This is a genomic window from Stenotrophomonas sp. HMSC10F06 (genome assembly GCF_001807865.1).
In the GTDB taxonomy this organism is placed as follows: Bacteria; Pseudomonadota; Gammaproteobacteria; order Xanthomonadales; family Xanthomonadaceae; genus Stenotrophomonas; species Stenotrophomonas bentonitica_A.
The window spans coordinates 167164-279148 of record NZ_KV791285.1 but is presented as its reverse complement, the minus strand read 5'-3'; the positions used below and the strand labels follow the sequence as shown (position 1 = coordinate 279148).

Annotated in this window: 101 protein-coding genes, 1 tRNA gene and 4 pseudogenes (2 of these 106 running past the window's edge); 45 read left to right on the top strand and 61 right to left on the bottom strand. The window is 66.1% G+C overall.

Going from position 1 to position 111985, the window contains the following annotated elements; translation table 11 throughout:
- Nucleotides 1-88, top strand: the end of a protein-coding gene (locus tag HMPREF3113_RS11505) for a DUF1190 domain-containing protein (RefSeq protein ID WP_070472525.1). The gene continues 476 nt to the left of window position 1, outside the view; the window shows 88 of its 564 coding nt (coding positions 477-564); its start codon lies beyond the left edge, outside the window; its stop codon occupies nucleotides 86-88.
- Nucleotides 89-91: 3 nt separating this feature from the next.
- Nucleotides 92-1270, top strand: a complete 1179-nt coding sequence (locus HMPREF3113_RS11500; protein WP_070472522.1) for a glutathionylspermidine synthase family protein — start codon at nucleotides 92-94, stop codon at nucleotides 1268-1270.
- A 3-nt stretch (nucleotides 1271-1273) separates the two neighbouring features.
- Here the strand turns inward: HMPREF3113_RS11500 and HMPREF3113_RS11495 are convergent, their stop codons facing one another.
- The 9 genes from HMPREF3113_RS11495 to HMPREF3113_RS11455 form a co-directional block, all read right to left on the bottom strand.
- A complete protein-coding gene (locus tag HMPREF3113_RS11495) occupies nucleotides 1274-2572 on the bottom strand; it encodes a DUF58 domain-containing protein (protein WP_070472519.1) in 1299 nt (432 codons plus the stop codon).
- Nucleotides 2573-2603: 31 nt separating this feature from the next.
- Complete coding sequence (locus HMPREF3113_RS11490) at nucleotides 2604-3611, bottom strand: AAA family ATPase (protein ID WP_070472516.1); 1008 nt, start codon at nucleotides 3609-3611, stop codon at nucleotides 2604-2606.
- A complete protein-coding gene (locus HMPREF3113_RS11485; protein ID WP_070472621.1) occupies nucleotides 3608-4786 on the bottom strand; it encodes a DUF4350 domain-containing protein in 1179 nt (392 codons plus the stop codon). Before HMPREF3113_RS11485 ends, HMPREF3113_RS11490 begins: the two co-directional genes overlap by 4 nt.
- On the bottom strand, nucleotides 4783-6459 hold the full coding sequence (locus tag HMPREF3113_RS11480; protein WP_070472512.1) for a DUF4129 domain-containing protein: 1677 nt from the start codon (nucleotides 6457-6459) through the stop codon (nucleotides 4783-4785). Before HMPREF3113_RS11480 ends, HMPREF3113_RS11485 begins: the two co-directional genes overlap by 4 nt.
- Nucleotides 6449-7441, bottom strand: coding sequence for a stage II sporulation protein M (locus HMPREF3113_RS11475; protein WP_070426168.1), 993 nt, complete (start codon nucleotides 7439-7441; stop codon nucleotides 6449-6451). The genes HMPREF3113_RS11480 and HMPREF3113_RS11475 overlap by 11 nt, the downstream gene beginning before the upstream one ends.
- Nucleotides 7438-8127 (bottom strand): RDD family protein, encoded by a 690-nt coding sequence (locus HMPREF3113_RS11470; RefSeq protein WP_070472509.1) that lies wholly within the window; start codon nucleotides 8125-8127, stop codon nucleotides 7438-7440. The genes HMPREF3113_RS11475 and HMPREF3113_RS11470 overlap by 4 nt, the downstream gene beginning before the upstream one ends.
- A gap of 153 nt (nucleotides 8128-8280) precedes the next feature.
- Nucleotides 8281-8811 (bottom strand): gamma carbonic anhydrase family protein, encoded by a 531-nt coding sequence (locus HMPREF3113_RS11465; RefSeq protein WP_070472506.1) that lies wholly within the window; start codon nucleotides 8809-8811, stop codon nucleotides 8281-8283.
- Between the two features lie 292 nt (nucleotides 8812-9103).
- Complete coding sequence (mnmG, locus tag HMPREF3113_RS11460) at nucleotides 9104-10993, bottom strand: tRNA uridine-5-carboxymethylaminomethyl(34) synthesis enzyme MnmG (RefSeq protein WP_070472503.1); 1890 nt, start codon at nucleotides 10991-10993, stop codon at nucleotides 9104-9106.
- A gap of 491 nt (nucleotides 10994-11484) precedes the next feature.
- On the bottom strand, nucleotides 11485-12009 hold the full coding sequence (locus HMPREF3113_RS11455) for a hypothetical protein (protein ID WP_070472499.1): 525 nt from the start codon (nucleotides 12007-12009) through the stop codon (nucleotides 11485-11487).
- Between the two features lie 147 nt (nucleotides 12010-12156).
- On the opposite strand from HMPREF3113_RS11455, the gene HMPREF3113_RS11450 reads away from it, so the two are divergent.
- Both HMPREF3113_RS11450 and HMPREF3113_RS11445 read left to right on the top strand, forming a co-directional pair.
- Complete coding sequence (locus HMPREF3113_RS11450; protein ID WP_070472496.1) at nucleotides 12157-13116, top strand: pyridoxal-phosphate dependent enzyme; 960 nt, start codon at nucleotides 12157-12159, stop codon at nucleotides 13114-13116.
- A complete protein-coding gene (locus tag HMPREF3113_RS11445; RefSeq protein ID WP_026070106.1) occupies nucleotides 13101-13712 on the top strand; it encodes a YdcF family protein in 612 nt (203 codons plus the stop codon). Before HMPREF3113_RS11450 ends, HMPREF3113_RS11445 begins: the two co-directional genes overlap by 16 nt.
- Nucleotides 13713-13832: 120 nt before the next feature.
- Here the strand turns inward: HMPREF3113_RS11445 and bioC are convergent, their stop codons facing one another.
- From bioC to bioB, 5 genes are all read right to left on the bottom strand, one after another.
- Nucleotides 13833-14717 carry a malonyl-ACP O-methyltransferase BioC gene (gene bioC / locus HMPREF3113_RS11440; RefSeq protein ID WP_070472493.1) on the bottom strand — a complete coding sequence of 295 codons (885 nt, stop codon included), beginning with the start codon at nucleotides 14715-14717 and terminating at the stop codon, nucleotides 13833-13835.
- Nucleotides 14718-14754: 37 nt separating this feature from the next.
- Nucleotides 14755-15537, bottom strand: a complete 783-nt coding sequence (locus HMPREF3113_RS11435; RefSeq protein WP_070472490.1) for an SDR family oxidoreductase — start codon at nucleotides 15535-15537, stop codon at nucleotides 14755-14757.
- Nucleotides 15538-15596: 59 nt separating this feature from the next.
- The gene (gene bioH, locus HMPREF3113_RS11430; RefSeq protein WP_070472487.1) at nucleotides 15597-16358 is read right to left on the bottom strand and encodes a pimeloyl-ACP methyl ester esterase BioH; all 762 of its coding nucleotides are present in this window, start codon (nucleotides 16356-16358) and stop codon (nucleotides 15597-15599) included.
- A gap of 16 nt (nucleotides 16359-16374) precedes the next feature.
- Complete coding sequence (gene bioF / locus HMPREF3113_RS11425; RefSeq protein WP_070472484.1) at nucleotides 16375-17586, bottom strand: 8-amino-7-oxononanoate synthase; 1212 nt, start codon at nucleotides 17584-17586, stop codon at nucleotides 16375-16377.
- 62 nt (nucleotides 17587-17648) lie between these two features.
- The gene (gene bioB, locus HMPREF3113_RS11420; protein WP_070472481.1) at nucleotides 17649-18683 is read right to left on the bottom strand and encodes a biotin synthase BioB; all 1035 of its coding nucleotides are present in this window, start codon (nucleotides 18681-18683) and stop codon (nucleotides 17649-17651) included.
- A 70-nt stretch (nucleotides 18684-18753) separates the two neighbouring features.
- Between bioB and HMPREF3113_RS11415 the strand changes: the two genes are divergently transcribed.
- The 3 genes from HMPREF3113_RS11415 to HMPREF3113_RS11405 all read left to right on the top strand — a co-directional run bounded on the left by HMPREF3113_RS11415 (nucleotide 18754) and on the right by HMPREF3113_RS11405 (nucleotide 20647).
- Nucleotides 18754-19467, top strand: coding sequence for a ComF family protein (locus tag HMPREF3113_RS11415; protein WP_070426156.1), 714 nt, complete (start codon nucleotides 18754-18756; stop codon nucleotides 19465-19467).
- 71 nt (nucleotides 19468-19538) lie between these two features.
- Complete coding sequence (locus tag HMPREF3113_RS11410) at nucleotides 19539-20099, top strand: HdeD family acid-resistance protein (RefSeq protein WP_070472478.1); 561 nt, start codon at nucleotides 19539-19541, stop codon at nucleotides 20097-20099.
- Between the two features lie 47 nt (nucleotides 20100-20146).
- Entirely contained in the window at nucleotides 20147-20647 is a 501-nt protein-coding gene (locus HMPREF3113_RS11405) for a SecDF P1 head subdomain-containing protein (RefSeq protein WP_070472475.1), read from the top strand.
- A gap of 24 nt (nucleotides 20648-20671) precedes the next feature.
- On the opposite strand, the gene HMPREF3113_RS11400 is transcribed toward HMPREF3113_RS11405, so the two are convergent.
- Genes HMPREF3113_RS11400 through HMPREF3113_RS11375 form a run of 6 tightly spaced genes read right to left on the bottom strand, consistent with a single transcriptional unit; the run spans nucleotide 20672 to nucleotide 27896 of the window.
- A complete protein-coding gene (locus tag HMPREF3113_RS11400; protein ID WP_070472472.1) occupies nucleotides 20672-22477 on the bottom strand; it encodes an MFS transporter in 1806 nt (601 codons plus the stop codon).
- Between the two features lie 53 nt (nucleotides 22478-22530).
- Nucleotides 22531-23646, bottom strand: coding sequence for an N-acetylglucosamine-6-phosphate deacetylase (gene nagA, locus HMPREF3113_RS11395; RefSeq protein WP_070472469.1), 1116 nt, complete (start codon nucleotides 23644-23646; stop codon nucleotides 22531-22533).
- Nucleotides 23643-24419, bottom strand: a complete 777-nt coding sequence (locus HMPREF3113_RS11390) for a DeoR family transcriptional regulator (RefSeq protein WP_019185238.1) — start codon at nucleotides 24417-24419, stop codon at nucleotides 23643-23645. Before HMPREF3113_RS11390 ends, nagA begins: the two co-directional genes overlap by 4 nt.
- A 34-nt stretch (nucleotides 24420-24453) precedes the next feature.
- On the bottom strand, nucleotides 24454-25782 hold the full coding sequence (locus tag HMPREF3113_RS11385) for a D-tagatose-bisphosphate aldolase, class II, non-catalytic subunit (RefSeq protein ID WP_070472466.1): 1329 nt from the start codon (nucleotides 25780-25782) through the stop codon (nucleotides 24454-24456).
- Between the two features lie 23 nt (nucleotides 25783-25805).
- Nucleotides 25806-26732: an ROK family protein gene (locus tag HMPREF3113_RS11380; protein ID WP_070472464.1), complete on the bottom strand. Its 927-nt coding sequence runs from the start codon at nucleotides 26730-26732 to the stop codon at nucleotides 25806-25808.
- A 6-nt stretch (nucleotides 26733-26738) separates the two neighbouring features.
- On the bottom strand, nucleotides 26739-27896 hold the full coding sequence (locus HMPREF3113_RS11375; protein WP_070472461.1) for an SIS domain-containing protein: 1158 nt from the start codon (nucleotides 27894-27896) through the stop codon (nucleotides 26739-26741).
- Between the two features lie 333 nt (nucleotides 27897-28229).
- Between HMPREF3113_RS11375 and HMPREF3113_RS11370 the strand changes: the two genes are divergently transcribed.
- From HMPREF3113_RS11370 to HMPREF3113_RS11360, 3 genes are all read left to right on the top strand, one after another.
- A complete protein-coding gene (locus HMPREF3113_RS11370) occupies nucleotides 28230-31589 on the top strand; it encodes a TIM-barrel domain-containing protein (protein ID WP_070472458.1) in 3360 nt (1119 codons plus the stop codon).
- 133 nt (nucleotides 31590-31722) lie between these two features.
- Nucleotides 31723-34695 (top strand): TonB-dependent receptor plug domain-containing protein, encoded by a 2973-nt coding sequence (locus HMPREF3113_RS11365; RefSeq protein WP_070472455.1) that lies wholly within the window; start codon nucleotides 31723-31725, stop codon nucleotides 34693-34695.
- 53 nt (nucleotides 34696-34748) lie between these two features.
- On the top strand, nucleotides 34749-36104 hold the full coding sequence (locus HMPREF3113_RS11360; protein WP_070472452.1) for a Gfo/Idh/MocA family protein: 1356 nt from the start codon (nucleotides 34749-34751) through the stop codon (nucleotides 36102-36104).
- A 144-nt stretch (nucleotides 36105-36248) separates the two neighbouring features.
- Here HMPREF3113_RS11360 and HMPREF3113_RS11355 read toward each other — a convergent pair.
- A tRNA-Arg gene (locus HMPREF3113_RS11355) sits at nucleotides 36249-36325 on the bottom strand.
- Nucleotides 36326-36483: 158 nt separating this feature from the next.
- Between HMPREF3113_RS11355 and ubiA the strand changes: the two genes are divergently transcribed.
- From ubiA to HMPREF3113_RS18805, 3 genes are all read left to right on the top strand, one after another.
- Nucleotides 36484-37377 (top strand): 4-hydroxybenzoate octaprenyltransferase, encoded by an 894-nt coding sequence (gene ubiA / locus HMPREF3113_RS11350; protein ID WP_070472450.1) that lies wholly within the window; start codon nucleotides 36484-36486, stop codon nucleotides 37375-37377.
- Between the two features lie 122 nt (nucleotides 37378-37499).
- Entirely contained in the window at nucleotides 37500-38924 is a 1425-nt protein-coding gene (locus HMPREF3113_RS11345) for a short-chain fatty acid transporter (protein WP_083298777.1), read from the top strand.
- A 267-nt stretch (nucleotides 38925-39191) separates the two neighbouring features.
- Nucleotides 39192-39335 (top strand): hypothetical protein, encoded by a 144-nt coding sequence (locus HMPREF3113_RS18805; protein WP_167390338.1) that lies wholly within the window; start codon nucleotides 39192-39194, stop codon nucleotides 39333-39335.
- A 64-nt stretch (nucleotides 39336-39399) separates the two neighbouring features.
- On the opposite strand, the gene HMPREF3113_RS11340 is transcribed toward HMPREF3113_RS18805, so the two are convergent.
- On the bottom strand, nucleotides 39400-40071 hold the full coding sequence (locus HMPREF3113_RS11340; protein WP_070472447.1) for a VOC family protein: 672 nt from the start codon (nucleotides 40069-40071) through the stop codon (nucleotides 39400-39402).
- A gap of 195 nt (nucleotides 40072-40266) precedes the next feature.
- Between HMPREF3113_RS11340 and HMPREF3113_RS11335 the strand changes: the two genes are divergently transcribed.
- Nucleotides 40267-41217 (top strand): glutathione S-transferase family protein, encoded by a 951-nt coding sequence (locus HMPREF3113_RS11335; protein WP_070472444.1) that lies wholly within the window; start codon nucleotides 40267-40269, stop codon nucleotides 41215-41217.
- Between the two features lie 286 nt (nucleotides 41218-41503).
- On the opposite strand, the gene HMPREF3113_RS11330 is transcribed toward HMPREF3113_RS11335, so the two are convergent.
- The 6 genes and pseudogenes from HMPREF3113_RS11330 to HMPREF3113_RS18385 all read right to left on the bottom strand — a co-directional run.
- Nucleotides 41504-41737, bottom strand: coding sequence for a hypothetical protein (locus HMPREF3113_RS11330; protein WP_070472441.1), 234 nt, complete (start codon nucleotides 41735-41737; stop codon nucleotides 41504-41506).
- A gap of 649 nt (nucleotides 41738-42386) precedes the next feature.
- A complete protein-coding gene (locus HMPREF3113_RS11325) occupies nucleotides 42387-42818 on the bottom strand; it encodes a DUF4279 domain-containing protein (RefSeq protein WP_070472438.1) in 432 nt (143 codons plus the stop codon).
- A gap of 395 nt (nucleotides 42819-43213) precedes the next feature.
- Nucleotides 43214-44500: a DUF6602 domain-containing protein gene (locus HMPREF3113_RS11320; protein ID WP_139146354.1), complete on the bottom strand. Its 1287-nt coding sequence runs from the start codon at nucleotides 44498-44500 to the stop codon at nucleotides 43214-43216.
- A gap of 1059 nt (nucleotides 44501-45559) precedes the next feature.
- Nucleotides 45560-46966 (bottom strand): hypothetical protein, encoded by a 1407-nt coding sequence (locus HMPREF3113_RS11310; RefSeq protein ID WP_070472428.1) that lies wholly within the window; start codon nucleotides 46964-46966, stop codon nucleotides 45560-45562.
- Nucleotides 46967-47193: 227 nt separating this feature from the next.
- Nucleotides 47194-47736 carry a hypothetical protein gene (locus tag HMPREF3113_RS18620; protein WP_139146353.1) on the bottom strand — a complete coding sequence of 181 codons (543 nt, stop codon included), beginning with the start codon at nucleotides 47734-47736 and terminating at the stop codon, nucleotides 47194-47196.
- A 1334-nt stretch (nucleotides 47737-49070) separates the two neighbouring features.
- A pseudogene (locus HMPREF3113_RS18385) lies at nucleotides 49071-49232 on the bottom strand (ATP-binding protein); the annotation flags it as partial.
- A gap of 16 nt (nucleotides 49233-49248) precedes the next feature.
- Between HMPREF3113_RS18385 and HMPREF3113_RS11300 the strand changes: the two are divergent.
- Nucleotides 49249-51009: a recombinase family protein gene (locus HMPREF3113_RS11300; protein ID WP_083298775.1), complete on the top strand. Its 1761-nt coding sequence runs from the start codon at nucleotides 49249-49251 to the stop codon at nucleotides 51007-51009.
- Between the two features lie 181 nt (nucleotides 51010-51190).
- Here HMPREF3113_RS11300 and HMPREF3113_RS18615 read toward each other — a convergent pair whose 3' ends face one another.
- Together HMPREF3113_RS18615 and HMPREF3113_RS11290 are read right to left on the bottom strand one after the other, a co-directional pair.
- Nucleotides 51191-51847 carry a rolling circle replication-associated protein gene (locus HMPREF3113_RS18615; RefSeq protein WP_139146352.1) on the bottom strand — a complete coding sequence of 219 codons (657 nt, stop codon included), beginning with the start codon at nucleotides 51845-51847 and terminating at the stop codon, nucleotides 51191-51193.
- 150 nt (nucleotides 51848-51997) lie between these two features.
- On the bottom strand, nucleotides 51998-52219 hold the full coding sequence (locus HMPREF3113_RS11290) for a helix-turn-helix domain-containing protein (protein ID WP_070472417.1): 222 nt from the start codon (nucleotides 52217-52219) through the stop codon (nucleotides 51998-52000).
- 210 nt (nucleotides 52220-52429) lie between these two features.
- Here HMPREF3113_RS11290 and HMPREF3113_RS18610 point away from each other — a divergent pair, with 210 nt between their 5' ends.
- Together HMPREF3113_RS18610 and HMPREF3113_RS11285 are read left to right on the top strand one after the other, a co-directional pair.
- Nucleotides 52430-53248, top strand: a complete 819-nt coding sequence (locus HMPREF3113_RS18610; protein WP_139146351.1) for a hypothetical protein — start codon at nucleotides 52430-52432, stop codon at nucleotides 53246-53248.
- A gap of 85 nt (nucleotides 53249-53333) precedes the next feature.
- Nucleotides 53334-54008 carry a recombinase family protein gene (locus HMPREF3113_RS11285; RefSeq protein WP_070472414.1) on the top strand — a complete coding sequence of 225 codons (675 nt, stop codon included), beginning with the start codon at nucleotides 53334-53336 and terminating at the stop codon, nucleotides 54006-54008.
- Here the strand turns inward: HMPREF3113_RS11285 and HMPREF3113_RS11280 are convergent.
- From HMPREF3113_RS11280 to HMPREF3113_RS11270, 3 genes and pseudogenes are all read right to left on the bottom strand, one after another.
- The gene (locus tag HMPREF3113_RS11280; protein WP_083298774.1) at nucleotides 54005-55978 is read right to left on the bottom strand and encodes an N-6 DNA methylase; all 1974 of its coding nucleotides are present in this window, start codon (nucleotides 55976-55978) and stop codon (nucleotides 54005-54007) included. The genes HMPREF3113_RS11285 and HMPREF3113_RS11280 overlap by 4 nt on opposite strands.
- A 49-nt stretch (nucleotides 55979-56027) precedes the next feature.
- Nucleotides 56028-57155, bottom strand: coding sequence for a hypothetical protein (locus HMPREF3113_RS11275; RefSeq protein ID WP_070472411.1), 1128 nt, complete (start codon nucleotides 57153-57155; stop codon nucleotides 56028-56030).
- Nucleotides 57156-57282: 127 nt separating this feature from the next.
- Nucleotides 57283-57921: pseudogene (locus HMPREF3113_RS11270) on the bottom strand (magnesium chelatase domain-containing protein); the annotation flags it as partial.
- 158 nt (nucleotides 57922-58079) lie between these two features.
- Between HMPREF3113_RS11270 and yidA the strand changes: the two are divergent.
- Nucleotides 58080-58919, top strand: a complete 840-nt coding sequence (gene yidA / locus HMPREF3113_RS11265; RefSeq protein WP_070472407.1) for a sugar-phosphatase — start codon at nucleotides 58080-58082, stop codon at nucleotides 58917-58919.
- A 22-nt stretch (nucleotides 58920-58941) separates the two neighbouring features.
- Here yidA and HMPREF3113_RS11260 read toward each other — a convergent pair whose 3' ends face one another.
- Nucleotides 58942-59205 (bottom strand): ubiquinone biosynthesis accessory factor UbiK, encoded by a 264-nt coding sequence (locus tag HMPREF3113_RS11260; protein ID WP_019185256.1) that lies wholly within the window; start codon nucleotides 59203-59205, stop codon nucleotides 58942-58944.
- Nucleotides 59206-59331: 126 nt separating this feature from the next.
- On the opposite strand from HMPREF3113_RS11260, the gene HMPREF3113_RS11255 reads away from it, so the two are divergent.
- Entirely contained in the window at nucleotides 59332-59670 is a 339-nt protein-coding gene (locus tag HMPREF3113_RS11255) for a P-II family nitrogen regulator (protein WP_070472404.1), read from the top strand.
- Between the two features lie 30 nt (nucleotides 59671-59700).
- Here the strand turns inward: HMPREF3113_RS11255 and HMPREF3113_RS11250 are convergent, their stop codons facing one another.
- A complete protein-coding gene (locus tag HMPREF3113_RS11250) occupies nucleotides 59701-60354 on the bottom strand; it encodes an RIO1 family regulatory kinase/ATPase domain-containing protein (protein ID WP_070426140.1) in 654 nt (217 codons plus the stop codon).
- 475 nt (nucleotides 60355-60829) lie between these two features.
- Between HMPREF3113_RS11250 and HMPREF3113_RS11245 the strand changes: the two genes are divergently transcribed.
- Complete coding sequence (locus tag HMPREF3113_RS11245; protein ID WP_070472400.1) at nucleotides 60830-61735, top strand: aspartyl/asparaginyl beta-hydroxylase domain-containing protein; 906 nt, start codon at nucleotides 60830-60832, stop codon at nucleotides 61733-61735.
- Between the two features lie 138 nt (nucleotides 61736-61873).
- Here the strand turns inward: HMPREF3113_RS11245 and speE are convergent, their stop codons facing one another.
- Nucleotides 61874-62728 carry a polyamine aminopropyltransferase gene (gene speE / locus HMPREF3113_RS11240; RefSeq protein WP_070472397.1) on the bottom strand — a complete coding sequence of 285 codons (855 nt, stop codon included), beginning with the start codon at nucleotides 62726-62728 and terminating at the stop codon, nucleotides 61874-61876.
- A gap of 192 nt (nucleotides 62729-62920) precedes the next feature.
- Here speE and speA point away from each other — a divergent pair, with 192 nt between their 5' ends.
- Entirely contained in the window at nucleotides 62921-64810 is a 1890-nt protein-coding gene (gene speA, locus HMPREF3113_RS11235; protein WP_070426138.1) for an arginine decarboxylase, read from the top strand.
- A gap of 94 nt (nucleotides 64811-64904) precedes the next feature.
- Complete coding sequence (locus tag HMPREF3113_RS11230; protein ID WP_070426137.1) at nucleotides 64905-65222, top strand: DUF6122 family protein; 318 nt, start codon at nucleotides 64905-64907, stop codon at nucleotides 65220-65222.
- A 146-nt stretch (nucleotides 65223-65368) separates the two neighbouring features.
- Here the strand turns inward: HMPREF3113_RS11230 and HMPREF3113_RS11225 are convergent, their stop codons facing one another.
- Genes HMPREF3113_RS11225 through HMPREF3113_RS11215 form a run of 3 tightly spaced genes read right to left on the bottom strand, consistent with a single transcriptional unit; the run spans nucleotide 65369 to nucleotide 67610 of the window.
- Nucleotides 65369-66709 (bottom strand): sensor histidine kinase, encoded by a 1341-nt coding sequence (locus tag HMPREF3113_RS11225; RefSeq protein WP_070472394.1) that lies wholly within the window; start codon nucleotides 66707-66709, stop codon nucleotides 65369-65371.
- Nucleotides 66706-67368, bottom strand: a complete 663-nt coding sequence (locus tag HMPREF3113_RS11220; RefSeq protein WP_019185264.1) for a response regulator transcription factor — start codon at nucleotides 67366-67368, stop codon at nucleotides 66706-66708. The genes HMPREF3113_RS11225 and HMPREF3113_RS11220 overlap by 4 nt, the downstream gene beginning before the upstream one ends.
- Nucleotides 67368-67610 carry a PepSY domain-containing protein gene (locus HMPREF3113_RS11215; protein WP_046273066.1) on the bottom strand — a complete coding sequence of 81 codons (243 nt, stop codon included), beginning with the start codon at nucleotides 67608-67610 and terminating at the stop codon, nucleotides 67368-67370. Before HMPREF3113_RS11215 ends, HMPREF3113_RS11220 begins: the two co-directional genes overlap by 1 nt.
- Before the next feature lie 198 nt (nucleotides 67611-67808).
- On the opposite strand from HMPREF3113_RS11215, the gene HMPREF3113_RS11210 reads away from it, so the two are divergent.
- Nucleotides 67809-68243: a PepSY domain-containing protein gene (locus HMPREF3113_RS11210; RefSeq protein ID WP_019185266.1), complete on the top strand. Its 435-nt coding sequence runs from the start codon at nucleotides 67809-67811 to the stop codon at nucleotides 68241-68243.
- Nucleotides 68244-68321: 78 nt separating this feature from the next.
- Here the strand turns inward: HMPREF3113_RS11210 and HMPREF3113_RS11205 are convergent, their stop codons facing one another.
- The 3 genes from HMPREF3113_RS11205 to HMPREF3113_RS11195 form a co-directional block, all read right to left on the bottom strand.
- A complete protein-coding gene (locus HMPREF3113_RS11205; RefSeq protein ID WP_019185267.1) occupies nucleotides 68322-68828 on the bottom strand; it encodes a hypothetical protein in 507 nt (168 codons plus the stop codon).
- 98 nt (nucleotides 68829-68926) lie between these two features.
- Nucleotides 68927-70138 (bottom strand): NAD(P)/FAD-dependent oxidoreductase, encoded by a 1212-nt coding sequence (locus tag HMPREF3113_RS11200; protein WP_070472391.1) that lies wholly within the window; start codon nucleotides 70136-70138, stop codon nucleotides 68927-68929.
- A 7-nt stretch (nucleotides 70139-70145) separates the two neighbouring features.
- Entirely contained in the window at nucleotides 70146-70640 is a 495-nt protein-coding gene (locus tag HMPREF3113_RS11195; protein ID WP_046273045.1) for a lipocalin family protein, read from the bottom strand.
- 183 nt (nucleotides 70641-70823) lie between these two features.
- On the opposite strand from HMPREF3113_RS11195, the gene HMPREF3113_RS11190 reads away from it, so the two are divergent.
- Both HMPREF3113_RS11190 and HMPREF3113_RS11185 read left to right on the top strand, forming a co-directional pair.
- Complete coding sequence (locus tag HMPREF3113_RS11190) at nucleotides 70824-71072, top strand: hypothetical protein (protein WP_026070111.1); 249 nt, start codon at nucleotides 70824-70826, stop codon at nucleotides 71070-71072.
- Between the two features lie 117 nt (nucleotides 71073-71189).
- Nucleotides 71190-73604: a DUF3772 domain-containing protein gene (locus HMPREF3113_RS11185; RefSeq protein ID WP_254665283.1), complete on the top strand. Its 2415-nt coding sequence runs from the start codon at nucleotides 71190-71192 to the stop codon at nucleotides 73602-73604.
- Between the two features lie 282 nt (nucleotides 73605-73886).
- Here HMPREF3113_RS11185 and HMPREF3113_RS11180 read toward each other — a convergent pair whose 3' ends face one another.
- Entirely contained in the window at nucleotides 73887-75989 is a 2103-nt protein-coding gene (locus HMPREF3113_RS11180) for a phosphoglycerol transferase I (RefSeq protein ID WP_070472388.1), read from the bottom strand.
- A gap of 305 nt (nucleotides 75990-76294) precedes the next feature.
- A pseudogene (locus tag HMPREF3113_RS11175) lies at nucleotides 76295-77950 on the bottom strand (AarF/UbiB family protein); the annotation flags it as partial.
- Between the two features lie 166 nt (nucleotides 77951-78116).
- Here HMPREF3113_RS11175 and HMPREF3113_RS11170 point away from each other — a divergent pair.
- Nucleotides 78117-79028 (top strand): DUF808 domain-containing protein, encoded by a 912-nt coding sequence (locus HMPREF3113_RS11170; protein ID WP_070472385.1) that lies wholly within the window; start codon nucleotides 78117-78119, stop codon nucleotides 79026-79028.
- A 12-nt stretch (nucleotides 79029-79040) separates the two neighbouring features.
- Here HMPREF3113_RS11170 and HMPREF3113_RS11165 read toward each other — a convergent pair whose 3' ends face one another.
- Genes HMPREF3113_RS11165 through HMPREF3113_RS11155 form a run of 3 tightly spaced genes read right to left on the bottom strand, consistent with a single transcriptional unit; the run spans nucleotide 79041 to nucleotide 81842 of the window.
- Nucleotides 79041-79700 carry a hypothetical protein gene (locus HMPREF3113_RS11165; RefSeq protein WP_070472381.1) on the bottom strand — a complete coding sequence of 220 codons (660 nt, stop codon included), beginning with the start codon at nucleotides 79698-79700 and terminating at the stop codon, nucleotides 79041-79043.
- Nucleotides 79701-79709: 9 nt separating this feature from the next.
- The gene (locus tag HMPREF3113_RS11160; RefSeq protein WP_046273067.1) at nucleotides 79710-80222 is read right to left on the bottom strand and encodes an RNA polymerase sigma factor; all 513 of its coding nucleotides are present in this window, start codon (nucleotides 80220-80222) and stop codon (nucleotides 79710-79712) included.
- Between the two features lie 57 nt (nucleotides 80223-80279).
- Nucleotides 80280-81842, bottom strand: coding sequence for a GGDEF domain-containing protein (locus HMPREF3113_RS11155; protein ID WP_070472378.1), 1563 nt, complete (start codon nucleotides 81840-81842; stop codon nucleotides 80280-80282).
- A 147-nt stretch (nucleotides 81843-81989) separates the two neighbouring features.
- On the opposite strand from HMPREF3113_RS11155, the gene HMPREF3113_RS11150 reads away from it, so the two are divergent.
- The 5 genes and pseudogenes from HMPREF3113_RS11150 (at nucleotide 81990) to HMPREF3113_RS11130 (ending at nucleotide 87203) form a co-directional block, all read left to right on the top strand.
- On the top strand, nucleotides 81990-82628 hold the full coding sequence (locus HMPREF3113_RS11150; RefSeq protein ID WP_070472375.1) for a Rossmann-fold NAD(P)-binding domain-containing protein: 639 nt from the start codon (nucleotides 81990-81992) through the stop codon (nucleotides 82626-82628).
- Nucleotides 82629-82699: 71 nt separating this feature from the next.
- A complete protein-coding gene (locus tag HMPREF3113_RS11145; RefSeq protein WP_019185279.1) occupies nucleotides 82700-83578 on the top strand; it encodes a tryptophan 2,3-dioxygenase in 879 nt (292 codons plus the stop codon).
- A gap of 243 nt (nucleotides 83579-83821) precedes the next feature.
- Nucleotides 83822-85323: pseudogene (locus tag HMPREF3113_RS11140) on the top strand (oligopeptide:H+ symporter).
- Nucleotides 85324-85331: 8 nt separating this feature from the next.
- Complete coding sequence (locus tag HMPREF3113_RS11135) at nucleotides 85332-85940, top strand: thioredoxin family protein (protein ID WP_070426129.1); 609 nt, start codon at nucleotides 85332-85334, stop codon at nucleotides 85938-85940.
- 120 nt (nucleotides 85941-86060) lie between these two features.
- Complete coding sequence (locus HMPREF3113_RS11130; protein WP_070472372.1) at nucleotides 86061-87203, top strand: hypothetical protein; 1143 nt, start codon at nucleotides 86061-86063, stop codon at nucleotides 87201-87203.
- 4 nt (nucleotides 87204-87207) lie between these two features.
- Here the strand turns inward: HMPREF3113_RS11130 and HMPREF3113_RS11125 are convergent, their stop codons facing one another.
- Entirely contained in the window at nucleotides 87208-87696 is a 489-nt protein-coding gene (locus tag HMPREF3113_RS11125; protein WP_026070113.1) for a MarR family winged helix-turn-helix transcriptional regulator, read from the bottom strand.
- Nucleotides 87697-87822: 126 nt separating this feature from the next.
- Between HMPREF3113_RS11125 and hppD the strand changes: the two genes are divergently transcribed.
- Both hppD and hmgA read left to right on the top strand, forming a co-directional pair.
- Entirely contained in the window at nucleotides 87823-88938 is a 1116-nt protein-coding gene (gene hppD / locus HMPREF3113_RS11120; RefSeq protein WP_070472369.1) for a 4-hydroxyphenylpyruvate dioxygenase, read from the top strand.
- Nucleotides 88939-89057: 119 nt separating this feature from the next.
- On the top strand, nucleotides 89058-90359 hold the full coding sequence (gene hmgA / locus HMPREF3113_RS11115; RefSeq protein WP_070472366.1) for a homogentisate 1,2-dioxygenase: 1302 nt from the start codon (nucleotides 89058-89060) through the stop codon (nucleotides 90357-90359).
- 7 nt (nucleotides 90360-90366) lie between these two features.
- On the opposite strand, the gene HMPREF3113_RS11110 is transcribed toward hmgA, so the two are convergent.
- A complete protein-coding gene (locus HMPREF3113_RS11110) occupies nucleotides 90367-90897 on the bottom strand; it encodes a hypothetical protein (protein WP_070472363.1) in 531 nt (176 codons plus the stop codon).
- Nucleotides 90898-91026: 129 nt separating this feature from the next.
- Here HMPREF3113_RS11110 and HMPREF3113_RS11105 point away from each other — a divergent pair, with 129 nt between their 5' ends.
- Nucleotides 91027-91635 carry a hypothetical protein gene (locus tag HMPREF3113_RS11105; protein WP_070472360.1) on the top strand — a complete coding sequence of 203 codons (609 nt, stop codon included), beginning with the start codon at nucleotides 91027-91029 and terminating at the stop codon, nucleotides 91633-91635.
- Nucleotides 91636-91735: 100 nt separating this feature from the next.
- Nucleotides 91736-92692: a sodium:calcium antiporter gene (locus tag HMPREF3113_RS11100; protein ID WP_070472357.1), complete on the top strand. Its 957-nt coding sequence runs from the start codon at nucleotides 91736-91738 to the stop codon at nucleotides 92690-92692.
- Between the two features lie 126 nt (nucleotides 92693-92818).
- Here HMPREF3113_RS11100 and HMPREF3113_RS11095 read toward each other — a convergent pair whose 3' ends face one another.
- The 8 genes from HMPREF3113_RS11095 to HMPREF3113_RS11060 all read right to left on the bottom strand — a co-directional run bounded on the left by HMPREF3113_RS11095 (nucleotide 92819) and on the right by HMPREF3113_RS11060 (nucleotide 100705).
- Nucleotides 92819-93232: a Na+/H+ antiporter subunit G gene (locus tag HMPREF3113_RS11095; protein ID WP_070472353.1), complete on the bottom strand. Its 414-nt coding sequence runs from the start codon at nucleotides 93230-93232 to the stop codon at nucleotides 92819-92821.
- Nucleotides 93229-93513, bottom strand: a complete 285-nt coding sequence (locus HMPREF3113_RS11090) for a K+/H+ antiporter subunit F (RefSeq protein ID WP_070472350.1) — start codon at nucleotides 93511-93513, stop codon at nucleotides 93229-93231. Before HMPREF3113_RS11090 ends, HMPREF3113_RS11095 begins: the two co-directional genes overlap by 4 nt.
- Entirely contained in the window at nucleotides 93510-94016 is a 507-nt protein-coding gene (locus tag HMPREF3113_RS11085; protein ID WP_070472347.1) for a Na+/H+ antiporter subunit E, read from the bottom strand. Before HMPREF3113_RS11085 ends, HMPREF3113_RS11090 begins: the two co-directional genes overlap by 4 nt.
- A complete protein-coding gene (locus HMPREF3113_RS11080) occupies nucleotides 94013-95548 on the bottom strand; it encodes a monovalent cation/H+ antiporter subunit D (protein ID WP_070472343.1) in 1536 nt (511 codons plus the stop codon). The genes HMPREF3113_RS11085 and HMPREF3113_RS11080 overlap by 4 nt, the downstream gene beginning before the upstream one ends.
- Entirely contained in the window at nucleotides 95545-95928 is a 384-nt protein-coding gene (locus HMPREF3113_RS11075) for a Na+/H+ antiporter subunit C (protein ID WP_019185295.1), read from the bottom strand. Before HMPREF3113_RS11075 ends, HMPREF3113_RS11080 begins: the two co-directional genes overlap by 4 nt.
- A complete protein-coding gene (locus HMPREF3113_RS11070) occupies nucleotides 95928-98753 on the bottom strand; it encodes a monovalent cation/H+ antiporter subunit A (protein ID WP_070426119.1) in 2826 nt (941 codons plus the stop codon). Before HMPREF3113_RS11070 ends, HMPREF3113_RS11075 begins: the two co-directional genes overlap by 1 nt.
- Before the next feature lie 359 nt (nucleotides 98754-99112).
- Nucleotides 99113-99592 carry an Mpo1 family 2-hydroxy fatty acid dioxygenase gene (locus HMPREF3113_RS11065; protein ID WP_070472339.1) on the bottom strand — a complete coding sequence of 160 codons (480 nt, stop codon included), beginning with the start codon at nucleotides 99590-99592 and terminating at the stop codon, nucleotides 99113-99115.
- 186 nt (nucleotides 99593-99778) lie between these two features.
- Nucleotides 99779-100705, bottom strand: coding sequence for a phosphoribosylaminoimidazolesuccinocarboxamide synthase (locus HMPREF3113_RS11060; protein ID WP_019185298.1), 927 nt, complete (start codon nucleotides 100703-100705; stop codon nucleotides 99779-99781).
- A gap of 143 nt (nucleotides 100706-100848) precedes the next feature.
- Between HMPREF3113_RS11060 and HMPREF3113_RS11055 the strand changes: the two genes are divergently transcribed.
- The 4 genes from HMPREF3113_RS11055 (at nucleotide 100849) to yegS (ending at nucleotide 103594) form a co-directional block, all read left to right on the top strand.
- Nucleotides 100849-101175, top strand: a complete 327-nt coding sequence (locus HMPREF3113_RS11055) for a J domain-containing protein (protein ID WP_070472609.1) — start codon at nucleotides 100849-100851, stop codon at nucleotides 101173-101175.
- 42 nt (nucleotides 101176-101217) lie between these two features.
- Nucleotides 101218-101895: a ribulose-phosphate 3-epimerase gene (gene rpe / locus HMPREF3113_RS11050; RefSeq protein ID WP_070472336.1), complete on the top strand. Its 678-nt coding sequence runs from the start codon at nucleotides 101218-101220 to the stop codon at nucleotides 101893-101895.
- Nucleotides 101896-101907: 12 nt separating this feature from the next.
- Nucleotides 101908-102390 (top strand): GNAT family N-acetyltransferase, encoded by a 483-nt coding sequence (locus tag HMPREF3113_RS11045; RefSeq protein ID WP_070472605.1) that lies wholly within the window; start codon nucleotides 101908-101910, stop codon nucleotides 102388-102390.
- Nucleotides 102391-102661: 271 nt separating this feature from the next.
- Nucleotides 102662-103594, top strand: a complete 933-nt coding sequence (yegS, locus tag HMPREF3113_RS11040) for a lipid kinase YegS (RefSeq protein ID WP_019185303.1) — start codon at nucleotides 102662-102664, stop codon at nucleotides 103592-103594.
- 66 nt (nucleotides 103595-103660) lie between these two features.
- On the opposite strand, the gene HMPREF3113_RS11035 is transcribed toward yegS, so the two are convergent.
- From HMPREF3113_RS11035 to HMPREF3113_RS11025, 3 genes are read right to left on the bottom strand one after another with little or no spacing between them, the layout of a single operon-like run.
- On the bottom strand, nucleotides 103661-104362 hold the full coding sequence (locus HMPREF3113_RS11035) for a hypothetical protein (protein WP_139146349.1): 702 nt from the start codon (nucleotides 104360-104362) through the stop codon (nucleotides 103661-103663).
- 25 nt (nucleotides 104363-104387) lie between these two features.
- Entirely contained in the window at nucleotides 104388-104729 is a 342-nt protein-coding gene (locus HMPREF3113_RS11030) for a hypothetical protein (protein WP_070472330.1), read from the bottom strand.
- Between the two features lie 29 nt (nucleotides 104730-104758).
- On the bottom strand, nucleotides 104759-105652 hold the full coding sequence (locus tag HMPREF3113_RS11025; RefSeq protein ID WP_139146348.1) for a hypothetical protein: 894 nt from the start codon (nucleotides 105650-105652) through the stop codon (nucleotides 104759-104761).
- A gap of 34 nt (nucleotides 105653-105686) precedes the next feature.
- Here HMPREF3113_RS11025 and HMPREF3113_RS11020 point away from each other — a divergent pair, with 34 nt between their 5' ends.
- From HMPREF3113_RS11020 to HMPREF3113_RS10995, 6 genes are all read left to right on the top strand, one after another.
- Nucleotides 105687-106811, top strand: coding sequence for a hypothetical protein (locus HMPREF3113_RS11020; RefSeq protein ID WP_139146347.1), 1125 nt, complete (start codon nucleotides 105687-105689; stop codon nucleotides 106809-106811).
- 224 nt (nucleotides 106812-107035) lie between these two features.
- Nucleotides 107036-108511, top strand: coding sequence for an anthranilate synthase component I (gene trpE, locus HMPREF3113_RS11015; RefSeq protein WP_070472322.1), 1476 nt, complete (start codon nucleotides 107036-107038; stop codon nucleotides 108509-108511).
- Between the two features lie 75 nt (nucleotides 108512-108586).
- Complete coding sequence (locus HMPREF3113_RS11010) at nucleotides 108587-109165, top strand: anthranilate synthase component II (RefSeq protein ID WP_070472319.1); 579 nt, start codon at nucleotides 108587-108589, stop codon at nucleotides 109163-109165.
- Between the two features lie 32 nt (nucleotides 109166-109197).
- Nucleotides 109198-110235: an anthranilate phosphoribosyltransferase gene (gene trpD / locus HMPREF3113_RS11005; protein ID WP_070472315.1), complete on the top strand. Its 1038-nt coding sequence runs from the start codon at nucleotides 109198-109200 to the stop codon at nucleotides 110233-110235.
- Between the two features lie 63 nt (nucleotides 110236-110298).
- A complete protein-coding gene (gene trpC, locus HMPREF3113_RS11000) occupies nucleotides 110299-111093 on the top strand; it encodes an indole-3-glycerol phosphate synthase TrpC (RefSeq protein WP_070472312.1) in 795 nt (264 codons plus the stop codon).
- Nucleotides 111090-111806 carry a haloacid dehalogenase-like hydrolase gene (locus HMPREF3113_RS10995; protein ID WP_070472309.1) on the top strand — a complete coding sequence of 239 codons (717 nt, stop codon included), beginning with the start codon at nucleotides 111090-111092 and terminating at the stop codon, nucleotides 111804-111806. The genes trpC and HMPREF3113_RS10995 overlap by 4 nt, the downstream gene beginning before the upstream one ends.
- Before the next feature lie 50 nt (nucleotides 111807-111856).
- Here HMPREF3113_RS10995 and HMPREF3113_RS10990 read toward each other — a convergent pair whose 3' ends face one another.
- Nucleotides 111857-111985 carry the end of a sulfite exporter TauE/SafE family protein gene (locus HMPREF3113_RS10990; protein WP_019185313.1) on the bottom strand. 633 nt of this gene lie beyond the right edge of the window, so only the last 129 of its 762 coding nucleotides appear in the window; its start codon lies off the right edge, out of view; it ends in the stop codon at nucleotides 111857-111859.

Below are 111985 nucleotides of genomic sequence, written 5' to 3'. Positions count from 1 at the left end.
GGTCAACGCCACCCCGAACCGGGCGGTCACCGCCAGCCGCGGTGGCTTCGGCAACACCAGCAGCAACCGCAGCAGCGTCGGCGGCTGATCGATGCAGCGCGTGCGTATCGCCGAGCGCAGCCAGTGGCGCGCCCGGGCCGAAGAGTCGGGGTTCCGTTTCCACACCATCGATGGCCTGCCGTACTGGGATGAAACCGCGTATTACGCCTTCACCCTGCGTCAGATCGAGCAGGACATCGAAGATCCCAGCGCCGAGCTGCATGCCATGGCGATGGACCTGGTGGACGAGGTGGTGGGCAGCCAGCAGCTGATGGACCAGCTGGCGATCCCGCCGCAGTTCCGCGACTGGATCGCCGACAGCTGGCGCCGCCGCGAGCCGCACCTGTATGGGCGGCTGGATTTCGCCTACGACGGCAGCGGCCCGGCCAAGCTGTACGAGCTCAATTACGACACGCCCACCTCGCTGTTCGAAGCCTCGTTCTTCCAGTGGCAATGGCTGGAGGACCAGCGCAACCAGAACCGGTTGCCGCCGCACGCCGACCAGTTCAACGCGATCCATGAAGCCCTGGTCGAACGGTTCGGTGAACTGGCCGCGCAGCTGCCGCCGCCGCTGTATTTCAGCGCGGTGGGTGCGTCGGAAGAAGACCAGGGCACGGTCGCCTATCTGCGCGACTGTGCCGCCCAGGCCGGCCTGCGCGGCGAAGCGATCGCGATCGAAGATATCGGCCTGTCCGAAGACGGGCGCTTCACCGCGCTCGACGACACCGTGATCGGCAGCCTGTTCAAGCTGTACCCGCTGGAAGACCTGATGACCGAGTCGTTCGGCCAGGCGTTGCCTGCCTCGGGCGTGCAGCTGCTGGAACCGGCCTGGAAGGCGATCCTCAGCAACAAGGGCGTGCTGCCGCTGCTGTGGCAGCGCCACCGGGGCCACCCGAACCTGCTCGCCGCCGAGTTCGACGATGGCAGCGAGCTGCCCCGCGGCTGGGTGCGCAAGCCGCTGTTCTCGCGCGAGGGCGCCAACGTGGCCATGCACCTGGCCGATGGCAGCTGGCAGGAAAGCGAAGGCCCGTACACCGGCCCGGCGATCCGCCAGGCGGCGCATCCGCTCACCGCGTTCGATGGCGGCTATCCGCTGATCGGCAGCTGGGTGGTGGGCGACCAGGCCTGTGGCATGGGCATCCGCGAAGACAACAGCCGGATTACCCGCGACAGCGCCCGCTTCGTACCGCACGCGATCATCGACGAAGCGCCGACGCGCATCTATCTGTAAGGGTTACAACAACCCGTCGCGCTTGACCGCCAGGTAACGCTCCACCAGCGCGCCGGGCAGCGCTTCGGCGGTGACATCGAGCACCATCACCCGATGGCTGCGCAGCGCATCATGCGCATCGCTGCGCTGCTGCAGGTAACGGGCGATCGCGCCGGCCTGGGTGGCGTCGTGCAGGGTCTCCACCGGCTGGGCCAGCGCATCATCCAGCTCGCGCTCGCGCAGGCTGGCCACGCACACCAGGTGCTGGCGTTGCAGCAGGCGCACTGCGGCGAGCAGGTCTTCGATGTCCTCGTCACGCACGTTGGTGACCAGCATCACCAGCGAGCGCCGGCGCTGACGCAGCGACAACTCGGTGGCAGCGGCGAGGTAATCGGTGGCCACCGGCTGCGCCTGCAGATCGTAGCTGGCGCGCAGCAGGGTATCGATGGTGCCCATGCCGCGTCTGGGCGCGACCCAGCGGCTGTCGCCCCCGGCCGCAAACAGGCCCACGCCGTCGCCCTGGCGCAGCGCAAGGTAGGACACCACCAGCGCCGCGTTGAGCACATGATCGAAGTGCGACAGGCCACCTTCGCTGGCCATCATGCGCCGGCCGGTGTCGATCATCAGCACCAGCTGCTGGTTCTTCTCGTCCTGGTATTCGCGGGAGATCAGCTTGCGCGCCCGCGCGGTCGCCTTCCAGTCGATCTGGCGCAGGCTGTCGCCGACGCGGTACTCGCGCATCTGGTGGAAGTCGGTGCCTTCGCCGCGGCGGCGCTTGAGGTGCGCACCGACCAGGCGCGAGGCCTGTTCGGCACTGAACAAGGCGAAGCGCGTCAGCGGGGCGAAGTTCGGGTACACGCGCACCGTCATCGCCGGCGGCAGCTGCCGCCGCTGATGCCACAGCCGCCAGGCGCTGTGCACGCGCAGATGCACGCCCTCGAACACAAAGCGGCCACGTGTGGTCGGGGTCAGCCGGTACGCCACGCTGCTGGTCACCATCGGCTTGAGGGCCAGCCTGCGCGGCAGACCCTGCAGGCTCCACCCACCGGGAACCAGATCAAACACCTCCACGCGCTGGTGGCGGCTCGATTCCAGACGCAGCGTGGCCTCACGCTCGACGTTCAACGCCAGCGACTCGGGAAGTTCGCGATGCACGCTGGGCGAGGGCTGGGCACGCAGGCGCAGCAGGTCCACCAGCGCAATCAGCGCCACGCCGCCACCGATCGCCCACCAGACTGCGTGCGGCCAGGCACCGAGTACCACCGGCACGCCGAGCAGGCCCCAGCCGGCCAGCAGCGCCAGCAGCAGTAGGCCCGGCCTCATGCCGCCTGCCCGCGATGGAAAACGCGCCCCCTCATTTGCGCGGTGCGTCCACCTTGGCCAGCAGCGCGGTCAAGGCATCGTCGGCGCTTTGTCCTTCGATCTGCAGTTCCGGTGCCAAGGCGATGCGGTGGCGCAGCGCCGGTCTGGCGATGTCGCGCACGTCGTCTGGGGTGACGAAATCACGGCCGGACAGCACCGCCTGCGCACGCGCCGCACGCACCAGCGCGATGCTGCCGCGCGGGCCGGCACCGAGCGCGATGCCCGGCCACTGCCGCGTGGCGGCGACGATCCGCACCGCGTAGTCGATCACTTCCGGATCGACCGTGATCGCCGCGGTCGCCTGCTGCAGCGCGACCACCTCGGCCCCGCTCAGCACGCGCGGCACCTGCGAGAGATCGAAGTCGGCCGCGCTGCGGCCGGTGGTGATCGCATCGACCATGCGTTTCTCGTCTTCCAGCGCCGGGTAGTCGATCAGCACCTTGAGCAGGAAGCGGTCCAGCTGCGCTTCCGGCAGCGGGTAGGTGCCTTCCTGCTCGACCGGGTTCTGGGTGGCGAGGGTCAAGAACGGCGGGGTCAGCGCGAACGCCTTGCCTTCGATGGTGACCTGGCCTTCCTGCATCACTTCCAGCAGGGCCGACTGGGTCTTGGCCGGCGCACGGTTGATTTCATCGGCGAGCAGCAGGTTGGTGAACACCGGGCCGCGGCGGATCTTGAAGCTCTCCGTCTTCGGGTCGTACACCGCATGGCCGCTGACATCGCTGGGCATCAGGTCCGGGGTGAACTGCACGCGGCCGTAGTCCAGCTCCAGGGCCTGGGCGAGGGCGCGCACCAGCAGGGTCTTGCCCAGCCCGGGGACGCCTTCGATCAGCACATGGCCGCCGGCCAGCAGCGCGATCAGGATCTGTTCGAGTACCTCGGGCTGGCCGATGAAGGCACGGCCCACGGCCTCGCGCACGGCATCGACGCGCTCGGACAACGGCGACGGTGAAGGCGTCACGGCAGGAGGGGACAGCGGCGGCGGAAGCGTCGGCTCGGTCATAGCAGGTTTCTCATCTGGATCAGCAGGCGGATGCGGTCGCGCAGGCCGGCGACGTCGTGGGAAGCGGGTGGGGTCAACGCGGTCTGCACGCGCTCGTGCGACCACTGCAGCAAGGTGGCGACGGCCTGCACCCGGGCCTCGCCGGTCAGCGCGGCCGCACTCGGCGAACGCCGCCGCAGGCGGGCCAGGAACGCGCGCCGGACCGCGTCGTACAGCAGCGGCGCTTTGCCGAAGCGCAGCAGGTGTTCGCCGCTGGCGCGGATGTGTTCGAGCAGGGAACGGCGTTCGGCCGGCGGCGAAGGCAGTTCGCTGCCCAGGCGCTGCGCGCGCTGCCAGAGCCAGCCGAGCAGGGCCAGCAGCAACGGCGCCCACACCGGCCAGCCGTGGTAGAACACGCGGTTCCACAACGACGGCGGGCGCGAGGCGTAGACCAGCCACATCGTGCCCTTGCCGTAGTTGGGTGCGAGCACGTAGCGGGTCAGGTCGCGATGGGCCTTGTCGTGCAGGCCGTCGATGGCGGCGTTGGCAGCGTTCTGCGCAACGGTCGGATTGGGCCGGCCCTTGCCGTCCATGAAGGCCATGTCCGCCAGCACATCGATGCGGCCCTGGCCGTGGCGCAGGCGGGCGAACACCAGATCGCCCGTGTCGCCCCACTGGCGCTCGACCGCCACGCCCTTGGGCGGTTGGACCGCGAAGCGGCGTCCGTTGCAGAACTCGACGTGCTGCGGATCATCGCGAACGTGGAACGGCTGGCAGTCGTTTCCGTAGTCCTCGCTGTCCACGCCGAGCGCGTCCAGCAGCGGACCATTGCGCGCAGTCTCCTTGCCCACCGGTGGCGTGCGCACGATCAGATGGCCGCCACGCGCCACCCAGGCCATCAGCGCGGTGGCGGCAGGCGCGGGCACTTCCGCGCTGTCCTGCAGCAGCACCAGCGTGTCGCCCGGCTGCAACGGCATCCGGGCCAGGTCCAGGCGCGGTTGCGACTGTACGGTAAGCCCGTCCGCGCGCAGTGCCTGACCGAGCACATACAACGGGTTGTAGCTGGCTTCACCCTGCGGCGGCAGGTGCTCGAGCTGGGTCACCCGCTCGTGCGTGCGCAGGAACAGGATCGCCAGCGGCACCCCGATCACCAGCAGTACAAGGCCGACCAGCAGCCAGCGCAGACGGGTGCTCATGCGCGCCACCCGAACTGGCGCTGCAGGGTGGTGGCCAGCGCTTCGAAATCATCATCGGCCGGCAGCCGGCCCGCATACGCAGCGTACTGCCAGACCCGCACGATGCGTTCGAACAGGCGGCGGTCGGCCTCGACCGGCATCCGTCGCGAGGCCCGCAGGCACTGCGCTTCGGTGGCGCCCGGCGGCAGACTGGTCTGCGCGCGCTCGCTCATGGACTCCACGCTGGCGCGATACAGCAGCGCCAGCGCCTGCCGTGGGCGGCCCTCCTGCCACAGTGCACGCGCACGCGCGGCGGGATCGGGTGGCGCCACGTCCGGTACCCGGATCGGCTCTTCCACGACCGCCACAGCCTTGGCCCGGCGGCGCTGGCCGGAGCCGCGCAGCCACGGCAGCCAGCGCGGCGCGGTGATCAGCAGCAGCACCACCAGGACGCCGACCACGGCCCACAGCGCCCACTCGGCGATCTGGGCCGGCAGCAATGGGCCCTTGTTGCCACGTTGCCGGGATCCCTTGGCGGCGGCCTCGCGTTTTGCCTTCTCGGCCTCGGCCGCCTCGCTATCCGTGCGCTTCCACTCGGTGACCTCGCGGGTCGGGCTCTGCAGCGGGTCTTCATACGCGCGCTGCACCGCCTGACGGAAGCCGGCGGTGTCCACCGCCTCGTTGCCGAAGACGCCGACCACCGTGTTGTCCGGATCATTGTCGAACGTCCGGGTGGGAGCGTCCGGCGCCTCGTCTTCGGCGTCTTCATCCTCAGGCGCATCGGACCCCGCGTCGGCCGCGGGCGCCAGACCGTCCTCCAGCGACGGCGCGGCAGCCGGTGCAGCCACCGCCCCCTTGCTGTTGGATGTCTGCTGGGCGTGCAGCGCCGCGCTCGGCCAGATCAGCACCAGGGCCAGCACCAGCAGCGGCGCGGCCTGCTGCAGCCGGGCGTGCAGGCGGCGGAAGGCGATCTCCAGATCCCACGCTTCCATCTGCGTGCGCCGGTCCAGGTACAGGCCGAAGCCGGCGCCGACGTAGAACGGACCGATCAACGTCGCAGCGGCCCAGAACAGCAGGTTCACGCCCAGCTGCATCCACGCCGGCATGTCCTGCTTGGCCAGCTCCCACGCCGCGCGCCAGGACTCGGACAACAGGTCCACCGGGATGAACAGGAACACCGCCGCGATGCCGCCGACCACCAGCACGATCTCGAAGACCATGCACACCAGCGTCAGCAGCAGCGCGTGACCGACCGCGCCGCCGGCGATCGCACGCCGACGCTGGCGGCGATGCGCAGCGTCCGTGCCCTCGAGCAGATTCACCGGCAGCAGCACCGGGCGCAGCGGGCTCAGGCGCCGCCAGCCGAGGTAGCCCCAGAAGCCCTGCCAGCCCCACGTGCGCTGCGCGCGCAGTGTCTGCGTGGTCGTCGAGGCATCGCCGAACACCCCGCGCGAGATCACGTACAACGCGATGCGTTCGAACAATGGCTTGAGCCACCACATCGCCAACCAGGCCCAGCCGAAGCTGTCCGTCCACCAGGCCAGCGCGTTGAGCAGCACGAACACCGGCAGCGACACGCTCACCCACGGCGCCCAGATCGCCGCGGCGTGCCGTCGCACCAGGGCCATCCCCAGCTCCATGGCCTCCCAGCCCGAGCGCGCGCGCAGCACGATGTTGAGCCGATCAATCTGCATCGGCCGCTCCGCGCCCGCCGCGCCACAACCACACGAACACCGCGGTCCACAGCACCGCGGCCACGCTGTATTTGCCCCACGCCGGGATCGCGGCGATCGAGGACCAGAACGCTTCGATGAAGGCGGCCACCAGCAGCATCGCGGCAACGCCCACGCACAGCTTGGCCCCGATCACACCGCCCTCGACCAGCGCATCGATGCGCCGCCGGCGACCGGGCGCAAGCAGTTTCATGCCCAGCTGCAGCCCAGCGCCGCCGGCGATCACGATCGCGGTCAGCTCGAATGCACCATGGCCGGCCACGAAGCGCCAGAACGGATCGCCGTGGCCGATATGCTGCAGATGCCCGGCCACCGATCCGATGCCGACGCCGTTGAACAGCATCACGAACACGGTGCCGACACCGGCGATCAGCCCGAAGGCGAACGTGCGCAGGCCGATGCTGATGTTGTTCATGATGTAGTAGCCGAACATCGTCCAGTTGGTGCCGCTGTCGCGGCCCAGGTTCGGCGAGGCCGGATCGTACATGCGCTCGAACTCGGCGATGCGCGCGTTGTCCAGCAGCAGGTGGATCAGCTCGGGGCGCCACAGGATCAGCGCGAAACTGCCCACCAGCGGCACCACGAACAACGCCGCAGCGACCCACATGCTGCGGGCCTGGCTGCGCACCAGCTGCGGGAAATCGGCGAACAGGAAGGCGAGTGCGCGCTGCCACTGCGGGCGCGGGGTGCGGTACAGCAGGGTATGGCCCTGCTGCATCAGCTGCTGCAGCCGCGCCACCAGCTGCGGGCTGTAACCGCGCCGGCGCGCCAGCGCGAGCTGCTGGCACAGGCGGCGGTAACGCTGCGGGAAGTCGCCATCGTCCAGGCCCTCGTGTGCTGGCTGCCGGCGCGCCTGCCGCGGGTGCTCACCGCGCTGGGCCAGCCAGTGCTCCAGCGCCTGCCATTCGGCCTGGTAGCGGGCGACGAACTGTTCCTGCCTCATCGCCGCCCCAACAGCCAGTTGGCCATCGCATACAGGCGCAGCACGCCGACCTGGCCGTGGCTTCCGGTGAGCGGCGCGGCGATATCGGCCAGTTCCTGCTGGCGTGGCGCCGACAGCCGCGGCGCACGCTCGGCGAAAGCGACCACAGCGGCCTGTTCGGCCGGCTGCAGCGGTTGCGGTGGTACCAGCACACTGCCGACCGGCACCGTGCCGCCCAGCGGCGCGGCGCCCTGATGGATCACCACGGTGCCGGCGACCAGATCGCCGAGGCGGCGGCCATGCGCATCGAACAGGCTCGACAGCAGCCCCAGCGCATAGCCGAACGGCAGCATGTCCACGGTGCGCAGCAGGTTGCGGGTGATCGCGCTCATCCAGCCGATCGGCCCACCATCGCGCGCGACCACGCGCAGGCCCATCGCGCGCTTGCCCAGGGTGCGGCCCCAGCACGCCTCCTGGACGATCGTGTAGGCCCACATCAGCAGGAACATCAGGCCGAGGTAGAGCCCTTGGCCGAACCCGCCGAGGAAGGCCAGCGGAATACTCAGCATCATCAGTGCGCCGACCCGGATCACGAAGTCGATCGCCCACGCCAGCGCACGCGGCAACGGACCAGCGACGGTCAGGTGCAGGGGCACGCCTTCGGGGGTGATGACCTCCCGGTAGGTATCCAGCATGGGCGCGCTCATGGGCGGCGCGTCACGGTGGGCCGTAGGGAAGGCCACAGGGGATGCCGGATTCCTCTCCGGGCTGCCAGCGGGGGCATGCGGGTCTCGACTGCTTCCTGGTCGGCTGAGGACTTTACCGCGCACCGATCCCGATGCCCAGCGGCGCGGCCACCATCAACCCCGGTACTGGTCCTTCAGGCGCACGTAGTGATCGGCCGAGTAATGCAGCGACTCGATCTCCTTGTCGCTCAGCGTGCGCGCCAGCCGTGCCGGGTTGCCCAGCCACAGTTCGCCTTCGCCGACCACCTTGCCCGGGCCGAGCACCGCGCCGGCGCCGAGGAAGCCATGGGTGCTCACCGTCGCGCCGTCCAGGATGCAGGCGCCCATGCCGATCAGGCAGTAATCGCCGATCATGCAGGCATGGATGATGGTGCCGTGGCCGACCGTGACGCCCTCACCGATGATCGTCGGGTAGCCGCCCTTGTTGAACGGGCTGTGGTGGCTGACGTGGATGATGGTGCCGTCCTGGATGTTGCTGCGCGCACCGATCCGCACGTGGTTCACATCGCCGCGGATCACCGTGCCCGGCCACACCGAGACGTCATCGCCCAGCACCACATCGCCGATGATCGTGCAGGCCGGATCGATGTAGACGCGCTCGCCGAGCACGGGCAGTTTGTCGAGGAAGGGGCGGATCGGGGACATGCGCAAACTCCGGCAACGCAGGGGCTGGGACGCCGCCTGCCGCGTTGTCCCGGCCCCCGATGATAACGCGGGTGCGCCCGCCAACCGCCGCTGGCGCGCACACTATCGACTGCACGACTGCACGACTGCACGACTGCACGACGGCGCAACCGCACGCCATCGACGGTAGAGCCGACCGTTGGTCGGCTGCCCGGAATCCCCCGGCGGTGGCTGTGCAGCCGACCAACGGTCGGCGCTACCCGGGGTTGTCGTGCAGCCGACCAACGGTCGGCTCTACCGGGGGCATGCCGCGTTACGCGGCGCGGATGCGGCGCGCGCGTTCCAGATGGACCAGCAGCAGCGAGATCGCCGCCGGGGTCATGCCGGGGATGCGCTGGGCCTGGCCGATGGTCTGCGGCCGCACGCGTTCGAGCTTCTGCTGCACTTCGGCCGAGAGACCGCGCACGCTGGCGTAATCGAAATCGGCGGCGATGGCGGTGTTTTCATGACGCTGCTGGCGTTCGATCTCGTCGCGCTGGCGGTCCAGGTAGCCGGCGTACTTCACGCCGATCTCGACCTGTTCGGCCACCTTGGCGTCGGCCACGGCGGGGCCGAGCGACGGCACCTGCATCAGCTTGGCGTAGTCCAGTTCCGGGCGCTTGATCAGGTCCAGCACGTTGGTTTCGCGGCTGACCGCCACTCCCAGCGTGGCTTCCACCTCGCGGCCAAGCGCATTGCCCGGCGTGGCCCACAGGGCGCGCAGCCGCGCGGTCTCCTGCGCCACCGCGTCCTGCTTGGTCTGGAATGCGCTCCAGCGGCAGTCATCGACGAGCCCCAGTTCGCGGCCGAGGCCGGTCAGGCGCACGTCGGCATTGTCCTCGCGCAGCTGCAGGCGGTACTCGGCGCGGCTGGTGAACATGCGGTACGGCTCGTTGGTGCCGTGGGGGATCAGGTCGTCGACCAGCACGCCCAGATAGGCCTCGTCGCGGCGCGGGCACCAGCCGGCGTCGTCACGGGTGAAGCGGGCGGCGTTGAGGCCGGCCAGCAGGCCCTGTGCGGCGGCTTCTTCATAGCCGGTGGTGCCGTTGATCTGGCCGGCGAAGAACAGGCCGGCGACGGTCTTGGTCTCCAGCGTGTTCTTCAGCCCGCGCGGGTCGAAGAAGTCGTATTCGATCGCATAGCCGGGGCGGGTGATGTGCGCGTTCTCGAAGCCACGCATGCTGCGCACCAGCGCCAGCTGCACATCGAATGGCAGCGAGGTGGAGATGCCGTTGGGATAGATCTCGACCACGTCCAGCCCCTCGGGCTCGACGAAGATCTGGTGGCTGGCTTTTTCGGCGAAGCGCACCACCTTGTCCTCGATGGAGGGGCAGTAGCGCGGGCCGATGCCTTCGATCTGGCCGCTGTACAGCGGCGAGCGGTGCAGCGCGTTGCGGATGATCTCGTGGGTGCGCTCGCTGGTGTGGGTGATCCAGCAGCTCACCTGCGCCGGGTGCTCGTTCACGCTGCCCAGGAAGGACATCACCGGGCGCGGGTCGTCGCCGGGCTGTTCTTCCATCAGGCGGTAATCCAGCGAGCGGCCATCGATGCGCGGCGGCGTGCCGGTCTTCAGGCGGTCGATCACGAACGGGCGCTCGCGCAGGCGCGCGGCCAGCGTGGTCGCCGGCGGGTCGCCCATGCGGCCGGCCGCGTACTGGGTCTCACCGACGTGGATCTTGCCGGCCAGGAAGGTGCCGGCGGTCAGCACCACGGCGGTCGCGCTGAAGCGCAGGCCGGTCTGGGTGATCGCGCCACGCACAGCATCGCCCTCGATGACCAGGTCATCGACCGCCGCCTGGAACACGGTCAGGTTGGGCTGGGCCTCGACGATCTGGCGGATCGCCATGCGGTAGAGGTTGCGGTCGGCCTGGCAGCGCGTGGCGCGCACGGCCGGGCCCTTGGAGGCGTTGAGCGTGCGCCACTGGATGCCGGCGCGGTCGGCGGCATGCGCCATTGCGCCGCCCAGGGCGTCGATCTCCTTGACCAGGTGGCCCTTGCCGATGCCGCCGATGGCCGGGTTGCAGCTCATCGCACCGATGGTTTCGACGTTGTGGGTCAGCAGCAGGGTGCGCGCACCGCTGCGTGCGGCCGCCAGCGCGGCTTCGGTGCCGGCGTGGCCGCCGCCGATGACGATCACGTCGTAGCGGTAGAAGGAGTCAGTCATGGCGGAGGAGCTCGGGACGGGGCCGGGCGGCCCGGATCAGCCCTGGAGGCAGGGCGCGGGTGGCGATTTTAGCGCCATTCGTCGGGGGCCATGAAATCCACGCTCAAGTTGGCACGTTTTCTGCAGATAACCCAATAGCACCCAGGATGGCATGCGCCTTGTGCGCAACGGACCGGAATTGGAACAGGGGCCGGTCCAAGCGCATCGTGGGGAAGCAGAGGGGCCGGCAGTCGGGGGACTGTCGGCCCTGTTTTTTTGCCGGTTCCAGCGCGAACGCGCCGCCCAAATACAGAAGGCCCCGCCAGTAGCGGGGCCTTCTGCGTTTAAGGTGCCGACATCCGACAGGGCCGGAACAGGGGGGATCCAGATGTTCCTGGCGGATATCGACATAGAGCCGAATGTGACGCCACTTGTCGCTTTTGGCACTTTGTGACCGTGGCTGTCACCGCCCGGCTAGAGTGAACTGCCGGGCGCGTGAAAATCAAGCCATCTCAGGGCTCAACTGTGCGTTGGTTCGCATTGTTGAGATTCCGCCACGGGGAACCGTTCATCCTCGGCGAAGACGGACGCGGCGCCTGGGCCGGGCGTGCCTGCGGCGGCGACGGACGCTGCTGTTGCTGCCGTTGCTGCTGCTGCGGCCGGCGCGGCCCACCGAGCGAATCCATGTTCCGCCATGGCGAGCCGCCGTTGTTCGGCCGCGGGCGATCCGGCGGACGGGTCGGGGTGCCGTTGCCGTTGCCATGGCCGGGGCGCGGCGGTGGACGGTGATTGTGCGGCGGGCGATAGTTCGGATACGGGCGATACACCGGATAGCCGTAGCCACCGCCATAGCCGTAATACCCGCCACCGTAGTAGCCGCTGCCGTACCCATAGGGGTATCCGGCCGGGTAGCGATACTCGACCGACGGTGCGCCGTGGTAGTAGCCGCTGCCGCCGCCACCGCCGACATAGTCGTACGTCGCGCAGCCGGAAAGGGCCAACAACAGGCCACCGGCAAGAACAAGGCGCATTTTCATGATGGGTCCCCCCAACGGGCTGTAGGGCCAGCTTCGGCCCAAGGCATTGAATCAGCCCTTAACTCGGCCCGATCCGAATGAATGGTTGCCATGCTGACACGTTCATCAAGTCGGATGTGGGAAGGGGGCATACGTTAATCTTGCGTCATGAGCGATTCACCCTTGCCCTGTGTTGACGACGTGCTGGCGGCGGCGGCGCGCATTGCCGCGCACGCCTGCGTGACCCCGGTGTTGCGCTCGCGCACCCTGGATGCGCTGACCGGCGCCACTGTGGTCTTCAAGGCCGAACACCTACAGCGCAGCGGCGCCTTCAAGTTCCGCGGTGCCTGCAATGCCGTGTGGGCGCTGACCGAGGCGCAGGCCCGGCGCGGGGTGGTCACCCACTCCTCGGGCAACCATGGCGCCGCCCTGGCGCTGGCCGCACGTACCCGTGGGATTGCCTGTCACGTGGTCGTGCCCGAGGGCGCGGTGGCGGCGAAACTGGCCAACATCGGCCGCCACGGGGCCACGTTGTGGCGCTGCGATGCCTCGATCGCCGCGCGCGAAGCCATGTGCGCCCAGGTCCAGGCCGAAACCGGGGCGATCCTGGTCCATCCCTATACCGACCCGTGCGTCATTGCCGGCCAGGGTACGGCCGCGCTGGAACTGCTGCATGCCAGCGAAGGGCTGGAGATGATGGTGGTGCCGGTGGGCGGCGGTGGCCTGGCCGCGGGCACGCGGCTGGCACTGCAGGCCGGCGCCCCGCTGGCCGAGCTGGTCCTGGCCGAGCCGCTGGGCGCGGACGATACCGCGCGCTCGCTGGCCGCTGGCGAGCGCCGCATCGATTTCCCCCCCCACACCGTCTGCGATGGCCTGCGCGGGACGCTCGGCGCGCCCAACTTCGCGCTGCTGCAGGGCGCGGCCCAGGTCATCACCGTCGCCGATGAGGCGACCGTCGCTGCGATGCGGCTGATCTGGCAGGTGCTCAAGCAGGTGGTGGAACCGTCCTCGGCGATCGCCCTGGCGGCGATCCTCGCCGAACCGGCACGCTTTGCCGGCAAACGGGTGGGCGTGGTGCTTTCCGGGGGCAATGTGGATCTGGATGCGCTGCCGTGGGGCGCGGTATGAGCCGACGCACCGGAGTGGGCGTGTTCGGGTGGCTGTGGCGGCTGTGCATCGTGCTGGCCGTGTGGCTGCTCGGGGTCACGGCGTGGATCGTCTGGATCGGCGAGCGCGACCAGGCGCAGAAGGCCGACGCGATCATCGTGCTCGGCGCGGCAGCCTATGACGCCAAGCCTTCGCCGGTGTTCGAAGAGCGCATCCGCCACGGGCTGGATCTCTACCAGCAGGGCTATGCGCCGCTGCTGATCTTCACCGGTGGCTATGGCGGCACCGGCGCGCGTTTTTCCGAGTCGCAGGTGGCACGTCGCTACGCGCTCAAGCAGGGCGTGCCCGATGACGCGATCCTGATCGAGACCGCCTCACGCACCACGCGGCAGAACCTGATCGAGGCGCGGCGCTTGATGGAGCAGCGCAAGCTGCACCGCGTGATCATCGTCAGCGACCCGCTGCACATGGCGCGCGCGCTGCGCCTGTGCCGCGAACTGGGCATCGATGCGCTGGCCTCGTCCACGCCGAGCACGCGCTTCCGCAGCTTCCACACCAGCTGGCGGTTCCTGGCGCAGGAAATCTATTTCTTCCACCGCGACCTGTTCCCGTCGTAGCGCCGACCGTTGGTCGGCTGGCCCGCCGGGCCGCCGTGCGGCCAGCCGACCAACGGTCGGCTCTACGGGATCACCGTGATCACCGCGGCCGGCGCGATCACCTCGATCAGCGCGATCGGCTCAGGGCGTTCTGCGGCGGATCGGAATCGCCGACACCGGCACCGTGGCGACATCGTGCCCGCGCTCGCGGATCGGTGCGCCACCTTCCGGTGCCCAGGCGTGTGCGTAGATCACTTCCCAGCTGCTGGGCAGCTTGCCGTCCTCGCGTCGCAGCGGCTCGTAGGCGGCACGCGCGGCATCGAAACGCCCGCGCCCGGTCAGTGTGTGGCGGCGGTCCTGGCGCGCGTTGGTGGCGCCGATCGCCTGCAGCTCGCGCATCAGCGCGGTCAGGTCGTCGTAGGTCAGGGTGAACAGGTCGCGGTCCAGCACCGGGTCGCGGAAGCCGGACATCATCAGCGCATCGCCGAACTGCGCGATCGGGGCGAAACGACTGACATGCGGCACCTCGTCGGCGGCGGCGAACGCATCGCGCAGTTCGATCAGCGTCTCCGGCCCGAACGTGGAGACCAGCAGCAGGCCGCCCGGCTTGAGCGCACGACGGAACCCGGCGAACACCGCCGGAAGATCCTCGACCCACTGCAGGCACAGGTTGCTGAAGATCACATCCACGCTCTGGTCCAGCACCGGCAATGCCTGCGCGTCGCCGCACACGCGCGAGAACGGCTTCCACCAGCCGGCCTGCTTCTTTGCTTCGCGCAGCATCGGCTGGGCCAGGTCCAGCGCGATCACCTGCGCCTTGGGCCAGCGCTTCTTCATCAGCGCGCTGGCGTGGCCGGTGCCGCTGCCGACATCGAGCACCACCTGGGGCTGGCGGTTTTCCAGGTAGTCCAGCGATTCGAGCAGGCGCTTCTCCACCTCGCGCTGCAGCGCGGCGGCGGCGTCGTAACTGCGGGCGGCGCGCGAGAAGGCGCGGCGGACGTGATGCGGATCGAAGCTGGACGTCATGGGGTACTCACGGCTCAAAACGGTGGTGCGGGTGGAATCAGAAGGTGCCCGGGTAGGCGCCGCCATCAATCAGCAGGTTCTGCCCGGTGATGTAGCCGGCCTGCGCGCTGCACAGGAAGGCGCAGGCGGCGCCGAACTCGTCAGCGGTGCCGAAACGGCCCGCGGGAATGTGGGTGCGTTTGCGTTCGGCCAGCTGGCCGGCGTCGATGCCCTGCTGCTGCGCCAGGTAGGCGAAGTTGCCGCGCAGGCGGTCGGTATCGAACTGGCCCGGCAGCAGATTGTTGAGGGTGACATTGTGCGCGACGGTCTTGCGGGCCAGTCCGGCCACGAACCCGGTCAGTCCGGAGCGTGCGCCGTTGGAGAGCCCGAGGATGTCGATCGGGGCCTTCACCGACGAGGAGGTGATGTTGACCACGCGGCCGAAGCCGCGCTCGATCATGCCGTCCACGGTGGCGCGGATCAGCTCGATCGGGGCCAGCATGTTGGCATCCAGCGCGGCGATCCAGTCTTCGCGGCTGAACTGGCGGAAATCGCCTGCCGGCGGGCCACCCGCGTTGTTGACCAGGATGTCGACCTGCGGACAGGCGGCCAACGCAGCGTCGCGGCCTTGGGTGGTGGCGATGTCGGCGACGACCCCGATCACCCGGCGCGCACCCGGCAGGGCCTGCAGTTCGAGCACGGCGCGGTCCAGGGCCGCTTCACCGCGCGCGGCGATGACCACGTTGACGCCTTCGCGTGCCAGTGCGCGCGCGCAGCCCAGCCCGAGGCCTTTGCTGGCGGCGCAGACCAGGGCCCAGCGGCCGGCGATTCCAAGATCCATGGGTCAGTCCTGTGGGGAAAGGCAGGCGTACATGATCGGCGATGCGTGGCCGGAACAGGTCAAGGCAGTGCGGCAACGAAGTGTTGCAGCTGCGTGGCGACCTCGTCGGTATGGCCCAGGAACGGCGCGTGCCCGCCCTGGGCGACCACGTGGGCCTGCGCGCCCGGCACCCGTGCCGCGGCGGCCTGCATGGCCCGCGCCGAGACCAGGCGGTCGCGCTGGCCGGCCAGCCACAGGCTCGGTTTGCCCAAGGTGGCCAGGGCGCCGCGCAGGTCGGTGTTCTCCAGCAGGCGCAGGCCTTCCTGCAATGCGCGCGGGGCCGGTTCACCGCGGGCGACCAGCATTTCGCGCAGCGTGCGCAGTTCCTGCCGCGCGTGCTCCGAGCCCATCGCATCCAGCGCCAGGAAGCGCTCCAGCGTGCCGCGGTAGTCCTGCGCGAGATCCTGGCCGAACTGCTCGAACACCGCCGGCTCCACCGCGTGGGGCCAGTCATCGCCGCGCACGAAACGCGGCGTGGCTGCAATCATCGCCAGGCCGCGTACCTGCGGCAGCGTCGCGGCGGCATGCAGGGCGAACAGGCCACCGAGCGACCAGCCGCACCAGACCGCCGGTGGCGTGGCGGCGGCGATGGCATTGACCACGTAGGGCAGGCGCAGCGGCGTGGTGTCGTCACGGCTGGCGCCGTGGCCGGGCAGATCCACCAGGTGCAGCTGGACGTGCGCGGACAGGCGCTCCACCAGCGGCGCGAACACACCGCCATGCAGCGCCCAGCCGTGGATGAGGACCAGTGCCGGGCCCTGGCCGATGACCTCGATATGCATGCTCAACGCTGCGGCATCACGCGGTCAGGGCATTCAGTGCGTGCTGCTGGACCGCGGTGTCGCGTGCGTGTGCGATCGCATCGACCAGCGCGTGGACCTGCGCCGGCGCATGCAGCGCGGACAAGGTCACGCGCAGGCGCGCCTTGCCCTCGGGGACGGTCGGCGGGCGGATCGCGCTCACCAGGAAACCGGCTGCTTCCAGCGCGGCCGACATCGCCATCACGGTGGACTCGGCGCCGCACAGCAGGGGTTGGATCGGGGTCTCGGATGGCATCAGTTCCAGACCGTGCTGGCGGGCGCCGGTGCGGAAAAGGCCGATCAGTTCGGTGAGCTTCTCGCGGCGCCAGTCATCGCGGCGCGCCAGCTTCACCGCGGCCAACGCGGCGGCGGCCTGGGCCGGCGGCACGGCGGTGGTGTAGATGTAGGGGCGTGCCGTTTCGGCCAGGTGCTGGATCATCGCCTCATCGCCGAGCACGACCGCACCACTGCCGCCCAGTGCCTTGCCGAGTGTCGCCAGCTGCAGCGGCACATCGTTGACGCCCAGGCCGGCCTCGGCCACGCAGCCGCGGCCGTGTTCACCGACCACGCCGATGCCATGCGCGTCATCGACGTACAGCAGCGCTTCCTGCATGCGCGCCACCAGCGACAACGACCGCAGCGGCGCGATGTCGCCGTCCATGCTGAAGACGCCGTCGGTGGCCAGCATCGCCGCGCCGCTGGGCGCGTGCTTGAGCTGGCGCAGTGCGCCTTCGGTATCCAGATGCGGGTAGCGGCGCAGGCGGCAACCGGCCAGGCGCGAGGCATCAAGCAGGCTGGCGTGGTTGAGCCGGTCCTGCACGCAGACATCATCCTCCTCGCTGAGCAGCGCCTGTTGCACGGCGAGATTGGCGGCGAAACCACTGCCGAACAGCAGGGCCCGCGGATAGCCGAGCCAGTCGGCCATCTCCCGTTCGAGCGCGTCATGCAGCGCGTGGTGGCCGCAGATCAGGTGCGAGGCGGTCGCGCCGGCGCCTTCGCGCGCGGCGGCATCCTGCAATGCGCTGACCACGCCGAACTGCTGCGACAGACCCAGGTAGTCATTGCTGCAGAAGTTGGTCAGCCATTGACCGTCCACTTCCAGCTGCACGCCATCGCGCCGGCTCACCACGCGGCGCACCCGCAGGCGCCCCTGCGCGTCGCGGAGCTTGCGCTGGGCCTGGATGCGGTCGTGCAGGTCAGGACGGGCCATGGTCGTCAGGGGGTCCGGGTGGGCTGTTAGCGTACCCGGTTGCCGGGCCCGCTGCTCGGGGCTCAGGCCGCGCGCCCGCAGGGGCCGCCGGCAGTGATGTCGGCATGGACCGTACCCGGGTGGTCGTGCCCGGTGGCATCCACCGTGACCGCCATCGGGCGCAGGCCCAGCCGCGTGAACAGGGCCAGGTCGTGCGCGGTGTCCGGGTTGCCGGTGGTCAGCAGCTTTTCGCCATGGAAGATGGAATTGGCCCCGGCCAGGAAGCACAGCGCCTGCAGCTCATCGCTCATCGCCTCGCGCCCGGCCGAGAGCCGCACCATCGAACGTGGCATGACGATGCGGGCCACTGCGATCATCCGCACGAACTCGAACGGGTCCAGTTCCGCGGTGCCGTGCAGGGGCGTGCCGGCGACCTGCACCAGCCGGTTGATCGGCACCGAATCGGGGTGGGCCGGCAGGTTGGCCAGCGCCAGCAGCAGCCCGACGCGGTGCTCGCGGGTTTCGCCCATGCCCACGATGCCGCCGCAGCAGGTCTTCAAGCCGGCGTCGCGCACGTGGCCCAGCGTGTCCAGGCGGTCCTGGTACTGGCGGGTGTGGATGATCGAATCGTAATAGTCCGGTGCGGTGTCCAGGTTGTGGTTGTAGTAGTCCAGCCCGGCCTCACGCAGCGCGGTGGCCTGCTCGCCGCTGAGCATGCCCAGCGTGGCGCAGGTCTCCAGGCCGAGTGCCTTCACCTCGCGGATCATTGCCGCCACCTTGGGGATGTCGCGGTCCTTGGGCGAGCGCCGCGCCGCGCCCATGCAGAACCGCGAGGCGCCAGCCGCCTTGGCCTGGCGCGCCTTGGCGACCACCTCGTCGGTGGCCATCAGCTTCTGTGCGTCCACGCCGGTGCTGTAGCGCTGCGCCTGCGGGCAGTACGCGCAGTCTTCCGGGCAGCCGCCGGTCTTGACCGAGAGCAGGGTCGAGATCTGGACGTCCGCCGGGTCGAACTGCTCGCGGTGCACGCTGGCCGCGCGATGCAGCAGGACCGGGAAGGGCAGCGCGAACAGGGCCAGTACCTCTTCGCGGTGCCAGTCGTGGCGGATGACAGAAGCCATGGGAGTGTCCTGACAGATAGTGGAACGAAAGGGCGGCAGTCTGGTGAGGCTGTCACCATCTGTCAACCATATGATCTTATCTAAAGTTTACGGTGCGCTGGGCTGGCTGGGCTGGCAGATCCTGCCGTTGCGCTGCCTGGTCTGCGATTGTCCCGGCGAGGACGGCATGGACCTGTGCCGCGCCTGCCATCGGGCGCTGCCGTGGAACGACCGTGCCTGCCGGCGTTGCGCCCTGCCGCTGGCGGTGGACGACCCCGGGGACGCCGACGGCGATCACTGCGAGCGATGTGTGGACGACTGTCCCCGCCAGGCGGCGGCCAGTGCCGCGTTCCTGTACGCGCCGCCGATCGACAGGCTGCTCATCCGGTTCAAGTTCCACCAGGATCTGGCCGCGGGACGGTTGCTCTCGCAGCTCATGCTGCAGCGCGTGCCGTCGTTTCTGGCCGGGCCGCTGCAACCGATGCCACTGCACCGCCGCCGCCTGCGCCAGCGGGGTTACAACCAGGCGCTGGAACTGAGCAAGCCACTGGCACGCGGGCTGTGCTGCCCGCTCTGGAACGGGCTGCAGCGCACCCGCCAGACCGCCGCGCAATCGACGCTGGATGCGGACGCCCGGCGCTGCAACCTGCGCGATGCTTTCGCCGTGCGTGGGCATCCGCCCGCCGGGCTGACCATCGTCGATGATGTGATGACCACCGGGGCGACCACCGATGCCGCGTTGCGCGCGCTGCAGTATGCCGGCGCCGGGCCGATGCAGGTCTGGGTCTGCGCGCGGGTGCCGTAAGCCCCGTTGCCGCGCCCTGCACGGCGCGAGGTCGTACCATCGGCCCGTCATCATCCCCGCAAGGACGTCACATGAACCTGCCGCCGGATTCGCGCACCTCACCTCTTCTCACTGCCATCGGCCGCAGCTGGTGGGTGCTGATGCTGTACGGCGTAGTTGCCGTGGTCTTCGGGCTGATCGCGATCACGCGGCCCCTGTCGGCCGCCACCGCGCTGGCCTGGGCGATTGGCGTGATGGCCCTCGTGGAAGGCCTGATCAGTCTGTTCGCGCTGTTCGGCCGCAGTGGCGTGCCGCGTGGCTGGCTGCTGGTCTATGCGCTGGCTTCGCTGGTGTTCGGCGCGTTGGCTGTGCTCAACCCACTGGCCACGGCCAGCGTGCTGATCCTGCTGCTGGCGGCCTGGCTGATCGTCGCCGGCATCTACCGCATCGTGTTCGCGGTCCGGGTGCGCAAGGAAATCCAGGGCGAGTGGCTGCTGATCCTCAGCGGCGTGCTGGCCATCGTGCTCGGCGCGATGATGGTGGCCAACCCGATGGCGGGCATTGCCGTCACCACGCTGTGGATAGGGATCGGCAGCCTGCTCTATGGCGTACTGCAGATCGTGGTGGCCTGGCGCATCCGCCGCCTGCGCTGAGCACGCGCAGCGGCGATACTCGTGTCCCCACACAAGGAGAAACAGGCATGCGCAGTTGTCTGCTGATCGCCACCATGATGCTGGGTGCCGGACTGAGCGCCTGCACCCAGGCACCTCCTGCGCCGGCGGCGATCGAGACACCGGCGGGCGTCGCACCGCTGGCGAACGCACGCATCCAGATGCGTGAGGTGGCCGAGGATGCCCGCCACCCCGGCGTCACCACGCTCAAGGACCGCGACGGCAACGTGCTGCCCCTGATCGAGCCGGCCTTCATCACCACGGCCGACATCGCCTCGGTGGCCGTGGGCAGCGACGGGACCACCGGACACGGGACGCTGATCCTGCGCTTCACGGATGCCGCGGCGCCGCGGATCCTCGCCGCGACGGAAGCGCGCGTCGCCAAGCGTGTGGCGTTTACCGTTGGCGATCAGGTCCTCAATGTCGCCGTCATCGCCGGCCCCTTCGCGCAGTCCATGCAGGTGAGCGGACTGGACAGCAACGAGGAAGCCCACCGGCTGTATACCGAGATCACCGGCAAGGCGCCCTGAGCACCTCGCGATCCGCGGAGGCGCTCAGCGGAAATTCGCCTCGATCTGCTCCAGCGATTTGCCCTTGGTCTCCGGCAGCCAGAATGCGGCGATGAGGAAGTACAGCAGCGTACAACCGGCCCAGAAGAAGAACATGCTGGCGTAGCCGTGGTGGCCGACCGTGGGCAGGAAGATCGCGGCGATCACGGTGGAAACGAACTGGTTGATCAACAGCGCGATGCTCATGCCGTTGGAGCGGATGCGGGTGGGCATCAGCTCGGACAGCGCGAGCCACACGCACACGCCCGGGCCCACCGCGAAGAACGCCACGAACAGCAGGATGCAGCCGGCGACCAGCCAGCCGTGGGTGGGCGAGGGCACCGGGCCGATCACCGCACGTTCGATCACCAGCGGCGCGTTCGCGGCCTGCGCTGGGTCCGGGAACGGGTTGAGATGCAGCGTGCGGAAGAAGCGGCCGATCACGCTGTCGGCGGAGACCGCATCTTCGCGGCGGATCTGCAGCGTGGCGTCAATCGGGTTGTCGCTGCGCAGTGAGCGCACGTTGCTGAAGCCGCCGTAGGCGTAGGACACGGTCAGCTGCTGGGGCGCGGTGCCGGCGTTGCCGTCCAGGCGCTGCCATTGCGCGGCGTCCAGCGGCAGCGACAAGGTGGCGCCGCTCACCTGCTGCTGCAGCGCGGCCTGCACATCCAGCCGCCCGCGTTCGCTCTGCACGAACAGCAGCGCCGCAGCCAGCAGCGACAGCGTGATGCCGCCACTGCCCAGCATCAGCAGGAACTTGCGGCCTTTGCGGTCCACCAGCAGCAGCGCGACCACCGTCATCACGGCATTGAGCAGCTTGATCGCCACATCGGCGCCATTGGCCACCGAGCCAGGCAGGCCGGCCTGGTTGAGGATGTTGACCGCGTAGGCCAGCACCGAATTGATGCCGGTGGCCTGGGTGAAGGCCAGCACCAGGCAGGCCAGCACGAACGGCCACACGTAGCGGCGGCTGAGCAGCGGGTCGCGCTTGCCGTTGCGGCCGGTCTGCATCTCTTCGGGCGCCTGCATGCGCTGCAGGGTCGGCTCCACCTCATCCGCGGCGACGGTACGCTGCAGGGCACGGCGCGCCTTGTCGATGCGGCCACGGCGCACGAGCCAGCGGGGGGATTCACTGATCAGCAGCACGCCCCCGGTGAACACCAGCCCAGGCAGCAGGCAGCTCCAGAAAATGGTGCGCCAGGCGTGATCCTTGACGTCGAACAGCAGGCGCTGCTGCTCGGCACCGGGCAGATGGCGCACCGCGGCCGTCGCCGCATCCACTGCATGCGCGTGGTACAGCCCGATCACGGCCGCCAGCACCAGGCCGATGGTCAGCAGCAACTGGAACATCGCCGCGCCACGCCCACGTCGTTCCGGGCTGAGCACTTCGGCCAGGTAGAGCGGCACGACGACACCGATCAGGCCGCCACTGATGCCCTGCAGCAGGCGCCCCATCAACAGCGCGCCATAGCCATCGGACAATGCCATCACCGGAATGCTCGCGGTGAACAGCACGCCGGCCAGCAGCATCGCGCCACGGCGGCCGATCAGGTCGGCGACCATCCCGGCGAACAGCGAGGACAGCACACTGCCCAACAGCACCGCGGCGACCACGAAACCCAGCTGCTGGCTGGTCAGGTGCCAGCTCGCGGTGGCGGTGGCCTCCAGATAGGGCAGGGCGCCGGCGATGATGCCGATGTCGATGCCGTAGAGCAGCCCGCCCATGCCACCGATGAACAACAGATAGCGTACCGCCCAGCGTGGCGCGGAAGCGCCGGCGTGCACGGGCATGGCTGCGGAAACGTCGTTCATCGTGCCGGTCCTGTCTGCTGCTGCGTGCGCCATGGCGGCGCGGGAGTCCACGCTCAGTCGAGCGCGATGTCGTCGCCTTCCACCACCACGCCGCGCACGCGCAGGTCGTGGTCGAGCACCACCAGGTCCGCCCAGGCACCGGTCGCGATACGGCCGCGGTCATCGATGCCAAGGTAGTCGGCCGGGTAGCGCGACAGCCGGTGGGAGGCATCGGCGATGTCCAGGCCGAGCGAGACCAGGTTGCGCAGCGCCTGGTCCATGGTCAGTGCGCTGCCGGCCAGCGAGCCGCTCGACAGCCGCACGCAGCCCAGGCACTTGTGCACGCGCTGTACGCCGAGCGCGTATTCGCCATCGGGCATGCCGGTAGCGGCGGTCGCATCAGTGACGCAGTACAGGCGCGGAATCGCGCGCAGCGCGGTGTGGATCGCGCCGGGATGCACGTGCTGCAGATCGGGAATGAGTTCGGCGTACTGCGCATGCGCGAGTGCGGCGGTGGCGATGCCCGGGTGGTAGTGGTCCACACCGGTCATGCCATTGAACAGATGGGTGAAGCCGGCCGCACCGGCGTTCAATGCGGCCACGCCGTCATCATAGCTGCCGGCGCTGTGGCCGAGCTGCACGCGGATACCGAGCGCGCTCAGGGCAGGAATCAGCGCGAGGTGCTGGCCGATTTCCGGGGCGAGGGTCAGCACCTTGATCGGGGCGATCGCGTGCAGGCGCTGCACGTCGGCCAGGGTGGCCTCGACCACCAATGGTGGCTGCGCGCCGAGGCGCTGCGCGCTGATGAAGGGGCCTTCCAGGTGGACGCCGAGCACGCGCGCCATGCCGGGTTCGCGCGTGGCGATCGCAGCGGACAGGCCTTCAAGCGCCCGCGTGATGTCGTCTTCCTGCGCGGTCATGGTGGTGCCCAGCAGCGCGGTGGTGCCGTGCCGGGCGTGCGCGCGGGCCACCGTCTGCGCGGTCGTGCCGCCCTGCATGATGTCCACCCCGGCCCCGCCATGCACATGCAGGTCGATGAAGCCGGGCAGGATCAGCGGCACCTCCGCATCGTCGCGCGGGTCGGCGTGCGCGGTGTCGATGGCAGTGATGCGCTGGTCGAAATGGAGATCGCCGCGGACCCAACCGGTGTCGGTGAGCAGGCGGCCGTGCAGGGAGCGGGACTCGGTCAAGGCGGGGACTCGGCGATGATCACTTCGACGCCCAGCCGCTGCAGCCCTTCCAGGTACTCGGGCTCGATGCTGGCGTCGGTGATGATGGTATGGACCTGGTCCAGCCGCGCGATGCGGTGCAGGCTGACCCGGCCGAACTTGGAGGCATCGGTCAGCACCACGATGCGGCGCGCGCGCTCGACCATGCGGTGGTTGAGGCTGGCTTCGGCCTCATGGTGGGTGGTCAGGCCGAACTGCAGGTCCAGGCCGTCCACACCGAGGAACAACGTGTCGAAGCTGTAGGTGTTGAGGCTGGCTTCGGCCTGGCTGCCATGCAGCGACAGCGACTGCTTGCGCAGCAGCCCGCCGGTGAGCAGCAGCTCCACGCCGGGCGCATTGGCCAGCTCCCAGGCGATGTTGAGCCCGTTGGTCATCACCGTGACATCGCGATGCCCGCGCAGGTGCCGCGCCAGGGTCATCGTGGTCGAGCCGGAATCGATGATGATGTTGTCGCCGGCTTTGACCAGCTTGGCCGCCTCGATACCGATGCGGTCCTTCATCGGCAGGTTCAGCGCATCCTTCTCGTGGATGTCCTGTTCCTGCGGCGGCGTGCGCACCAGCGTGGCGCCCCCGTGGGTGCGCGTGGCCAGCCCCTGCGACTCGATGTGGGTCAGGTCGGCGCGGATCGTCACTGCCGACACCGCAAAGCGCTCCACCAGCTCGCTGACCTGCACGTTGCCGTGCTCGACCAGGGTCTGGAGGATCTGTTGGCGGCGCTGCCGGGTGTTTCGCATGGGGGCGATTCCGTTCGAAAGGGAAAGCCGAAGCTTACCGTTCCGAAAGCTCCTTGGCCTGCCGGGTTTCGTTATGCGCGCCCGAGACGTTGCGATTGCAGGCCCGGGCGTACTCGGCCAGGCGCAGCGCCACCTTGTGCTGGATCAGCGCCAGCGGTTCGGGCTGCAGCTCGTCGGCTTCGATCGCCTTGAGCTGTTCGGGCATGAACTGGCCGAGCAGCATCTGCGGCGGCGCGTGCGCGGTGAGATTGGCGACCAGCGTGTCCAGCGCCGCCTGCACCGCCGGCTCGCCCCAGTAATAGCGGCTGCGGTCGCTGAGCGAATACGCGCGCAGCAGGCGCAGTTCGTGTTCGTCGCCCTGGTAGTAGCTGCGCCAGCTGCCGGGTTTGTCGACCATGCAGCGGTCCAGCACCTCGATCAGCTGCGAGTGCTGCGTGGCCGGCAGCAGCTCGCGCTCGATCATCGCCAGCGCGAACACCGCTTCGCGGAAGGCATAGGTTGCCGCCGGGCCGACTTTCAGGATTGCGAAGTGATCGCGGACCAGCGCGTGCAGGCCAGCTTCGGTCTGGTAATCGGTGGAGTGCGCTTCGAACACGATGCGCGGCTGCTGTTCGACGAAGGCCGACAGGTCCGCGGCGGCGGCAGGGTCGTAGTAGTGCACGCTGCTGTGGTCGAAATCCACGCCGGGCTGCACCACCATCGCGATCACGCGCTCCCAGGCCGGCAGCAGGTCCGGGGCGGAAAATGCTTCGCGGTGGATGGCCAGGGTGGTGGCCGCGGCCGCCGGCGTCGTCACCTGCAGGCCACCGGCCAGCGAGGCCTCACCGCCGGGAATCGGCACTTCGGTGCCGATCACGTAGACCGGCGGCGGCAGCCCGTGCTCGGCAGCGGTGCGCTCGGCAATCCGCGCCAGTTCGGCCGAGCGCGCCGCGACGATGGCGTCCGGCAACGGCGTGGGGTCATCGGCGCAGGACATGCTGCAGTCCAGGTGGATCTTGTGGAAACCGGCGGCCACATAGGCGGCGATCAGCTCGCGGGCGTTGGCCATTGCGGCCGCTGTGGGGCCTTTCTGCCAGGCATTCGGACCGAGGTGGTCGCCGCCGAGCACCAGCCGCTCGGCCGGGAAGCCCGCATCGCGCGCCAGCTGCAGCACGTAGTCGCGGTACTGCGGTGGGGTCATACCGGTATAGCCGCCGAACTGATCGACCTGGTTGGAGGTTGCCTCGATCAGCAGCAGGGTGTCGTAACGCTGCGCCACCTGCATCGCCGCCAGCAACACCTGCGCGTTGCTGCAGCAGACGCTGTACAGCCCGACGGGGGCGCCCTGGCGATGGGTGGCGATCAACGATTGGACGGCGGACATGGCAACTCCAGTAACAGCGGTGTTCAGGGGGAGGGATGGTGCTGACGTGCGAGCAGGGCGGCGCCCCGCGCACCGCCGGCATCGCCGAAGGTGGGCGGCAGGATCGGCGGCACGCGCACGCCGGTGAACAGGTACGGCGCGATCGCGGCCGGCAGATCGCGATACAGCTGCTCCAGCTTGGACAGCCCACCGCCGAGCACGATCACGTGCGGATCGAGCGCGAGAATCAGGCTGGCGAAGCTGTAGCCGAGCAGGTCGCGGTGGATGTCCAGCGCCTGCTGCGCGATCGCATCGCCGGCCTGCGCGCGTGCGACCACCTCGGCAGCATCCAGCGCTGTACCACCGCGCCGCGCATGGATCATCGCCAGGCCGCTGCCGGACACGTACCGCTCCAGGCAGCCGCGCAGGCCGCAGCCGCAGTCCAGCAGCGGCAGATCGTGGCGCTGCTGCAGTGTGGCGGGCAGGCTCCAGTGGCCCCATTCGCCGGCGATGCCGTTGTGCCCGGCGATCAGCCGGCCACCGACGCAGAAGCCACCGCCCGCACCGGTGCCGAGGATCACCCCGAACATGCTGGGATACCCGGCGGCGGTGCCGTCATGCGCTTCGGACAAGGCGAAACACTGCAGATCGTTGCCCAGTTCCAGCGGGCGCTGCAGGCGAGCCTGCAGGTCCGCCCCGACTGTGTGACCGGTCAGGCTGGGCACATTGGCACTGAGCTGGCGGCCGCTGGCGCGATCACGCACGCCGGGCAGGCCAAGGCCGACGGCGACCCCGCGCTGGCCGAGCGCGGCATCCGCCGCATCGACCAGATCGACGATCGCCTGCAGGAACGCAGCGTAGTCCCGGGTCGGCGTCGGTACGCGCTGGCGATGATGCACCGCCAGCGCGGCGTCGCACGCGACCAGCTCGATCTTGGTGCCGCCGATGTCGATGCCGTACCAGGTCTGCATGCGTGCTCAGCCGTGGGGGTGGATGGTCACGCCCTGCACCACACGGTTGACCGTGCCGTCGGGGAAGGGATTGTCGGGCGTCATGCCGAGCGCGGCCGAACGCTGCAGCGCATAGCACTGCGGCACCAGCAACCACAGCGGGGCCAGCCACGGATCGGGCAGTGCAGGTGCGGCGAGGACGAAGTCGCCGTCGGCGCGGTCCGCGTCATCCGGCCCGATCGACAGCACCCGCCCGGCGATGCCGTCGCGGCGCAGTTCGTTCAACAGGTCCTGCTCGTAGCGGCGGGCCAGCGGCTGTGCGCTGCGCAGCATCACCACCAGCGTTTCACCGTTGAGGGTGGACTTGGGCCCATGGCGGAACCCCAGCGGGGTATTGGCCAGCGCCAGCACCTGGCCGGCGGTGAGTTCGAGCACCTTCAGCGCGGCCTCGCGGGCGACCGCTTCCAGTGGCCCACTGCCGAGATAGATGACGCGCGAGTATGGCGCCTGGGCCAGCGCGGCCACCGCCGCATCCCAGGCATCCAGTGCGCGTTCGCCGTGGTTGGCCAGGCTGTGCAGACGTTCCAGGCGCTGCGCCCACGGGGCGCTGTCGAACGCACTCAGCGCGGCCAGCAGCATGCAGCTCAGGCTGCTGGTCATCGCGAAGGCGCGGTCGCAGCTGGCCGCCGGCATCAGCAGCGACAGCGTATCGCTGCGGCCGTGACCACGCTTGGCAAGTTCGCCTTCGGCATTGCAGGTGATATCCACGAAGCGTGCGCGGTCGACCTGGTCGCGGACCAGATCCACCGCCGCCACGCTTTCCGGGCTGGAGCCGCTGCGCCCGAACGAGACCAGCAGGGTCGGGCGGTCGCGGCGCAGGTACAGCGCCGGATGGGTCAGCAGGCTGGTGGTATGCACGGCGCGGACCTCGGCAGGCCACTGCGCATTGATCTGGTCGGCCACCATCTCGGCAATGAACCCCGAGCTGCCGGCGCCGGTGAAGATCACCAACTGGCCGGGATCGCGCAGGGCTTCCCCGAGGAAGTCATCGATGCGCGCCTGCGCTGCGTCCAGAAGGCCGGCCAGCGCGGCCCACAGCCGGGGCTGCTGGGCGATTTCTTCGGCGGTATAGGCGCCACCGAGGCGCTGCCACGTGGGCAAATCAGGGAGCAGAGAAGCGTCCATTCGCAATTCCTGTTGGGCGACCGCACCTTCTGCGTTTTCTTTCGAAATGTCAAATATCGAAAGATAAAGAAAAGGTAGTTCGGTCACAGTTTTCGTCGTCTTCTTCGCGGGCTACCGTCAGCACTTCGACGGAATGCCGCGCCGCAGCAAGGTTTCGGGCGGTCGAAAACGCGTATTCAGGCGCCGTTTGGAAAGAAGGACGGCACAGTATCTTTCGTTTTATATAAATTATCCTTCCTTTTTCTTTGCAATTTGTTGACATCTTTCGAGACCCTGCCCTAGAGTCGGCCGCACTGGTTTCAGTTTCCCGCTGACCGCGGGCTTGGGGGCAAGGTGGACTTCCGGTTACGACGCACTGGTCTGACGATTGCACTGCTTGCGGCAGTGGCGCTGGGCGGCACCGCCAGTGCCGCGCCGGTGGGTAACCTGCGTGCGATCAGTGCCACCCCCGCCAACGACGGCACCCCCGGTTGGACGCTCAGCACCGATACCGGCGCCACGGTGCGCGTGGACCTGTTGCGCGATGACGTCCTGCGCGTGCGCGCCGGCCGCAACGGCACGCTCACCGATGCCGGCGACAAGGCCGCACCGATCGTGCTGCCGCAGCCGGCCGCGAAGGTCGCCTTCCAACTGGAGGAAGAGGTCAACGAGGTGCGCATCCGCACCGACGCCCTGGTGCTGCACATCCAGCGCCAACCGCTGCGCCTGTCATTGGCTCGCCGCGAGGGCGAACGCGATGTCGCGCTGTGGCGCGAACTGCAGCCGCTGGACCTGGACAAGGACCAGAGCGTGCAGGTGCTTTCCAGCGAAAGCGATGAGCACTTCTACGGCGGTGGCCAGCAGAACGGCCGCTTCGAGTTCAAGGGCCGCGAACTGGAGGTGTCGTACTCCGGTGGCTGGGAAGAAGGCGATCGCCCCAACCCGGCGCCGATGCTGTTGAGCTCGCGGGGCTGGGGCATGCTGCGCAACACGTGGAGCGACGGCACCTACGATCTGCGCCAGGCCGACCAGGCCACGCTGCTGCACCGCGAGGACCGCTTCGATGCGTACTACTTCGTCGGGCCGAGCCTGCATACGCTGCTGGACCGTTACACCACGCTGACCGGCCGCGCCGGCCTGCTGCCGCGTTGGGCGTTCTCCTATGGCGACGCCGACTGCTACAACGATGGCAACAACATCAAGAAGCCGGGCAGCGTGCCCGACGGCTGGAGCGACGGCCCGACCGGCACCACGTCCGACGTGGTCGACAGCGTGGCCAGGCAGTACCGCGAGCACGACATGCCCGGCGGCTGGATCCTCCCCAACGATGGTTACGGCTGCGGCTACAAAAAGCTGCCCGAGACCGTGCAGGGGCTGGCGAAGTACGGCTTCAGGACCGGCCTGTGGACCGAGAACGGCGTCGACAAGATCGCCTGGGAAGTCGGCACCGCCGGCAGCCGCGTGCAGAAGCTGGATGTCGCCTGGACCGGCAAGGGCTACCAGTTCGCGATGGATGCCAACCAGTCCGCGTTCAACGGCATCATGGACAACTCAGATTCGCGCCCGTTCCTGTGGACGGTGATGGGCTGGGGCGGCATCCAGCGCTATGCGGTGGCCTGGACCGGCGACCAGAGCAGCAGCTGGGATTACATCCGCTGGCACATTCCGACCCTGATCGGCTCGGGCCTGTCCGGCATGGCCTACGCCAGTGGCGACGTGGACGCGATCTTTGGCGGCAGCGCCGAGACCTTCACCCGCGACCTGCAGTGGAAGAGCTTCACCCCTGTGCTGATGGGCATGTCCGGCTGGTCGGGCAATGCGCGCAAGCACCCGTGGTGGTTCGATGAGCCCTACCGCAGCGTCAACCGCGACTACCTCAAGCTGAAGATGCGCATGACCCCGTACATGTACGGGCTGGCACACGATGCAGCGACCAGCGGTGCACCGCTGCTGCGCGCGCTGATGTGGGACTACCCCCAGGACCCGCAGGCCTACACCGAAGCGCACAAGTACCAGTTCCTGCTCGGCCGCGAGCTGTTGATCGCACCGGTGTACCGCAGCCAGGCCGCAAGCCGTGGCTGGCGCCGCGACATCCACCTGCCGCAGGGCCGCTGGATCGACTACTGGGATGGCCGCCAGCTGCAGGCCGGCGCCGAGGGGCGCTCGCTGGATCGTCCGGTCGATCTGGCCACGATCCCGGTGTTCGTGCGCGCCGGCGCCATCATCCCGATGTACCCGGCGATGCTCTACGACGGTGAGAAGCCGCTGGATGAAGTGACCTTCGATCTGTATCCGCAGAGCACCTCGCAGTACACGCTGTACGAAGACGATGGCGCCACCCGCCGCTACGAGAAGGGCGAATCGAGCACGCAGGCGATCACGGTGCAGGCGCCGGCGCAGGGCAGTGGCCCGGTGCAGGTGCGCATCGATCCCGTGCAAGGGCACTACGCCGGCCAGCTGCCGCAGCGCCGCTATGCGCTGCGCGTGCTCAGCCGCCAGCGCCCGGCCACGGTGACGCTGGGCGGACGCGCGCTGCCGATGCTGGCCGACCAGGCAGCGTGGCAAGGTGCGGGCGAGGGCTGGTACTTCGATGCGGCAGAGCGCCGCGGCACCCTGCACGTGCGCACCGCGCCGACCGACATCCGCCAGGCACTCACGCTGCAGCTGGATCTGCCGATCGCCGCCGCACCGGTCGACGATGCCTTCCCGGCCGCACCGGAACTGGGCCGCGCGCTGCCCTCCGACAGCCTGCTGGTGGTCAACCGGCCGGCCGAGGAGCAGGGCTATGAGATGGAGAAAGCCTTCGACGATGATCCGGCCACGTGGTTCCGCACCGTGCGCAACCAGGCGGTCAAGACCGGCGCGCACGAGTGGGTGCTCGGCTTCGGCGAACGCAAGCTGATCGACGGCATCGAACTGGCGCCGCGCAACGACCAGCACTGGAAGAACGGGCAGATCCGCGACTACGAAATCTACATGGCCGACAGCAACGGCGAGTGGGCTGAGCCTATCAAGCGCGGTCGTCTGACCCTGCAGCAGGGAATGCAGCAGATCGACTTCCCCGCCCATGCCGGCCGCCTGCTGCGCTTCCGCGTGCTGAGCACGCAGAACCCGGAAGGCGACGGTGCCAGCGGTGCCGACCCGATGGTCACCGCGGCGCAGGGCAGCATCGCGCGTGCGGTGGATGCGCTGCAGCCGCGTGATGTCGGCCCGATCGTGCTGTCCACCTTCCATGTGCTGGAGCATCCGCAGCCCGAAGGCCCGGCGCAGCAGCTGTATCTGTCCGCGCTGCCGCTGCCGGCGCCGTTGAAGGCGAGCGTCGCTACTGACCATGCCTTCGGTGGCCAGACGGAGATGCGCATGAACGGGCTGCATTTCCGCCGCGGCCTGGGCGTCAACGCCAGCAGCCGGATCGACCTGCAGCTGGGCGGCAACTGGCGCCTGCTGCGCGCCGACCTGGGCATCGATGATCAGTGCCGCACCGCCGGCGGCATGCAGTTCCAGGTGTGGGGTGACGGTCGGCTGCTGTACGACAGCGGTCTGGTCAACGCACCCGGTGTGGTCAAACCGGAGCTGGACGTGCGCGGCCTGCAGCGGCTGAGCCTGCGCACGCTGGGGGCGCAGGGCGATCACCCCGCGCAGGTCTGTGGCAACTGGGCCAATGCCGCCCTGATCGGACAGGAGGGCGATACCGCCAGCATCGTGTCGCCGTAACCGCACCGCCTGTCGAAACACCGCTCTCTCCCGTTTCCCGTCTGCGGCCGTCTGGCCGCGGCACGGGGGACGTTTGCCCGAACACACCCATCCACCGCCAGCCACACGCTGCGGATCGAACAAGGAGCCAAAGATGTTGACCGAACGCCATCGCCATCGCCGCATCACCGCCACCCCCTTGTCCATCGCACTCGGCCTGGCCGTCGCGGTGGTCGGCAGTGCCAGCGCCCAGGACGCAACGCCCGATACCAAGGCCACCGAGCTGTCGCGCATCGAGGTGACCGGCTCCAACATCCGCCGCAGTGATGTGGAAACCGCCTCGCCGGTGCAGGTGATCAGCAAGCAGGACATCGAGAACATGGGTGCGCGCACCCTGCTGCAGGTGCTCGACAATCTGCCGGCGGCACGTCCGGGTCAGCAGGATGCGCGCTCGCTGTTCACCGGTTCGGATGGTGCCTCGCAGGCCAACCTGCGCGGCCTCGGCGCACAGGGTACGCTGGTGCTGCTCAATGGCCGTCGCCTGTCCTACTACGGCGCGCCGGCCGGCTTCCAGACCCAGTTCGTCAACATCGATGCAATCCCCGCTGCAGCGATCGAACGCATGGAAGTGCTGACCGACGGTGCCTCGGCCGTGTACGGCACCGATGCGGTGGCCGGTGTGATCAACGTGATCACCAAGCGCTCCTACCAGGGCGCGGAGATCAATCTCACCACTGACAAATCCTCGCGGATCAGCTCCTACGGCGAACACCAGGGCAGCATCACCGCCGGCTTCGGCGACCTGGATGAAGACCGCTACAACGTCTACGCCTCGGTGAACCTGTACCGGCGCGATGCGATTCCGCTGAGCGACTTCTACGACAAGCGGCCCGACCAGTACTACGTCAACAACCCGAACTACCTGCCCAACCTGCGCCTGGGGACCGGCAGCAAGCCGGGCGAGTTCAACCCGGGCAGCTACTTCGCCTTCGATCCGGTCACCGGCCGCCGCGTGCAGGAAGCCGCCCCGGGCTGCAACAACGTACTCACCAGCGAAGCGGCCGGCCCGCGCTGTATCTGGGAGACGTGGATGAACAACGAGATCGACGCCGGCGCCAAGTCCGAGCGCAACACCGCCTACGTCAACGCCCACTTCCTGATCGGCGACAGCACCGAAGCCTTCGCCGAAGCCACGTACACCGACATCGACCTGACCGCCAACGGTGGCACGCCGCGTGCCTACGGCACCACCACCGGCAACCCGACCAGCTGGTTCTCGCGCAATACCGGCACCACGGTCAACCAGTTCCTGTATCCGTACCTGGGCCCGAACAACGAATACAACAACGCCTCGCCCGAACTGAAGGCACTGATGGGCGGCGTGGTCGGCCTGCAGTACCTGCTGCAGGACGTGGGCGCCAACCACTTCGGCCAGCGCAACACCGATCAGAGCTACCGGGTGGTGGCCGGGCTGCGCGGTGACATTGGCGACTGGAACTGGGAAACCGCCTTCGCCACCGCGGGCAGCCACTCGGTCACCTACCAGACCACCAACGTGAACCTGGCCGGCTTCGAGAAGGCCTTTGGCCCGTACTCCGTCGACCCGGGCAGTGGCCGCGTCATCATTTCCGACCATCCGGCCTACAAGTTCGGCGAGATCAGCGAGGCCAACGCCGCGCTGATCCGCGAAGCGTTCCCGACCTTCGATATCCAGTCCTGGACGCGCCTGCATACCCTGGACGGCAAGATCGAAGGCCCGCTGTTCCAGATGCCGGCCGGCGAAGTGCGTGCGGCCTTCGGCTTCAACGCCAGCCGCGAGACCTTCTACACGCCTGGCAACCCGGACGCGGCCAACGGCCTGATCACCCAGCAGGGTGGCTCGTGGTTCGACGGCAAGCGCAACACCTACGCGCTGTTCGCCGAGACGGTGGCGCCGCTCACCGAGAAGCTGGAACTGGACGCCGCGCTGCGCGTGGACAAGTACCCGGACTTCAGCGCCAACCTGGCCCCGAAAATCGGCCTGAAGTACCAGATGTTCGACCAGCTGATGCTGCGCGGCACGTACTCCACCGGCTTCCGCGCGCCCAGCCTGGCCGAGTCCGGCAACGGCGGCGTGTTCGCCCAGCTGGGGGGCTACCGTGATGAAGTGCGCTGCAACGAGACCAACGCGATCGCCAACCTGCTGCTGAAGTCGCAGCGCGGCGGTGACGTGGACCTGGGCAATACCCTGCTCAATACCGATTGCAGCCGCACCGTGGCGCGCATGACCCAGCCCAACCCGGACCTGAAGCCGGAAAAGGCCAAGATCACCACGCTGGGCTTTGTCTACGAGCCGACCCAGTGGCTCTCGGTATCGGCCGATTACTGGTTCATCTACCGCAGCAACGAAATCGTCGCCCCGGATTTCACCCGCGATGAAGACATCATCTCCTCCACCCGCTCGCCGATCACCGACAGCGACCGCGCCAACCTGGCCGCCCTGGCGGCGATGTGCGCCGACCCGGCCAGCGGCGTCGCCTGTCCCGGCACGCTGCCCGGCTACAGCGTCGGCAACGTGGCCAGCGTGGTGGGCCAGTACAAGAACCGTGGCAAGACCCTGATCGACGGCTTCGACATCGACGCGCGCAGCCGCTTCTCGCTGGGCGAGTGGGGCAACCTGAACATCGGCGTGGCTGCCACCCTCGCCAACCGCAACCGTTCCTACCTGGATGACGAAAGCGGCTGGTACTACGGCGACCTGGTCGGCTACTACAACAACCCGCGCCTGCGCGCCACGTTGAACGCGGACTGGAGCTACAAGCAGGTCACCACCAGCGTTTTCGTCAACTACGTCGGCGGCACCAAGTGGGCGCTGCAGCAGATCGACGAGGAAGACAACAACCCGCAGACGTGCACCGCCGGCTACCTGCCGGTGGAGCAGAGCAAGTGCGATGGTGCGCCGTCGTGGTGGACCGCCAACCTGAGCGTGGCCTGGCGCCCGGACGAGCACTGGAACGTGGGCTTCACCATCAAGAATCTGTTCGACCGTCTGCCGTTCTATGACCCGAACAGCTTCCTGGGCGACTCCAGCGATTACGCCACCATCTTCGGTCGCGGCTACAGTCTGACCGTGGGCTACAAATTCTGATGCAACCCTCGCGCCGGTCCCGGCCGGCGCGATCTTCACACGAGGTACTGTCCATGAAACGCAGAGAATTCATCGCCGCCAGCGCGGCCGTCGCCGCCACCAGCCTGCTGCCGAACACGCCCGCCTGGGCGCGCGGTCGCAAGGTACGGCTGGGCCTGATCGGCACCGGCATGCGCGGCCAGGTATTGTTGAAGGAACTGGTCCGCCGCGATGACGTGGAGGTGGTCGCGCTGTGCGACATCGAGCCGATCATGCTCAAGCGCGGCATGGACATGGTCGCCAAGGCCGGCAAGCCGGCGCCCAAGGCGTACGGCCAGGACGGCGACGTCAACGCCTGGAAGCGGCTGATCGAGCAGCGCGGCCTGGATGGCGTGGTCATCGCCACGCCCTGGGAATACCACGCGCCGATGGCGATCGCGGCCATGCAGGCCAAGGTCGCGGTGGGCTGCGAAGTGGTCGCCGGCATCACCCTGCAGGACCACTGGGATGTCCTCAAGACCCAGCTGTCCACCGGCACCCCCTACATGCTGCTGGAGAACGTCTGCTATCGCCGCGACGTGATGGCGGCGCTGCAGATGGTGCGGCAAGGCCTGTTCGGCGAACTCGTGCACCTGCAGGGCGGCTACCAGCACGACCTGCGCGGGGTGAAGTTCAATTCCGGCGACCCCAGCCAGCCCTATGACAGCGGCGTGGAGTTCGGCGCCAAGGGCTGGTCCGAAGCCCGCTGGCGCACCGAGCACTCGGTGAAGCGCAACGGTGAGCTGTACCCCAGCCACGGCATCGGCCCGTGCGCGATGTACACCGGCATCAACCGCGGCAACCGCTTCACCCATATCAACGCTTTCGCCAGCAAGGCGCGCGGTCTGCATGAGTACACCGTGGCCAAGAGCGGCGGCACCACCCATCCCAGCACCAAGGTGAACTTCAAGCTCGGCGACATCGTCACCACCACGCTGGCCTGCGAGAACGGCGAAACCATCCTGCTGCAGCACGACACCTCGCTGCCGCGCCCGTACTCGATGGGCTTCCGCGTGCAGGGCACCAAGGGCCTGTGGATGGATGTGAACCAGTCCATCCATATCGAAGGCCGCAGCCCGCCGCACAAGTGGGAACCGTTCCAGGCCTACCAGGACCAGTACGAGCACCCGCTGTGGAAGCAGCACGCCGCTACCGCGGCCAGCGCCGGCCACGGTGGCATGGACTGGTTCGTCATCCATGCCTTCGTGGAAGCCCTCAAGGCCAAAGCACCGATGCCGATCGACATCTACGACGCGGTCACCTGGAGCGCGATCACGCCGCTGTCCGAGCAGTCGATCGCCAACAGCTTCCAGACGCTGGAGTTCCCGGATTTCACCGCCGGCCTGTGGAAGCAGCGCAAGCCGATCTTCGCGTTTGATGGGACGTACTGAGCAAGACTGACGTCGCATGGCCGGTACCGGTGCGTACCGGCCATCCCGTGCGTGCATTGACCCGGTCGGCCAGGCGATGGCGCGGCCCAGCCTGGGCGCGATCAGCGCAGGCGGAGCAATGAACACAGGGAAGCGTGGCAAGGATGGTGCGCCCGGAGGGATTCGAACCCCCGACCAATGGCTTCGGAAGCCACTACTCTATCCGGCTGAGCTACGAGCGCGTTGTGTCCTGCATCCCGCCGGGCCGCCTGATGGGGCCACGGACCGCCAAAGCGGCGCGGGAGGAGCATTCTATCCGTAAACGCCGCGCAGGTCTGCCCCCTGCATCGATGCACCGGGCGGCGGCGCGCCCGGCCAGCCCAGGCGGTATCCTTTACCGATGGCTTACGAACGTTTTGAAGCGCCCGAAGCGGCGCCCCCGTCGCGCTGGCGGCACTACTGGAAGTTGATGCGCGCCGACCGCCCGATCGGCACCCTGCTGCTGCTCTGGCCCACCTGGTGGGCGCTGTGGCTGGCCTCCGGCGGGCTGCCGCCGCTGTGGACGCTGTTCGTGTTCACCGCCGGCGTCTGGCTGACCCGCTCGGCCGGCTGCGTGATCAACGATTACGCCGACCGCTGGCTGGACCCACACGTCAAGCGCACCAAGGACCGCCCGCTGGCCAGCGGCGCCGTCTCCGGCCGCGAGGCGCTGGCCCTGTTCGCCGGGCTGATGATCGTCGCCTTCGCGCTGGTGTTGACCCTGAACTGGCTCACCATCGGCATGAGCTTCATCGGCGTGTTCCTGGCCGCCAGCTACCCCTACCTGAAGCGCTACACCCACCTGCCGCAGGTGTACCTGGGCATGGCCTTCGGCTGGGGCATCCCGATGGCCTTCGCCGCGGTGCAGGGCGAGGTGCCGGTGATCGGCTGGCTGCTGTACGGCGCCAACATCCTGTGGTCCACCGCGTACGACACTTGGTACGCCATGGTCGACCGCGATGACGACCTGAAAATGGGCTCGCATTCCACCGCGATCCTGTTCGGCGATCTGGACCTGGTCATCCAGGGCATCCTCTACGCGCTGTTCGTGGGCACGATGGCGCTGGTCGGCCTGCGCGCCGGGCTGGGCGTCTATTACGGCCTCGGCGTCGGCGTGGCCGCCGGCCTGATCGCCTACGAGTTCTGGATCGCCCGCAAGCGCGAGCGCGATCCGTGCTTCAAGGCCTTCCTGCACAACAACTGGGTCGGGGCGGCGCTGTTCGCCGGCATCGCGGTGTCGCTGGCACTGCGCTGAGGGGTCCACCCGACCGACGGTCGGGTGCTACCGGTAACGCGCACTACGACCATTAGGCGACTGACAGCGCCGCCCCCAACGCCCAGAATCCCTCCCATTGAATGATCGGGGAGGGCGGGACGATGAACACGTCGACGGCGGTACAGGACGGCTGGATGGCGCGCGCGGCACTGCGCTCGGCCGCCTGGGCGGAAAAGTGGTTCCCTGATGCGTACGTGTTCGCGGTGCTCGGCGTGGTCATCGTCGCCGCCGCCGCGATGGGCTTCGGCGCCACCCCGCAGGCCACCGCTACGGCATTCGGCGAGGGCTTCTGGAGCCTGATCCCCTTCACCATGCAGATGGCCTTCGTGGTCATCGGCGGCTATGCCGTCGCTACCGCGCCGATCGTCGCGCGTTTCATCGATCTGCTGGCCCGCGTCCCCAGGACCGGCCGTGGCGCGGTGGTCTACGTCGGTCTGATCAGCATGCTCGCCTCGCTGCTCAGCTGGGGCTTCTCGCTGGTGTTCGGCGGCTTGCTGGTCCGCGCACTGGCCCGCCGCGAAGCACTCCACATGGACTACCGCGCCGCCGGTGCCTCGGCGTATCTCGGCCTGGGCGCGGTCTGGGCGATGGGCCTGAGCTCCTCGGCCGCGCAGCTGCAGGCCAACCCGGCCAGCATGCCGCCCGGCCTGGTCGAGATCACCGGCGTGCTGCCCTTCACCGAAACCATCTTCCTGTGGCAGTCGATCGCGCTGACCGCCGCGCTGATCCTGGTCTCGCTGCTGATCGCCTGGCTGACCGCCCCCGGCGCCGCCACTGCGCGCACCGCCAAGGACTTCGAAGGCGCTGCCCGCGCCGAGGCCGAGCCGCTGCAGCCGCGCACCCGCCCCGGCGAGTGGCTGGAGTACAGCCCGCTGCTCACCGTGCTGCTCTCGCTGCTCGCGTTCGGCTGGCTGTTCGGCGAGTTCGCCAGCAAGCCGGTGGTGACCGCCATCGCCAACCTCAACACCTACAACTTCCTGTTCATCTCGCTTGGCCTGCTGTTGCACTGGCGCCCGCGCAGCTTCCTCAACGCCGTGGCCAAGGCCGTCCCCAGCACCACCGGCGTGCTGATCCAGTTCCCGCTGTATGGCGGCATCGCGATGATCCTCACCCACGCCACCGGCAGTGGCGATGAGACGCTCGCGCATCGGCTCTCCACCCTGTTCGTGCATATCGCCACCACCGACACCTTTGCGCTGGTGATGGGCGTGTACTCGGCCGTGCTCGGCTTCTTCGTGCCCTCCGGCGGCGGCAAGTGGATCATCGAAGCGCCGTACGTCATGCAGGCGGCCAACGAACTGAAGGCCCATCTGGGGTGGGCGGTACAGGTCTACAACGCGGCCGAGGCGTTGCCGAACCTGATCAACCCGTTCTGGATGCTGCCGCTGCTTGGGGTGCTCGGCCTGAAGGCGCGCGACATCGTCGGCTTCACCTTCATCCAGCTGCTCGTGCACATCCCGCTGGTGCTCGGCCTGCTGTGGCTGCTCGGCATGACGCTGACCTACGTGCCGCCGGTGATGCCGTGATCGTCATCTGCGCGTCATCTGCAGACGTTGGCTCAGCGATGCCCTGTTCAGTCGCACGACGAGGCATTCTGTGGGAAGCGGAATAAGGGAATTCGAACCGTTCATATGCGGGTCAACGCCTACTGCGACATGGGGTCTGCACTCGTTGAAAAGGTTGGCGTGGAGACGTTGACGAATTCGTCTACAAACCCCCACACGTCGTTAACCTCGCGCTGCAGAGGATGGCCCGGACCGCGACATTCCGTTTGCGGCAACCGGAGAATCGAAATGGCTCAGCAGAACCAGCAGAACCCGAATCAGCGCGGTGAGCAGCAGGAAAGTGGTCGCGGCCAGCAGCAGCAACAGCAGCAGGAACAGCAGCAGCGCAACCAGAACCAGCAGCAGGGCGGCCAGCAGGACGAGGAAGAGTGAGCCCAGCCGGCTGTTGTGTGAACTGAAGCCCCGCTCCGGCGGGGCTTCGTTCGTCCGGGCCTGCTCAGGCCGAGCGCAGGTGCCAGCCCAGTGCCGCGTCTTCGACCACCGCGCCAGGCACCACGTCATGCAGCACGACGCGGATGCCGCGCGCATTCGGCAGCACTTTCTGCTCGGGGAACCAGCGGCGCGTGGCATCGACCACGATCAACAGGCCTTCGTCATCGCCGAGGGGTGCGAAGTGCGGCGTCGGCTGTGACAACGGATTCAACCCGAAGGCCGCCTCGGCCTTCGCCTGCACTTCGCCCACATCTTCAGCGGGCAGGCCAACCTCACTGATGCAGGTCATCTCGCTGCCATGGAACTCGCCCTGACGCACGCCGGCAGGCAAGCGCCGCCGCGCGATCAACTCCAGGATCAGGCCGTCCGGCCCGGTGAAGTAGATCGATTCGGAATCCCAGCGACCATCGAAGGTGAAATGGTCATGGCCCTTCAGATCGCGCTGCAGGATGGCGCGTGCTTTCAGCCAGTCGGTGGCCTCTTCGAAGCGATTGGCGGGCACGTTGAACGCCAGATGTACACCGCCGACCGGGTTCGATCCTGCGGGTCGCAGCTGCAGGGTGCTCCAGCCGATACGCACGTCCGAGCCCTCAACCGGCAGCTGTAGTTCATCGCGGAAGTACGCCACGGTGGCGGCGACATCGGATACGGGAAGATCGATCTGGTGGATACGCATGATGGTGGGAGTCTCGCGTAGATACTTGGACATTCTGCCGCAGATGCTTGTGCTTCGGCGATGAACGCGATGAAACGTGCACCCGCTGCGAGAGCCCATCACCGGGCATTGCCGATGCGTTTGCTACAACACGCTGTAGAAGCCGCCACGCACCACCGGCGCATCAGACACCACTATCAGAGGAGTACTCCCGCGATGGGCATGCTGGTCGATGGAACATGGCAGGAAGGAACTGCAGGAGCCGCCGATGAGGACGGTCACTTCAAGCGCGAGGAGTCCACCTTCCGCGATTGGTTGAGCGCCGATGGCCGTGCGGGTCCGAACGGAGAGGCTGGCGTAAAAGCAGCGCCAGGGCGGTTCCGCCTGTATGTGAGTCTCGCCTGCCCGTGGGCACACCGCACGCTGATCGTGCGCGCGCTGAAAGGGCTGAAAGATCTGGTGCCGGTGTCGGTGGTCAACTGGCACATGGGCGATCAGGGGTGGAGCTTTGAGCCCGGCCCGCAGGTGACGCCGGAGCCAGAACGCGGTGCACGCCATCTGCATGAGCTGTACGCCGCCGCCAAGCCGGGAATGACCGGCAAGGTGACCGTGCCGGTGCTGTGGGATCGCGAGCGCGGCAGGATCGTCAGCAATGAATCGGCGGACATCATCCGGATGTTCAACACCGCCTATGACGGGCTGGGTGCGAAGGCCGGTGATTTCTATCCGGTGACGCTGCGTGCTGAAATCGATGCGATCAACGAGCGGGTCTATGCGACCGTCAACAACGGTGTGTACCAAGCGGGTTTTGCATCAACGCAGCAGGCGTACGAAGAGGCTGTTGGGCCGTTGTTTGAGACGCTCACGTGGTTGGATCAGCGGCTCCAGCAAAGCGAGTGGCTGGTGGACGATGTCATGACGGAAGCGGATATCCGTCTGTTCACGACGTTGATCCGCTTTGATTCGGTGTACTACGTGCACTTCAAGTGCAACGTGCGGCGCATTGCGGACTTCGCCGGCCTGCATGCGTTCGTGGCGCGGATGATGGCGATCCCCGAGGTGGCGGATACGGTGAACTTTGAGCACATCAAACATCACTATTACGAGAGCCATCGGCATCTCAATCCGTCGGGGATCGTGCCGGTGGGGCCAGAGTTTGGTTACTGAGCTGCGTGGTAGGCATCTCGTCGAATCAGGGCTCATGCCCGTAGCCGGCGATCTGATGGCGGACGTCTTTCACTCAGAGCTAGTTGGTGAGATTCGTTCATTCGAGCCGGCACGTCTGGATATCATCAACCCAACGTCGTAACCGGCATAGTGGAAGTCTTGGAAGCGTCCGCTACTGGCCGTTAGCGGACATATACCGTCGACTCTGGCCCACTTCGGTTCGCTCCGACGGTGATGACTGGGGCTTGCCCTGAGACGCCGGTCTCAGCAAGCGAGAAGAACATCATCATGAAGGTGAAAGCCCGTTTTGAAGAACGTCGGTGTCGTCGATCCAATACCACGTGTCACGGTTGTTCACCTGCGAGTAGGCTTGCGCCGGCCGCTGCGTCCCAGCATGGATCATCGCCAGCGGCACCCTGCCTCCCGTCGCCTGCAGGGTGCCGGGGTTGGTACGCCCGGCGTCGATGTGATCCGCCGGCACGTCGATTCCGTCGGCGAACTCGATGAGAATCTCGAGCATTGACCGGGTCTGGAGCGCAAGTTCGCGGTCGTTGCGTGCCACCGCGCCGTAGGTAAGGTTGATCTCGTCGAGGGGGGCGCACGCCCAGCAGGCCGACCACCAGATCGTTGTCGGCCTGCAACGCGGGATCGGAGGCGCCTTGGAAGAACAACAGCGTGACGTCCTGTCCGTCGCGTCGTTCCATACGCATGCCCAGGCCCTTCGACAGCTGGATGCGCCGCATCGCTAGGACCAGCTGTTCAAATTCGGCCTCAGGTGGTCGCAGGCTGGCCCCCGTTGTGCGGTTGTAGCGTCCGTTCATGCCCCACATGGTTGCCCGCAGGATGAAGTCAGCCGGGTAGCCCGCCTGAATCATGGAAAACACCGCCACCGGCGGGATGGGCTGCAGCAGGCTCCTGCTGAACTTCTCGCCGGTCAGCGGGGTGTAAGAGATGGTCGGTAGGTCCCTATACCTGCCATAGCCCCCCATGCCTGGTTGTTCGGGGTCGCACCGCCAAAGAAGTTGCCGCGCAGGTCCACCTGGCTCTCCATGGTGTAGGAGCTGATCAACGAGGACTGGACCGGCCAGATATTCTCAGCCCTGTCCCAACTACGTCCGACCGACCAGAGCTACGACCAGTCTGCAAGCGGGTTCCGCCTTAATGAACTGTCAGGACACGGAATCAGAATCGTCTTCAACGGCATCATAGATATCCAGGCCGAGTTCTATTCCTCGCTGACCGATGGCGAGCAAGGCTTTTCCCGAAAGCGATATGCCGTCATTGCCGCTGCCCATGAAAAGGCCGCAAAAAAGGTTGGGTTCGAACCGTGCCAGTGACGCCCATATGGTGAGATCCTGAGTGAGTTGCTCAAGGATTTCGAAGGTCTGGGCTTCCAGGTCCTCAGGCTCACGCGGAGCCGCCTCGAGCCGCCAACTGCCCGTCTTGGCAACGCGCTTGACTCCCGTACGGCTGCCCACAAGTTCCTGGCCCTTTTGGTACGACACCGTTGGATTCGCCCCCAGCAAGGCGCTGATCTCGTCGGGCACAAGCTCGTCTCCGAAGAATCGGAGGGCTGCCAGGGAATGGTCGAATGCTGCCATGGGACTCCAACTACCTGTCGGACGGACGCGGGGTCCGGGATGCGAGTTGTCTACAGCGCACAGCAAGATGGTCTCTGCCCCTGATACGGCTCGATCGTAGGGTGGCGGGACCCGGCCAACAAGCCTGCGCCTTGGCCAACCCAGGGCGGGCAAGGCGAAAGCCGCATCCAATCCCGCAGGCATGCTGATGTCCAGTTCGGGCCGGAAGCGGACATTACCACGGGCCCAACGACCCGGTCCCCGGTGGTGCGTCCGCTTCCGGCCACAAGCGGACGTCTTACGTTTTGGCAAGGCTTCCCGGTTCAATCTTCCCGGACGCGCGTCAACGCATATCACGAGTCCATAAGCAGCAAAGCAAGGCAACTAGTAAGGGGACGGCTGCTCGCCTCTCAGCTTCATCCGCCCCTCTTCTTCGCACTGAGAGCCTGCAATTGCTCACCTATCCACGCTGAAAGCTGACCATCATGGTTTTCACCAGCAAAAGTCCCGTCTGGCGTGACAACGACCTGACAGGAGATAGTGGTCAATACTAGTTTGCTGTCTTGAATGGCAACGAGCTGAGTCTTAACCAAAGACTCAATGAACCGGTCAATACCACCGTCTTCCCGATGAAAAAAATCCCTAAAGTCGGCATCATCCAACGCGATATGTCCGTCCCTACACAGCCTCATGAAAGCTGCATGCTGGGCGTCAGAAATTGCAACTGGCGCCCACTCATAGCTCGACCCACGCTCCCTTAGTTCCTTTTCTCTGAGGGCGTAAAACATATACTCCCACCCGGATTTTCCGTCCTTCTGCACCGCCCTCGTACAAAGGCAGACAGACATGGATTCTCTTTCTAGTGAGTCATCTTCAGCAAGGTTCGTGCCGAACTTGATGTCCAACTTGGTGAACACAAGTTCGAGCAGGATTCGCACTGGATTGTGACTAGAGGACAAGAGAAATGGCCACATGCCATCCTGCAGGCCTGGCGCGTACGGAAATCCATTTGCCTTAACGATCGAATACTCACCACCAATAATCAGCTGAGGGAAACTACCAGCTCCCATGCCCTGCGGATTGTCCTTCCTGCTCTCAAGCAACTTGTAAATATGCCCTCGCAGAGTCTCTTCCTTCTTCCAACCATGATGCCCGACAACGATTCGGACCGGCTCCAGAAATTCACTGACCAATATATGGAAGATCATCTCAAGATCAAAGGGCAGCTTTTCAACTTCGGAGTAGTCGGAGACTCTCCTCCCTGTCACCTGGCTGAATACTCGATACACCCAGCTTATGTCTACCTTTCCGCCATCTCCATGAGGGCTTTGGATATACTCCCCGTACATTCTCGACACTTGGCGTAAGTGGTCATAGCTGTCCGATAGCTCGTCTGCGGAGATGGTCTTTTTGACCTCTAGGACGGCAATAACGTCTTGTATCGGCCACTTGAACTTACTGGTGTACGGGACTTGCTCGCCAGCCCCACTCACGAGCATGCAGTCAATCTCACCGCTAGTCGTCTCGCCGTGATGAATGAATCCAGATACGACTTGCAGCCCGAATGATTCCGGAATGGCTTTTTGCAGAAGTTCTTTAGTAAGCCCTTCATACATTGCGCCAATTGTCGGCCCATGCGTCAGGGCATAGGCATCTAGCTTCTTTCGCTCCTCATCCACGAAAGGTTTGAGCAGCTCGGCCACACTACGAATCATCGTCCCTCCCCAAAGTCACAATTCTTACTCCAGCTAACGGTAAACCGTCCACCGGACTGCATGGATCCCACGCCATAACCGCAGTGCGCAGTTCCCCCATACCACCCTTCCTCGGGTCAGCGCCCGTTTGTTGAAGCTGTTCTAGCACTGTGCCGCCACTTCGTGCCCGCTTAGGGTCAGATGCTGCCATGTCGGCCTATCGGCCGCTACCGGCCAGAAGCGGACATCAACCAACGCCTTATTTAAACCGACCCGAAAAGCGGGTTCGGCTCGAATTAGCTGGCAGTGGGTTATTGCAGCGCGATCTCCGCGTTGCTCACTCTCGAACCTAGGGCACTTGCCGCTGAGTCGACGCTGTAGGCTGCAGCCTGGATGTCTGGCACAACATCCTGCCAGCTATCGAAGCCGAAGCGGCTAGTGATCGACAATAGCTCGGACGATGCTGATTGGACCTCGCGAGACTGCAGAGCTATATCCTCGAATGCTGATTGGCTTGCCTCAATTGTGTCCCGGGCATCCTGTAGCTCATCCTCCAACTGCGCCACTCTACCGTGGGAGTCAGAAAGCTCTGCTTGAAGGTCTGCAACTTGACTCTCAAGATCGTCGACGCGAGCTTGATTACAGCCAACTAGTGACAGAAGGAGAGCAGGCGCAAGAATGAGCCGACGCATAATTTTATTACTCCTAACCATTTAATAGCGGGATCCCTGGTTCCGCTTATACCATCCAGAACGCAGAGTATGGTGGCCAGAGAGCCTTGACCACACCGCCCTGACCGTTCAGAGCTCGTGAATCGCCTTAGCCACCGATTGGCTCACCAGCGTCTGCTAACGGCCATAAGCAGGCGTAAACCAGTGTCTGCTTATGAGGCCGATCAACTGCGGCCTACCGATCCCCATCTCCTCCTGAAACTGACCCACTTGGCAGATCAACTAGTCGCGCTCAGTACCGCTCAAGCGCCTCGGTCGGATACAAACTGAGTGGCTGAAACGCTAACGCCGAGCCTGCCAAGCCAGACCTAGAGACGTCAAGGTGGCCAGAGCCATCTCAAGCGAGCGGAGGCTGCCAACCCGCAACTGGCCCGACGTGAACTGCAATGCCGGCCGCGAAGCTGTCCTGCTCGTACGGTGCTCCCCGATACAGGATTACGTCGACCTTTGAAGCAAGCTCGCGATAGAGCTCATTCGAGGTCGCGCAGCTGTAAAGCAGAGCGACCTTGAGACGCCTTTCTTGAGTTGTAGCGACTGCAATGACAAAGAGCGCTGCCGGATCTGGCTCGGTGACCGTTACGCTCCAGCCGGCATCTCGCAGCGGACGGACCAGGTCGTTGATGGCATCTTCCGAAAGCACGGCCTTCCGCAGGGTCACGCCATTGTCGGTGGGCAGTTCCGGCACTAAGCGACCATGAGCGTGGAACTCGGCTTGCTCATGCCGGTTCAGCGCCATTTGGAGCTGACCTCTGATCAAGGCCTGCTGCCACAGCAACTTGCTGTCTTGATTCATCTCCGGGAAGAGCAAGGGAACGACGTTGGTTTCATCGTGCCAAGCTTCGATAACGCCGAGCATCGTGATGGCTACTACCAAGCGTGAAAAATTTGATGGTTGCTGCCAGTCGGTGGACTTGCCGTGGGCGAACAAGTGTCGATTGAGAGATGTCGTCCCGCTGTAGCTATCGATGTTCTGGAAGAAGCAAGTCTGGAGCCACCGACGGAACGTCTCGAAAACCATAACCCGCTCGTCCTGACCAAACAGGAAATCGATCGACCGGTATTCCTGCGGCACCCACATCTTTTCAAAATACAAATCGGCTGCCAGACCGCAGGCGCGCTCAATTGTGTGGTCGATCGCATCGTGGGGACTTAGAAGGGGAGTCGCGTCGGCGATCCGTTGAACACCACCTTCAATGACCGGGATCAGCGCGGCTACGCTTGCGGCGCGCTGTCCGCTGTAGAAGGCGAGATATGCCTCGCGTGCGAGTGGAGCGAATGGCGCCAAGCTGCGCGCTCGAGGCAGGAGCTGCGCGATGCAAACAGACTGGAACGGCAAGTTGTACACCGTCGACAAGTGATAGTCGAACTGACTGATGGCGTCGGCGCCATGCCGATGCTCCACTGCGGCCAAGAGCTTCGACATCTGTTGATTGCTCACCCAGAGCGGGACGAACCATTCCACCCGCGCCCAGAGATCGGCAATGCGATCAGCGGCCGAGCGGTTAGCCCGCCACTCATGGCTGTCCTTGGAGATCAACGGGAAGCACGCCTTGGCATCATTTGCGGTCAAAACCACTGCAGGAATCGGCCGGAAGAGACCGACCCGGCATTCTTGGACATCGGAGACGTCGAGTCCCCTCTCCATCGCCCACGCCTTGATGGTCACGGTGGAGATGGCTGGAGCGTTTGGCGCCTGAGCACGCCGCCAAAGCCCCTGAAAATGTGTCTCCACTGCCGTCTTCAAGCGCTCACCCTCCCATACTTGTTAAAACGACATCTTGTAAGGTGCCGTTTGAAAGCCATTGCGCACTTACTCTATGCCCCCCAGCGAGTGCCTCCAAATTTCCTTGCTTTATCGCGTTGAATGTCCGGTTAAGACGGGGGCTCGGTGTCCGCTTTCGGCCAGAAGCGGACATCGCCCAACGCCTTAACTAAACCGAGCCACCAAGCGGCTTCGGCTTGAATGAATCGTTAGATGCCGTCACCTGTTCCCTCCGTGACGGCCGCTTTGGGGAGGGGCTTGAACAGGTTCGCAAAGGTAATCAACGCCGCAAGGGTACTGACGAGCACTTGCTTGGGCGCGCAGCCTGGTGGGAACAGGATCGGTTGGACCTCATTTGCCGCATTGAGCGCATGCTTCATCATCATTGGCTCAATGTAGGTATCGACTATCTGTTGGGTAATGCGAAAGTCTCCCCACTCATGCGCGCAATGATTGCGCAGCTTGTTGAGAAGGCGAATATCCTGATACAGCTTCTTTGGGATCATTCCAACGCAGTAAGCCAGATCAACCTTTGACGCGAATGAGTTGAACGATCTCGTTAATAGGCGAGAACGTGCGTCGGAATTTCCATGGCTGAAAAGCTGCTCCAACCGGCTTGCGAAGACGCTATCTAGGATCGCAATTGCCACCAAGACTGCACCCCGATCAGACTCGCGGCGCAAGACTGCAAGCGCTTCTTCAATAGTCTTAGGTTCGAGGCCATCGATGATGGATAGGTCGCGAAGTGTCATGGACATCTAACGCCTGAATTAAGCCGGGCCGCGGAGCATCGGCTTGAATGAATTGTTAGGCAGCAGTGCAAAGCACATGCGCCTTATAGATGGCCTGTTGCCTTTCAGCGCCTGCTGCAAAGTGAGGTAGTTCAGCCAACAAGCGATCTACGAGAGGGGCTGGTTCTGGTAGAGGCCGAAACCCGATGCCCTCCCAAGCCCGCATGCTTGAAGGCGCCATAGCCTGAAGCTGGAACTCCAATGAAGTGAGGTTTGCGAAGTATGGCTCTGGCAGATAGCTACGAGGTATGGTTACATAGCTCGCCCCACAGTGCCTACGAATAAAGGCGTTTCTCAACTTCTTTGCCGCGTCCGCATCTGAGGCGGACTGCTCGCGAGCGGCAGCTGGGTTATCAAGCTTCTTGCAGTAACGCCACATACGGCCAGTGCAATACGCTTGCGTGAACTTATGGCTGCGACCTTCGCTGCCGGTGGCGTGCTTGCTGTAAATCCTGGTGCGGAATCCCTCGGTGGCTTTTGGTGTGCTACCGATGTACCGGATTTGTCTTTCATGATCCCAAAGAGCGTAGATACCGAACTCTTCTGGGAGATCTGCGAGATTGATTGGCTCGGATCGTGTCAGTCTTTCAAAGATACTTCGGCTGTCCACCATCTCCCCCTGTTGCCCAACTACCTAGTAGCCGGATCCCTGGGTCCGGTTATACGACTTATCCATAACCCACCATATGGTGGGCTATCCCCTTGATAGAGCTCGATCTTAGGCCTGCTGGGTCCGGCTAGCAAGCCCATGCATAGCCGGACCCAGCAAGCAGACCAAGCCGCATATCAAGAGCAGTGGACAAGCACTGATGGATGTCCGCTTTGGGTCAGTTGCTGCCGTGTCGAGCCCACAACTGCTTCCGGCCAGAAGCGGACGCTCGCTGCCGGGTCGTGGGAGCAGCACTTTAACAATCTGTCGCGCCGTCTAACTTGCTGTGCTCGAAGCCGACGTTAGGCCTAGAGATGCGTCAGCTCCAGTCTCTCTGCCTGGCAAGATACTGGAGCAATAAAGGGATGTAACCGACTCGCCGAGCGCACGGGTGATCCAGGGCACTCAGGCATTTTGCACGACGGCGCCGTGTCGTGGCGTCTGATCCGGCTATCTACTCGCTCGCTATTCGGAAGCAAAGAGTGCCGTGCCCTGTAGACGTCGACTTAATACCTAACTGCTTCGAGCTTCTCGGATGCATTGGAATGGTGCCGCCCTAGGCCGTGCTGGTCCGTGCAGCCTCCGTATACCGATATGGCCAACGAGAGACATGCCAGCTGTGCCTCCGTTATTCGCGTGGGCCCGTCTTCTGCCAGCGCCCCGCATCAATGCCCTGGCCGCTGCATGAGGCAATGGTCGCCGCTTCCAGAGCCTCGAGCTCGCTGGCCGCGGGCAGGATGCCGGGCAGACGCGACGCCAGCAGCGTCTTGCCGCAGCCCGGCGTGCCAAGCAGCAACATGTTGTAGCCTATTACCTAAGAAGGCATGATGATGCTAATGACAAAAGCGTACTCCTACACTCGGATGTCCACCCCCGATCAGCTGAAGGGGGATTCAAAGCGTCGCCAGGTCGAGATGGCGCGCGGATATGCCGAGAGACACGCCTTGGAAATCGTTGACCGGTACGATGACCTTGGCGTATCTGCCTACCACGGCATGAACGTAGCGTTTGGCGCCCTCAGTAGGTTTCTTGCTGCGGTTGATGAAGGGAAAGTCGAGCGGGGAAGCGTCCTGATCGTGGAGTCCATTGATCGGCTGAGCCGTCAGACGGTCGCGGAGGCGCTCACCTTGCTCATGGCGCTCATCAGGAAGGGCATCACCGTCGTCACCTTGCAGCCCGAAGAGGTCTACTCGGAAAAGACGATCGGGGAAGGGATCAGCTTGATTGGTGCACTTTTCGTCATGGCTCGAGCACACGAGGAGTCCAAGACGAAGGCATTTCGCGGGCGGGAGGCTTGGAAGGCGAAGCGAGCCAAAGCGCGCGCTTCAGGCCAAGTCGCGACTCGCCGCGTTCCCGCCTGGCTCTATGTGGGCGACGGAGAGCTGAAGATTCACGACGGTCGCGCTGAGACTGTCAGGCAGATTTTCGAGTGGGCTCGAGACGGATGGGGTGCGTACTCGATTGCGAAGACGCTGAACCAGCGTGGCGAGAAGCCATGGGGAGCGCGTCCAAACGCAGTGTGGCGCGACTCCTACATCAAGAAGATCCTCCACAGCCGCACCGTTCTCGGCGAGTACCAGCCCCACTTGATAAAGATGAAGGAAGGCAAGCAAGTGCGGATTCCGGATGGCGACCCGATAGAGGGGTACTACCCTCAGGTCGTGGACCTATCGGTTTTTCAAGATGTGAGCAGGGGGCTGAACATCAGGCGGGTCGTAGGCGCTGGACGTAAAGGCGTGAAGTACGCGAATCTGTTCACTGGGCTTCTGCGCTGCCGTTGTGGGGCAGGCTACCGATACATCTCCAAAGGGAGCCTACCTAAGGGGGGTGAGTACCTACAATGCTCAGTCGCATCTTCGAAGGGCAGCTGTTCCATGCCCTTGATCCGATACCAGATCATGGAGACACTGCTGCTCGAAGCCGTTGATAGCATCGACGCACGAAAGATCCTAGATCCTCTGACGATGAATACCCGTTCTATAAAGGCAAGGACCAGGCGCAGCGAGCTGATCGACGAAAGGGAACGGGCACAGAGAAAGGCAACGAACTACGCGGACGCTATCGGCGATAGCGGCAAGAGCAAAGCTCTTCTCATGGGTCTCACCGAGCAGGAGGCCATCATTGGTCGGGCGACCGCTGAACTAGCAGCTGTGGATAGGGAGCTATTGGACCTTCACGTTGGCGACCATGGCCAGCGGAAAGCTGCGCTATCGACCTTGATGGTGGAGATCAATCCGCAGAGCGAAGGCGCTGCCGGAAAGCGGCGGGCGCTGGCTGCAGAGTTAGCTTCTTTGATCGAGCGAGTCGTAGTGCACCCGTCCATCCACGTCGCAGAGGAGATAGCAGATGGAGGCGCGCTGCCTCCAGATGGTGACGTCGAAACACGTTCTGAAGCAGCGGATTGGAAGAGCAAGTACGGGGTCAAGTCCATTGCTGGTCTTCGAAAACTGCTCCGTGAACGCTGCTTCGAAGTTCACATCATCTATCGGACGGGCGCTTCCGAGCGTTTCGACGCCTTGACCGGTCCCAACTTCAAGGCGCCGCCGAGTCTTCGAATGAAGGAAATGCGCATGGTCAACGGATGACAGCTCGCTGAGTGGCCAGTTCGATTTTAAGGACCTTCCGGGCGGCGCGATGGAGAGATGACCAAACTGAGGCTCAACTTGACTTTCAAATTAGTCTTCAAGTTCCTTGCCTCTGGGTCCGACCTTCGCCCACAGCGCAGCTATCAAGGCAGCATCGCTGCCCTGATAGCTCGACTCAACGTCAGCCTCCGCCCGTGCACTCGGCAACCGGGTGGGGCGGGACCTGCGTGTTTTGCCAATCAATGGCGTCTGCATAGTCCGGCTTGCTGCGCGTCTTCAGTATGTAGCTAACCCAGCCGTGATCGGTCTTGGGTACAACTCGGTTCTGATCACGACTTGCCCATCTCAACCGAGTCCAATATTGCTCCACTTTTTTTGCAAAGTTTTCCGCGCTGATGCCCGGAGGAACCTCGATTTTGAGGTGGTAGTGCAGGCGCGTACTGCTGTTACGTCCGGTGCCGCCCTCTCGTACGGCGATCACCTGAAGGTTGGGGCGATGACGACCATTGGCGAACTTGTTCAGCCTTTTGATCAACTCGCGGACAGCGGCTTCAGCCACTTCCTCGCTGAGGTATTCCGGAAATCGACCGGACTTGAACGTAAGCGTGACAGCGACTCCGTCAAATTCACGCTCGCGGAAGTGCTTAAGAACCGCAGCATGCTGTTGCGCGACCCGGCTCAGCGTGGATGAAGGCGAGTGCCTAGCAGGTACGTAGGAACCGCTACGAGACGTCTTGGAGTCGCGCGGACCTGGATCATTCGGGGGGATCAGCTGGCTGAGCCGGGCGCGCTGTGCGGCGTTGAGATGCGAATACGAATACGCAGTCGGGCGGATCATGGAGGTCACTCGTCTGGAGGAGCGTCCAGATTTGCGAATTTCAGACCCAATGTTTTCGTAGGCGTGATTGGTCCGGGTGAGCCGAGCGGAGGACCTTATTCGGATGCCTCCGAGAGTCGATGTGCCACCGGCAGGCTGGGCTTGCAACCTTTATGCGTCGGCTTCCCGCAGGACTTCCCAAGCTTTGCAGTCCAGCCCGACGCAGACCTTCTGAAGGGTATCCAGCTGCAAGTTCTTCTCGCCCCTCTCTATGGCGCTGTAGTAGGTCCGGTGCATCCCAATAAGGTCCGCGAACCCTTCCTGACTGTAGCCTGCCGCCAGGCGGCGGTCGCGCAATGCTCTACCAAGCTGCTGCAATAGGGGGGTTGTCATAGCCCAAACCCTAAGAGACCGCTCCTTTTAGCTCTACAGACTTACAGGTAGACTACCTATAGGTATCATATGGAGCGTGGGTCTATGGGTCGTACGAGCGTCTTTCTGGCGGTATCAATAGGGCTGGCATTGAGTGCCTGTCATCAGGGTCCTGGCGAGCTGCCCTATCCATCCTCGCAGCGGCAGTTCGTTGATCTGAACCGAGGTTGCATGGCTGCTTACCGTGCTGGCACTAACGAGATTCAGAGGTCGTTAGCCTTCAACTCATGCAACGAGAGTCGGAGCCAGTTCGCCGCACATAGCCCGATTCGTGGCTGGCTCGGAACTGTCGAAAGCATCAGCACGGATCAAGGCGCGGACGTCGTTTCCTTCCGGATCGCCACTTCCATGGAGGGCTTTGATATTACGTACGGAACTGTTAGCAACCGTATGTCAGATGCCCGCTACGGTTCGCTCATCACGCAGACCAGCCCGCTATTCGGTGTCCTCGCTAACCTTCATGAGGGCGACTGGGTGATGTTCAACGGAGAATTCTTGGGCGACCCTGCCGGCAAAATGGGGACGTGGGAGTCAAGCATGACGGAGCGCGGGTCCATGGAAGAACCGGAGTTCAATATCCGCTTCACGGACGTGGAGCCCTTCAACGATGATCCGACTAACCGCGCACCCTACGTCAGTGCTCCGGTGGGTAGCGGAGTGTCGCGCATGACTATGCCGCGATCTCCAAGCCCAGAGACGGCAGCCAGTCCAAAGCATGGTGCGGATTCAGCGCCCAGCTCATCGACTACCGGTGACGAGCCCTATGCCAAGCGAAGAGCTCAGCTACTGGAAGACGGATACGCGCCCTCAAGAAAAACTGCTGGAACATTTCCGCTCGAAGTGGCAGGCGATCCAGCCGTGTGTGGCAACGCTGGCTGCCAGATCCCTTGGTTCAAGGGTAACCAATCCATCTGTGTCTCAGTCCAGGTCAATGACAACCTCGATGAATCCGACTGGCTCTCCCAGCAGTCGGCAGGACCCTGCGACTAACCACGCTGGACCCTTGCAACAAGATCCTCTCCAGCTGCGGCGAGATGTTATATAATAACAATACGGGCGTTTGGAAACCATACGAATGGCTGATTTCATTGCGTACTACAGAGTCTCGACCCAAGTGCAGCGACGTAGCGGGCTTGGATTGGCAGCCCAGTCAACATCTGTCGCAGACTACGTGCGCGCAGTATCCGGCGATCTAGTCGGAGAGTATGAAGATGTTGAATCAGGAGGGCGATCGGACAGGACTGGGCTGGTCAGGGCATTGCAGGCGTGCAGGCAGCAACGCGCGACGCTGGTCATCGCAAAACTCGACCGGCTGTCTCGTAATTTAAGCTTCATCGCACAGCTCATGGAGTCTGGCGTGGAGTTTGTGGCGGCGGACATGCCGTCTGCGAACAAGTTCACGATCCACGTGATTGCTGCCATGGCGGAGTACGAGCGCGACTTGATATCTCATCGGACGAAGGCTGCGCTGCAGGCAGCGAAGGCACGGGGAACGAAGCTGGGAAATCCACGCATTCGGTCCGCCGGCGCTTTAGGGACAGCTACGAGGATCAAGCAAGCAGACGCGTTCGCCGTTCGAATGGCGCCTGCAGTTTCCGCGCTCAGAGCAAGTGGTATTGGCTCTTTCAGGCTCATAGCCGCCGCACTGAACCAATCCGGTAGCCGGACGTCAAGACGGAAGGAGTGGACCGCAGCTGCGGTCCGCTCCGTTGAGCAGCGTTTGCATGCTCGGCAACGCGAAAAAGCCTAGCTTGAGCAAATCTCTTCTCTAGCCGACCTCGCGAGCTCTCGAGCTTCCACGCGATCGAAGATACATTTCTTCACCATCTTCTCAACACTCTTCCGCTTAGCCGCATCCTTTGGAATGGGTAGAACGAGTTCGTAGACCCGGTTGCCAAGGGTGTCGATGATGTCTTGAGTGAAGCGTTTTGCTTGGATTTGCTTGATTACTGGCTTGCAACTAAGCGCTGCAAGGAGCAAATACGGCGAAATTACATCAGGCTTCTTCACTCGAATCTTGTAGATGTGGCTCTGGTAGACGATCCGCTCATCGTACTTGGAAATGAAGCCGCAAGTCCCAATCAAGTAGGTCCCGTCCCTCACCATGAGGATGTCGCCTTCTTTGACATCCAGCTTGGCGCGCGAAGCCTCATAGATCTCCTCTGAAACGCCTTGCTTTGCGTCGAGCTTGATTTCCCAGTTGGATATGTCCGACGTGCGAACAAAGGGGATGTCGCCAGTGCCGTACGCGAGCTTGCCCACTTCAATGCCGGTGTCAAACTCCAACACACCATCTTTAACCAGGTCTGATATCAGGACGAGGTCGTGCGTAGCTTTGAGCTCGGACAGACCCTTCGCAGAGCTCGGCTCGTAGTAGCGAGGGGAAATGATGTTCGAGACGATGTCGGACTCTTTGAGTCGGTATCCGAGTGGTGAGCTCTTAAGAGACTTCTCGCTCTTCCTAAAGTTCGTCAGGATCTCAGGAATGTCGTTATTGGGAATACGGGAGCCACGGCTGTCATGACCACACCACTTCGCTTCCGCCATGAATACGGTCGTGCTCTTGCTGCTACGCGCCTTTTTTCGGGCGATGACGAGACATGTCTTGGTGTGGGTGCCACCACTGCCAGACGTCTTGAACAGATTCTCGGGCATGCCGACGACTGCCTCAAGGTGCGCCTTCTCTAGGAGGTACTGACTGATGTATCCCGACGAAGTGTTGGACAACATGCTTTCAGGGAGGACAAGACCCATCCTGCCGCCTGGCTTCAGCAACCTCAGACATAGCTCCAGAAAAAGGATCTGGGGCATGGGGCTGGTAGCCATCTTGTCGGTGCGAGTAAAGATGGTGCTGTCTCGCTTCCGAGACCACTTGTGAGCGAGATCAAATCCACGCAGAGTGGCTTCTGTGCCCACCTTGATTTTAGAGCCGAACGGAGGGTTGGTGACGACCACGTCGAACGTCCCGTCCAGCTCAAACGGGATCGCTGCTCCTGACTCCATGCGGCGCTCAATAGAGTCTGCGCATACCACATTTCCTGGTACCAACGACGTAAGAGCGATGTGGGTGGAGGCTAGGTCTGCAAGGTAGCGATCCTTCTCAATGCCATGCAGCGATTTCACGATTTTCTCTCGTGGGGCGCCATTAGCTCGCATATGACGAGCTGCATAACTTAAGAAACTTCCCGCGCCGCAGGCAGGATCGATAATTCGTTCACCCAGTTGGGGATCGAGGGCTTCGACGATCCACTGTACGGCTACAGTAGGCGTGAAGAACTGCCCCTCCCTTCCTCGCACCTCGTTCGACACGAAGACCTGGTAGAGTTCACTGAGTGGATCTTGCTGCTCGCTTTCAAAGTCGAAGCGCGACAGTACCTTGTCCACCTGATGGATGGAGCCGGGGTCCAGCAGCAACTCTTCATCGCGCTTAAAGACAGTCTGCCGCATGGCAGCCACCTTGCGGAAGGCTTCCCGGTACGCCGTAGCGCATTCCTCCGGCGATGACTTCCCAGCAAGGTCCGGGAATACAGAAACACAGAACATGCACTTTACGATTTCGTGCATGAGCGATGAGTCGCGGCTGATACCTAGCGCTCGCCCAGCCAGGTAGTTTCGTAGCTCCGCGAAAGCCTGGCTAGGTTGATAGGAAGGATCTGGCGTGGATTTCATGAACTGGTCGGCTCGAGCGGAAAAACAGATCATGGAATCATAGCTTTGCATGCCCCCGCCGACTACCCCTATCTTGATGGCGCGGATCTCTGGTGCCTAGCTAGGGGTTGTCAAGCCGGTGGGCGATGGTGCGGATAAGGGAGTGTGCATCGCCAAGCGATAGGTCGCCCTGGATTCGATTGCCGTCCCGCGATAGCCAAGCCACGTTGGACCCCACGTGCCTACCGCCAGCCTTTAGAGGATGCAGGTGTCCAACATGAAAATCCGATCTGCCTATGGACATCTGCGCAGTGAAGTCAGCGAAGGCATGCACCTGCAGAGTGACGGGGCAGCGTTGCATGGTCCATGTCGCGGGCGCTAGACCCTGCGCGACTAGCAGTGCACGAGCTTGCGAGGGGAACCCAGAGAAATCCGCGAGCGACTGGAGCAGCGCTCTTTCTACCGACCAGCAAGACTCGACATTTGCGTACTGATAGTCCCGGTAGGATGCTTCCCACCTTTTTGCGCGGTTTGTCTGCGTGGTGCCAGTCTGCGCTCTGTCCGTACGGTACGCCTTAGTCCGGATCTTCTTGACGGTATCCATGTCAAGAACTGGAGCGACCCCAAAGCTGGGGGCTTGCATCAAGATGCCTTCTACCTTCAGCAGCCAGTTCAGGTCAGTGAGGTCCGCTCTACGGATGTTGGAACCAGTGTGGATGTGGGCAGCGTCTTCAACCTGGTACGTCAGAGGGTAGGTCCACTCTCCATTGCGACCAGCAAGAGTGAGAGCAGTGGCTCGGAACTCCAGATCGTTAAGCAACAGTACGAGCACGCCCTCAAACATTTCGTAGCACTCCGCGTAGCTGGAAGCGCGTGGATCGTGAGCCTGGTCGAACGGCGGCGTCGACCCAAAGCTTGTAGAGGTGTTTGGACTCGTGGGTACCGGCATCCAACGAGTCTTCGTCTTTGTCGAGGAGACTCGGATATTGGTCAGCTCAATGAGGAATGCGAACCTCATTGCGTCAAAGATCATCCAGCGGAACAGGCGAGCATCGTGTACCTGGCGTGCCAGGTCCGCCATCAGCACGCCAAGAGGATCCGATGGGTAATCAGCGACGCCGATCATCAATGACTGATACGCCGGGTCAAGGCTGAACACCGAACGCACGCCTTCCCCTCCGAAGCTGTCGCCCACCGATCGCCGTTCTTCTGCTTCAAGAGCATCCTTCAGCTCATCGTATATGCCCATCTCACCCTCCTTAGCCGTTTGGGCTTAGGAGGCTTGCAGCTTCGACCAGTTGTTGCAACCTTCCGGCTAGGGCGCTGAGCAACCCTCGGCTATTGAGACCCCCTATTCATCCCTTAATCGGCTACCATATGAACAGGTGATGCCCGCCGGCGGCGGCCACTTCCAGCGCCCGGCGCGCCTGCAGCTGCCCGCGCACATCGCGCAGGTCGGGAATGCTGACCGGCACCGTGGCGGCGGCCACAGCCGGTGGCAGCGTGCCGCTTTCAAGGGCGCTGCAGACTTCCAGCAGAGTGCGTGCGATGCGTACGTCGGCATGTTGGGCCAACGCCGCCTCTTCACTGTTGGCCGCAGCCACGATCAGGCTCCGGCCATCCCCGGCGGCAGCGATCGCAGCAGGCAGAACGCCGTCGACCCCGCGCAGTTCACCGGTGAGGGCCAGCTCGCCCAGGAACTCGAACCTGTCCAGCGACTGCGCATTGATCTGACCGCTGGCGGCGAGGATGCCCAACGCGATGGCCAGATCAAATCGCCCGCCCTCCTTGGGCAGATCGGCCGGGGCCAGGTTGATGGTGATGCGCCGCTGCGGAAACTCGAACCGCGCGCAGATCAGGGCGGCTCGCACGCGGTCGCGCGATTCCCGTACTGCGGCAGCCGGCAGCCCGACGATCTGGGTATGCGGCAACCCGCCGGACAGGAATACCTCGATCCGCACGGCCGGCGCTTTGACGCCGGCGCGGGCACGGCTGTGCACCAGCGCGAGGCTCATGCGGTTGTTTCCGGGGTCTGCGGCATGCCGAACACAATGGCAGCACATGGATAACCCATCCATCAGCGCTTGCCGCGCCACGGGGTAGGCAAGCACCGCCACCATACCCGGCACTGCCGCTAGACTGGATGCCCCCACGCTCCACGCCGTCGAACACCATGGATATGCACCACCGCTCCGGCCCGATCGAACTGGTCGCCATCGATATGGACGGGACCCTGCTTGATCCGTCCCACACGCTCACGCCCCGGGTGATGCAGGCCATCGCCCGCGCCCGCGCGCAGGGCGTGCAGGTGGTGCTGGCCAGCGGCCGACCGGTGTCTGGCATGGCGCCGTTCCTGCAGCAGCTGGGTATCCACGGCGAGCAGGATTACTGCATCGCCTGCAACGGCGCGCTGGTGCAGAACATCGGCAACGGCCAGCGCGTGGTCGAGTTTCCGCTGAGCTTCGAGGACTTCGTGTTCTGTGAGCGGATCTCACGCGAACTCGGTATCCACTTCCAGGCGCTCGATGGCCGGCGCATGTACACGCCCAACCAGGACATCAGCCACTACACCGTGGCCGATTCGCACCTGTCGAACGTGCCGCTGTCGTATCGCCGGGTCGAGGACATGGACCCGGCCATGCAGTTCATCAAACTGATGATGATCGACGAACCCGCGGTGCTGGATGCCGCGATCCAGCGCCTGCCCTCGGAACTGACCGACCGCTTCGCGGTGCTCAAGAGCGCGCCGTTCTTCCTGGAAGTGTTTGATCACCGGGCGGGGAAGGGGCCGAGCCTGGAGAAGCTGGCCGCGCATCTGGGCGTGGACCGGGCCAACGTGATGGCCGTGGGCGACCAGGAGAACGACCTGACCATGCTGCAGTTCGCCGGGACCAGCGTCGCCATGGGCAACGCGATTCCGGCGGTCAAGCAGACGGCGCGCTTCGAGACCGCCACCAACGCCGAGGACGGCGTGGCGTTGGCGATCGAGCGGTTCGTGCTGCAGGACGCCTGACGCGCGTCAGCGCAAGCCCGGCTTACTCGCGCGGTGCAGCCGATCCGCCACGTGCTTCCAGCTCGGCCACCGTCTTCTCCAGCGCCTCCAGCTTCTCGCGGGTGCGCAGCAGCACGGCGCGCTGCACGTCGAATTCCTCGCGGGTCACCAGGTCCAGCTTGCCCAGGCCGGCCTGCAGCGCGGTCTTGAAGGTGGCCTGCAGTTCTTCGCGCGACTGGCGCAGGCCCGGGGGGACCATGTCGCTCAGGCGGCGGGCGAGGTCATCGAGGTGGTTGAGGTCGATCATGCTGCGGCTCCGCGGGGTATGTGCCAAGGATAAGCCGCCCCGCTGCCGGCGGCACTGACCGCGCGCATCGCGTTCACCGGCGGACAGGCGTTATCCTCGCAGCCTGAAAGAAAGGAGTGCAGACGGATGAAGATGGTCATGGCGGTGGTCAAGCCGTTCAAGCTCGACGACGTGCGCGAAGCGCTGGCCGAGCGCGGCGTCACCGGGATCACGGTCACCGAGGTCAAGGGCTTCGGGCGGCAGAAGGGCCACACCGAGCTCTACCGCGGGGCGGAGTACGTGGTCGATTTCCTGCCCAAGGTGAAGATCGAGGTGGCCGTCGTCGACAATCAGGTCGAGGAGGTGGTGGAAGCCATCGTCAAAGCCGCCGGCACCGGCAAGATCGGCGACGGCAAGGTCTTCGTGTACGACCTGGGCAGCGTGGTGCGCATCCGCACCGGTGAGCTGGACGCCGACGCGCTGTAACGCGCGCCGGCATTCCCAGGCCGCCCGCTGTCAGGCGTGGCCCTTGAACCAGCGGTAGAAGCGCTTCCAGGCCACGCGCACACCGGCCACCCAGCGCGGGTCGGCCACCTGGGCCGCCTCGGAGGCGCTGGGGCGCTCGCCGGTCAGGCGCTGGCGCATCTTCAGCAGATTCTTCATGTCGCTGCGGCGCAGCTGGCGCGAGACCGGGTGCACCGGCAGCCAGCGCGGGCTGCGCCAGGCCGAGGTGAAGTCCACCAGCACCGGCACGCCCCCGCTGACCATCACGTTGGTGCCATGCAGATCGTTGTGGGTGATGCCGGCGGCATGCAGGCGGGTGAGCGCGTACTGCAGCTGCTCGAAGACCTCGATACCGACCGACTGGGCCGCGCTCAGGGTCTGGCCGGGAATGAACTCCATGCCCAGCGCGAGGCCACCGATGGTGCCGAGCAGGGCCGGCGCGTGCTTCCAGCCGCTCAGGCGCTGCAGGATGCGCGCCTCGCGGCGCACCAGCAGGCGGGCGATCGGCGACAGCGGGGTGCCGCGGTAACGGGTGTAATCCTTGACCACGGCCGGCTGCCCGTTGAGACAGGTCCGGTAGACGTCGGGTTCCAGGAGGCGTTCGCCGCGCTTGAGCAGCTCGGCGGGGGCGGTGTCATCGACACACGAGGCAACGATTGTGTTCATAGGGGTCTGTGCGACCCGGCGGTCGGCGCAATGCGTCAGGCGTACCGGTGCTGCTTATGGTGGGAACTAAAGATTTCGTTAATTTTAGTACTCGCCAGTACACGAATCCGGATGATGTCGGAGAAATGTCGTCGCCCGGCGTGGAACAGTTCGTCACGCTGAAGCGGACAATCTTGTATCGTTTGGAATAATTTCGTTCTATATCAGCGGGTTGCCAGCGATCACCGGGGAGTGCGGGGCAGGCAACGCTTCCGTGCGTCCAACGCAGCAGGCGGTTGCATGGGTCACCCGGCGCTGAACATCGCCCAGCCTGTGCTTGACCGCGACGCAGGCGCTGCGGACCATATGCTGTTGTTCGCGACATCGGCGGCCGCCCCTCTCCGGCACGTCCCCGCCCTCTGCCGCCGTATCGGTGCCGGTCACTTCCGTGCATCGCCCCCACCATTTCGGGTCCGGCTGTGCCGGAGGAAGACTGATGATCAAGATCGTGCTGGCAGGGCTGTTCATCGCCTGCGTGCTGTACATCCATTACCGCGGCAAGGTGCGCGCGCGCTGGTCGCGCCAGCTGCTGGACCACTCAAGCTTCATGGCCCCGATCAACGTGATCATGTATGCGTTCTCGAAGGTGCCGACCACGCCCTTCCTGGACCCGGGCAAGGAATTCCCGCAGCTCGAGCCGCTGCGCCAGAACTGGCAGATGATCCGCGACGAAGCGCTGGCCCTGCGCGACGCGGACAAGATCGCTGCGTCCAGCACGTTCAACGATGCCGGCTTCAACTCGTTCTTCCGTCGCGGCTGGAAGCGCTTCTATCTGAAGTGGTACGGCCCCTCGCACCCCTCGGCCAAGGCGCTGTGCCCGAAGACCACCGCGCTGCTGGAATCGCTGCCGGACGTGCGTGCGGCGATGTTCGCCCAGCTGCCCTCGGGCAGCGAACTGCGCCCGCACCGCGATCCCTTCGCCGGCTCGCTGCGTCTGCACCTGGGCCTGGCCACGCCGAACGACGATGGCTGCTACATCGTGGTGGATGGCATCAAGAAGAGCTGGCGTGATGGCGAGTGGATGATGTTCGATGAGACCTACATCCACCACGCGCACAACGAGACGCCGGACGACCGCGTGATCCTGTTCTGCGACATCGCCCGCCCGCTGCGCTTCGGCCTGCCGGGCCTGTTCAACCGCGCGGTGGCGTCCACGCTGCTGGCCGGTGGCGCCTCGCCAAACCTGCCGGGTGACCCGACCGGTGGCGTTAACAAGGCCTTCGGCAGCGTCTACAAGGTGCGGCTGAAGGCCAAGGCGCTGCGCGAGCGCAGCGTGGTGGCCTACCAGGTGATCAAGTGGGGCCTGGTGGTGGCGGTGATTGCTGGGATCTGGGCGATCTGAGGCCTTGGGGTTCAGGGGGTTGCCGGCCAGCGGCCGGCACTACCCGGTGACGGAACAACAAAAAACCCGCGCTGCTGCCAGCGCGGGTTTCTTGTTGGCGAACCGGTAGGTGCCGACCGTTGGTCGGCACGCCTTCGATCAGCCCTTCAGGGCCGCTGCCACGAACGGCGGGGTCACGAGCACGCCGGTGTGCAGGGCGGCGGTGTAGTACAGCGTCTCGAACGACTTGCCAGCCGAATCGGCCTGGCGGAAGTCGAAGCTGCTCTCGCCCTTGCGGGCCAGGGTCACGCTCCACCAGCCGGTCGGGTAGCACGGCTGCGGGAACGGCAGGGTCTTGAACGAACCGAAGCCGGCCTTGCCCATCTCGGTGCGCATTTCGTTGATCAGGTCCAGCTGCATCAGCGGCGATTCGGACTGCTGCACCAGGATGCCGTCGTCCTTCAGGGCCTTGAAGCAGCTCTCGTAGAACGCCTTGTTGAACAGGCCTTCGCCGGGGCCGACCGGATCGGTCGAATCCACGATCACCACATCCACGCTGCCGGCCGGGCAGTTGGCCATGTAGGCCACGCCGTCGTCGAACAACAGCTCGGCGCGCGGGTCGTCATTGGAATCGCACAGCTCCGGGAAGTGCTTGCGGGCCATCACGGTGACCTGCTCATCGATGTCGCACTGGGTCACGCTCTCCACGCCGGTGTGCTTGAGCACTTCGCGCAGGGTGCCGCAGTCGCCGCCGCCGATGATCACCACGCGCTTGGGCGCGGCGTGGGTGAACAGCACCGGGTGGCTGATCATCTCGTGATAGAAGAAGTTGTCCTTGCTGGTCAACATGATGGCGCCATCGATGGTCATCAGGTTGCCCCAGTCGGTGGTCGCGAAGATCTCGATCTTCTGGAACGGCGACTGCACTTCATCCAGCTTGCCGGTCAGGCGGTAGCCGATGGCCGAGCCGGTGCGCTCGAAGTGTTCGATGTACCAGTTGTTGTTGTCAGTCATGGAGAAGCAGTCCTGTTCGGAAGGGTGGTGGAGCCGGGCTGGCGGCGGTGCCGCGTGGCGCAAGCCACGTCCGGACGGGTTGGCCCGTTCAGGTTTCAAGCCTGAGCACGGGCGCGGGCGCGCATGATAACGGAGCTGTCGCCACATAGGCGTTATCATGCACCCCCTTTTTTACCAACCAGGCCCACTGAAATGACCGATTGGTCCCTCGACCAAGCCCGCAAGACCTACTCGATTCCGCATTGGGCGGATGGTTACTTCGACGTGGATCAGGCAGGACACATGGTGGTGAGACCGACTGGCCAGGACGGCCCGGTGGTGTCCTTGCCCAAGATCGTGGACGCCGCCCGCGAGGCCGGCGCCAAGCTGCCGCTGCTGGTGCGCTTCCCGGACATCCTGGGCCAGCGCCTGGGCAAGCTGCAGGCCGCGTTCGCGCAGGCCCAGGCCGATTGGGAGTACCCGGGCGGCTACACCGCCGTGTACCCGATCAAGGTCAACCAGCACCGCGGCGTGGCCGGCACCCTGGCCAGCCACCACGGCGAGGGCTTCGGCCTGGAAGCGGGCAGCAAGCCCGAGCTGATGGCCGTGCTGGCGCTGTCGCGCCCGGGTGGCCTGATCGTCTGCAACGGCTACAAGGACCGCGAGTACATCCGCCTGGCCCTGATCGGCCGCAAGCTGGGCCTGCAGACCTTCATCGTCATCGAGAAGCCCTCCGAGCTGAAGCTGGTGCTGGAGGAATCCAAGGCGCTGGACGTGAAGCCGGGCCTCGGCGTGCGCATGCGCCTGGCCTCGCTGGGCGCGGGCAAGTGGCAGAACAGCGGCGGCGACAAGGCCAAGTTCGGCCTCTCGCCGCGCCAGCTGCTGGACCTGTGGAAGTCGCTGCGCGATACCGAATACGCCGACTGCCTGAGCCTGCTGCATTTCCACATGGGCTCGCAGATCTCCAACGTGCGCGACATCGCCAACGGCATGCGCGAAGCCACCCGCTATTTCGTGGAACTGTCGCGCCTGGGCGCGAAGATCACCCACGTGGACGTCGGCGGTGGGCTGGGCGTGGATTACGAAGGCACCCGCTCGCGCAGCTTCTGCTCGATCAACTACGGCCTGAACTCTTACGCCAGCAACATCGTGCAGCCGCTGGCTAATGCCTGCGAAGAACATGGCCTGACCCCGCCGCGGATCGTCACCGAGTGCGGCCGCGCAATGACCGCGCACCACGCGGTGCTGATCGCCAACGTCTCCGAAGTGGAAGAGGCGCAGGAAGGCCGCGTGCCGGACCAGCACGACGACGAGCCGGCGGCGATCCGCCACCTGCGCGAGATCCATGCCGAGCTCGATGAGCGTCCGGCGGTGGAGCTGTTCCAGGAAGCGCAGCACTTCCATGCCGAAGGCCTTGCCAGCTATGCGCTGGGCCAGATCGACCTGCCGCAGCGCGCCCGCATCGATGACCTGTTCTACGCCATCGCCCACGCCGTGCGTGCCCGCCTGAGCTATGACGAGAAGAGCCATCGCCCGGCGCTGGACGAGTTGAACGAACGCCTGGTGGACAAGTACTTCGTCAACTTCAGCGTGTTCGAATCGATTCCCGATGCTTGGGCGATCGACCAGGTGTTCCCGATCGTGCCGATCGAGCGCCTGAACGAGCAGCCCGAGCGCCGCGGCATCATCGCGGACATGACCTGCGATTCGGACGGCATGGTGAAAACCTATGTCGAGAACGAGAGCCTGGACACCTCGCTGCCGCTGCATGCGCTGAAGTCGGGCGAAAGCTACCGCATCGCGTTCTTCATGGTCGGTGCGTACCAGGAAATCCTGGGCGACATCCACAATCTGTTCGGCGACACGGATGCGGTGGAAGTGCTGGCCGATGCCGATGGCTACGCGATTACCCAGCAGCGCCGCGGTGACACCACCGATGTGATGCTCGACTACGTGGGCTACAGCCTGGCCGATCTGCGGGCGAGCTATGCCGAGCGCGTGGCGGCGGCGAAGCTCTCGCCCGAGCGCGCGCAGGAACTGTCCGAGGCACTGGAGGCCGGCCTGACCGGCTACACCTACCTGTCCGACGAGCCGCTGACGTAAGCCAGCGTTTACGGGTGACGGCCTTCGGGCCGCACCCGGCTGTCCGTAACGCCGGGCATTGCCCGGCGGTCTTTGCAAGGCACCCGACACCGGCATGAGCGCGCGCGCGATCTTTCATCTGTTCCTGCATGCGGCCGTCCCCGCGCTGCTGGCGTGGATGTTCTGGCGCAAGCGCTTCCTGTCCGCCTGGGTGCTGATGCTGCTGGGCTGGATCATCGATCTGGACCACCTGCTGGCCGATCCGATCTACGCCCCGAACCGCTGCAGCATCGGGTTCCATCCACTGCACACCGCCCCGGCGATCGCGGTGTATGCGGGGCTGTGCGTACCGAAGAAGACGCGCCTGTTCGGGATCGGACTGATCATCCACATCGTGCTGGATGCCATTGATTGCTGGTGGATGCGCGCATGACAGGCAGGGGGGCGCCGTGGAGAAGAACGCGTCGCCACGCGCCCGACTCCGACCGGTGTTCGTAGCAGGTGCTCTAATGCTGGCAAGCTGGCGCGCACCTGGGCGCGTTGGGGTGTTCGCGAAAAGCAGCCGACCAACGGTCGGCTCTACCCGGTGGCTGCTCCGCCTGCCGGCAACGTCACCGTCGCCTGCAACCCCGGCGTGTCATTGGCCAGGACCAGCGTGCCACCGTAGCTCTCGGCGATGTCGGCCACGATCGACAATCCCAGCCCGCTGCCCGACGAGCGCTCATCCAGCCGCACGCCGCGTTCCAGCACGCGCTCCAGCTGCGCTGGCGGGAGTCCCGGGCCATCATCGGCCACGGTGATGCGTAGCTGCTTGCTGTCCCGTGCCACGTCCACCCGCACCGCCTGCGCGGCCCACTTGCCGGCATTGTCGAGCAGGTTGCCGAGCATCTCTTCCAGGTCCTCGCGCGCACCGGCGAACACGGCGGCATCCTCGCTGTCGCACGTGAAACGCAGCCCGCGCGCGGCATGTACGCGCTGCATCAGCCCGCACAGCGCGCTCACCACCGGCGCCACCGGCGTGCGCTGCTGGCTGTCCGCGCCCAGGCCTGCAGCGAGGTAACGATCGATGCTGGCCTGCATGCGCGCGGTCTCGCTGCGCAGGGTCTGGCGCCAGTCGCTGCCATCCCCCTCGGCTTCGGTGATGAGCACGGTCAGCGGTGTCTTCAGCGCATGCGCGAGGTCTTCGGCGCTGCGGCGGGCGCGCACCACCATGCGCTGGTGGTGATCGAGCAGCGCATTGAGCTGGCCGGCCAGCGGCGCGACTTCCTTGACCAGGCCCTGCTGCGGGAAGCGCACGTTCTCGCCGTTGCGGACCTGTCCGGCGATGCGGCCCAGTTCGGCCAGCGGCCGCAGCCCGTAATGCACCTGGGTGACCAGTACGGCGAACCACAGTGCGATCAGCACGGCCAGGGCCAGTGCGGTGCGCTGCCGGAAACTGGCAACCTGGGCATCCAGCTGGCTGCGGTCGGTGGCGACCATGACGATCACCGGTGCGGCGGCGCGCGGCAGGGTCACCTGCTGGGCCAGCACGCGCAGTGATTGCTTCAACGGGCCGGTGGCATCGAAGGCCTGCGCCGGCCCCGGGTGCAGCGCGGTCGGGGCGGCCAGCGCGTCATCCCACAGCGAGCGCGATTGCCCAAGCGGGCGGCCCTGCGCGTCCAGCACCTGCCAGTAGTCGCCGGAGAACACGCGCCGGTAGCGCTCGTCGGCCAGGGTGTCGCGCCAGTGCAGCTGCCCGTTGGCATCGCTCTCGGCCAGTGCCAGCACCGCGATCAGGTCGTTGCCCAGGCGCTCGTCCATCGCGGTGCGTGCCGAGCGCTCGAACATCGCGCCCAGCCACCAGGTGGCCAGCGCGGAGACCAGTACCAGGCCCAGGCCACCGGCCACCAGCAGGCGGGTGCGCAGCGAGCCGGTGGTCATGGCGTCGCCGAGAGGCGGAAGCCCTGCCCGCGGTGGGTGTGGATCAACGCGCTGCCCAGCTTGCGGCGGATCCGCCCGATCAGCACGTCCAGCGTGTTGGAGTCCGGATCGAAGCCGTCCTCGTAGACGTTCTCGCCCAGCCGCGCGCGGCTCAGCACGGTATCGGGGTGATGCATGAAGTAACTGAGGATGCGGTGTTCCTGCGCGCTGAGCGCCAGCGGCGCACCGTCCAGCTCGAAGCGGCCGGCATTGACGTCCAGCACCAGTGGGCCGCACTGCAGGCGCGGATGCGCATGACCGGCGCTGCGGCGGATCAGGGCGCGCAGGCGCAGCAGTAGCTCTTCGGGCTGGAACGGCTTGGTCAGATAATCATCGGCGCCGGCATCGAAGCCGGCCAGTTTGTCGTGCCAGCGGGCGCGGGCGGTCAGTACCAGCACCGGGAAGTCCCGGCCCGCCTGGCGCCAGCGCTCGATCACGCTCAGCCCGTCCAGGCCCGGCAGGCCCAGATCGACCACGGCCGCGGCGATGTCTTCGATCTGGCCCTGGTACTCGGCGTCCCGGCCCTCCGCACTATGGATGACCACGTAGCCGGCGTCTTCCAGCAGCGTCTGCAGGCGGCGGGCGAGCAGGGCGTCATCTTCGGCAAGCAGCACGCGCATCAGTCTTTTTCCATTTTCAGCAGGCGGCCGGTGGCCGCATCGTAGTCCAGCTCCATCACCACGCCGTCCGGGCCGAGGATCTCGACCTCGTAGGTGTCCTCATCCAGCTCCACTTCGATGAGCTTGCCGGGATAGCGCCGCAGTGCATCGGCCACCACCTGTTCCAGCGGGACGAAACGGCCCTGCCGGACCGCCTGGCGCACGCTGTCCTGCTGGCGGCTGCCACCGTCGAGCACCCGCATCGGGTCCTGCGGGGCCAGGGTCAACAGCAGGGGCAGCATCAGGGACAGGGCGGACATGCGGGCACGCAGGGCAAAGGGCAGGCCACCGGTATACCGGGGATGTCTAAACAGTATCTAACAGTGCCCCTCATGGTCCGGTTAGGCGTGGTGGCCAGACTGGCGGTGCCGGAATGGACCGGCGCCCCCTCAAGGATTCCCATGAAGACGATGATTGCCGCTACCACCCTGGCCGCCGCACTATTCGCCACCCCGGCCTTCGCCGCCAACCTGTCCGCCGCCCAGGTGCAGGCCAGGCTCAGCGCGGCCGGCTACACCCAGGTGCACGAACTGGAGCACGATGATGGCGTGTGGGAGGCGGATGTGACCCGCAAGGACGGCACCGTCGATGAAGTGATCATCGATGACACCAAGGGTGAGATCTTCGACCCGCGCGATGGCCGCGCGCTGCTGGATGCCGGGCAGATCCTGGCGCTGGCCGGCAAGGCCGGGCTGACGCAGATCGAGTCGCTCGAGCGCGATGGCGCCACCTGGACGCTGGATGCACGCAATGCCCGCAACCAGCGCGTGGAAGTACGCATGAGCGGTCACGATGGCCGCGTACTGGCCAGCAAGCGCGATGGCTGGTGGGACTGATCCCGCGTCACGGCGCACGGATGCACGAACGGCCGGGTTGCCCCGGCCGTCCGCGTGAGTGTCCCACCGCTGCAGCGCTTACCAGCGCGCCGGGTAATCCCAGTAGCCGGGCCCACGGCCGTAGCCGCCGTAGCCATCGAAACCGTCATAGCCGTACGGGCCGAAGAAGCCCGGGCCCTTGCCTTCGCTCACCCGGATGTTGACGTTGACGTTGCGCGTATTGCCTTCGTCGGACGTGTAGTTCTTGCTCAGGTTGAGCTCGGCGGCGTTGTAATGGGTGTTGCCGAAATTCTTCGCGTAGCCGATGCCGGTGGTGACGCTGCCGTTGACCCGCAGTTTGTCGTCGGTCACGTGGGCGATGCCGTTGGCGGCCCGGTCGGTGGAGCGCCGGCCGGTGCGGTCGCCGTAGAAGGTGCCGGGCGGATCGCCGCGCAGGGACTGGTCGCTCAGGTACTGCAGCGGGGCGTCGGGGATGCTCAGGTCCAGCCCGGTGGCGGACTGCGGGCCGGTGGCGCCTGCGGCAGACTGGGCCAGCGCCACACCGGGCAGGGACAGGCACAGCAGCAGGGGAAGCAGGCGGATCATGAGAGGCTCCGGAGCAGACAGGCGGGACGGCCGACAGCGCTGACGCTAGCAGCCGTAGTTTGAATGATGCCTGTCATGGCGTGCGTTGCAAGGGGAACTCAGCCCAGGCGCTCAAATCCGAACAGCTCGGCCAGCGGATGCCGGCGGCGCTCGATCCGCGACCGCAGCAGCCCGGCGCCGATCATGGAGTAGGTGATGCCGTTGCCGCCGTAGGCCATCGCGAACAGCACCCGCGGCCCCCACTGTGGGTGTGGACCGAAGAAGGGCAGGCCATCGTGGGTCTCGGCGAAGGTGCCGCCCCAGGAGAAGGCCGGCTGCAGCGGCAGGTGCGGAAACAGCTTGGCGGTCTTCTTGAGCAGCTTGCCGGTCTTGCTCTCCACACGCCGGTCGCGCCGCGCCGGGAGATCGATGGCGTCGTCTTCGCCGCCGATCAGCAGCCGGTTTTCGCCGGTACTGCGCAGGTAGAGGTAGGGGCGCGCCGATTCCCAGGCCATCGTTTCACGCAGCGGACCGAGCAGATCCGGGTGGATCGGGTCGGTGATGAAGGCGTAGCTGCTGCGGTTGCGGGCCACCGAGGGCTTCAACCAGCGCTGTCCGGCATAGCCGGTGGCCAGCACCACATGCCGGGCCCGGATGCGTGCACCGCCCAAGGTGGTGGCGGTGACGCCACGCGCGGTGGGGGTGAGCGTGTCGAGCACGGTGCGGTCGTAGACCCCGCAGCCACGCTTGTGCAGCCGCATCAGCAGGCGGTAGGTCAGCCGGTACGGATCGATGCGTGCGGCGAGCGCGCTGAGGATCGCCCCCGGCGCGCGGATGCCGTACTCGTCCGCGACGCTGTCGCTGTCCAGCCAGCGCACGTCGAAACCATGCTTGGCACGCAGCGCGCATTCTTCGGCCAGTACGGCCTGATGCCCACGCTTGCTCGCGTAGTAGAGGCTGGCCATGCGATGGCAATCCACATCGCGGAACGGCGCGGCCACCTCGCAGATGGCCGGAATGGCATCGGCACACGCCTGGTAGGCCCGTACGGCAGCCTCCTCGCCGTAGCGCTGGGCCAGGTCGATCAGGTGGGTGTCGATCTCATACTGCAGCAGCGCGGTGCTGGCCGCCGTGCTGCCCCAGCCGATATCGCGCTGTTCGATCAGCGCCACGTCATGGCCGTGCGCGCACAGCTCGTCGGCGATCAGCGCACCGCTGATACCGCCACCGACCACCAGCACCTCGCAGTTCAGATCGTTTTCCAGCGGTGGAAACGCATGCATCAGGCCGTTGCGCACGGCCCAGAACGGGTAACCGCTCTTCAGATCCATTGCGGCCTCAGGCGGTGGGATGGCCGGTATGCGGGGTCTGGATCAGCTCGGACAGGTCGAAGCCCTGCAGCCGCGCCTGCGCCAGATAATGCTCCTGCGTGGTGCGATCGAGCGTGGGGGTACGTGAGAGCAGCCACAGGTACTTGCGGTCCGGGCTGCCGACCAGCGAGACACTGTAGTCCGGGGCGATCTGGATCACCCAGTAGTCGCCCTTGGTGAAGGGCAGCCAGCGCAGGCCCTTCGGCAGGAAGCTGACCTCCAGCCGCGCGGTGTCGTTATCGACCGGGCAGGCCTCACCGTCGGCTTCCTCGATCTCGTTGCCCATGCGGCAGCGGTTGACCACGGCGACATGGCCATTGTCCTTCAGGCTGTAATGCGCGGACACATCGGTGCAGCCTTCCGGCTCGTGCTTCATGGGCAGGCGGGCGATCTCGTACCAGGTGCCCAGGTAACGCGGCAGCTTGAGGTCGGGAACGGTCTTCAGGTCGGGATGTGTGGTCATGGGCAACGGCTGGTGGGAATGCGATCCCACGATGCCGGGCCTGCTGCCACGGCCGGGTGAAGCCGAGGCGAGTACGGCGTCGAGAACGCTGCGTTGTCGATGCGTCATGCTCCGGCCGCGTGGGCGGCGCTATGCTGGGCAGGGGCGCCTTGAGCGCTTCTTTCAACAGCGATGGAGATGCGGATGTACCAGGTGATTCTGCTCAAGAGCGAAACCGGCTTTGCCCGCCAGCAGCGGGAGACCGCCGACGACGTGCTCGACCATGAGGGCGTGACCTATACCCTGCGTGCCGGGCCGCGGCAGCCGCTGCCGACCGATCATGCCTGGGACGAGATCGCGGTCTACGCGCCGGAGGAGATCACCGAAGAAGAGTTCCAGGACTGGTACGCGCGCCTGCAGCCGCAGGTCGAAGAGCTCCGCCTGAAGTACTGAGGGCCGCATACCTGTTCTGAACGGGGCCCGGTTTATAGTCGCGGGCAGGCGCGGTGGTCCGCGCGAACCGTTGGTGCTGGCGTGTCGCTTCGTCATTCTTCGTTTGTGGTGCGGTCGTTGTCGTGGCTGCTGTTGTTCGCCTGGCTCGGCGCCGCGCCGATCGCGCTGGCCCAGGCCGGCGACCCGGATCCGGACCCTGCCAAGCAGCTGGCCCAGGCCGAAAAAACCTTCCGGTCGATCAATGACGACCTGGAGGATGCGGCCACCACCGAGACCCTCAAGGCGCTGTCCGACCGCGCGCTGGCCGTCCAGCGCGATGCGGACGGCCTGCAGAGTGCACTGGACCCGCAGCTCAAGCAGGTGGACGCGCGCCTGTCGCAGCTGGGCGAGGTGGCCGAAGGTACCGTCGAGCCACCGGAGGTCAGCCGGCAGCGCAAGGCGCTGAACCAGCAGAAGGCCGATATCAACGCGCAGATCGCCCGCGCCAAGCTGCTTTCGGTGGACGCCAGGCAGCTCGGCGAGCGGATCGAGAAGATGCGGGTCACCCAGTTCAGCGAACAGCTGACCCGCAAGGTCGCCTCGCCGTTGTCGCCGGCGCTGTGGCGCAGCTTCGCCAAGGATGTGCCGGGCGATGTGGATCGCTTGGCGATCCTGTACCACATGGGCGTGGACGCCGCGCGCAAGGCGATCGCCCGGCACGGCTGGACCGCGCCGCTGATCGGCTTGGGCGTGGCCCTGGTGATGTTCTTCCCCCTGCGGCTGTGGCTGCGCGCGCTGGGCCGGCGCTTCGCTGCCTCCGAGCGCGCACCGGATGGCCGCCTGCGTCGCTCCGGGCTGGCGGTGTGGCTGCTGCTGGTCGGCACCCTGCTGCCCGGCCTGGCGGCGGTGGCACTGGTCGAGTCACTGGATGCGATCGGCGCGATCCCGCCGCGCCTGCAGTCGGTGGCCCAGACCTTCGAAGTGGCCACCTTCGTGGCCGCCTTCATCGCTGCGCTCAGTGCCTGCCTGCTGGTGCCCAAGCGGCCGTCGTGGCGGCTGCTGTCGCTGGATGACAGCGCGGCCTGGCGCCTGCGCAAGTACGCCTGGGGCGCGGCCGGCCTGACCTGGCTGAGCATCATGCTGGTCGCCCTGGACCGCGCGGCACGTACCAGCGAAGTCACCACGGTGGCCGTGGATGGGCTGATCGCGCTCACGTACATGGCGTTGATCATCGCGATCCTGGTTTCGCTGGCGCGCATGCACAACCGCCAGGCGGCTGAAGCTGCCGAAGCCGAAGCACGTGCCGATCCCCGCGCTGGTGGCGATGGCAAGGTACGCGGCGCGCCCCGCCGCAGCGGCTGGATCGTGCTCGCGCGCCTGGCCGGCCACATCGCCGTGGCAGCGGCGGTGATCGCCACGCTGCTGGGCTATCTCAACTTCGCGCTGTTCGTGGCCCAGCAGCTGGTCTGGGGCGCGGTGGTGCTGATGGCCGTCTCGCTGCTGCTCAAATTCGCCGATGACCTGGCCACCTGGGCGCTCGCGCCCAGCAGCCGTGCCGGGCAGACCATCGTATTGACCACCGGGCTCAGCGAATCGCGGGTGGAGCAGGCCGGCGTGCTGCTCTCGGCGGTGCTGCGCGTGGGCGTGATCGTGCTCGGCCTGCTGGCGCTGGCCGCACCGTTCGGCAACCTCAACGCCTTCCTCGGGGGATTGGATTCGCTGTCCGGCGGGCTGAAGATCGGCGAGACCACGCTCCGACCGAGCAGCGTGATGTACGCGGTGCTGGTGTTCCTGGTGGTCTGGGCGGTGATGCAGGCGTTCCAGCGCTGGCTGAGCGACACCTACCTGCCGAAAACCGAACTGGATGCCGGTGCACGCAACTCGATCAGCACCGTCACCCGCTATCTCGGCATCATCGCCGCAGTGCTGTGGGGCCTGACCGCGCTGGGCATCGGCTTCGAGAAGCTGGCCCTGGTGGTCAGTGCGCTGTCGGTGGGTATCGGCTTCGGCCTGCAGGCGATCACCCAGAACTTCGTCTCGGGCTTGATCCTGCTGGCCGAGCGGCCGGTCAAGATAGGCGACTGGGTCAAGCTGGGCGACCAGGAAGGGGATATCAAGCGGATCAGCGTGCGTTCGACCGAGATCCAGGTCGGCGACAAATCCACCTTGATCGTGCCCAACTCCGAGCTGATCACCAAGACCATCCGCAACATGACGATGGGCAACGCGCAGGGCCGGATCCAGATCCAGTTCTCGGTGCCGTTGAACACCGACGTGGCCGCGCTGCGGCAGATCCTGCTGGATGCATACACCGATCACCCGGGCGTGCTGAGTGACCCGGCACCGTCGGTGTTCATCGATTCGATCGCCAATGGGCAGATCGCGATCAACAGTTTCGCCTACGTCTCGGGTCCGCGTGCGGTGTACGGCGCACGCAGCGAGCTGTATTTCACGATGCTGCAGAAGTTTGCCGTCGCCGGGATCGCGTTGTCCGCACCGACGGATATCCATCTGGTACGTGACCCGGCGGCAACGCCGGACCCCGACGCATAACAAGGCCGGTAGGTACCGGCCGTTGGCGGGCAGCGTCCTGATCCGGGTAGTGCCGCGATCCAGGTAGTGCCGGCCGCTGGCCGGCAGCGCGCTGATAGAGGTAGCACCGGCCGGCAGCGCCCTGATCCAGGTAGTGCCGGCCGCTGGCCGGCAGCTGCACGATGCAGAGAGAACCGGGAGCCGGCCAGCGGCCGGCACTACCGATACGACCAGCAGACCTGCTAAGGACAGCGGACCCGATACGAACGACGGACCGCCCCCATGCCCGGCGGGAGGGCCGGATCAGCCGCGGTTGCCGCGGCGCGACGGCACCAGCGCGAAGGTATCCACGGCCAGCTTCTCGGCGTGGTTCAACCAGGCGCGCACTTCCAGATCATCCACCTCGTGGTCCAGGCCGAAGCTCAGGTTGATGCGGCCTTCTGCATCGGGCTGCACCCACTGCTGGGCCACCACCACCTTGCGCTGCGAGGAGACGGCTTCGATCCAGAAGCCACGGTCCGGCGACTGCTTGGTCACCAGCTGCACCATGTACTGCCCGGCGCGGGTGCGGCGGCCCTTCTGCGTGATCATGTGCGCCTGGCGGATGCTCGGGCGCGGGCCGTTGAACGGATCCAGCGGGCCATCCACCGCCACGCCACCGCGCAGCTGGTCATCGCGGAAGAGCTTGATGCCCTTGTCCTGGTTGACCAGCATCGCGCACCAGTCGCCATCGGCCGAGCCATCCTCGAACGCAGTGCAGCGATCCACGTAGGCCAGCGTATTGGATGGGTCGGCCAGATCGAACTGCTTGGACGTGTTCTCCAGATACACCGACTTCAGATCCCAATGCTTGTCGTACTCCAGCAGCACCGGCGGCTGCACGTGCTGCAGGCCGATCACCACCTGGTTGTCGTCATCGATGCGCAGCTGGCGGGTCTTGTCGCCCAGCCACAGCGAGCGCGAGAACGCGAGGTAGCGCGGGTAGTCCTTGCCGTTGTCGCGGAACACCGCGGCGCTGGCACTGTCCGAATGCTCCGGATGCAGCAGCGAGCGGCCGAAGCCGATCGAATCGATGGCCGGGTCGATCAGGCTCAGCAGCGTGGCGCCCGAGTCCAGCGTCGAGCCGGCCGGCGCGGTCAGCTGGCGCGGGGCGATGTCCTTGCCCAGGAACAGCAACAGGTTCTCGCGATCCTGCTTGGCCAGGATGTGGCTGAGATCGTTGGGCATGGCCAGGTGATCGGAGGCGATCACGATCAACGTGTCTTCGCCGTACGGACTGGCCTGGATACGATCGACCAGTTTGGCGATCAGCCCGTCGGTGCACTTGAGTGCGTTGAGCATGCCGATGTTGCCGTGCTCGCTCTGGTAACGGGTGCCTTTGCAGGCCACGGGGAGGTGACCGGCGGGATGATGGGTGTCCATGGTCAGCGTGGTGAGCATGAACGGCTCGCCCTTGCGCGAGAGCTGCACGAAGCGGTCGTACGCCTTGTCCAGCAGCACATCATCATGCACGCCCCACGGCGAGAAATGCGCGCGCGTGATCTTCTGCTTCTTGAACCAGGCCAGATCATCCACGGTATCGAAGCCGTGCGTGGCCAGGAACTGGCCCTTGCCCGCGAATTGGCCGTTGGCGCCGCCCAGATAGTGGTTGGTGTAGCCCTGCTGCTTGAGGTAATCGCCGAGGCAGACCGCTTCGGGCAGGAAGCTGCCCATGCGCCCCATGCTGTTCTCATCTTCCTTGGCGGTGGTCAACGGCACGCCGCACATCGAGGAGACCAGGCCGGCGATGGTCCAGCCACCGCCTTCGGCCGAGACCAGCCCGCGCACGTCCAGCGACTGCGCGGCCAGCCGGTTGATGTTGGGCATCAGGTCGGGGAAGGTGGTTTCATTGAGATAGGTGCGTTCCAGGCTTTCGCCGTAGATCCACACGATGTTGCGCGGCTTGGTCAGCGGCTGCTGCGGCACGCGGTACTCGGCCTTGACCATGCTGTAGTCGACCGGGCGCATCTGCTGGTACAGGCGCTGGCCATCGCTGTACAGCGGGCTGACCACGATCGCGACGAACCACATCGCCAGGAAGCCGGCGAAGACTGCCTTGCCGTGTGCGGGTCGGTGCCGGCGACGCAGGCGTGCCAGCAGCAAGGGGGTGAGCGATACCAGCGCCAGTGCGATGAAGCCGGCGATGTAGTGCTTGAAGTCGGCGATGCCGGCGCCTTCCATGTCTGCGCCAAGGTGGTACAGGGTGGCGGCATTGAGGCCATCACCGGACAACTTGTTGATCAACCACCACGCACTGAGGGTCAGCAGCAGCAATGACATCAGGCTTGCCTTCCACCACACCCACTTGTCAGATGCGAGGAACAGCCAGGTGAGCAGCAACAGTGACAGCAGCAGGATCCAGAGCATAAGCACTTTTGGCAGTGGAGACAGGTGGTGATGGACGTCATGACGACGTATGTCCCATCCGACCGGCTGTCCCAACCACACATGCATGACAAGCCGATGACCCGATCATGCCTGCACGAACCTGACTGAAATGTTTGTTGAAAACGACAGCGGAATTCACGCATCGCATTGCGGGATGCGACGTAAAACAGGCGTGAAGACGTACGCACGATGCTGCGTTGCATCGCGCGTTACGCGATGTGTTTTCCCGGTTGTCTGGTGAGCTTTCCCGGTTGTCTGAATGCGTGACGCGCGTGGTGAGCGCGTCAACGATGCCCGCGTTCTTCCTTGGAGCGCGCACGACGATCGAAGATCAGCGCACTGAGGATGATGCCCAATCCGAGAAAAACACCGATCAACATCAAGGTGAACGCGATGGCGGGATAGCCGAACAGATGCCATCCGGTATCGACCTTCATCATCATCGCGGCGGCCAGTATCAGCGCGGCGGTGACGATGCCGGCAGAGACGCGGTTGGCGATCTTCTGCAGGTTCTCCATCAGGCGGGATTCTTCCAGCCCGGTGACCTTCATCTGCAGGCGGTTCTCGGCCAACAGCGCGAGGATGTCGGTCATCTTGCGTGGCCCGTCGCGCAGCAACTGCTGCATCTCCATCGCCTCGCTGGCGAGGTTGGCGGCCGACAGCGATTTCTTCAGGCGCGCGCGCATCACGTGCTGTAGCTGTTTCTCCACGATGCGCCGGGTATCCAGGTCCGGCGACAGCAGCCGGCACACGGTTTCCAGATTCAACAGCGCCTTGCCCAGCAGGCTCAGCTCCGGCGGGGTGCGCAGGCCGCTGGCGGTGGCAATGCGCACCAGGTCCAGCACCACGCGGCCTTCGGAGAAGCTGCTGTTGGCGGCATAGCGCGCGATGATCTGCCCGGTCTCGCGCAGATAGCGTTCTTCATCGAAGAACTCCAGCCGCGTGCTGATGCCGATGATTTCATCGGCGACTTCCTCACCGCGCCCATCCACCGCGGCGAACAACAGTTTGAGCAGGCGCTCGCGCAGGCGCGGCGGCATGTGCGCGACCATGCCCAGGTCGAAGATCGCCAGGCGACCGGCCGGGGTGACGCGCAGATTGCCGGGATGCGGATCGGCGTGGATCTCGCCATGCACGAAGATCTGGTCGACATAGCCGCGGATCAGCGCGGCAGCGAGCGGAGCCATCGGCTGCTCGGTACGGCGCACATCGGGGATCATGTCCACGCGCACGCCCTGCGCCAGCTCCATGGTCAGCACGCGGTGGCTGCAGTAGTCCCAGATCGGCTGTGGCACCCACAGCGGCTTGAACGGCTTGAGATGCTGGCCGAAGCGCTGCAGGTTCTCGGCCTCGGCCTGGTAGTCCAGCTCCTGCATGAGGGTCTTGGCGAATTCATTGAGCCAGTCGCGCAGGCGCACGCGGCGTCCGACCTGGGTGAGATGGTCGGCGGCCAGCGCAAAGCTGCGCAGCACGTCCAGATCCGAGCGCAGCTGGGCGGCGACCTCCGGCTTCTGCACCTTGACCGCCACCTGGCGGCCATCGTGAAGCTCGGCGCGGTGCACCTGGGCGATCGAGGCGCAGCCCAGTGGCACCGGGTCGAAGCTGGCAAACAGCTTGGACACCGACGCGCCCAGTTCCTTTTCGATGATCGCCGCGACGCGCTCGACCGGGATCGGCGCAACGTTCTCCTGCATGCGCTCCAGGGCCGTGGCGAACTCCACCGGCACCATGTCCGGGCGGGTGGAGAGCATCTGGCCCAGCTTGACGAAGGTCGGCCCCAGCGATTCCAGGTCGGTGACGAACTGTTCCGGGTTTCCTTCCGGTGGCACATCGTGGACCGCGCCTGCGTCCAGGTTCATGCCGGAAAATACGCCGGAATTACGGTAGCGCAACAGCAGGCGCAGGATCTGGCTGCGGCGGTTCATGCCCTTGACCAGCGACGGCGAACCGGGAAGGACGGGCGTGGTGTTCAAGCAGGACTCCGGGGCGACGATCACCAGCAGTGTGGCCGGGCGGCAGTGGTGGACTGGTGAATCCGCTCCGGCTACCGCGACAGGGGTCGGATCGGTCAGAATCGGCGCTCCCGCTTCCTCCTTTGGATCCACCATGGCCGGTGCCAGTCTGTTCGCGTTGCTCGATGACATTGCGTCCCTGCTGGACGATGTGTCGGTGCTGACCAAGGTCGCGGCCAAGAAAACCGCCGGCGTGCTCGGCGACGACCTCGCGCTGAACGCCCAGCAGGTGACCGGGGTCAGTGCCAACCGCGAGCTGCCGGTGGTCTGGGCCGTCGCCAAGGGCTCGCTGGTCAACAAGGCGATCCTGGTGCCGGCCGCGCTGGCGATCAGCGCCTGGCTGCCCTGGGCGATCACCCCGCTGATGATGATCGGCGGCGCGTTCCTCTGCTACGAGGGCGTGGAGAAGCTGGCGCACCGCTTCCTGCATTCGCGCGACGAGGATGAGCAGCGCAAGGCCGAGCGGGCCAAGGCCCTGGCCGACGAGAAGGTGGACATGGTCGCGTGGGAGAAGGACAAGGTGAAGGGCGCGATCCGCACCGATTTCATTCTGTCGGCGGAGATCATCGTGCTGTCGCTGGGCGTGGTCTCCAGTGCACCGTTCCTCAACCAGGTCAGCGCGCTGGTGGTGATCGCCCTGGCGATGACGGTGTTCGTCTACGGTCTGGTCGCCGGCATCGTCAAGCTGGACGACCTGGGCCTGTACCTGTCGCGCAAGGGCGCGGCGCTGGCCGCAGTGGGCCGGGGCCTGCTGGTGGCTGCACCGTGGCTGATGAAGTTCCTCTCGGTGGCCGGCACCGCGGCGATGTTCCTGGTCGGCGGCGGCATCCTGGTGCACAGCATCGAACCGCTGCACCACGCCATCCTGGAGATGGGCGGTGACGGCAGCTGGGGCTGGTTGATCAATGCGCTGGGCAACGTGATCGTCGGCGTGGTGATCGGTGCGGTGGTGCTGGCGGCGGTGACCGGGTTCCAGAAGCTGCGCGGGTCCAAGCCCGCGCACTGACGGCCGGCCGGTTCAGGTCGGCGTCCAGCCGCTCAGGGCGTCCAGCTCGGCGCGGGCGCGGGCCAGCCGGCGCCCGGACAGCGCGTCGATTGCGCGCTGCAGCCACGGCGACGCCGGTGCGTGCTGCACCCAGCGGCGGGCAAGGAGCACCGCGGCCAGCATGGCCAGCGCCCCCGCCGCCAGCGAGGCCAGCAGCCACGGTGCGGCCAAGGCCCCCAGGTCCACACCCCAGGCCTGCCAGGCCACCAGGACCGGCACCGCCAGCCACAGCCAGCACCACGGCAGGCCGAGCAGCAGCTCGGTCAATGCGGTGTGCCGGGCAAGCGCGGCCAGCTGCTGCGATTGCTCCACCACCGTGTGTGTCGGCTCCAGCTGCCGGCGGCGATGCAGGCGGGTGATGCTGGCGATGATCACCGCGATGCAATAGGCGTGCAGCGCCATCGCGCTGAGCATCACCGCCAGCGGCGGTTGCTGCCACCACTGGCTCCCGCAGTACACCGCCAATGCCAGCCAGGCCACCAGCTGCAGCCTCTGCCAGAGGCTGAAGAGCCCGAGTTGGCGCTGCACCGCCCGGTGCCGATGGCTGCGCCATGCCTCCAGCGCGAAGGTCTCCTGCGTATCCGCGTGCTGGCTGGTGCTGTTCCACAGCTGCTTGAGGTCATCCGGTTGCATGGTGGGCTCTCAGTCGGTGGGATTCAGGCGCGTGCGCAGCTGCTGGCGCAGGCGGTGCAGGCGGGTAGAGACATTGGCGACGCTGATGCCCAGCACTTCAGCGATCTGCCGATGGTCGTGATCGTCCAGGTGCAGCAGCATCAGCGCACGATCCAGCGGCGGCAGCGCGTGGATGGCGACCTCCAGCTGGTGCAGCGCGTGACGCTGCTCGGGCGGCGCGCTTTCGTCGGCGGCGGGCAGGTCGTCGTCCAGCGCGGCGTGGTGGCGCTGCCGATGCTGCTGCCGGCGCCATTGCGAGATCGCCACGTTGAGCGCCACCCGGTACAGCCAGGTCGAGAAACGCGCCCGCGCCGGGTCGAACGCCTCGAAGGCCGCCCAGGCCTGCACGCTGATCTCCTGGACCAGATCCAGCCGGTCCTCGTGCTGCGGGCAATAGCCGCGCGCCACCTTCAGCACGATGCCGCGGTGCTGCTCCAGCAGCGCGGCGAAGCGCGGGCGCAGATCGGTGTCGGTGGCGGGCAGTGTCATGTCCATACCCGGATGATTCGCGCCGCTGCGCCGAATATCACAGGCGCAGGCTCAGCGCGGCGGCTCGGCCGCCAGTACCCGGTTCTTGCCGACCCGCTTGGCCGCATACAGCGACGCATCGGCGCGCCGCAGCAGCGCCTCGGCCGGCTCGCCCGGTTGCCACTGCGCCAGCCCGGCACTGAAATGCACCGGCACGCGCTGTTCGTCCAGCGGCAGCGGCCGCTGTGCCAACGAGCGCTGCAGCCGCAGCAGGGTGGACATGCTGTCGGCCGCCGGGGTTTCCGGCAGCAGCAGGACGAACTCGTCGCCACCGAGCCGGGCGACGGCATCGCTGCTGCGCAGGTGCAGCTGGCAGACGCTCACCAGGTGGCGGAGTACCGCATCGCCACCGGCATGGCCGTGCAGGGTGTTGGTCTGGTGGAAATCGTCCAGGTCGAGCAGCGCCAGCGCCAGTGGATGGCCGTGGCGTGCGGCGCGCGCCAGCTCGCGCTCCAGCAGCTCGTCCAGACCGCGCCGGTTGAGCGCGCCAGTCAGCGGGTCGGTACGGATCAAGCCGGACACCTCGCGCAGCTCCTGCTCCAGTTCGGCGATGCGCTGTTCGGCCTGTTCCACTTCGCGGCGTGCATTGCCCAGGTGGTCGCGCGCCTGCAGCGCCTGGTCCTGCACGCGGCCGGTGTCCTGCAGCACATCCTGCAGCAGCTGGTTGAGGTCGGCGATGCTGCGCGCTTCCTTCAGGGCCAGCGCGTAGCTGCTGATCCGGTCGTGGTACTCGCCGGTGCTCACCGCCATGCCGTCCAGACGCTCGATGAAGCCACCCATGACGTTCTTCATCGCCGCCTTGGATTCGACGATGCCCTGCTTGAGCAGCCCCTGCTTGTAGATCACCTCGCGCAGGTTGGCGCGCGCCTGTTCGACCGAATCGCGATCCAGCGGGCCGCCGATCAGCGAGCGCACCGCGTGGACCTGGCCGTGCAGCCAGCTGCTGTCATCCAGCAGCTCGCTGATGTTGTCCAACAGCAGATCGAACAGACTCAGCAGCAGCTCCTGCTGCTCCTGCCAGCCGTCGCTGCGCACGCCGATCTGGTGCGAGAGCTCGCGCAGCCGCTGTTCGATCGGCTGCAGCGGCTGGCCCGGATGCCAGTGGCGCAGTTCACCGGCCAGCTGCACCGGCTCCTCGCGCAGCTCGGGCATGTTCTGCAGCAGGCTGGCCACGGTCACCCCGACGGTGTGCCGCAGCAGCTCGCGCAGGCGCAGGCTGTCAGGCTGGCCGTCGGGCGTTTCCTGCTCGATGGTGCGGATGTACTTGTCGATCAGCTGGCGCATCGCGCGGCCATAGCTCACCCAGTCCGCGCTGCGCTGCGCCGACTGCAGGCGCAGGCCCATGTCGCCCAGCTCGCCGGGCAGGGTGGACATGCCATTGGCGAACGCAGCCAGCAGCGGCTCGGGCGCATCGATGCCGGCGAACAGCCGCTGCAGCATCGCGCTGCTGCCGCCTTTGGGCCCGGGCGCCGGCTCGCTGGCGGTCTCCACCCCGGTGCCCACGCTCTGTCGCCGCGACAGCAGCCGCCCGACGGCGGTGCCGGGGCGGGGGGAAGCGTCGTGCGGGTCCGTCATGCGGCAGGTCCTTGGCAGTGACCGGCGAGGTGCGCCGGGGCGAGGGGAGGTGGCAACAGTATCGGCGCGGGGCACGCCGGCTTGAACGCGGGGCCCGCTACGCCCGATATGCCACGATGGTAGGAAATCTGACCGCAGGAGCGTGCGATGAAGGTGATGCTGGTAGGCGCGACCGGACTGGTCGGGGGCCATGTGCTGCGGCAACTGCTGGATGACCCGCGTTGCGATGCGGTGATCGCCCCGACCCGCCGCGCGCTGAAGACCACGGATGCAGCGCTGCTCAACCCGGTGGTGGACTTCGCGCAGCTGCCGGCCGGGGCCGACTGGTGGGCGGTGGATGCCGTGATCTGTGCGCTTGGCACCACGATCAAACAGGCCGGCAGCCAGGAGGCCTTCGCACGGGTCGACCATGATTTCCCGCTGGCCGTGGCGCGGCTGGCACGTGCCCACGGTGCGCATGCCTTCGCATTGAACTCGGCGATGGGCGCCGACCCGGGCTCGCGGATCTTCTACAACCAGGTCAAAGGACGGTTGGAGCAGGACCTGCGGGCGCTGGGCTACCCCTCGCTGACCCTGGTCCGGCCCGGGCTGATCGGCGGTGAGCGTGCCGAACGGCGTACCGGCGAGCATCTGGCCAGCGTGGTGCTCGGCGTGCTCGGCCCGGTGCTGCCGCGCGCCTGGCGGATCAATCCGGCCGGGAACATCGCCGCCGCGCTGGTCGAGGCGGCGTTGGTGCCCACGCCCGGCGTCAGGATCGTGGGTTCGGCCGACCTGGCGGAGCGGTGAGCCGCTGACGGCCGGATGCGCGGCGACCCGGTCACTGCGCTACCCTTTCAGCCCCTTTAGCGGTCCCTGCCATGTCCGTCGACAAGAACCAACGCGATCTCGAAGCCGGTATCCACACCGATCTGGAGGGGCGGCTGACCTACGGCGGCTACCTGCGCCTGGACCAGCTGCTGTCGGCCCAGCAGCCGCTGTCCAACCCGCCGCACCACGACGAAATGCTGTTCATCATCCAGCACCAGACCTCCGAGCTGTGGCTGAAACTGCTGGCGCACGAACTGCGCGCGGCGATCGGGTTCCTGCAGCGCGACGAGGTCTGGCAGTGCCGCAAGGTGCTGGCGCGCAGCAAGCAGGTGCTGCGCCAGCTGACCGAGCAGTGGTCGGTGCTGGAAACGCTGACGCCTTCGGAGTACATGGGCTTCCGCGATGTGCTGGGCCCGTCCTCGGGCTTCCAGTCGCTGCAGTACCGTTACATCGAGTTCCTGCTGGGCAACAAGAACGCGCAGATGCTGCAGGTGTTCTCGCACGACCCGGCCGGCCAGGCCCAGCTGCAGGAGGTGCTTGATGCCCCCAGCCTGTATGAGGAGTTCCTGCGCTACCTGGCCCGCTTCGGCCACCCGGTCCCGGCCGGCTACCAGGGCCGCGACTGGCAGCAGCCGCACGTGGCCGACGACGCCCTGCACCCGGTGTTCGAGCGGATCTACCAGAATACCGACCGCTTCTGGCGGGAGTATTCGCTGTGCGAGGACCTCGTCGATCTGGAGACCGCCTTCCAGCTGTGGCGCTTCCGCCACATGCGCACGGTGATGCGGGTGATCGGGTTCAAGCGCGGTACCGGCGGCTCCAGCGGGGTCGGCTTCCTGCGCCAGGCGCTGGAGCTGACCTTCTTCCCGGAGCTGTTCCAGGTGCGCACCACGATCCGCAACGACGACCCGATGCCGCCGGACGCCTGATCGGACATCGGCCGCAATAAGCCTATTCATATTTACCTGCCCCATCCGCCGTAGGGTGCGGCAGGCCCCGCCGTTGCTGCGCTGCCGGTCTCTGGCCGGAAGTTGCAGATGCAAGTTCAGCGACCATGCTGCCAGCGGTACACATCAGCGTGTATTTGACGTGAACGTGGTTGGTCTGGGATTCTCCCGCGCTGCTTTCGCACATCGGACGTGCATGTCTTCCACCGAACCCAGGAATCCCGCATGAGCGTAGACGCCGCCGCGAAATCCGTTCCCGATCCGGCGCTGCCGGAGTTCAAGACCACGCTGGGCCATCCGCGCCCGTTGTGGATGCTGTTCATGACCGAATTCTGGGAACGCTTTGCGTTCTACGGGATCCGCTGGGCCCTGGTGCTGTACATCGTCGCGCAGTTCTTCGACGGTGATTCGGCCGGCCAGGCCGCGGCCAGCCGGACCTACGGCGCCTACCTGGCGCTGGTCTACGCCGCCGCCATCTTCGGTGGCTACGTCGCCGACCGGGTGCTGGGCTACCAGCGTTCCATCCTGACCGGCGCGGTGATCATGGCTGCCGGCCTGTTCATGGTCGCGATGCCCAACAAGGAAATCTTCGAGCTGGGCCTGGCCACGATCATCATCGGCAACGGCCTGTTCAAGCCCAACATCTCGACCATGGTCGGCAAGCTGTACGGCCTGAAGGATGAGCGCCGCGACTCGGGCTTCACCATCTTCTACATGGGCATCAACATCGGCGCGATGATCGCCCCGGTGCTGACCCAGTACCTGGCCGAGCGCGTGTTCGGCACGCAGGCGATGCCGTCCTACAAGATGGTCTTCATCGCCTCGGGCATTGGCATGCTGATCAGCCTGGCCTGGTTCTACGTCGGCCGTGCCGGCCTGAAGGGCATTGGCGCCCCGCCGGCCGGTGCCGAAGGCTACGGCCGCATCGTGATGGTGTTCATCGGCGCGATCGTGGCGATCCCGGTGGCCTTCTTCCTGCTCTCCACCGGCGCCACCGCGCTGGCGTGGATCCTGGGTGTGATGTTCATCGCCCTGGCGATCCTGCTGCTGGTCGAAGGCATCCGCGAAGGCAAGGTCCAGCGTGACCGCGTGATCGCGATGCTGATCATCTTCACCTTCAACGTGATGTTCTGGATGTTCTTCGAACAGGCCGGCAGCTCGTTCACCTTCCTGGCCGACAACATCGTCAACCGCAACCTGGGCGGCTGGGAATTCCCGACCGCCTGGTTCCAGTCGGTCAACTCGGTGGCGATCATCCCCTGGCCCCGATCATTGCCTGGATCTGGATCAAGCTGGGCCGCGCCAACCCGTCGATCCCGCGCAAGTTCGGCCTGGGCCTGCTGTTCAACGGTGCGGCGTTCGCGCTGCTGATGGTGGCGCTGTCGAGCATGGTCGTGGACGGCAAGATTCCGTTCTGGACGCTGTTCATGGTCTACGTCATCCAGTCCATCGGTGAGCTGTGCCTGTCGCCGATCGGTCTGTCGATGGTGACCAAGCTGGCCCCGGTGCGCCTGGTCGGCTTCGGCATGGGCGGCTGGTTCCTGTCCACCGGCATCGGCAACAACATGTCCGGCATCTTCGCCGGCGTGGTCAGCGGCGAAGGCGGCATGACCGTGGAATCGGCCCTGAAGGGTTACACCTTCGGCTTCTGGGCGTTGATCATTTCCGGCGTGGTGCTGTTCCTGGTCGCCCCGCTGATCAACAAGCTGATGCACGGCGTCAAGTGAGGACCGCGATGCGCATGAAAGCAGCGGCAATGTCGATGATCGTGGCCGGCCTGCTGGCCGCCTGTTCGCCGTCGTCGGCGCCCACCGCTGCGCCTGCGCAGCCGCTGGACACCTCCGAGCAGAAAACCCCGGTCGCCGATCCCGGCGCACCGGTGGCCTCGGGCAACACCCCGGCCGCGGCGGACATCGCCGCGATCGCCGCGCTCAACGCCCAGTTCGATCCTGCGCGTGATCCGGTCGCCGATCTGGCCACGGCCAAGGTCGAGGCCCAGCGCGGTGGCAAGCGGATCATCCTGGATGTGGGCGGAGAGTGGTGCCCGTGGTGCCATCTGATGGACGGGTTCATCGAAGGCGATGCGGAGATCCGCAGCTTCCGCGATGCCAACTACGTCTGGATGAAGGTCAACTACAGCGAAGAAAACGAGAACGCGGCGTTCCTGTCGCAGTTCCCGGCAGTGAAGGGCTACCCGCACCTGTTCGTGCTCGACGCCGACGGTACGCTGCTGCACTCGCAGTTCACCGGCGAGCTGGAAGCGGACAAGGGGCAGAAGAAGGGCTATGACCGTGGCCGCTTCTTCGCCTTCCTCAAGCAATGGGCGCCACCGAAGGCGTCGTGATCGAAGAGGCCGCGGATTCCGCGGCCTTTTTTTCGCGCTCAATTTGTCGGCCATGCTGCCGCTACCTCCAAGGACCTCATGCCGCGCTGTTCGTGGCGGGCAACCGACGGAATTGGACGCATGCAGCCGGGCACCAGTGACACCCCCACCGATGTTTCCCTCGATGCGCCGGCCGGCGTGAGCCTGCCGTCGGTCGATGTGCTGCTGGACGACCAGACCGCGCCGGATGCGCTCGATGGCGACGGCCAGGCCCCGGCGCCCGGCGCGATCCGCTACCGCCTGCCGATGGTCTCCGTGCCCGGCAACGTGCTGCTCAAGGCCGCGGTGCAGAAACTGGTCGAGCAGAAGGCGCAGCTGGACGCGCTGGCACGCCAGGGCAGCCTGATCGGCCTGATCCCGGCCGAGTGGCAGGGTAGCGGCCTGCGCGGGGTGGACCTGCAGGGCTTCGTGCTGAGCGTGGTCCCGTTCCTGCACAACGCCAGCAAGGACGAAACCGCCCCGGCGCGCGTGCCGCTCAAGCATGTACTCGGTGATGCCGGCCGCTGGGACCAGCACGACGTCGAAGAACCCAAATCGCTGGCGTTCTTCCTGGCCAGCGACGATCGCGCCAGTGCCGGTACGAAGGACCCTGCCGAGGTGTATCTGGTCGGCGCGCTCGGCCTGGCCTGGGCGCACGAGGGGCGTACCCGCCCCGGCTTCCTGCGTGCGATGGGCTACGGCAGCATGGCCGCGCGCGTGCACCTGCTGCCGTACCCGGCGCCGGCGCAGCTGGCGCTGTACAGCGTGACCGCGCACGGGGTGACGCAGCTCTGGTGCGTGCTGGATCGCCGCAAGGTGCGCCCGCTGCTGGCGCCGTGGCTCAGCGTGCCGCTGCTGACCGCCTATGGGGTCACCCCCCCGCAGACCTGGCCGACCAGCTTCCCGGCGGTCGATGAGGTGGCCGCGGTGCTGGCCGCCGCACGTGGTGGCAAGGGCCCGGTCGAAGCGGACCTGGGCAAGGTGGCCGCCAAGGTTGCCCAGGACGCCTCCGGCGAAGCCTGGATGCCGGTCAGCCTGCTCCAGGTCGGCACCTGGTCACCGCGCTGGCGCTACTTCATGGCGACCTTCATCGGTCTGCCATCCCTGTTGCTGGTGGTGGCCGCGCTGGCCTTGCCGGGGGCGATCGAAGCGGCCGCCGTGGCGGCCTCGCTGGGGTTCGCCGGCGGTGCCATCGGCGCCCTGGCCGCGCCCTGGGTGCATGCGCGGCGCAAACACCTGAGCTGAGGCGCTACTCGTCCATCCGCTGCAGGCCTTCGCCGGCCAGGCGCAGGATCAGCGTTTCCAGCATCTGTTCTTCTTCCTCGCTGAGCACGGACATCAGCTTGCGGGTGATGTCGATCACCAGCGGGGCGATGGTTTCATACACCTCGAAACCGGCCGCCGACAGCGCCAGCACCGAGCGGCGCCGGTCGTCGCCATGGGTTTCACGCTTGATGAAGCCCCGTTCGAGCAGTCTGGCCACGGCGCGGCTGACCGCGACCTTGTCCATCGCGGTGCGATCGGACACCTCGCTGGCCGACGAGCCCGGGTACAGCGCCAGGACCGTGATCACCCGCCACTCGGGGATCGCCAGCCCATAACGGTCCCCATACAGCTTGGCGATGTTGCCGCTGACACGGTTGGACAGAACGCTCAGCCGGTACGGCAGGAACTGCTCCAGATCGAGCAGGGCGTGCGACGCGCGGATGCTGTGACTGCTGGGATCGGGCGGGCTCATGTTGCGGTGCACCTTGATGGTGGTTTCATGTGAAACTATAACCTACGTTCCGGACTCCGCATTCTCGCGGGTCTGCCTTCCTACCGCACCTGGTTTTTCCGATGCGGACTGCTTTGGAGCCACAGCATGACCAGCCAAACGAGCACCGCGTCCTACGCACCCGATCCGGGCATGCAGGTCACCACCTTCGAAAACCCGATGGGCATCGATGGGTTCGAGTTCGTCGAGTTCGCCGCCCCGGCCGGCCGTGGCGCCGAACTGCACGACTATTTCCGCAAGATGGGCTTCACCGCCGTGCTGCGCCACAAGCAGCGTGCGATCACAGTCTATCGCCAGGGCGACGTGAACTTCCTGGTCAATGAAGAGCCGGACTCGTTCGCCTCGGATTTCGCCGAGAAGCACGGCCCGTGCGCCTGCGGTTTCGCGATCCGCTTCAAGAAGCCGGGCGACGAGGTCTACCAGATGGCCCTGGGCAACGGCGCCGAAGCGATCGACTTCAAGCCTGACACCCGCGCCGTCGCCGCCCCCATCATCAAGGGCATCGGCGACTGCATGCTGTACCTGGTCGACCGTTATGGCGCCAACGGCAGCATGTTCGATACCGATTACGCGCCGATCGAGGGCGTGGACCCGCGCCCGAAGGGCTTCGGCCTGACCTTCATCGACCACCTGACCCACAACCTGTACTTCGGCAACATGCAGCAGTGGTCGGACTACTACGAGCGGCTGTTCAACTTCCGCGAGATCCGCTACTTCGACATCAAGGGCCTCAAGACCGGCCTGGTGTCCAAGGCGATGACCGCGCCGGACGGCATCGTGCGCATTCCGCTCAACGAATCCTCCGATCCGAAGAGCCAGATCAACGAATACCTCGACGCCTACAAGGGCGAGGGCATCCAGCACATCGCCTGCTTCACCGAGAACATCTACGAGACCGTGGAAGCGATGCGCGCCCAGGGCGTGGAGTTCCTGGACACGCCGGAGACGTATTTCGACGTGATCGACATGCGCGTGCCCAACCACGGTGAAGACGTGGCCCGGCTGGCAAAGAACAAGATCCTGATCGATGCCGATCCGGAGACCAGGCAGCGCAAGCTGCTGCAGATCTTCACCACCAACTGCATCGGCCCGATCTTCTTCGAGATCATCCAGCGCAAGGGCAACGAAGGGTTCGGCGAAGGCAATTTCACCGCGCTGTTCGAGAGCATCGAGCGCGACCAGATGAAGCGCGGCGTGCTGTAAGACGCGCGCTGTAACGCACCGGCAGCTGCCCGCGTTACGCTGCAACGATGGCATCGGCGTCCGCGCCGGTGCCATCGGCTGTACTCCCTTGCCATCCACGCCTCCGGCGGAGCAGGACCATGAACAACCCGATGTCATCGCGCGGCTACCAGACCGGTTTCGGCAACGAGTTCGCCACCGAGGCGGTGCCTGGTGCGCTGCCGGTGGGGCAGAACTCCCCGCAGCGTGTCGCCCATGGCCTGTATGCCGAACAGCTGTCCGGCACCGCATTCACCGCGCCGCGCGGCAGCAACCGCCGCAGCTGGGTGTACCGCATCCGCCCCGCGGTGACCCACGGTGAGTTCACCCCCTTCGCCCAGCCGCACCTGCACGGTGACTTCGCGCAGGGTGCGGTCTCGCCCAACCAGCTGCGCTGGGATCCGTTGCCGCTGCCCGGTACGCCCACGGATTTCGTCGAGGGGCTGTACACGATGGGCGGCAACGGCTCGCCCGACGCCCACCATGGCGTGGGCATCCACCTGTATGCGGCCAACCGCGACATGCAGGGCCGCTACTTCTACAACGCCGATGGCGAGCTGCTGATCGTTCCGCAGCTCGGCCGCCTGCGCCTGCTCACCGAAATGGGCGTGATCGAGATCGAACCGCAGCAGATCGCGGTGATCCCGCGTGGCGTGCGCTTCCGGGTCGAACTGCCCGATGGCGATGCACGCGGCTACGTCTGCGAGAACTTCGGCGCCCTGCTGAAGCTGCCCGACCTGGGCCCGATCGGGTCCAATGGCCTGGCCAATCCGCGCGACTTCGAGACGCCCCACGCCGCATTCGAGAACGTCGATGGCGCGTTCGAACTGATCGCCAAGTTCGAGGGCCAGCTGTGGCGTGCGGATATCGATCATTCGCCGCTGGACGTGGTCGCCTGGCACGGCAACTACGCGCCTTACCGCTACGATCTGCGCCGCTTCAACACGATCGGCTCGATCAGCCACGATCATCCCGATCCCTCGATCTTCCTCGTGCTGCATTCGCCCAGCGACACGCCGGGGACCAGCAACATGGACTTCGCGATCTTCCCGCCGCGCTGGCTGGTCGCGCAGAACACGTTCCGCCCGCCATGGTTCCACCGCAACATCGCCAGCGAATTCATGGGCCTGATCCACGGCGCCTACGATGCGAAGGCCGAAGGTTTCGTGCCCGGCGGTGCCTCGCTGCACAACTGCATGAGCGGCCACGGCCCGGATGCGGCGACCTTCGAGAAGGCCTCCGCCGCCGACCTGAGCAGGCCGGACGTGATCAAGGACACCATGGCCTTCATGTTCGAAACCCGCGGCGTGATCCGCCCCACCGCCCAGGCGATGGACGCGACGCACCGCCAGCGCGGGTACCAGCACTGCTGGCAGGGATTGAAGGCGAATTTCTCGGGCTGACGCAGGCTCAAACCAGCGCGATCTGGAAGCGCTCGGCATGTTCCTTCGGCAGCACCTCCAGCAACCGCTGCCGCACCCGCTCGGCGTAGCCGGTGGAGGTCAGGCCCGGCAGCGCATCCAGTGCGGCCTGCAGCGCGGCCATGACCGTCTCGTCGCTGCGCGATTGCTGCAGGGTGTGGAACAGCGCTGCCGCCTGCGGATGACGCTGCAGTTCCAGGATGTCCAGCAGATAGATGCGGGCGGCGACCAGCGAGCGGCGGCGTTCGGTCACCGGCACCGGCACCGCGATCGGTGTCACCGCAGGTGCGGGTGCGGCGGGTGCGACAACGGCGACCTCCGCGACCCCACTCGACACCAGATACCCGCGCTGGATCAGCTGGATCACCATCGCCGGGGTTTCCGGGCCCACCAGCTGGCCGAGCTGGACCAGGTCGCGCTGGCCGTCGCACAGGATCAACAGCCGGCGCTGGCGCATGTCCAAGGGCGCGCGGTGGGCCTGCAAAGCGGTGCGGGCGAGGTCGGTCTTCTGCGGTTGCATGGGGCGGGGTCGATGCGGTGCAGGCCGAGCCTGAACGCGGCAGGTGAAACGCGGATGACAGCGAGACTGTGCATGCCGCCCACACGGCGCTCGCGCTAGGCTGCGCCCATTCACCGGGAGGATGCAGGCATGAGACAGCTGGGAAGCGTGATGGCAGTGGGGATGGTGCTGGCCTTGGCCGCGTGCGAGCGCACGCCGGAGACGCCGTCGGCCGATGCCGAGGCGGCCGTGCCTGCACCGGCGGCGGACACCGCGCCGGCAGCGCCTGCCACGGCGGCCCCGGGCACGGTGACGCAGGGTCCGGCACGCCTGGATGGCTACGGCCCGTTGGCGCTGGGCAGCACCTTGGACGAGGTCCGGGCGGCCTGGAAGACACCCCTGCAGGGCGACGTCGCTGACGACTACTGCCATGCGCTGCGGCCGGAAGGCGCGCAGGCCGAGGACGTGATCTTCATGATCGAAGGCAAGCGTCTGGTCCGGTACGACGTGCGCAACGACCGCATCGTCGCCCCCGGTGGCGGCAAGGTCGGCATGTCGCTCGGCCAGCTGCAGACGCTGTACCCGGATCGCGGCGACCTGACCCCACACAAGTACGACGAGCAGGGCCACAACCTGCGCGTGCGCCCGGCGACCGAGGGCGGCGCGCTGGTCAACTTCGAGATCAACGGCGATGGCAATGTGACCGCATGGCGGGTCGGCAAGACACCGCAGGTCGACTACGTGGAAGGCTGTTCCTGAGCCACCGCTACCGCCCTGGCCCGGGTGCCGGGGCGGGCGTTCACCGTTCGGGCCGGGCGGGCCCTAGAATCGGCCCACATCCGTCACCGGGGAGCACCAGATGATCGCTGCCACTGTTTGGTTCGTGCTGGGCCTGGTGCTGTTGGCACTGGGCGGGGACAGCATCGTCCGTGCCGCCTCCGGGCTGGCCCAGCGCTTTGGCGCCTCACCGTTCGTGGCCGGGCTGCTGCTGGTGGCCTTCGGCACCTCGCTGCCGGAACTGGTGGTCAACGCCCGCGCCTTCGTGGTCGGGGCGGAAGAACTCGCGCTGGGCAACGCGGTGGGCAGCAACATCGTCAATGTCGGCCTGACCCTGGGGCTGGCGGCGCTGGCCGCACCGCTGCTGGTCCGTGCGCGCCTGCTCTCGCCGCTGCTGGTGTGCCTGGCGGCGGCAAGCCTGCTGCTGATCCTGTTCGGCCTGGATGGCGTCATCGCGCGCTGGGAAGGGGCGGTTCTGCTGCTCGCCTTCGTCGGGCTGCTGGTGTTCCTGCTGCGCCGTGCGCGGTTGGAATCCGAGCCGGTGCGCGAGGCCATCGCCGGCTATGCCATGACCCGCACCGGGCTGTTCCTGAACCTCCTGCGGCTGCTGTTCGCGGCGCTCTGCCTGTATGTCGGCGCGCGCTGGATCGTGCAGGCCGCGCCGGTGTTCGGCGCCGGGCTGGGCTGGTCGCCGTTGCTGGTTGGCCTGTTGCCGGTGGCGATCGGCACCGCATTGCCCGAAGTGGCGGCGGCGATCGCGGCGGCGCGGCGTGGGCAGGGTGACATGGTGCTGGGCCATATGATCGGCTCGAGCCTGTTCAACCTGCTGGTGGTGGTCGGCGGCATGGCCGCGCTGCGCCCGCTGGCGCTGCCCGCATCGTTGGTGAAACTGGAGCTGCCGGCGGCGATCGCCTTCGTGCTGGTGCTCTATCCCATGCTGCGCGGTGACCTCACCATCAGCCGCCGCGAAGGCGCGGTGCTGGTGGTGGCCTTCGTCGGCTGGATCGCGCTCGAGCTGGCGTTGATCGGCAGCGTGTGAGGTTGATGGCCAACTGTTGAAGCAGCCGGCCAGCCGCCGGCGCTACCGTTTCGCAGGCTGGTTGCAGCCGGCCAAAGGTCGGCCCTGCCGTTTTGCAGGCGTGTTGCAGCCGACCAACGGTCGGCTCTACTGGCTGTCCCGGGAAACGGGGGCCTTGGCATCGTCGGTCTCGTCTGCGCGGCGCGGCTCCGGCGGTGGCAGCTGTTCTTCCTTGGCGGTCTTGTGGCCCGGCAGGTCCGGCCGGGTTTCCATCAGCAGCGACAACGCGGCCTTGGCCATCATGTGCGCACTGATCGGTGCGGTGATGAACAGGAACACGGTGATCAGCAGTTCGCGCGGCTGCGGGTCTTCGCCGAGGAAGATGTGGTAACAGACCGAGCCGACCAGCACGCAGCCCACGCCCAGCGTGCTGGCCTTGGTCGGTGCGTGCAGGCGCTTGAAGAAGGTCGAAAGCTTCACCAGGCCGAGCGCGCCGACCAGGATGAAGAAGCAGCCGAACAGCAGCAGGATCGACAGCACGATCTGGATGAAGGTGATCATTCGACGATGTCCCGGCGCAGCACGAACTTGCTCAGCACCACCGTGCTGCCGAAGCCGAGCATGGCGATGATCAGCGCGGCTTCGAAATACACCGCCGAGTTGAGGTACATGCCGAACAGCATCAGCTCGGCGATCGCCGTCACCGACAGCGTGTCCAGGGCGAGGATGCGGTCGGGCACGGTCGGGCCGCGCAGCAGGCGCCAGGTGGCCAGCAGCATGGCCAGGCCGACCACGTGCATGCACACCACCATCGTGGTCTGGATGAACATGTATCCGGTCATGGGAAGATCTCCATCAGCGGGGCTTCGTAGCGGGATTTGATCTGCCGGATCAGCGCATCCGGATCATCCAGATGCAGCACGTGCACCAGCAGATACCTGCGGTCATCGGACAAGGCCGCCGACACCGTGCCCGGGGTCAGCGTGATCATGCTGGTCAACGCGGCGATGCCGTGGATGTTGGCGATATCCAGCGGCAGCCAGATGAAGCCGGGGTGGATGCGGCGCTCCGGCCCCAGCACCTGGATCGCGACCCGGATGTTGGAGATCAGGATGTCCCACAGGGTCACGAACAACAGCTTGGGGAGGGGCTTGAGCGAGCCGATCCGCGCGAACTCGCGGTCCAGCCGGGCGGCGAACAGCGGCACCACCACGCCCAGGATCATGCCGAGCACGAACTGGCCCAGGGTGAAGCTGTCGGACATCAGCAGCCAGAACACCACGACCATCACGCTCAGCGAGGGCGAGGGCAGCACGCGTTTGTAGAGGGAAGGCTTGCGCGTCATGGCTGGCGGATCTCCGGCGTGGTGGCGCGCAGCTCACCCACGTAGTCCTGCGGCTGCAGCAGCTGGGTGGCCATCGCATCGGCGTGCTGCATCAGTGGGCCGGCGAACACGCTCATCGCAATGCCGTAGCTGAGCAGCAGCGCCGCGGCGAACAGCTCCACGGTGCGCGTGGGCGCCTTGCGCGGTTTGGGGGCGCCTTCTTCGACCACCGGCACCCGCCAGAACAGGCGGATGCCGCCACGGGTCAGGCCGATGATCACCATCAGGCTGCTGCCCAGCACCGCGGCCCAGACCGCCCAGGTGTACTGCGCCGGCATGCCGGCCAGCAGGGCCGCCTTGGCCAGGAAGCCGGACAGCGGCGGCAGGCCGGCCACCGAGACGGCGCCGATCAGGAACAGCACCGCCGGCGTTTCCTTGCCCGGCATCGGCGCGATGATTTCCTTCCTGTCGCTGGCACCGCCGCGGCGGCGGCGGATCAGATCGGCAATGAGGAACAGCGCGGCAGCCACGAAGGTACTGTGCGGCAGGTAGTACAGGCCGGCCGAGAGCACTTCGGGTGTGCGCACAGAGAAGGCGATGAACAGCGTCGCTGCCGAGACCACCACCAGGTAGGAAATCAGCACGCGCAGGCGCGCCGCGGCCAGGACACCCAGGCCGCCCAGCACCAGCGTGGCCACCCCTGCCCAGAGCAGCCACTGGCTGCCGTAGCCGGCCATCGGGCCGGCACCGTCGCCGAACCACAGAGTGCTGACCCGCAGCACTGCATAGAGGCCGACCTTGGTCATGATCGCGAACAGGGCGGCCACGGCAGCCGGCGCACGCGCGTAGGCTTCGGGCAGCCACAGGTACAGCGGCATCAGCGCGGCCTTGCTGCAGAACACCAGCAGCAACAGCCCCATGGTCGCCTTGACCAGGGTCAGGTGCGAGGCCGGCACTTCGGCGATGCGCTGGGACAGCTCGGCCATGTTGAGCGAGCCCAGCGAGGCGTACAGCAGGCCGAGTGCGATCAGGAACAGGGTCGAGGCGGTCACGTTGAACACCACGTAGTGCAGGCCGATGCGCATGCGCAGGCCGCGCCCGCCGCTGAGCAGCAGGCCGTAGGAGGCGATCAGCATCACCTCGAAGAACACGAACAGATTGAAGATGTCGCCGGTCAGGAACGCGCCGTTCAGGCCGACCAGCTGGAACTGGAACAGCGCATGGAAGTGCGGCGCGCGCCGGTCCCAGCCCGAGCAGGCGTGCAGCAGGCAGGGGATGGCCAGCAGCAGGGTGGTCACCAGCATCCATGCCGAGAGGCGGTCGGCCACCAGCGCGATGCCGAGCCGCGAGGGCCAGTCGCCCAGCAGGTACACCGCGATACTGCCATCGGCGGTCTGCGCGAACAGCAGGGCCACCGCGGCGGCCAGCGCGGCCAGCGTGGTCCACGCCACCGTGCGCTGCACCTTCGGCCCGTAACGGCGGTGCTCGACGAACAGCGAGCAGGCCGCGCCGAACAGGGGAATCAGGATGGGCAGGATCACCGCATGGTTCATGCGCCGCCCTCCCGGCCCGGCGCGGTATCGGCAGGCAGCTCTTCTTCTTCGTGCGCGTCCACGTGGTCGCTGTGGTTGTCGCTGCGACTGCGCATGGCCAGCACGATGCTGACCGCGGTCATCGCAAACGCGATCACGATGGCGGTGAGCACCAGCGCCTGCGGCAGCGGATCGGTGTAGTTGCCCAGGTCGCTGTCGATGCCCTCACGCAGCACCGGCGCCTTGCCCTGCACCAGGCGTCCACCGGCGAAGATCAGCAGGTTGGTCGCATACGACAGGAAGGTCATGCCGAGGATCACATCGAAGCTGCGCGCGCGCAGCAACAGGTAGATGCCGATCGCGCTCAGTACGCCGATGGCGCTTGCCAGGGCCAGTTCCATCAGTGCATCTCCCCGGTTTTTGCCGAACGGCGGGTGGGATCGATCTCGCCTTTGCGGGCGTTGCGGGTGCGCGAGGGCTTGATCGTGCCCATCATCGAGAGCATCAGCATCACCCCGCCGAACACCACCAGGTACACGCCGGTATCAAAGCCGATCGCACTGGCCAGCGGCACCTCGCCGATCAACGGAATGTGCAGGTCCAGGTGGCCGCTGGTCAGGAACGGCACGCCGAACAGCATCGAGGCGCAGCCGCTGAGGATGGCGATCAGCAGACCGGCACCGATGCAGCGGATGTAATCGAAGCCGAAGCGCGATTCCACCGAAGTGGTGCCTTGGATGACGTACTGGATCAGCAGCGGCACGGCCAGCACCAGCCCGGCGATGAAGCCGCCGCCGGGCGCGTTGTGGCCGCGCAGGAACAGGAAGATCGAGACGGTCAGGGTCAGCGGGAACATGATCTGGGCAAGATCGGCCGGTACCGGCAGCTTGATCGGCGGGCCGGGCATGATCTGCTCCGGTGCCATCCGCGAGCGGCGCAGCATGGCGTGCACCACCAGCGCGGCGATGCCGAACACGGTGATCTCACCGAAGGTATCAAAGCCACGGAAGTCGACCAGGATCACGTTGACCACGTTCTGCCCATAGGCCTCCGGCAGCGCACGTGCCAGCAGCTCGCCGGCCATGGTGTTGGGCGGCAGGGTCATGGCGGTGTAGGCCATCGCGGCCAGGCCACCACCGGCGACGATCGCGATCACCGCATCGCGCCGCTTGCGCCAGACCGACTTCTCCGGCGGCGACTGGATCGGCAGGTAGTTCATGCCCAGCAGCATCAGCACCAGGGTGACCATCTCCACCAGCAGCTGGGTCAGGGCCAGATCCGGCGCGGACAGGAACACGAAGGTCAGCGAGACCATCAGGCCGACGCCACCGACCACCAGCACCGCCAGCAAACGCTGCCGGTAGACGAACAGCGCGCCCAGCGCGCAGGCCATCATCACCAGCCACAGAGCCCAGCCCAGCAGCGGGATCGGCTGCGGCGAGGGCCAGTTGGGCGAGGCGGGATGGGCCACGAACGGGGCGGCGGCGACGATCACCGCCACCACCACCAGCGCCATCAGCATGCGCTGCAGGCTGCCGTTGGCCAGGCCCTGGGTGAGCCGGTGGGCGAAGCCGAACACCAGGTCCAGCTGCTTGTGGAAAATGTTGCGGCCGATGCTGCGGCTGACCACCGCGTGCAGGTCGATCAGGCGGCGCAGGCCGAAGTACAGCGCGATGCCGCCGACCACACCGGCTGCGCTCATCGCCAGCGGCATGTTGAACCCGTGCCAGACCGAGAGGCTGTAGGCCGGCATCGCCGGGCCGAGGATGGACGACGCCGCGGCGTGCAGTACCGGGGCGATGGTGATCGCCGGCGCAACGCCGACGGCTACGCAGACCACCACCAGGATCTCCACCGGCACCTTCATGAAGCGCGGCGGCTCATGCGGGACGCGGTCCAGATCATGCGGGCCTTTGCCGAAGAAGGTGTCGTGCACGAAGCGCAGGCTGTAAGCCACACCGAACACGCCGGCCAGCAGCGCGGCAATCGTCATGGCGATGCGCATCGCCTCCGGCCCGGCGGTCAGGGCTTCGGCGAACAGCATTTCCTTGGACAGGAAGCCGTTGAGCAGCGGGATGCCCGCCATGGCCAGCGAAGCGATGATCGCCAGCGCGCTGGTGATGGGCATCAGCTTTCGCAGTCCCCCCAGCTTGCGCATGTCGCGGGTACCGGTTTCATGGTCGATGATGCCGGCGGCCATGAACAGCGAGGCTTTGAAGGTGGCGTGGTTGAGGATGTGGAACACACCGGCCACCACCGCCATCGGCGCGGACAGGCCGAACAGCATCGTGATCAGGCCCAGGTGGGAGATCGTCGAATAGGCGAGCAGGCCTTTGAGGTCATGCTGGAAGATCGCGTTCCAGGCACCGATCAACAGGGTGATCGCACCGATGCCGCTGACCGTATAGAAGAACAGGTCGGTGCCGGCCAGCGCCGGGTGCAGTCGGGCCAGCAGGAAGACGCCGGCTTTGACCATCGTGGCCGAGTGCAGGTAGGCCGAGACAGGCGTCGGCGCGGCCATCGCGTGCGGCAGCCAGAAGTGGAACGGGAACTGGGCGCTCTTGGTGAAGATGCCGGCCAGGACCAGGAACAGCGCATAGGGATACAGCGAACTGGCGCGGATCAGATCGCCGGCGGCGAGCACGGCATCCAGTTCGAAGCTGCCGACGATGCGGCCGATCAACAGGACGCCGCCAAGCAGGGCCAGGCCGCCGCCGCCGGTGACCACCAGGGCCATCCGGGCGCCCTCGCGGGCGTCCTGCCGGTGCGACCAGAAGCCGATCAGCAGGAACGAGCTGATGCTGGTCATTTCCCAGAACACCATCAGCAGCAACAGGTTGCCCGACAGCACCATGCCCAGCATGGCGCCCATGAACAGCAGCAGGTAGCAGTAGAAGCGGTGGGCGCTGTCGCGGGCACTGAGGTAGTAGTGGGCGTACATCACCACCAGTGCGCCGATCGCCAGCACCATCCCGGCGAACATCCAGGCCAGGCCATCCAGGCGCAGCGAGAAGGCCAGGCCGATCTGCGGTATCCACTCCCCGTAACTGCGGACGATGCCGCCGTCCATGATCGCCGGGGTCATCGTCGCCAACAGCGCCAGGCCCCCCAGCGGAGCGGCCGCGGCTACCCAGGCGGCCGTGGAGCGGGAGGTGCGGCGGAATGAAGCGACAGCCACTGCCATCAGGAAGGGCAGGGCGAGCAGCAGGAGCAGACTAGGATTCATGCAGGGAATGCGGGATTCACGAGCAGGCCGTTCAGTCTAACAGGCAGGCAATTGCTGCCGATACACCCGAATACGCCCTCAATTGCATGTAACGTGCACTGATTCATTTTTTCCGGGCAGCGCCCGGCCCCATTCGGGTCCGTCGGCGGCCGTATGGAAGCCCGCTGGTGACTTTGCCGATTGTGGCCTCCCGACGCCTGTGGAAACGGATCCGGAACCAGGCGTCGCAGGGGCTGCGGGGCCGAAACGGTGTGCACGAAGATGAACGGTGGCCGTCGCTCGAAAGGCCACTGGGGACGATGCTGGAGGGTGCGGCGTGGAGTGCCGGTGAGTGTCCGCGCTCGTTCAGGAAAAGCGGGTCAGTAGCGCCAGTCCATCCGGCGATAGAGCTTGGCCAATACCCACAGGGGGCCGATCAACAGGTAGACCAGATCGGTCAGGAAGCTCGGCTTGCGGCCTTCGTGCCTGTGGCCGATGAACTGCGCCACCCACGCCACGGCAAAAACCCCCAGCGCCAGCCAGAACAGGTTCACCAGGCCGATCTCGGCTTCCAGCAACCGGCAGACGCAGCCGCTGACGAAGAAGAACGCCAGCATGCCGTAGCCCAGCGTGCGCGAAAGACGGTTGTAGAAGCACCAGGCGGCGAACATCGCCAGGCCGGCCCAGATCCCGTTCTGGAACCAGGTGATCAGCGGCGGCAGGCACCACAGCAGGGCGATGACCGACCACGCGATCGCCGGGACGGCCAGGACGTGGATGCGCTGGTTCAGCACATTGCGGTGGTCGTCGGAATAGCTGGCGAAGTAGCGTTCGATCGGGCGTGCGACGGTGGTGGCCATGGTCCCTCCCAGGATCTGCAGAGCATACCGCCCCGGGCGGGTGGAGCCGACCGTTGGTCGGCTTGCTCTCGCCCAGACGATACCCCTCGTGCTGCACGCGATAGGCCACCAACGTCCGCGGCAGTCGACCAACGGTCGACTCTACGGCCGGGACCCCCGGCCATCACGGCCGGGGGCGCAGGCGAATCAGTCGACCGAGATCCCGGCCAGGCGCTGCAGCGCCTCGGCGTACTTGGCGCGGGTACGTTCGATGATCTCGGCCGGGATGCTCGGGCCGGGCGCGGTCTTGCCCCAGTCCAGCGTCTCCAGGTAATCGCGGACGAACTGCTTGTCGTAGCTTGGCGGGCTGGTGCCCACCTCATACTCGTCGGCCGGCCAGTAGCGCGAGGAATCCGGGGTCAGCATCTCGTCCATGATGTACAGACGGCCATCGGCATCGGTACCGAACTCGAACTTGGTGTCGGCCAGGATGATGCCGCGCTCGCGCGCATAGTCGGCGGCGAAGGCGTAGATGCGCAGGGTCGCATCGCGTACGCGCTCGGCCAGGTCCGCCCCGACCGCCTTCACCATCGCATCGAAATCGATGTTCTCGTCATGGTCGCCGACGGCGGCCTTGGTCGAGGGGGTGAAGATCGGTTCGGGCAGCTGCTCGGCCTGGCGCAGGCCGTCAGGCAGCTCGATGCCGCTGATCTTGCCGGTGCGCTGGTAGTCCTTCCAGCCACTGCCGATCAGGTAACCGCGGGCGATCGCCTCCACCGGGACCGGCTTGAGCTTGCGGGTGACCACCGCGCGCTTGGCGTACAGGGCCGGATCCACGCCCTCGGGCAGCACGCTGGCGACATCGATGCCGGTCAGGTGGTTGGGCATCAGGTGCGCGGTCTTGGCGAACCAGAAGTTCGAGACCTGGCAGAGCATTTCGCCCTTGCCGGGGATCGGGTCGGGCAGCACCACGTCGAAGGCTGACAGACGGTCGGTCGCGACCATCAGCAGGTAGTCCCCCGGCGGTGTGCCGGCGGGGAGCCGGTCGCGCGGAATGTCGAAAACATCACGCACCTTGCCGCGATGGCGCAAGGGCAGGCCGGGGAGATCGGATTGCAACAACGTGGTCGGCACGGGCACTCCTGAGGCTTCGTCATGACAGCTGTCCAGGGGACCCGGAGGGCCCGCACAGACAGCGGGCGGCCTAGTGTAAAGCGGGTTGGGCCCGCTGTGACGTAAAATGAGGATCCTTTGTCGCCTTGGCTGCCCAGACCACCATGCGCTGGTACGGAAAACTGCTCGGATTCATCGCCGGCGCCCTGTTGTTCAGGCCCAATCCGCTCGGTGCCGTGGTCGGGCTGTTGCTGGGGCATGCCTTCGATGCCGACTGGTTCCGGCTGAACAGGGAAAATCCCTACCGTGAGCTGGGGCTGACCTCCGAGGCGACCGATGCCGAGATCGACCTGGCCTACCGCCGGCTGATGTCCCAGTACCACCCGGACAAGGTGGTCGGCGCCGCCCCGGAGCTGCGCCAGCAGGCCGAGCGCAAGTCGCGCCAGCTCAATGCCGCCTATGACCGCATCAAGACCCTGCGCAAGCGCTGATTCCGCGCGGCGCCCCCTTTCAACATCCTGAAGGTCCCGGCCATGTCCAACTGCATCATTGCTCCCTCCATCCTGTCCGCCGATTTCGCCCGCCTGGGCGAGGAAGTGGACAACGTGCTCGCGGCCGGCGCCGACTGGGTGCATTTCGATGTGATGGACAACCACTATGTGCCGAACCTGACGATCGGCCCGCTGGTCTGCCAGGCGCTGCGCAAGCATGGCGTGACCGCACCGATCGACGTGCACCTGATGGTGGAGCCGGTGGACCGCATCATTCCGGATTTCGCCGAGGCCGGCGCGACCTACATCAGCTTCCATCCGGAGGCGAGCCGCCACGTGCACCGCACCATCCAGCTGATCCGTTCGCTGGGCTGCAAGCCGGGCGTGGTGCTCAATCCGGCCACGCCGGTGGACATCCTGGACTGGGTGCTCGATGACCTGGACCTGGTGCTGGTGATGTCGGTCAACCCGGGCTTCGGCGGCCAGGCCTTCATTCCCTCGGCGCTGGACAAGGTGCGCGCGATCCGCAAGCAGATCGATGCCAGCGGCAAGGACATCCGCCTGGAGATCGACGGTGGCGTGAAGGCCGACAACATCGGTGCCATCGCGGCGGCCGGTGCGGATGCGTTCGTGGCCGGCTCGGCGATCTTCAATGCGAAGACCAGCTACCAGGACATCATCGCGCAGATGCGCGGCAATGTCGCCGCGGCGCGGGGCTGAGCCATGGGATCGGTGGCTGCCGTGACCATCCGCGTGGCCACCGCCGAGGATGCGGGGCGGATCCTGCGCTTCATCCGCGAGCTGGCGATCTACGAAAGGGCCGAGTCGTCGGTGCAGACCGACGAAGCGGGCATCCGCGCGAGCCTGTTCGGGCCGGAAGCGAAAGCGCACGCGCTGATCTGCGAGGCCGACGGCGTGGCCATCGGCTATGCGGTGTATTTCTACAATTACTCGACCTGGCTGGGCCGCAACGGGATCTACCTGGAAGACCTGTACGTGAGCCCGGAACGGCGCGGCAGCGGGGCCGGCAAGGCATTGCTGCAGCACATCGCACGGATCGCGGTGGCCGAAGGCTGCGGCCGGTTCGAGTGGTCGGTGCTGGACTGGAATGAACCGGCGATCCAGTTCTACCAGGCCGCCGGTGCGAAGCCGCAAAGCGAGTGGACGGTGTACCGGATGGAAGGCGAGGCATTGCGGACCGTCGCCGAAGGCTGAGCACCCGGTAGAGCCGACCGTTGGTCGGCTGCCGCAGCCAACCCCCCCCGGTAGAGCCGACCGTTGGTCGGCTGCCCTCCCGGCGGCAAAAAAAAAGACCGCACCCTTGCAGATGCGGCCCCGGGAACAGCGGGAGGCTGATCCTGCCTCCATCCATCTTCCTTGCTATGGCCTTCCATTCTCCGGGCCATCGGTGACGCTTTGATGACGTTCACCGACGGCCACCCCGCGCGCTGCTAGCCTTCGCTTCCCCACTCCCTGGAAGTACCGCATGAGCCGTCCCCATTGGCGTTTGATCCTCAACGGCAAGGCCACCGGCAATGAGGATGTGCGCGAGGCGGTGGCAGCACTGCGCGAGCGCGGGGTGCAGCTGGAGGTGCGGGTGACCTGGGAGTCGGGCGATGCCGAGCGCTACGTGGCCGAGGCGATCGCACACGGGGTCGACACGATCATCGCGGCCGGCGGAGACGGCACGCTCAGCGAGGTGGCCGAGACGCTGGCCCATCGCGAGGAGCCGGCCGATGCACTGCCGTCGCTGGGCCTCTTGCCGCTGGGCACGGCCAATGACTTCGCCACGGCGGCCGAAATTCCCGACGAACCGCTGGCGGCGCTGGAGCTGATCAGGCACGCGCCGGCGCGGCCGGTCGATCTGCTGCGCATCGATGCCGACGGCAAGGTGTGGTGGTGCGCGAACGTAGCCAGTGGCGGTTTCGGCACCGAGGTGACGGTGGAGACCGATGAGGGCCTGAAGAAGGTGCTCGGCGGGCTGGCCTATCTGGTGACCGGGGTCTCGCGGCTGGGCCGGATCGATCCCATCCAGGCGCGGGTCCGGGCGCCGGGCTTCGAATGGGCCGGTGGCTTCATCGCTCTGGGCGTTGGCAACGGCCGCCAGGCCGGTGGCGGCCAGGTGCTGTGCCCGGAGGCCCTGATCGACGATGGTGTGCTCGATATCACCGTGATTCCCGAGCTGAGCGGGGAGGTGGCGTCCACCTTCGCTGCGCTGGTCAAGGGCGGCAAGCGCGGTGCGCTGGAACAGGTGGCCGAACGTGTCCAGGCGCCGTGGGTGGAGATCGAGGCCGAGGCGCCGCTGACCCTCAATCTGGATGGCGAGCCGGTCCAGGCCCGCCATTTCCGCATCGACTGCGTGCCGGGGCGGGTGAACCTGCATGTGGCGCTGGACAGCCCGCTGCTGTCCAGGGCCTGAGTCCCGGCGCGGCTGCGGGGCCGTCCTGCATACGGCTGGCGCGTGGTGGCGCCTGCCGTGCCCGGCTCACTTGAACAGGCGGTCCAGCAACCTGCCGGCCGCGTTTTCAACCGTCTGATCCGCGCGCCCGCCGATACCCGTGGCGACGCCGCCCGACGTGACTGAGCGATCCTTGAAGGAAACGGGGAATGTCTGTAGCCGTCGCAGTCGTCCCTGGCCCAGGTTTTCGTACTGGCCGAAGCTGGCACTGATATCGAAGCGGCTGCCCGGGGTCTGCCCCGCGTTCATGGCGCGCTGCACGAGGAAGGTGACCGTGCTGGATCGGCCTGGCAGCAGGGTGAAGGTCGGGTCGACCCGGTTCGTGGTGGCGATCGGGATGCCCTTGATCGTGTCTTTGTCCTGCCCGCCGAAGAAACGGTAGGTATAGCCGTGGCTGTCGGTCGCGTTGAAGGTGTCGTACTCATAATTCAACACCATCGGCTGCGACGACACATTGCGCAGTGTCATCGTCACCGTGATCTCTACCGAGCCGCGCGTGCGCTGTCCTGCCCGGATCGAATCCAGTCGCGCTTCGATATCGCCAAATCGCTCCAGTGCGCCGGTGTTGTCGGGGGCCGGCACGCCGCAGCGTTGGTTCAACGCGTCCAGCTGGGCACGCAGCTGTGCGTTCTCACGCCGGAGCGCGTCGGCGGATTGTGCGTGGGCAGGCACGGCCTGGCCAGCCAGCAATGCGGCCGCCGCAGCGGCCGACAGCAGCGACTGCTTCAAGGTGATTCCGTTCATGTGCAGATCCTCAATGCATGGACATGGCTGCGCCAAACAGGCCGAGCACGGTGAGATTGACCAGCACCCAGACGATGCCCGCAGCGAACAGGCTGGCCAGGGTGATCAACAACTGCTTGATGCCATCGGGGTTCCCCTTGCTTTGCGCATAGGCGAAACACAGGATCGTGCTGAGCAGGAACAGCACCACACCGACGATGCCGACGATCGGCACCAGCGCGCAGCCCCAGCCGATCCATCGCAGCGTCCTGGCCGTGCGCATCAGGCCGTCGGTTGCGCGCCGCCCGGCTTCCTCGCGCACGAGGCGCTGCTGCAGCGCGTCCTGGACGTCGCTTTCATTGAGTTGATTCATGGATGATTCCCCTGTGGATTCCGAAACGATCAGCTGCCCAACGCACGCCGTGCGCAGTCCTCCGGTGAAACGCACGGATCCTCTTCCGCTGGCTGCGCTGCCACCGCCGGATCGGGCGAGTAGGACGCCAGGACGCGTCCGCTGCGGTCCAGAAGCTGGACATGCGTGACATAGGCATTGATGCGACGCTGGTTCAGATCGGCAGACTGGACGAAGAAGTAGGTCCGCAGCCGGGGTTTGCTGTTCCATCGGCTGCGAAGCCCTTCGAGCTCGCGGGCAACCGTTTCGTCAGCGACCGGGGCGAGCTGGACCTGCGCGGGATTGGCCCAGGTGTAGCTGTACTCCGGAATGTCCATGAAGTAGCGGTACTTGCCGCCGTTGAATTCGCCGACCGGGAAGCCCTTCCGCTCGAAGTCATAGGCCTGCAGGTCGGCATCATCCAGTTCGCTCCAGTAATAGGGCGAGCGGCCAGCGTCTGCGATGCTCTGTTCGAGCTGCGGGCGAAGCGCCCCCATCAGGTCCTTGCGGCGGAAGGTATCGGCGGTGCCGCGGTATTCCTGCGAGGCAAGGCTGGCCATCGTGTCGAAATCCGTCGGAAGCTTGGACATGGCGGCATAAAGAAACATGACCTGCTGGCCGCTATCCAACTTGCGGTACTCGGCCAGCGGCTTGGCCAGGTCGGCTTGAGGAAGGGTGGTGGGCGCCGGTTTATCGGCGTTTGCCTCACCCTCGGCCGCAGCGGCGTTGCTGTCCTTATCGGTACTCGGGGAAGCTGCATCGCCTTTGCCGCCGCATCCGACGAGCAGCAGGGACAGGGTGAGCGCAGTAGAAACTGATCGCAGCGCAGAGAGGGCCATGGCGTCCTTGACGTGGTGATGGGATGGCGGCAAATCTGCGTCCAGATGCGCAGCGACGCAGGTCATGGACATGACTTGACGAACAACACAGGAGATGGTTGTGAAAGCGGAGCTTATGGAAGAGCTGTACGCGGGGGTCACCGACCCGGAGCGGATGCAGTCATTCGTTGAACGTCTCGGTCGCGCGGTCGGTTGCCACTCCGGCAGCGTGACCCTGCGCGACGTGCACGGGGGGCGACACAGGGCGCTGGTCGCGGCCGGCGCGATGGCCGACCCGCGTACGGTGGAGCGCTTCAACGAAGACACGCTCTACTCGGTGGACAACCTCTGGTTCAACCGGGCCGCGCCGACGATGCGTGCTGGCAGCGTCATCGTCAGCGATCGGGTGGCCACGCTCGATGAGATGCGTGGAACGCGGTACTACCTGGACTTCCTGCGCCAGATCGACACGCTGCGTTCGGTGGCATTGTGTGCCTCGCGCAAGCCGGACCAGGTCACCATGCTGACCTTCGTGGGAACCGAGCGGCGCGGCGATTTCGATGCCCGCGAGGTGGCACTGTGCGAAGCGTTGGCCCCTCACTTCGTCAATGCCTTCGAGCTGCGCCAGGCACTGCAGGACGCGTGGCGGCAGGCAGGAACGCTGGCCCTGCTGCTTCTCGATGAGAACCTGCGGCCAGTATCGGTCAATGCCGGGGGCGAGGAGATGCTGCTGGCGCGCGTCCTGCGTGTGCGCCGAAAGGCGGCATTGGAGCCGGTGCATCCCGCCTCGCGGGCGGGTTGGAATGCCCTGGTCCGGCGCCTGGCGCTGCGGGGCGGTCCGGCGCAGGACCCCGGAGAGGATATCGTCGCTCTGCACGATGCAGATGGACTCCTGGCAGGATTCGCATCGCTTCGGCCCTATGGAAAGTACATTCCCGGTACGGGCACCGCCCGTTTCGTCATGACGGTCAACACGCTGGTGCGCCGCTCCTCGGCGGGGCTGTCCGCCACCCTGCGCGAGCTTTTCGGCCTGACCCCGGGCGAAGCGACGCTGGCCGTAGCGCTGCATCACCAGGGCGAGCTGTCGGCCGCCGCAGCGACCTGCGGCATCGGTGTCGGGAGTGCGCGGACCCGCCTGCAGAGCATTTTCGAGAAGACCCGCCTGCATCGGCAGGTGGACCTGGTCAGGATGCTGGACACCCTGAATGGCATGCTGGCCAGTGAGCGCCCGCTGCCGCTGTACTGACGCCCGGGCAGTCGCTCCATGCCGGAGTGGGCCGCCACGTCGGCCTCGGAGCGGCTGCACGCAGGCCCGGGCGGGGTTCCCCCCCGCGCCGGGCTGAGGTACAGTCGCCGGGTGTCCATTCTGACGACCCCGCATACCCATTTCTTCCGCTCGCCGTTGGTGGCGATGGTGGCCTGTTGCCGTCGTCCGTCCCGCCACCGCCGTTTCCCGGAAGGAAAGTCGTCTTGATCACGCTCGAGCAGTTCCAGCAGCAGGCCGCTGAAGGCCACACCCGCATCCCCGTCGTCCGTGAAGTGCTGTCCGACCTGGACACGCCGCTCTCGGTCTATCTGAAGCTCGCCGACGGCCCGCATACCTATCTGTTTGAATCGGTCGAGGGCGGCGAACGCTTCGGGCGCTATTCCATCATCGGCCTGCCGGCGCGCCGGGTGTATGCCTTCCACGGCCATACCCTGACCATCAGCGAATCCGGCACCGTGGTGGAAACCCGCGAGGTCGCCGACCCGTTCACCGAGGTCGAGGCCCTGCGCAGCGCCCACTCGGTGCCGAAGCTGGCCGGTCTGCCCGGCTTCACCGGCGGCCTGGTCGGCTGGTTCGGCTTCGAGTGCATCGGCTACATCGAACCGCGCCTGGCGCCGCCGCGTGGCCGCGACGAGCTGGGCACGCCGGACATCCTGCTGCTGCACTCCGAAGAACTGGCGGTGTTCGACAACCTCAAGGGCCGCCTGTACCTGATCGTGCATGCCGACCCGGGTCAGCCCGGTGCATGGGAGGAGGCCCAGGCGCGGCTGGATGCGCTGGTCGCCAAACTGCGTGCGCCCGGTGCCGGCTACCCCGCGCCGATCACCCGCGACGTGCTGGACGAGAACGATTTCGTCTCCGGCTTCACCCGCGAAGGCTTCATCGCTGCGGTCGACAAATCCAAGGAATACATCCGCGCCGGCGACATCTTCCAGGTGGTGCTGAGCCAGCGCCTGAGCGTGCCGTTCAAGGCGCGCCCGGTGGATGTGTACCGCGCGCTGCGTGCGCTCAATCCCTCGCCGTACATGTATTTCCTCGATACCGGCGACGTGCAGGTGGTCGGCTCCTCGCCGGAAATCCTGGTGCGGCTGCAGGACGGGGAAGTCACCGTGCGTCCGATCGCCGGCACCCGCCCGCGCGGCGCGACGGTGGAGGAAGACAACGCACTCGAAGTGGACCTGCTGGCCGATCCCAAGGAACGTGCCGAGCATCTGATGCTGATCGATCTCGGCCGCAATGATGCCGGCCGCGTGTCCAAGGCGGGCACGGTGGAAGTGGGCGAGCAGTTCGTGATCGAGCGCTACAGCCACGTCATGCACATCGTCAGCGAGGTCACCGGGCAGCTGCAGCCGGGCCTGAGCTATGCCGACGTGATGCGTGCGACGTTCCCAGCCGGCACCGTCAGCGGCGCGCCGAAGATCCGCGCGCTGGAAGTGATCCGCGAGCTGGAGCCGATCAAGCGCAACGTCTACGCCGGCAGCATCGGCTACATCGGCTGGCATGGCGATGCCGATACCGCGATCGCGATCCGCACCGCGGTGATCAAGGACGGTCGCCTACACGTGCAGGCGGGCGCCGGCATCGTTTACGACTCCGACCCCGGCAAGGAATGGGACGAGACGATGAACAAGGGCCGCGCGTTGTTCCGTGCCGTGGCGCAGGCAGCCAAGGGCCTGTAACGCACTGCTGCCGAACGGCCTGACACGTGCACGGTTGCGTGCACGCCACTTCCCCATTCAAGACGGACCCTGACCATGTTGTTGATGCTCGACAACTACGACAGCTTCACCTACAACCTCGTGCAGTACCTGCAGACGCTGGGCGCCGAGGTCAAGGTGGTGCGCAACGACGCGTTGAGCGTCGATGAAATCGCCGCGCTCGCGCCCGAGCGCATCGTGATCTCGCCCGGCCCGTGCACGCCCAACGAAGCGGGTGTGTCGCTGGAGCTGATCCGCCGGCTCGGCCCGACCACGCCGATCCTGGGCGTGTGCCTGGGCCACCAGAGCATCGGCCAGGTGTATGGCGGTGACGTCATCCGCGCCACCAACATCATGCACGGCAAGACCTCGCCGATCCGGCATGAAGGCAAGGGCGTGTTCGCCGGCCTGCCGGACCGCTACCAGGCCACGCGCTACCACTCGCTGGTGGTCGACAAGACCACGCTGCCGGCCTGCCTGGAAATGACCGCCTGGACCGAGAACGAGGACGGCTCGATCGAAGAGATCATGGGCCTGCGCCATCGCGAACATCCGGTCGAGGGCGTGCAGTTCCACCCCGAGTCGATCCTCACCGAGCATGGCCACGCCCTGCTGAAGAATTTCCTGCAGCGCTGAGCGCGCCGCACCTGCACCACAAAGGACCCCGCATGACCTTCTCCCCCCAGGAAGCCCTGCAGCGCACCATCGAGCACCGCGAGATCTTCTTCGACGAAATGGTCGACCTGATGCGGCAGATCATGCGCGGTGACGTGTCGCCGGTGATGACCGCCGCGATCCTGACCGGCCTGCGGGTCAAGAAGGAAACCATCGGCGAAATCGCCGGTGCCGCCACCGTGATGCGCGAGCTCGCCCTCGCGGTACCGGTGGAGGACAAGACGCATCTGGTGGATATCGTCGGCACCGGTGGGGATGGTTCGCACACCTTCAACATTTCCACCTGCGCGATGTTCGTGGTGTCTGCGGCCGGGGCCAAGGTGGCCAAGCATGGCAACCGCAGTGTTTCCTCCAAGTCCGGCAGTGCCGATGCAGTCGAGGCACTGGGCGCGATCATCGATCTGCAGCCGGAGGAGGTCGCGCGCGCGATCACCGAGACCGGCATCGGCTTCATGTTCGCGCCGATGCACCACCCGGCGATGAAGGTCGTCGCGCCGGTGCGCCGCGAAATGGGCGTGCGTACGATCTTCAACATCCTCGGCCCGCTGACCAATCCGGTCGGTGCGACCAATGTGCTGATGGGCGTGTTCCACCCGGATCTGGTCGGCATCCAGGCACGCGTGCTGCGCGAACTCGGTGCCGAGCGCGCGCTGGTGGTGTGGGGTCGCGACAACATGGATGAGATCTCGCTCGGCGCCGGCACGCTGGTCGGCGAGCTGCGCGACGGCAAGGTGCGCGAGTACGAGATCCATCCGGAAGACTTCGGTATCGCGATGTCGGCCAGCCGCAACCTCAAGGTCGAGAGTCCGGAGGAATCCATCGCCATGCTGCGCGGCGTGCTCGACAACCAGCCCGGCCCGGCGCTGGACATCGTCGCCCTCAACGCCGGCGCCGCCCTGTATGTGGCCGGTGTCGCCGACAGCATCGCCGATGGCCTGGCCCGCGCGCGCGCGGTGCTGGCCGATGGCAGTGCGCGCTCGCGGATGGAGCAGTACGTGGCCGCCACCCGCCGCATCCGCGGGGCCGTCTGAGCCCGCGTTTTCAGAATTCAGCGGGGCTGGCCGATAATGGCCGGCCTCCAGGACCCCAATGACATGAGCGACATCCTCGATACCATCCTGGCCCGCAAGGCCGAAGAAGTCGCCGCACGCCGTGCCCAGGTGCCGCTGGAGGCGCTGATCTCGCGCGTGGAGCAGGCCCCGCCGGTGCGGGGGTTCGCCGATGCGCTGCGCGCCTCGATCACCGCCGGCAACCCGGCCGTGATCGCCGAGATCAAGAAGGCCAGTCCGTCCAAGGGCGTGATCCGCCCTGACTTCCATCCGGCCGATATCGCGGTGAGCTACGAGTTCGGTGGTGCCAGCTGCCTGTCGGTGCTGACCGACGTGGACTTCTTCCAAGGCAGCGATGCCTATCTGCAGCAGGCCCGGGAGGCCTGCACGCTGCCGGTGCTGCGCAAGGACTTCGTGATCGATGCCTACCAGGTGTATGAAGCGCGCGTGCTCGGCGCGGACTGCATCCTGCTGATCGTGGCTGCTTTGGACGACCGCCAGCTGGCCGAGCTTTCCGACCTGGCCATGCAGCTGGGCATGGACGTGCTGGTGGAAGTGCACGACATCGACGAGCTGGAGCGTGCCATCCAGGTGCCGGTGCCGCTGATCGGCATCAACAACCGTAACCTGCGCACCTTCGAGGTCTCGCTGCAGACCACGCTGGACATGCGCCAGGCCGTACCGCGCGACCGCCTGCTGGTCACCGAAAGCGGCATCCTCGGCCCGGCCGATGTCTCGGTGATGCGTGAGGCCGGGGTCAATGCGTTCCTGGTCGGCGAGGCCTTCATGCGCGTGGAAGAGCCCGGCGAGGGCCTGCGTCAGCTATTCTTCAGCGCATGACAGCGATCTACCCAACGCCGCGCGACGACGCCCCGCTGGTGGTCTTCGATTTCGATCACACCCTGTATGACGGCGATTCCGGCAGCCATCTGTTCGCCTGGCTGATCAAGCGCAACCCGCTGCGGCTGCTGGCCGCCCTCATCGCCACGCCGCTGCTCGGCCCGCTGGTGGCGTTCCTGCCGACCCGGCGCCGCGGCATCTCCGGCTATGTCTGGATCGCCACGTTCGGCCTGCACCGGGCGCGCGAGTTCAACAAGGTGATCGACCGCTACGTGCTCAAGCACGAGGCCGACATCCGCCGCCGCCTGCTGCCGGTCGCGCTGGAGGTGTTTGCCCGCCACCGGGCCGCCGGAGACCGCGTGGTGGTCGCCACCGGTGCGCCGCCGGAACTGGCCCGCGCGATCCTGGCCTTCGTCGCCCACCAGGGCGTGCCGGTGATCGGCAGCGAGGTCGGCCCGTTCCTGGGCGCGGTCATCGCCACCCGGCACTGCCACAACGAAGAAAAGATGCGGATGCTGCGCGAGCGCGGGTATGGCGAGATCGACGTCGCCTACTCCGACAGCAGCGCCGACCTGCCGCTGCTGCTGGCCGCGGCCGCGCCGGTCGTGGTCAATCCCAAGGCCTCGCGGGTGGCGTACTTCCGCCAGGTGCTGCCCCCGGATACCCCGGTGCTCAACTGGGGCTGCGTGGACCGGGCCGGCGACCCGGTCTGATCCGGCGCTGAAAACGCCCGGGAAGGGCTGAAAAGCGTGTCGCGTCCGGCTCAGCCTGCGCGCCACTGCACGATTGCGTGGCTGATCTGGAACAGGCTGATGCCCAGGACCAGCACGCCGACGGCGATCAACACCCAGCGTTCCTTGACGTTCTTGACCAGAATCGCGGCGATCGGCGC

Bases quoted from the DNA above. Each gene is read 5' to 3' on its own strand.
- HMPREF3113_RS11500 (WP_070472522.1), top strand. From the start codon at position 92: ATGCAGCGCGTGCGTATCGCCGAGCGCAGCCAGTGGCGCGCCCGGGCC.
- HMPREF3113_RS11495 (WP_070472519.1), bottom strand. From the start codon at position 2,572: ATGAGGCCGGGCCTACTGCTGCTGGCGCTGCTGGCCGGCTGGGGCCTG.
- HMPREF3113_RS11490 (WP_070472516.1), bottom strand. From the start codon at position 3,611: ATGACCGAGCCGACGCTTCCGCCGCCGCTGTCCCCTCCTGCCGTGACG.
- HMPREF3113_RS11485 (WP_070472621.1), bottom strand. From the start codon at position 4,786: ATGAGCACCCGTCTGCGCTGGCTGCTGGTCGGCCTTGTACTGCTGGTG.
- HMPREF3113_RS11480 (WP_070472512.1), bottom strand. From the start codon at position 6,459: ATGCAGATTGATCGGCTCAACATCGTGCTGCGCGCGCGCTCGGGCTGG.
- HMPREF3113_RS11475 (WP_070426168.1), bottom strand. From the start codon at position 7,441: ATGAGGCAGGAACAGTTCGTCGCCCGCTACCAGGCCGAATGGCAGGCG.
- HMPREF3113_RS11470 (WP_070472509.1), bottom strand. From the start codon at position 8,127: ATGAGCGCGCCCATGCTGGATACCTACCGGGAGGTCATCACCCCCGAA.
- HMPREF3113_RS11465 (WP_070472506.1), bottom strand. From the start codon at position 8,811: ATGTCCCCGATCCGCCCCTTCCTCGACAAACTGCCCGTGCTCGGCGAG.
- mnmG (WP_070472503.1), bottom strand. From the start codon at position 10,993: ATGACTGACTCCTTCTACCGCTACGACGTGATCGTCATCGGCGGCGGC.
- HMPREF3113_RS11455 (WP_070472499.1), bottom strand. From the start codon at position 12,009: ATGAAAATGCGCCTTGTTCTTGCCGGTGGCCTGTTGTTGGCCCTTTCC.
- HMPREF3113_RS11450 (WP_070472496.1), top strand. From the start codon at position 12,157: ATGAGCGATTCACCCTTGCCCTGTGTTGACGACGTGCTGGCGGCGGCG.
- bioC (WP_070472493.1), bottom strand. From the start codon at position 14,717: ATGACGTCCAGCTTCGATCCGCATCACGTCCGCCGCGCCTTCTCGCGC.
- HMPREF3113_RS11435 (WP_070472490.1), bottom strand. From the start codon at position 15,537: ATGGATCTTGGAATCGCCGGCCGCTGGGCCCTGGTCTGCGCCGCCAGC.
- bioH (WP_070472487.1), bottom strand. From the start codon at position 16,358: ATGCATATCGAGGTCATCGGCCAGGGCCCGGCACTGGTCCTCATCCAC.
- bioF (WP_070472484.1), bottom strand. From the start codon at position 17,586: ATGGCCCGTCCTGACCTGCACGACCGCATCCAGGCCCAGCGCAAGCTC.
- bioB (WP_070472481.1), bottom strand. From the start codon at position 18,683: ATGGCTTCTGTCATCCGCCACGACTGGCACCGCGAAGAGGTACTGGCC.
- HMPREF3113_RS11415 (WP_070426156.1), top strand. From the start codon at position 18,754: ATGATCTTATCTAAAGTTTACGGTGCGCTGGGCTGGCTGGGCTGGCAG.
- HMPREF3113_RS11410 (WP_070472478.1), top strand. From the start codon at position 19,539: ATGAACCTGCCGCCGGATTCGCGCACCTCACCTCTTCTCACTGCCATC.
- HMPREF3113_RS11405 (WP_070472475.1), top strand. From the start codon at position 20,147: ATGCGCAGTTGTCTGCTGATCGCCACCATGATGCTGGGTGCCGGACTG.
- HMPREF3113_RS11400 (WP_070472472.1), bottom strand. From the start codon at position 22,477: ATGAACGACGTTTCCGCAGCCATGCCCGTGCACGCCGGCGCTTCCGCG.
- HMPREF3113_RS11390 (WP_019185238.1), bottom strand. From the start codon at position 24,419: ATGCGAAACACCCGGCAGCGCCGCCAACAGATCCTCCAGACCCTGGTC.
- HMPREF3113_RS11385 (WP_070472466.1), bottom strand. From the start codon at position 25,782: ATGTCCGCCGTCCAATCGTTGATCGCCACCCATCGCCAGGGCGCCCCC.
- HMPREF3113_RS11380 (WP_070472464.1), bottom strand. From the start codon at position 26,732: ATGCAGACCTGGTACGGCATCGACATCGGCGGCACCAAGATCGAGCTG.
- HMPREF3113_RS11375 (WP_070472461.1), bottom strand. From the start codon at position 27,896: ATGGACGCTTCTCTGCTCCCTGATTTGCCCACGTGGCAGCGCCTCGGT.
- HMPREF3113_RS11365 (WP_070472455.1), top strand. From the start codon at position 31,723: ATGTTGACCGAACGCCATCGCCATCGCCGCATCACCGCCACCCCCTTG.
- HMPREF3113_RS11360 (WP_070472452.1), top strand. From the start codon at position 34,749: ATGAAACGCAGAGAATTCATCGCCGCCAGCGCGGCCGTCGCCGCCACC.
- ubiA (WP_070472450.1), top strand. From the start codon at position 36,484: ATGGCTTACGAACGTTTTGAAGCGCCCGAAGCGGCGCCCCCGTCGCGC.
- HMPREF3113_RS11345 (WP_083298777.1), top strand. From the start codon at position 37,500: ATGAACACGTCGACGGCGGTACAGGACGGCTGGATGGCGCGCGCGGCA.
- HMPREF3113_RS18805 (WP_167390338.1), top strand. From the start codon at position 39,192: ATGGCTCAGCAGAACCAGCAGAACCCGAATCAGCGCGGTGAGCAGCAG.
- HMPREF3113_RS11340 (WP_070472447.1), bottom strand. From the start codon at position 40,071: ATGCGTATCCACCAGATCGATCTTCCCGTATCCGATGTCGCCGCCACC.
- HMPREF3113_RS11335 (WP_070472444.1), top strand. From the start codon at position 40,267: ATGGGCATGCTGGTCGATGGAACATGGCAGGAAGGAACTGCAGGAGCC.
- HMPREF3113_RS11330 (WP_070472441.1), bottom strand. From the start codon at position 41,737: ATGCTCGAGATTCTCATCGAGTTCGCCGACGGAATCGACGTGCCGGCG.
- HMPREF3113_RS11325 (WP_070472438.1), bottom strand. From the start codon at position 42,818: ATGGCAGCATTCGACCATTCCCTGGCAGCCCTCCGATTCTTCGGAGAC.
- HMPREF3113_RS18620 (WP_139146353.1), bottom strand. From the start codon at position 47,736: ATGACACTTCGCGACCTATCCATCATCGATGGCCTCGAACCTAAGACT.
- HMPREF3113_RS11300 (WP_083298775.1), top strand. From the start codon at position 49,249: ATGATGATGCTAATGACAAAAGCGTACTCCTACACTCGGATGTCCACC.
- HMPREF3113_RS18615 (WP_139146352.1), bottom strand. From the start codon at position 51,847: ATGATCCGCCCGACTGCGTATTCGTATTCGCATCTCAACGCCGCACAG.
- HMPREF3113_RS11290 (WP_070472417.1), bottom strand. From the start codon at position 52,219: ATGACAACCCCCCTATTGCAGCAGCTTGGTAGAGCATTGCGCGACCGC.
- HMPREF3113_RS18610 (WP_139146351.1), top strand. From the start codon at position 52,430: ATGGCTGCTTACCGTGCTGGCACTAACGAGATTCAGAGGTCGTTAGCC.
- HMPREF3113_RS11285 (WP_070472414.1), top strand. From the start codon at position 53,334: ATGGCTGATTTCATTGCGTACTACAGAGTCTCGACCCAAGTGCAGCGA.
- HMPREF3113_RS11280 (WP_083298774.1), bottom strand. From the start codon at position 55,978: ATGCAAAGCTATGATTCCATGATCTGTTTTTCCGCTCGAGCCGACCAG.
- HMPREF3113_RS11275 (WP_070472411.1), bottom strand. From the start codon at position 57,155: ATGGGCATATACGATGAGCTGAAGGATGCTCTTGAAGCAGAAGAACGG.
- yidA (WP_070472407.1), top strand. From the start codon at position 58,080: ATGGATATGCACCACCGCTCCGGCCCGATCGAACTGGTCGCCATCGAT.
- HMPREF3113_RS11260 (WP_019185256.1), bottom strand. From the start codon at position 59,205: ATGATCGACCTCAACCACCTCGATGACCTCGCCCGCCGCCTGAGCGAC.
- HMPREF3113_RS11255 (WP_070472404.1), top strand. From the start codon at position 59,332: ATGAAGATGGTCATGGCGGTGGTCAAGCCGTTCAAGCTCGACGACGTG.
- HMPREF3113_RS11250 (WP_070426140.1), bottom strand. From the start codon at position 60,354: ATGAACACAATCGTTGCCTCGTGTGTCGATGACACCGCCCCCGCCGAG.
- HMPREF3113_RS11245 (WP_070472400.1), top strand. From the start codon at position 60,830: ATGATCAAGATCGTGCTGGCAGGGCTGTTCATCGCCTGCGTGCTGTAC.
- speE (WP_070472397.1), bottom strand. From the start codon at position 62,728: ATGACTGACAACAACAACTGGTACATCGAACACTTCGAGCGCACCGGC.
- speA (WP_070426138.1), top strand. From the start codon at position 62,921: ATGACCGATTGGTCCCTCGACCAAGCCCGCAAGACCTACTCGATTCCG.
- HMPREF3113_RS11230 (WP_070426137.1), top strand. From the start codon at position 64,905: ATGAGCGCGCGCGCGATCTTTCATCTGTTCCTGCATGCGGCCGTCCCC.
- HMPREF3113_RS11225 (WP_070472394.1), bottom strand. From the start codon at position 66,709: ATGACCACCGGCTCGCTGCGCACCCGCCTGCTGGTGGCCGGTGGCCTG.
- HMPREF3113_RS11220 (WP_019185264.1), bottom strand. From the start codon at position 67,368: ATGCGCGTGCTGCTTGCCGAAGATGACGCCCTGCTCGCCCGCCGCCTG.
- HMPREF3113_RS11215 (WP_046273066.1), bottom strand. From the start codon at position 67,610: ATGCGGGTGCTCGACGGTGGCAGCCGCCAGCAGGACAGCGTGCGCCAG.
- HMPREF3113_RS11210 (WP_019185266.1), top strand. From the start codon at position 67,809: ATGAAGACGATGATTGCCGCTACCACCCTGGCCGCCGCACTATTCGCC.
- HMPREF3113_RS11205 (WP_019185267.1), bottom strand. From the start codon at position 68,828: ATGATCCGCCTGCTTCCCCTGCTGCTGTGCCTGTCCCTGCCCGGTGTG.
- HMPREF3113_RS11200 (WP_070472391.1), bottom strand. From the start codon at position 70,138: ATGGATCTGAAGAGCGGTTACCCGTTCTGGGCCGTGCGCAACGGCCTG.
- HMPREF3113_RS11195 (WP_046273045.1), bottom strand. From the start codon at position 70,640: ATGACCACACATCCCGACCTGAAGACCGTTCCCGACCTCAAGCTGCCG.
- HMPREF3113_RS11190 (WP_026070111.1), top strand. From the start codon at position 70,824: ATGTACCAGGTGATTCTGCTCAAGAGCGAAACCGGCTTTGCCCGCCAG.
- HMPREF3113_RS11180 (WP_070472388.1), bottom strand. From the start codon at position 75,989: ATGCTCTGGATCCTGCTGCTGTCACTGTTGCTGCTCACCTGGCTGTTC.
- HMPREF3113_RS11170 (WP_070472385.1), top strand. From the start codon at position 78,117: ATGGCCGGTGCCAGTCTGTTCGCGTTGCTCGATGACATTGCGTCCCTG.
- HMPREF3113_RS11165 (WP_070472381.1), bottom strand. From the start codon at position 79,700: ATGCAACCGGATGACCTCAAGCAGCTGTGGAACAGCACCAGCCAGCAC.
- HMPREF3113_RS11155 (WP_070472378.1), bottom strand. From the start codon at position 81,842: ATGACGGACCCGCACGACGCTTCCCCCCGCCCCGGCACCGCCGTCGGG.
- HMPREF3113_RS11150 (WP_070472375.1), top strand. From the start codon at position 81,990: ATGAAGGTGATGCTGGTAGGCGCGACCGGACTGGTCGGGGGCCATGTG.
- HMPREF3113_RS11145 (WP_019185279.1), top strand. From the start codon at position 82,700: ATGTCCGTCGACAAGAACCAACGCGATCTCGAAGCCGGTATCCACACC.
- HMPREF3113_RS11135 (WP_070426129.1), top strand. From the start codon at position 85,332: ATGCGCATGAAAGCAGCGGCAATGTCGATGATCGTGGCCGGCCTGCTG.
- HMPREF3113_RS11130 (WP_070472372.1), top strand. From the start codon at position 86,061: ATGCAGCCGGGCACCAGTGACACCCCCACCGATGTTTCCCTCGATGCG.
- HMPREF3113_RS11125 (WP_026070113.1), bottom strand. From the start codon at position 87,696: ATGAGCCCGCCCGATCCCAGCAGTCACAGCATCCGCGCGTCGCACGCC.
- hppD (WP_070472369.1), top strand. From the start codon at position 87,823: ATGACCAGCCAAACGAGCACCGCGTCCTACGCACCCGATCCGGGCATG.
- hmgA (WP_070472366.1), top strand. From the start codon at position 89,058: ATGAACAACCCGATGTCATCGCGCGGCTACCAGACCGGTTTCGGCAAC.
- HMPREF3113_RS11110 (WP_070472363.1), bottom strand. From the start codon at position 90,897: ATGCAACCGCAGAAGACCGACCTCGCCCGCACCGCTTTGCAGGCCCAC.
- HMPREF3113_RS11105 (WP_070472360.1), top strand. From the start codon at position 91,027: ATGAGACAGCTGGGAAGCGTGATGGCAGTGGGGATGGTGCTGGCCTTG.
- HMPREF3113_RS11100 (WP_070472357.1), top strand. From the start codon at position 91,736: ATGATCGCTGCCACTGTTTGGTTCGTGCTGGGCCTGGTGCTGTTGGCA.
- HMPREF3113_RS11095 (WP_070472353.1), bottom strand. From the start codon at position 93,232: ATGATCACCTTCATCCAGATCGTGCTGTCGATCCTGCTGCTGTTCGGC.
- HMPREF3113_RS11090 (WP_070472350.1), bottom strand. From the start codon at position 93,513: ATGACCGGATACATGTTCATCCAGACCACGATGGTGGTGTGCATGCAC.
- HMPREF3113_RS11085 (WP_070472347.1), bottom strand. From the start codon at position 94,016: ATGACGCGCAAGCCTTCCCTCTACAAACGCGTGCTGCCCTCGCCCTCG.
- HMPREF3113_RS11080 (WP_070472343.1), bottom strand. From the start codon at position 95,548: ATGAACCATGCGGTGATCCTGCCCATCCTGATTCCCCTGTTCGGCGCG.
- HMPREF3113_RS11075 (WP_019185295.1), bottom strand. From the start codon at position 95,928: ATGGAACTGGCCCTGGCAAGCGCCATCGGCGTACTGAGCGCGATCGGC.
- HMPREF3113_RS11070 (WP_070426119.1), bottom strand. From the start codon at position 98,753: ATGAATCCTAGTCTGCTCCTGCTGCTCGCCCTGCCCTTCCTGATGGCA.
- HMPREF3113_RS11065 (WP_070472339.1), bottom strand. From the start codon at position 99,592: ATGGCCACCACCGTCGCACGCCCGATCGAACGCTACTTCGCCAGCTAT.
- HMPREF3113_RS11055 (WP_070472609.1), top strand. From the start codon at position 100,849: ATGCGCTGGTACGGAAAACTGCTCGGATTCATCGCCGGCGCCCTGTTG.
- rpe (WP_070472336.1), top strand. From the start codon at position 101,218: ATGTCCAACTGCATCATTGCTCCCTCCATCCTGTCCGCCGATTTCGCC.
- yegS (WP_019185303.1), top strand. From the start codon at position 102,662: ATGAGCCGTCCCCATTGGCGTTTGATCCTCAACGGCAAGGCCACCGGC.
- HMPREF3113_RS11030 (WP_070472330.1), bottom strand. From the start codon at position 104,729: ATGAATCAACTCAATGAAAGCGACGTCCAGGACGCGCTGCAGCAGCGC.
- HMPREF3113_RS11025 (WP_139146348.1), bottom strand. From the start codon at position 105,652: ATGACCTGCGTCGCTGCGCATCTGGACGCAGATTTGCCGCCATCCCAT.
- HMPREF3113_RS11010 (WP_070472319.1), top strand. From the start codon at position 108,587: ATGTTGTTGATGCTCGACAACTACGACAGCTTCACCTACAACCTCGTG.
- trpD (WP_070472315.1), top strand. From the start codon at position 109,198: ATGACCTTCTCCCCCCAGGAAGCCCTGCAGCGCACCATCGAGCACCGC.
- trpC (WP_070472312.1), top strand. From the start codon at position 110,299: ATGAGCGACATCCTCGATACCATCCTGGCCCGCAAGGCCGAAGAAGTC.
- HMPREF3113_RS10995 (WP_070472309.1), top strand. From the start codon at position 111,090: ATGACAGCGATCTACCCAACGCCGCGCGACGACGCCCCGCTGGTGGTC.